Source organism: Salipiger marinus (genome assembly GCF_900100085.1).
GTDB classification, from domain to species: domain Bacteria; phylum Pseudomonadota; class Alphaproteobacteria; order Rhodobacterales; family Rhodobacteraceae; genus Salipiger; species Salipiger marinus.
In genome coordinates this window covers 56,740-171,388 of the sequence record NZ_FNEJ01000009.1, presented here as the reverse complement: position 1 = coordinate 171,388, position 114,649 = coordinate 56,740, and the positions used below count along the sequence as shown (strand labels likewise).

The 114,649-nt window shown below is 66.9% G+C and carries 95 protein-coding genes, 1 tRNA gene and 2 pseudogenes (2 of these 98 running past the window's edge); 44 read left to right on the top strand and 54 right to left on the bottom strand.

From position 1 onward, the window contains the following. Positions 1-476: the start of a glucose-6-phosphate dehydrogenase gene (gene zwf / locus BLR51_RS12270; RefSeq protein WP_089847311.1), read on the bottom strand. 982 nt of this gene lie to the left of the window's left edge; the window shows 476 of its 1,458 coding nt (coding positions 1-476); its start codon is at positions 474-476; the stop codon falls past the left edge of the window. A 219-nt stretch (positions 477-695) separates the two neighbouring features. Between zwf and BLR51_RS12265 the strand changes: the two genes are divergently transcribed. Together BLR51_RS12265 and BLR51_RS12260 are read left to right on the top strand one after the other, a co-directional pair. Then, positions 696-1,631 carry a nucleoside hydrolase gene (locus BLR51_RS12265; RefSeq protein WP_089847309.1) on the top strand — a complete coding sequence of 312 codons (936 nt, stop codon included), beginning with the start codon at positions 696-698 and terminating at the stop codon, positions 1,629-1,631. Then, positions 1,628-2,074, top strand: coding sequence for a GNAT family N-acetyltransferase (locus BLR51_RS12260; protein WP_207543624.1), 447 nt, complete (start codon positions 1,628-1,630; stop codon positions 2,072-2,074). The genes BLR51_RS12265 and BLR51_RS12260 overlap by 4 nt, the downstream gene beginning before the upstream one ends. A gap of 80 nt (positions 2,075-2,154) precedes the next feature. Here the strand turns inward: BLR51_RS12260 and BLR51_RS12255 are convergent, their stop codons facing one another. Further along, positions 2,155-3,087: a pirin family protein gene (locus BLR51_RS12255; protein WP_089847307.1), complete on the bottom strand. Its 933-nt coding sequence runs from the start codon at positions 3,085-3,087 to the stop codon at positions 2,155-2,157. A gap of 144 nt (positions 3,088-3,231) precedes the next feature. Between BLR51_RS12255 and BLR51_RS12250 the strand changes: the two genes are divergently transcribed. The 3 genes from BLR51_RS12250 to BLR51_RS12240 all read left to right on the top strand — a co-directional run bounded on the left by BLR51_RS12250 (position 3,232) and on the right by BLR51_RS12240 (position 6,381). After that, positions 3,232-4,650 carry a protein adenylyltransferase SelO gene (locus BLR51_RS12250; protein WP_089847437.1) on the top strand — a complete coding sequence of 473 codons (1,419 nt, stop codon included), beginning with the start codon at positions 3,232-3,234 and terminating at the stop codon, positions 4,648-4,650. Positions 4,651-4,744: 94 nt separating this feature from the next. Further along, positions 4,745-5,479, top strand: coding sequence for a DUF533 domain-containing protein (locus tag BLR51_RS12245; protein ID WP_089847305.1), 735 nt, complete (start codon positions 4,745-4,747; stop codon positions 5,477-5,479). A gap of 5 nt (positions 5,480-5,484) precedes the next feature. After that, positions 5,485-6,381, top strand: a complete 897-nt coding sequence (locus BLR51_RS12240; protein ID WP_089847303.1) for a DMT family transporter — start codon at positions 5,485-5,487, stop codon at positions 6,379-6,381. A gap of 56 nt (positions 6,382-6,437) precedes the next feature. On the opposite strand, the gene BLR51_RS12235 is transcribed toward BLR51_RS12240, so the two are convergent. The 8 genes from BLR51_RS12235 to BLR51_RS12200 all read right to left on the bottom strand — a co-directional run bounded on the left by BLR51_RS12235 (position 6,438) and on the right by BLR51_RS12200 (position 16,865). Next, a complete protein-coding gene (locus tag BLR51_RS12235; RefSeq protein ID WP_089847302.1) occupies positions 6,438-7,154 on the bottom strand; it encodes an alanyl-tRNA editing protein in 717 nt (238 codons plus the stop codon). A 15-nt stretch (positions 7,155-7,169) separates the two neighbouring features. Beyond that, on the bottom strand, positions 7,170-9,623 hold the full coding sequence (locus BLR51_RS12230) for a DUF3772 domain-containing protein (RefSeq protein WP_089847300.1): 2,454 nt from the start codon (positions 9,621-9,623) through the stop codon (positions 7,170-7,172). Further along, a complete protein-coding gene (locus BLR51_RS12225; RefSeq protein ID WP_089847435.1) occupies positions 9,620-10,654 on the bottom strand; it encodes a cysteine synthase A in 1,035 nt (344 codons plus the stop codon). The genes BLR51_RS12230 and BLR51_RS12225 overlap by 4 nt, the downstream gene beginning before the upstream one ends. 71 nt (positions 10,655-10,725) lie before the next feature. Then, complete coding sequence (locus tag BLR51_RS12220) at positions 10,726-11,817, bottom strand: NUDIX domain-containing protein (protein WP_089847298.1); 1,092 nt, start codon at positions 11,815-11,817, stop codon at positions 10,726-10,728. Positions 11,818-11,820: 3 nt separating this feature from the next. Continuing rightward, positions 11,821-12,261: a TrgA family protein gene (locus BLR51_RS12215; RefSeq protein ID WP_089847296.1), complete on the bottom strand. Its 441-nt coding sequence runs from the start codon at positions 12,259-12,261 to the stop codon at positions 11,821-11,823. Positions 12,262-12,367: 106 nt separating this feature from the next. Next, complete coding sequence (locus BLR51_RS12210) at positions 12,368-13,789, bottom strand: cryptochrome/photolyase family protein (RefSeq protein ID WP_089847294.1); 1,422 nt, start codon at positions 13,787-13,789, stop codon at positions 12,368-12,370. Positions 13,790-13,844: 55 nt separating this feature from the next. Next, complete coding sequence (locus BLR51_RS12205; RefSeq protein ID WP_089847292.1) at positions 13,845-15,044, bottom strand: aminotransferase class V-fold PLP-dependent enzyme; 1,200 nt, start codon at positions 15,042-15,044, stop codon at positions 13,845-13,847. A gap of 174 nt (positions 15,045-15,218) precedes the next feature. Continuing rightward, positions 15,219-16,865, bottom strand: coding sequence for a BCCT family transporter (locus BLR51_RS12200; RefSeq protein WP_089847434.1), 1,647 nt, complete (start codon positions 16,863-16,865; stop codon positions 15,219-15,221). Between the two features lie 451 nt (positions 16,866-17,316). On the opposite strand from BLR51_RS12200, the gene BLR51_RS12195 reads away from it, so the two are divergent. The 9 genes from BLR51_RS12195 (at position 17,317) to BLR51_RS12155 (ending at position 27,543) form a co-directional block, all read left to right on the top strand. Continuing rightward, positions 17,317-18,456 (top strand): glycosyltransferase, encoded by a 1,140-nt coding sequence (locus BLR51_RS12195; protein ID WP_089847290.1) that lies wholly within the window; start codon positions 17,317-17,319, stop codon positions 18,454-18,456. A gap of 208 nt (positions 18,457-18,664) precedes the next feature. Next, a complete protein-coding gene (locus BLR51_RS12190; RefSeq protein ID WP_089847288.1) occupies positions 18,665-19,807 on the top strand; it encodes an acyl-CoA dehydrogenase family protein in 1,143 nt (380 codons plus the stop codon). Beyond that, complete coding sequence (locus tag BLR51_RS12185; protein ID WP_089847287.1) at positions 19,804-20,862, top strand: enoyl-CoA hydratase/isomerase family protein; 1,059 nt, start codon at positions 19,804-19,806, stop codon at positions 20,860-20,862. The genes BLR51_RS12190 and BLR51_RS12185 overlap by 4 nt, the downstream gene beginning before the upstream one ends. Next, complete coding sequence (gene mmsB / locus BLR51_RS12180) at positions 20,859-21,731, top strand: 3-hydroxyisobutyrate dehydrogenase (RefSeq protein WP_089847286.1); 873 nt, start codon at positions 20,859-20,861, stop codon at positions 21,729-21,731. The genes BLR51_RS12185 and mmsB overlap by 4 nt, the downstream gene beginning before the upstream one ends. Positions 21,732-21,898: 167 nt before the next feature. Next, positions 21,899-22,531 carry a DsbA family oxidoreductase gene (locus BLR51_RS12175; RefSeq protein ID WP_089847284.1) on the top strand — a complete coding sequence of 211 codons (633 nt, stop codon included), beginning with the start codon at positions 21,899-21,901 and terminating at the stop codon, positions 22,529-22,531. Between the two features lie 151 nt (positions 22,532-22,682). Further along, positions 22,683-23,942: a multidrug effflux MFS transporter gene (locus BLR51_RS12170; RefSeq protein ID WP_089847282.1), complete on the top strand. Its 1,260-nt coding sequence runs from the start codon at positions 22,683-22,685 to the stop codon at positions 23,940-23,942. Positions 23,943-24,106: 164 nt separating this feature from the next. Beyond that, entirely contained in the window at positions 24,107-25,321 is a 1,215-nt protein-coding gene (locus BLR51_RS12165) for an NADP-dependent isocitrate dehydrogenase (RefSeq protein ID WP_089847280.1), read from the top strand. Positions 25,322-25,423: 102 nt separating this feature from the next. Continuing rightward, positions 25,424-26,041 carry a YitT family protein gene (locus tag BLR51_RS12160; RefSeq protein WP_089847278.1) on the top strand — a complete coding sequence of 206 codons (618 nt, stop codon included), beginning with the start codon at positions 25,424-25,426 and terminating at the stop codon, positions 26,039-26,041. A gap of 56 nt (positions 26,042-26,097) precedes the next feature. Then, positions 26,098-27,543: a cobyric acid synthase gene (locus tag BLR51_RS12155; protein ID WP_089847276.1), complete on the top strand. Its 1,446-nt coding sequence runs from the start codon at positions 26,098-26,100 to the stop codon at positions 27,541-27,543. On the opposite strand, the gene cobD is transcribed toward BLR51_RS12155, so the two are convergent. The 4 genes from cobD to BLR51_RS12135 are packed head-to-tail and all read right to left on the bottom strand — an operon-like array spanning position 27,540 to position 30,812. Then, a complete protein-coding gene (cobD, locus tag BLR51_RS12150) occupies positions 27,540-28,502 on the bottom strand; it encodes a threonine-phosphate decarboxylase CobD (RefSeq protein WP_089847275.1) in 963 nt (320 codons plus the stop codon). The two genes, BLR51_RS12155 and cobD, sit on opposite strands and share 4 nt — an antisense overlap. 11 nt (positions 28,503-28,513) lie before the next feature. Further along, the gene (cbiB, locus tag BLR51_RS12145) at positions 28,514-29,455 is read right to left on the bottom strand and encodes an adenosylcobinamide-phosphate synthase CbiB (RefSeq protein ID WP_089847273.1); all 942 of its coding nucleotides are present in this window, start codon (positions 29,453-29,455) and stop codon (positions 28,514-28,516) included. Next, entirely contained in the window at positions 29,452-30,249 is a 798-nt protein-coding gene (locus BLR51_RS12140; RefSeq protein ID WP_165616813.1) for a propanediol utilization protein, read from the bottom strand. The genes cbiB and BLR51_RS12140 overlap by 4 nt, the downstream gene beginning before the upstream one ends. Next, entirely contained in the window at positions 30,240-30,812 is a 573-nt protein-coding gene (locus tag BLR51_RS12135; protein ID WP_242656717.1) for a histidine phosphatase family protein, read from the bottom strand. Before BLR51_RS12135 ends, BLR51_RS12140 begins: the two co-directional genes overlap by 10 nt. Before the next feature lie 46 nt (positions 30,813-30,858). Between BLR51_RS12135 and cobU the strand changes: the two genes are divergently transcribed. Genes cobU through cobS form a run of 3 tightly spaced genes read left to right on the top strand, consistent with a single transcriptional unit; the run spans position 30,859 to position 33,126 of the window. After that, positions 30,859-31,374: a bifunctional adenosylcobinamide kinase/adenosylcobinamide-phosphate guanylyltransferase gene (cobU, locus tag BLR51_RS12130; protein WP_089847271.1), complete on the top strand. Its 516-nt coding sequence runs from the start codon at positions 30,859-30,861 to the stop codon at positions 31,372-31,374. Further along, on the top strand, positions 31,367-32,389 hold the full coding sequence (gene cobT, locus BLR51_RS12125) for a nicotinate-nucleotide--dimethylbenzimidazole phosphoribosyltransferase (protein ID WP_089847269.1): 1,023 nt from the start codon (positions 31,367-31,369) through the stop codon (positions 32,387-32,389). Before cobU ends, cobT begins: the two co-directional genes overlap by 8 nt. After that, the gene (gene cobS, locus BLR51_RS12120; RefSeq protein ID WP_089847267.1) at positions 32,386-33,126 is read left to right on the top strand and encodes an adenosylcobinamide-GDP ribazoletransferase; all 741 of its coding nucleotides are present in this window, start codon (positions 32,386-32,388) and stop codon (positions 33,124-33,126) included. Before cobT ends, cobS begins: the two co-directional genes overlap by 4 nt. A 33-nt stretch (positions 33,127-33,159) precedes the next feature. Here the strand turns inward: cobS and BLR51_RS12115 are convergent, their stop codons facing one another. The 4 genes from BLR51_RS12115 to BLR51_RS12100 form a co-directional block, all read right to left on the bottom strand. Then, a complete protein-coding gene (locus BLR51_RS12115; protein WP_089847265.1) occupies positions 33,160-33,948 on the bottom strand; it encodes an FAD binding domain-containing protein in 789 nt (262 codons plus the stop codon). Between the two features lie 107 nt (positions 33,949-34,055). Beyond that, the gene (locus BLR51_RS12110; RefSeq protein ID WP_089847262.1) at positions 34,056-36,419 is read right to left on the bottom strand and encodes a xanthine dehydrogenase family protein molybdopterin-binding subunit; all 2,364 of its coding nucleotides are present in this window, start codon (positions 36,417-36,419) and stop codon (positions 34,056-34,058) included. A 178-nt stretch (positions 36,420-36,597) separates the two neighbouring features. Then, positions 36,598-37,083 carry a (2Fe-2S)-binding protein gene (locus BLR51_RS12105; RefSeq protein ID WP_089847260.1) on the bottom strand — a complete coding sequence of 162 codons (486 nt, stop codon included), beginning with the start codon at positions 37,081-37,083 and terminating at the stop codon, positions 36,598-36,600. 56 nt (positions 37,084-37,139) lie between these two features. Continuing rightward, positions 37,140-37,670, bottom strand: coding sequence for an SRPBCC family protein (locus tag BLR51_RS12100; RefSeq protein WP_089847258.1), 531 nt, complete (start codon positions 37,668-37,670; stop codon positions 37,140-37,142). A 284-nt stretch (positions 37,671-37,954) separates the two neighbouring features. On the opposite strand from BLR51_RS12100, the gene pedB reads away from it, so the two are divergent. Both pedB and pedC read left to right on the top strand, forming a co-directional pair. Beyond that, on the top strand, positions 37,955-38,671 hold the full coding sequence (gene pedB, locus BLR51_RS12095; RefSeq protein WP_089847256.1) for a lanthanide ABC transporter ATP-binding protein PedB/LutE: 717 nt from the start codon (positions 37,955-37,957) through the stop codon (positions 38,669-38,671). Continuing rightward, positions 38,668-39,465 (top strand): lanthanide ABC transporter permease protein PedC, encoded by a 798-nt coding sequence (gene pedC, locus BLR51_RS12090; RefSeq protein ID WP_165616812.1) that lies wholly within the window; start codon positions 38,668-38,670, stop codon positions 39,463-39,465. Before pedB ends, pedC begins: the two co-directional genes overlap by 4 nt. A 3-nt stretch (positions 39,466-39,468) precedes the next feature. Here pedC and BLR51_RS12085 read toward each other — a convergent pair whose 3' ends face one another. From BLR51_RS12085 to BLR51_RS12070, 4 genes are all read right to left on the bottom strand, one after another. Further along, positions 39,469-40,110 (bottom strand): ABC transporter ATP-binding protein, encoded by a 642-nt coding sequence (locus tag BLR51_RS12085; RefSeq protein WP_089847254.1) that lies wholly within the window; start codon positions 40,108-40,110, stop codon positions 39,469-39,471. Between the two features lies 1 nt (position 40,111). Continuing rightward, complete coding sequence (locus tag BLR51_RS12080) at positions 40,112-41,086, bottom strand: ABC transporter substrate-binding protein (protein ID WP_089847252.1); 975 nt, start codon at positions 41,084-41,086, stop codon at positions 40,112-40,114. A 90-nt stretch (positions 41,087-41,176) separates the two neighbouring features. Further along, complete coding sequence (locus tag BLR51_RS12075; RefSeq protein WP_089847249.1) at positions 41,177-41,560, bottom strand: hypothetical protein; 384 nt, start codon at positions 41,558-41,560, stop codon at positions 41,177-41,179. Between the two features lie 109 nt (positions 41,561-41,669). Then, on the bottom strand, positions 41,670-42,533 hold the full coding sequence (locus tag BLR51_RS12070) for an enoyl-CoA hydratase (protein WP_278184860.1): 864 nt from the start codon (positions 42,531-42,533) through the stop codon (positions 41,670-41,672). Here BLR51_RS12070 and BLR51_RS12065 point away from each other — a divergent pair. Further along, complete coding sequence (locus BLR51_RS12065) at positions 42,512-42,937, top strand: PaaI family thioesterase (protein WP_089847245.1); 426 nt, start codon at positions 42,512-42,514, stop codon at positions 42,935-42,937. The two genes, BLR51_RS12070 and BLR51_RS12065, sit on opposite strands and share 22 nt — an antisense overlap. A gap of 186 nt (positions 42,938-43,123) precedes the next feature. Here the strand turns inward: BLR51_RS12065 and uvrA are convergent, their stop codons facing one another. The 6 genes from uvrA to BLR51_RS12035 form a co-directional block, all read right to left on the bottom strand. Beyond that, complete coding sequence (uvrA, locus tag BLR51_RS12060; protein WP_089847243.1) at positions 43,124-45,988, bottom strand: excinuclease ABC subunit UvrA; 2,865 nt, start codon at positions 45,986-45,988, stop codon at positions 43,124-43,126. A gap of 212 nt (positions 45,989-46,200) precedes the next feature. After that, the gene (locus BLR51_RS12055; RefSeq protein ID WP_089847241.1) at positions 46,201-47,289 is read right to left on the bottom strand and encodes an ABC transporter ATP-binding protein; all 1,089 of its coding nucleotides are present in this window, start codon (positions 47,287-47,289) and stop codon (positions 46,201-46,203) included. 22 nt (positions 47,290-47,311) lie between these two features. Then, a complete protein-coding gene (locus tag BLR51_RS12050; RefSeq protein ID WP_207543623.1) occupies positions 47,312-48,952 on the bottom strand; it encodes an alpha-glucosidase in 1,641 nt (546 codons plus the stop codon). Positions 48,953-48,971: 19 nt separating this feature from the next. Then, a complete protein-coding gene (locus BLR51_RS12045; RefSeq protein ID WP_089847239.1) occupies positions 48,972-50,111 on the bottom strand; it encodes a carbohydrate ABC transporter permease in 1,140 nt (379 codons plus the stop codon). A 12-nt stretch (positions 50,112-50,123) separates the two neighbouring features. After that, the gene (locus BLR51_RS12040; RefSeq protein ID WP_089847237.1) at positions 50,124-51,122 is read right to left on the bottom strand and encodes a carbohydrate ABC transporter permease; all 999 of its coding nucleotides are present in this window, start codon (positions 51,120-51,122) and stop codon (positions 50,124-50,126) included. Positions 51,123-51,176: 54 nt separating this feature from the next. Further along, complete coding sequence (locus tag BLR51_RS12035) at positions 51,177-52,553, bottom strand: ABC transporter substrate-binding protein (RefSeq protein ID WP_089847235.1); 1,377 nt, start codon at positions 52,551-52,553, stop codon at positions 51,177-51,179. A gap of 253 nt (positions 52,554-52,806) precedes the next feature. On the opposite strand from BLR51_RS12035, the gene BLR51_RS12030 reads away from it, so the two are divergent. The 11 genes from BLR51_RS12030 to BLR51_RS11980 all read left to right on the top strand — a co-directional run bounded on the left by BLR51_RS12030 (position 52,807) and on the right by BLR51_RS11980 (position 70,085). Beyond that, on the top strand, positions 52,807-53,841 hold the full coding sequence (locus BLR51_RS12030) for a LacI family DNA-binding transcriptional regulator (protein ID WP_089847233.1): 1,035 nt from the start codon (positions 52,807-52,809) through the stop codon (positions 53,839-53,841). 9 nt (positions 53,842-53,850) lie between these two features. Beyond that, positions 53,851-55,182: a GH1 family beta-glucosidase gene (locus BLR51_RS12025; protein WP_089847230.1), complete on the top strand. Its 1,332-nt coding sequence runs from the start codon at positions 53,851-53,853 to the stop codon at positions 55,180-55,182. Continuing rightward, positions 55,179-56,153 carry a glucokinase gene (locus BLR51_RS12020; RefSeq protein WP_089847227.1) on the top strand — a complete coding sequence of 325 codons (975 nt, stop codon included), beginning with the start codon at positions 55,179-55,181 and terminating at the stop codon, positions 56,151-56,153. Before BLR51_RS12025 ends, BLR51_RS12020 begins: the two co-directional genes overlap by 4 nt. A 120-nt stretch (positions 56,154-56,273) precedes the next feature. Beyond that, positions 56,274-58,655, top strand: coding sequence for a glycogen/starch/alpha-glucan phosphorylase (locus BLR51_RS12015; protein WP_089847225.1), 2,382 nt, complete (start codon positions 56,274-56,276; stop codon positions 58,653-58,655). Between the two features lie 54 nt (positions 58,656-58,709). Beyond that, positions 58,710-60,893: a 1,4-alpha-glucan branching protein GlgB gene (gene glgB / locus BLR51_RS12010; RefSeq protein WP_089847223.1), complete on the top strand. Its 2,184-nt coding sequence runs from the start codon at positions 58,710-58,712 to the stop codon at positions 60,891-60,893. A 72-nt stretch (positions 60,894-60,965) separates the two neighbouring features. After that, positions 60,966-62,231, top strand: coding sequence for a glucose-1-phosphate adenylyltransferase (glgC, locus tag BLR51_RS12005; RefSeq protein WP_089847221.1), 1,266 nt, complete (start codon positions 60,966-60,968; stop codon positions 62,229-62,231). Continuing rightward, positions 62,228-63,643 carry a glycogen synthase GlgA gene (glgA, locus tag BLR51_RS12000; protein WP_089847219.1) on the top strand — a complete coding sequence of 472 codons (1,416 nt, stop codon included), beginning with the start codon at positions 62,228-62,230 and terminating at the stop codon, positions 63,641-63,643. The genes glgC and glgA overlap by 4 nt, the downstream gene beginning before the upstream one ends. After that, positions 63,640-65,697: a glycogen debranching protein GlgX gene (gene glgX, locus BLR51_RS11995; RefSeq protein WP_089847217.1), complete on the top strand. Its 2,058-nt coding sequence runs from the start codon at positions 63,640-63,642 to the stop codon at positions 65,695-65,697. Before glgA ends, glgX begins: the two co-directional genes overlap by 4 nt. Beyond that, the gene (locus tag BLR51_RS11990; protein ID WP_089847215.1) at positions 65,694-67,553 is read left to right on the top strand and encodes a 4-alpha-glucanotransferase; all 1,860 of its coding nucleotides are present in this window, start codon (positions 65,694-65,696) and stop codon (positions 67,551-67,553) included. Before glgX ends, BLR51_RS11990 begins: the two co-directional genes overlap by 4 nt. After that, the gene (locus BLR51_RS11985; protein ID WP_089847212.1) at positions 67,550-69,187 is read left to right on the top strand and encodes an alpha-D-glucose phosphate-specific phosphoglucomutase; all 1,638 of its coding nucleotides are present in this window, start codon (positions 67,550-67,552) and stop codon (positions 69,185-69,187) included. Before BLR51_RS11990 ends, BLR51_RS11985 begins: the two co-directional genes overlap by 4 nt. Positions 69,188-69,203: 16 nt before the next feature. Continuing rightward, on the top strand, positions 69,204-70,085 hold the full coding sequence (locus tag BLR51_RS11980; RefSeq protein WP_089847210.1) for a DMT family transporter: 882 nt from the start codon (positions 69,204-69,206) through the stop codon (positions 70,083-70,085). On the opposite strand, the gene BLR51_RS28460 is transcribed toward BLR51_RS11980, so the two are convergent. Then, entirely contained in the window at positions 70,082-71,242 is a 1,161-nt protein-coding gene (locus tag BLR51_RS28460; RefSeq protein ID WP_089847208.1) for a mechanosensitive ion channel family protein, read from the bottom strand. The genes BLR51_RS11980 and BLR51_RS28460 overlap by 4 nt on opposite strands. A gap of 219 nt (positions 71,243-71,461) precedes the next feature. On the opposite strand from BLR51_RS28460, the gene eno reads away from it, so the two are divergent. Further along, positions 71,462-72,736: a phosphopyruvate hydratase gene (eno, locus tag BLR51_RS11970; protein ID WP_089847206.1), complete on the top strand. Its 1,275-nt coding sequence runs from the start codon at positions 71,462-71,464 to the stop codon at positions 72,734-72,736. Positions 72,737-72,992: 256 nt separating this feature from the next. On the opposite strand, the gene BLR51_RS11965 is transcribed toward eno, so the two are convergent. Then, a complete protein-coding gene (locus BLR51_RS11965) occupies positions 72,993-73,394 on the bottom strand; it encodes a cell division protein ZapA (protein ID WP_089847204.1) in 402 nt (133 codons plus the stop codon). After that, the gene (locus BLR51_RS11960) at positions 73,391-73,954 is read right to left on the bottom strand and encodes a hypothetical protein (RefSeq protein WP_089847422.1); all 564 of its coding nucleotides are present in this window, start codon (positions 73,952-73,954) and stop codon (positions 73,391-73,393) included. Before BLR51_RS11960 ends, BLR51_RS11965 begins: the two co-directional genes overlap by 4 nt. 268 nt (positions 73,955-74,222) lie before the next feature. Here BLR51_RS11960 and tkt point away from each other — a divergent pair, with 268 nt between their 5' ends. Continuing rightward, a complete protein-coding gene (tkt, locus tag BLR51_RS11955) occupies positions 74,223-76,238 on the top strand; it encodes a transketolase (protein ID WP_089847202.1) in 2,016 nt (671 codons plus the stop codon). Between the two features lie 90 nt (positions 76,239-76,328). On the opposite strand, the gene BLR51_RS11950 is transcribed toward tkt, so the two are convergent. After that, complete coding sequence (locus BLR51_RS11950; protein WP_089847200.1) at positions 76,329-77,294, bottom strand: DUF808 domain-containing protein; 966 nt, start codon at positions 77,292-77,294, stop codon at positions 76,329-76,331. 237 nt (positions 77,295-77,531) lie between these two features. Between BLR51_RS11950 and gap the strand changes: the two genes are divergently transcribed. Continuing rightward, complete coding sequence (gap, locus tag BLR51_RS11945) at positions 77,532-78,542, top strand: type I glyceraldehyde-3-phosphate dehydrogenase (protein ID WP_089847198.1); 1,011 nt, start codon at positions 77,532-77,534, stop codon at positions 78,540-78,542. 184 nt (positions 78,543-78,726) lie between these two features. Here gap and BLR51_RS11940 read toward each other — a convergent pair whose 3' ends face one another. Genes BLR51_RS11940 through BLR51_RS11925 form a run of 4 tightly spaced genes read right to left on the bottom strand, consistent with a single transcriptional unit; the run spans position 78,727 to position 82,960 of the window. Next, positions 78,727-79,935 carry a beta-ketoacyl-[acyl-carrier-protein] synthase family protein gene (locus BLR51_RS11940; RefSeq protein ID WP_089847196.1) on the bottom strand — a complete coding sequence of 403 codons (1,209 nt, stop codon included), beginning with the start codon at positions 79,933-79,935 and terminating at the stop codon, positions 78,727-78,729. Beyond that, on the bottom strand, positions 79,932-80,192 hold the full coding sequence (locus BLR51_RS11935; RefSeq protein WP_089847194.1) for an acyl carrier protein: 261 nt from the start codon (positions 80,190-80,192) through the stop codon (positions 79,932-79,934). Before BLR51_RS11935 ends, BLR51_RS11940 begins: the two co-directional genes overlap by 4 nt. A 38-nt stretch (positions 80,193-80,230) precedes the next feature. Further along, positions 80,231-81,325 (bottom strand): UDP-3-O-(3-hydroxymyristoyl)glucosamine N-acyltransferase, encoded by a 1,095-nt coding sequence (locus tag BLR51_RS11930; protein ID WP_089847192.1) that lies wholly within the window; start codon positions 81,323-81,325, stop codon positions 80,231-80,233. Positions 81,326-81,355: 30 nt separating this feature from the next. Continuing rightward, positions 81,356-82,960, bottom strand: coding sequence for a L,D-transpeptidase family protein (locus BLR51_RS11925; protein ID WP_242656716.1), 1,605 nt, complete (start codon positions 82,958-82,960; stop codon positions 81,356-81,358). Between the two features lie 379 nt (positions 82,961-83,339). Here BLR51_RS11925 and mepK point away from each other — a divergent pair, with 379 nt between their 5' ends. Then, entirely contained in the window at positions 83,340-83,909 is a 570-nt protein-coding gene (mepK, locus tag BLR51_RS11920) for a peptidoglycan L,D-endopeptidase MepK (RefSeq protein WP_089847189.1), read from the top strand. A 195-nt stretch (positions 83,910-84,104) separates the two neighbouring features. Here the strand turns inward: mepK and trpS are convergent, their stop codons facing one another. The 6 genes and pseudogenes from trpS to BLR51_RS11890 form a co-directional block, all read right to left on the bottom strand. Further along, entirely contained in the window at positions 84,105-85,106 is a 1,002-nt protein-coding gene (gene trpS, locus BLR51_RS11915; RefSeq protein WP_089847187.1) for a tryptophan--tRNA ligase, read from the bottom strand. A 249-nt stretch (positions 85,107-85,355) separates the two neighbouring features. Beyond that, entirely contained in the window at positions 85,356-86,105 is a 750-nt protein-coding gene (gene map, locus BLR51_RS11910; protein ID WP_089847185.1) for a type I methionyl aminopeptidase, read from the bottom strand. 146 nt (positions 86,106-86,251) lie between these two features. Then, on the bottom strand, positions 86,252-86,800 hold the full coding sequence (locus BLR51_RS11905; protein ID WP_089847183.1) for a GNAT family N-acetyltransferase: 549 nt from the start codon (positions 86,798-86,800) through the stop codon (positions 86,252-86,254). A 115-nt stretch (positions 86,801-86,915) separates the two neighbouring features. Then, positions 86,916-87,185, bottom strand: coding sequence for a 50S ribosomal protein L27 (gene rpmA / locus BLR51_RS11900; RefSeq protein WP_089847180.1), 270 nt, complete (start codon positions 87,183-87,185; stop codon positions 86,916-86,918). A gap of 28 nt (positions 87,186-87,213) precedes the next feature. Further along, positions 87,214-87,588: pseudogene (gene rplU / locus BLR51_RS11895) on the bottom strand (50S ribosomal protein L21); the annotation flags it as partial. A 204-nt stretch (positions 87,589-87,792) separates the two neighbouring features. Then, complete coding sequence (locus BLR51_RS11890; RefSeq protein ID WP_089847176.1) at positions 87,793-88,602, bottom strand: hypothetical protein; 810 nt, start codon at positions 88,600-88,602, stop codon at positions 87,793-87,795. A gap of 180 nt (positions 88,603-88,782) precedes the next feature. Between BLR51_RS11890 and BLR51_RS11885 the strand changes: the two genes are divergently transcribed. Further along, positions 88,783-88,872 (top strand) — tRNA-Ser (locus BLR51_RS11885). Positions 88,873-89,229: 357 nt separating this feature from the next. Here BLR51_RS11885 and BLR51_RS28560 read toward each other — a convergent pair. The 8 genes from BLR51_RS28560 to BLR51_RS11845 all read right to left on the bottom strand — a co-directional run bounded on the left by BLR51_RS28560 (position 89,230) and on the right by BLR51_RS11845 (position 97,683). Next, entirely contained in the window at positions 89,230-89,736 is a 507-nt protein-coding gene (locus tag BLR51_RS28560; RefSeq protein ID WP_089847174.1) for an HGGxSTG domain-containing protein, read from the bottom strand. Positions 89,737-91,335: 1,599 nt separating this feature from the next. After that, positions 91,336-92,832: a YfjI family protein gene (locus BLR51_RS11870; protein WP_089847170.1), complete on the bottom strand. Its 1,497-nt coding sequence runs from the start codon at positions 92,830-92,832 to the stop codon at positions 91,336-91,338. Further along, positions 92,829-93,710, bottom strand: a complete 882-nt coding sequence (locus BLR51_RS11865) for a DUF7146 domain-containing protein (RefSeq protein WP_089847169.1) — start codon at positions 93,708-93,710, stop codon at positions 92,829-92,831. Before BLR51_RS11865 ends, BLR51_RS11870 begins: the two co-directional genes overlap by 4 nt. Before the next feature lie 91 nt (positions 93,711-93,801). Continuing rightward, positions 93,802-94,098, bottom strand: coding sequence for a hypothetical protein (locus BLR51_RS11860; RefSeq protein ID WP_089847167.1), 297 nt, complete (start codon positions 94,096-94,098; stop codon positions 93,802-93,804). A 111-nt stretch (positions 94,099-94,209) separates the two neighbouring features. Then, the gene (locus BLR51_RS11855) at positions 94,210-94,398 is read right to left on the bottom strand and encodes a helix-turn-helix transcriptional regulator (protein ID WP_089847165.1); all 189 of its coding nucleotides are present in this window, start codon (positions 94,396-94,398) and stop codon (positions 94,210-94,212) included. Positions 94,399-94,518: 120 nt separating this feature from the next. Further along, positions 94,519-95,358 (bottom strand): hypothetical protein, encoded by an 840-nt coding sequence (locus BLR51_RS27405; protein WP_131821813.1) that lies wholly within the window; start codon positions 95,356-95,358, stop codon positions 94,519-94,521. Next, on the bottom strand, positions 95,359-96,651 hold the full coding sequence (locus BLR51_RS11850) for a tyrosine-type recombinase/integrase (protein ID WP_089847163.1): 1,293 nt from the start codon (positions 96,649-96,651) through the stop codon (positions 95,359-95,361). A gap of 402 nt (positions 96,652-97,053) precedes the next feature. Then, positions 97,054-97,683, bottom strand: coding sequence for a TetR/AcrR family transcriptional regulator (locus BLR51_RS11845; protein WP_089847161.1), 630 nt, complete (start codon positions 97,681-97,683; stop codon positions 97,054-97,056). A 149-nt stretch (positions 97,684-97,832) separates the two neighbouring features. Here BLR51_RS11845 and BLR51_RS11840 point away from each other — a divergent pair, with 149 nt between their 5' ends. From BLR51_RS11840 to BLR51_RS11815, 6 genes are all read left to right on the top strand, one after another. Continuing rightward, positions 97,833-98,666, top strand: a complete 834-nt coding sequence (locus BLR51_RS11840; protein WP_089847159.1) for an FAD binding domain-containing protein — start codon at positions 97,833-97,835, stop codon at positions 98,664-98,666. Beyond that, complete coding sequence (locus tag BLR51_RS11835) at positions 98,663-99,163, top strand: (2Fe-2S)-binding protein (RefSeq protein WP_089847157.1); 501 nt, start codon at positions 98,663-98,665, stop codon at positions 99,161-99,163. Before BLR51_RS11840 ends, BLR51_RS11835 begins: the two co-directional genes overlap by 4 nt. Continuing rightward, positions 99,160-101,541 (top strand): xanthine dehydrogenase family protein molybdopterin-binding subunit, encoded by a 2,382-nt coding sequence (locus BLR51_RS11830; RefSeq protein ID WP_089847155.1) that lies wholly within the window; start codon positions 99,160-99,162, stop codon positions 101,539-101,541. Before BLR51_RS11835 ends, BLR51_RS11830 begins: the two co-directional genes overlap by 4 nt. A 50-nt stretch (positions 101,542-101,591) precedes the next feature. After that, positions 101,592-102,650: a C4-dicarboxylate TRAP transporter substrate-binding protein gene (locus BLR51_RS11825; protein WP_089847153.1), complete on the top strand. Its 1,059-nt coding sequence runs from the start codon at positions 101,592-101,594 to the stop codon at positions 102,648-102,650. An 80-nt stretch (positions 102,651-102,730) separates the two neighbouring features. Continuing rightward, positions 102,731-103,294 (top strand): TRAP transporter small permease subunit, encoded by a 564-nt coding sequence (locus tag BLR51_RS11820; RefSeq protein ID WP_089847151.1) that lies wholly within the window; start codon positions 102,731-102,733, stop codon positions 103,292-103,294. Further along, positions 103,291-104,619 (top strand): TRAP transporter large permease, encoded by a 1,329-nt coding sequence (locus BLR51_RS11815; protein ID WP_089847149.1) that lies wholly within the window; start codon positions 103,291-103,293, stop codon positions 104,617-104,619. The genes BLR51_RS11820 and BLR51_RS11815 overlap by 4 nt, the downstream gene beginning before the upstream one ends. A gap of 135 nt (positions 104,620-104,754) precedes the next feature. On the opposite strand, the pseudogene BLR51_RS11810 reads toward BLR51_RS11815, so the two are convergent. The 3 genes and pseudogenes from BLR51_RS11810 to BLR51_RS11800 all read right to left on the bottom strand — a co-directional run bounded on the left by BLR51_RS11810 (position 104,755) and on the right by BLR51_RS11800 (position 112,249). After that, positions 104,755-109,973, bottom strand: a pseudogene (locus BLR51_RS11810) (RecQ family ATP-dependent DNA helicase). A 224-nt stretch (positions 109,974-110,197) separates the two neighbouring features. Next, positions 110,198-111,499, bottom strand: coding sequence for an MFS transporter (locus BLR51_RS11805; RefSeq protein ID WP_089847147.1), 1,302 nt, complete (start codon positions 111,497-111,499; stop codon positions 110,198-110,200). Positions 111,500-111,637: 138 nt separating this feature from the next. Further along, complete coding sequence (locus tag BLR51_RS11800) at positions 111,638-112,249, bottom strand: inner membrane-spanning protein YciB (protein ID WP_089847145.1); 612 nt, start codon at positions 112,247-112,249, stop codon at positions 111,638-111,640. Between the two features lie 108 nt (positions 112,250-112,357). On the opposite strand from BLR51_RS11800, the gene BLR51_RS11795 reads away from it, so the two are divergent. Further along, the gene (locus BLR51_RS11795) at positions 112,358-112,852 is read left to right on the top strand and encodes an MgtC/SapB family protein (protein ID WP_089847143.1); all 495 of its coding nucleotides are present in this window, start codon (positions 112,358-112,360) and stop codon (positions 112,850-112,852) included. Here BLR51_RS11795 and ftsY read toward each other — a convergent pair. After that, positions 112,849-114,135: a signal recognition particle-docking protein FtsY gene (gene ftsY / locus BLR51_RS11790; RefSeq protein ID WP_089847141.1), complete on the bottom strand. Its 1,287-nt coding sequence runs from the start codon at positions 114,133-114,135 to the stop codon at positions 112,849-112,851. The two genes, BLR51_RS11795 and ftsY, sit on opposite strands and share 4 nt — an antisense overlap. Before the next feature lie 97 nt (positions 114,136-114,232). Between ftsY and BLR51_RS11785 the strand changes: the two genes are divergently transcribed. Further along, positions 114,233-114,649, top strand: the start of a protein-coding gene (locus BLR51_RS11785) for a lytic transglycosylase domain-containing protein (protein WP_089847139.1). Its footprint extends 492 nt past the window's final position; only the first 417 of its 909 coding nucleotides appear in the window; its start codon is at positions 114,233-114,235; its stop codon lies off the right edge, out of view.

The window sequence follows — 114,649 nt, the reverse complement described above, 5'->3', positions numbered from 1 at the left end:
CGCGCACTGGCAAGGTTGTGGCCGAACGGCTTTTCCACCACGATCCGCACCTCGTCATGGGCAAGCCCGTGCTGGCGCAGCCGTTCGGCCAGTTTTTTTAACGGGCTGGGCCCCACCGAGAAATAGAAGGCGCGCACGATGCCCTCTTCCTCGCGCAGCGCGGATTTCAGGTCGCACCAGCCGTCATCGCCGCGCGCATCCACCGAGACATAGCCAAGGCAGGACAGGAAATCCTCCACCGCGCAGGCCTCGCTGCGCGAGGGGCCGAATTCGGCGATGGCCTCGCGCACCATGTCACGATAGGCGGTCTCGTCCATGTCGCCGCGCGCGGCGCCGATGATGCGGCTGTCGCGGGTCATCTGCCCCGCGCAGAACCGCCGGAACAGCCCCGGCAGGATCTTGCGCCGGGCAAGATCGCCGGTGCCGCCAAAGATGACGAGGTCGAAAGGGTCGACGGGAATGACGCGGGATACCATGGCGGGCCTGTCTCCGATTCTGCTGCCCGACAGGGGCAGTTAGCGCTAACCGCGGGTGTCTTACCCCGAACTTGCGCACGAGTCTAACACCTCGCTGCGTGGCGGCAATGCACCCGCCGGGGTTTTTGTGACCGGAGGCGAATTGCCGGTGCCGGGTCTGCCCGCTTGAACCGCAGGGCGCGGCATGTCACCTCTGGAGCGCAGCAGCGCGGAGACAGCATGGCACGACGCATCATCATAGACACCGATCCCGGACAGGACGACGCGGTGGCGATCCTGCTGGCGCTGGCCTCTCCGGAACTGGAGGTGCTGGGCATCACCGCCGTGGCGGGCAACGTGCCGCTGGCGCTGACCGCGCGCAATGCCCGGATCATCTGCGAACTGGCCGGACGGCCCGAGGTAAAGGTCTTTGCCGGCTGCGAGGCGCCGCTGGCGCGCCCGCTGGTCACCGCCGAACATGTGCATGGCAAGACCGGGCTCGACGGGCCGGTGCTGCCAGACCCCGCCATGCCGCTGCAGGACGCGCATGCGGTGGAGTTCCTGATCGACACACTGCGCCGGGAGCCGGAGGGCAGCATCACGCTCTGCCCGCTGGGGCCGCTGACCAACATCGCCACCGCCTTTCGCCGCGCGCCCGACATCATCGCACGGGTGCGCGAGATCGTGCTGATGGGCGGCGCCTGTTTCGAGGGGGGCAACATCACCCCCGCCGCCGAATTCAACATCTATGTCGATCCCGAAGCCGCCGCCGAGGTGTTCGCCGCGGGCGTGCCGCTGGTGATGCTGCCGCTGGACGTGACCCACAAGGCGCTGGTGACGGCAGAGCGCAACGCCGCCTTCCGCGGGCTCGGCACGCCCGTGGGCGAGGCCGTGGCGCAGATGACCGAGTTCTTCGAACGCTATGACCGCGAGAAATACGGATCCGACGGCGCGCCGCTGCATGACCCCTGCGTGATCGCCTATCTGCTGCAGCCCGGGCTTTTTGCCGGGCGCCAGATCAATGTCGAGATCGAGACCGCCTCGCCGCTGACGCTGGGCATGACCGTGGCCGACTGGTGGGGCGTCACCGACCGTCCGCGCAACGCGCTGTTCCTGCGCGACATCGATGCGCCGGGATTTTTCACCCTGCTCACGGATCGGCTGGCCACGCTTTGAAATCGCTGCATCTCGCCACGCCCGAGGATCTGGCCAAGCTCATGCCGCTGGTGGCGGGCTTTCATGCCGAACAGGGCCATGAGGGCGAGCCGGAGCTGCTGCAGGAGGCGCTGCTGCCGCTTCTGGAGGGCTCGCCCCATGGCGCGGTCTGGCTGATCGGGCTGCGCCGTGCGCCGGTGGGTCATGTCATGGTCAGCTTCGGCTGGTCGCTGGAACTGGGCGGGCTCAGCGCCCATGTGCAGGAACTGTTCATCCGCCCCGCCGTGCGCCGCCGCGGCATGGGCGGCGAGGCGCTGCATCTGCTCGGGCAGGCGCTGAAACAGGGCGGCGTGCGCGAGTTGCTGCTGGCCGCCGATCCCGGTGACGAGACGCTGACCCGCTTCTGGCGCCGCGCCCGGTTCCAACCGCAGCCGCGCAGCCTGCTGATGCGGCGGGTGCTGTGAGGCTGCGGCGGTAAGGGAAGGCCGGGGGCTCTGCCCCCGGACCCCCGGAGTTTAGGGGCAAGATGAAAGACGGGCCGCCGTCACGGCAGCGGGATATGTTCGGCATCGTCGCCGGGGGGCAGCTGGAAGCGGCCATTCTGCCAGTCGCCCTGACGCCATGCCTCCTTGGCTTCCTCGATGCGCTCCTTTGACGAGGCGACGAAGTTCCACCAGATGTAGCGCGGGCCTTCCAGCGTCTCGCCGCCAAGCAGCATCAGCCGCGCGCCTTCGGCGCCTGCGGTCAGCGCCACGGCGTCGCCGGGGCGGAACACCATCATCTGCCCGGCCTCGAAGCGCCTGCCCGCCTGTTCCACCGCGCCCGAGACCACATAGGCGCCGCGATCTTCATGGGTGTCGGGCAGCGGCACCCGCGCGCCGGGGGCCAGCACCACATCGGCATAGAACATCTCTGACGCGGTCCTGACAGGCGCTTTTTCTCCCCATGCGGTGCCAAGGATCAGCCGCGCGGTCACACCTTCGGCCTGAAGCTGCGGCAGGTCGGCGGCGGGCACATGGTCGAAGGCGGCGGGCCGGTCCTCGTGGCCCTTGGGCAGCGCCACCCATGTCTGGATGCCGAAGAACGGCATGGGCGCGGTCTGGGTGGCGTCGTCTGTGCGTTCGGAATGGGTGATGCCCTGCCCCGCCACCATCCAGTTCACCGCGCCGGGTTCGATCCACTGGTCGGTGCCCAGACTGTCGCGGTGATGCATCCGGCCCTCATACAGATAGGAAATCGTCGCAAGGCCGATATGCGGATGCGGGCGCACGTCGAGCCCCCGGGTTGGCAGGAACTCCGCCGGGCCCATCTGGTCGAAGAAGATGAAGGGCCCGACCATCTGCCGCTGCGGCGCGGGCAGCGCGCGGCGCACCTCGAACCCGCCCAGATCCCGGGCGCGGGGCACGATCAGCGTGTCGATGGCATCCACCTCGTCTCCGGTGGGGCAATGCGGGTCAAGCGCGGGGTTCCAGCTCATGGCATGTTCCTCTGTGACGGTGGCCGCAGGATAGGCCTGCGGCTTGGCGCACGCTACGCTGATCACAGCATGGGTTCTGTGCGTTTTTGCAGCGCAGGCGCGGCCCCTCTTTCCCTTTGCGCTCCGCCCTCCTATCTCTGGCGCATGGTTCTGCACATTCCCTTCGACAACAGCTATGCCCGCCTGCCCCGCAGCTTCTACGCGCGGCAGGCGCCGACCCGCGTCGCCGCGCCGCAGCTTCTGGGGTTCAACACCGCGCTGGCCGACGAGCTTGGCCTGCAGGGCACCGACGATCCGCTACTGGCGGCGATCTTTGCGGGCAATCATCTGCCCGAGGGCGCCGAGCCGCTGGCGCAGCTTTATGCCGGGCATCAGTTCGGCGGCTTCTCGCCGCAGCTTGGCGACGGGCGCGCGCTGCTTCTGGGCGAGGTGGTGGACCGCAACGGCCTGCGCCGCGACATCCAGCTCAAGGGATCCGGCCCCACGCCGTTTTCGCGCCGGGGTGACGGGCGGGCGTGGCTGGGTCCGGTGCTGCGCGAATATGTGGTCTCGGAAGCCATGCACGCGCTTGGCATCCCCACCACCCGCGCGCTGGCCGCCACCGCCACCGGCGAGGAGGTGCTGCGCGAGGCGCCGCTGCCCGGCGCCGTGCTGACACGGGTGGCGGCAAGCCATATCCGCGTCGGCAGCTTTCAGGTCTTTGCCGCGCGCGGCCAGACCGAGGAACTGCGCCAGCTTTACGACCATACCCGCGCCCGGCATTATCCGGACTGCAACACCCCCGCAGAGCTGCTGGCGGCGGTCTGCGAGCGGCAGGCGCAGCTGGTGGCGCAATGGCTGGCGGTGGGGTTCATCCATGGCGTAATGAACACCGACAACTGCACGCTGTCGGGCGAGACGCTGGATTACGGCCCCTGCGCCTTTCTCGACCTTTACCATCCCGATACGGTGTTCTCGTCGATCGACCGGAACGGACGCTACGCCTATGCGGCGCAGGCGGATGTGATCGTCTGGAACATGGCGCAGCTCGCCTCGGCGCTGCTGCCGCTGGAGGAGGATCCGGAGGCCGCCGTGCCGGAGTTTACCCGCATCGTGCATGCCATGCCGGATCTGCTGCGCGGCGCATGGCTCACGCGCTTTGCCGCCAAGCTCGGGATCAGCGCGCCGCGGCCCGAAGATGCCGCCCTGATCGGCGATCTGCTGGCGCTGATGCAGCGCGGCGGGTCGGATTTCACCAACACCTTCCGCGCGCTGGCCGAAGGCGGGCTGCAGGACCAGATCACCGACCGCGACGCGGCGCGCGACTGGGACACCCGCTGGCAGGCGCGGATCGCGGCGGAGCCCGAGCCGGAGGCGGTGATGCGCCGCGCCAACCCCGCCTTCATCCCGCGCAACCACCGGATCGAACAGATGATCGCCGCGGCGGTGGAGGGCGACCTGCGCCCCTTCCACCATCTGAACGCGGTGCTGGCGCGTCCCTATGACGACCAGCCGGAGGCGGCAGAGCTGCGCCGCCCGCCGCTGCCCGACGAGGTGGTGCCCGCCACCTTCTGCGGCACCTGAGGCCCGCGCGCCGCGCGGCACAGATTTTCCTTCACCCCCGCTGCCGCTTCCGGCAAGCTGGGCAGACCGACCGACAGCAGGCAAGGAGGCCGCAATGGGGCTTGTAAAGACACTGACCAAAGTGGCCATCGGCTATGCCGCCGCGCGCGGCGTCGACCGGCTGTCGGGCGGCAAGGGGCTGGGCAGTCTCGGCGGCCTGATGGGCGGCAAGGCGCAGCTTCAGGGCCGCGAGCCGGGCACCGGCCTGCAGGCACAGCTGGGCCGGATGCTGGGCGGCACGGGCACCGGCAGCCCCTTTGACAGCCTGATGCAGAAACTGCCGCAGGGCCTGCCCGGCATGGCCCAGACCCCCGGCGGCGCCAATCCCGGCATGGCGGGCGTGCTGGCCGCAGCCACCGGGGCCGCGGCGCTTGGCGCCAAGGGCGTCGGCAGCCTCATCGACCAGTTCAACACCGAAACCACCCTGCCCGCCGCCGAAGAGGCCGCAGGGCTGATGCTGCGCGCGATGATTCAGGCCGCCAAGGCCGATGGCAGCATCGACGCCGCCGAAAAGGCCCGCCTGATGGAAACCGTGGGCGAGGATGCCACGCCCGAGGACATGGCCTTCGTCAAGGAGCAGCTGGCCGCCCCCGTCGATCCCGAGGCACTCGCCGCCGCCACCCCCGAAGCGCAGCGCATGCAGGTCTATTCCGCCGCCCTGATGACCATCACCGTGGATACCGACGAGGAGGCCGAATTCCTCGACCGGCTCGCCAAGGCGATGAACCTGCCCGAAACCACCGTCAACGCCCTGCACATGCAGATGGGCCTGCAGCCGCTTTACTCCTGAGCGGCATGACAACGCATCCGCTTTACGGTCTGGGACTGGCCACGCTCGGCGCCCTGATCCTGACCCCCGACGTGCTGCTGATGCGGCTGTCCGGCCTTGACGGGCTGTCGATGCTGGCATGGCGCGGCACGGCGCTTGGCCTGACCTTCTGGGCGATCTGGCTGCTGACCGCGCGCCGCCCGCTGGCGCTGGCGCCGCTCGCCACCCGCGCCGGGATCACGGTGATCCTCTGCCAGACCGCCAATGCCGCGCTGTTTGCGCTTGGCGTGTCGCTGGCCCCCGCTGCCGTGGTGCTGCTCGCCGTGGCCACCATGCCGGTCTGGGCGGCGGTGCTGGCGCGGCTCCTGCATGGCGAGGCCACCAGCCGCGCCACATGGGTCGCCATGGCGGCGGTGCTGGCGGGCATCGCGCTGGCGATCAGCGGCAAGGGCGATCTGGGCATCGGGCCCGTGGCGCTTCTGGGCGCGCTCTGCGGGCTTGGGGTGGCGGTCACGCTGGGGCTGAGCTTCGTCACGCTGCGCCACGCGCCCACGCTGCCGCTGCTGCCCGCCATGGGCACGGGGGCGCTGATCTCTGGGCTGGCGGGGCTGACGCTCGCCGCCCCCGGCGCGCCGACGGATGGCGCGATCCTGCCGATCCTCGCCACCGGCCTCGTGATCCTGCCCGCCTCGTTCTTCTGCCTTTCCACCGCCTCGCGGCACACGGCGGCCTCCAATGTCAGCCTGCTGATGCTGCTGGAGACGGTGCTGGGCCCGCTCTGGGTCTGGCTGGTGCTGGCCGAGGCGCCCACCCCGCGCATGCTGGCTGGTGGCGCCGTGGTGGTGGCCAGCCTCGCGCTCTACCTCGCCGCGACCCGGCCCCGCCGCAGGCCGCTTCCAGCGGCTCCAAATATCCCGGGGTGAATTGAGCCCGCAGGGCTCAAGAGGGGCAGCGCCCCTCCTGTCCCTCCCGTCCCGCCTCAGTCGAGGGAAATGTTCACGCGGCGGTTCTGCTTGCCCTTGTTCTCGATCTTGCCCAGCCGGATCCGGCCGATCTCGCCGGTGCGCGCCACATGGGTGCCGCCGCAGGGCTGCAGATCCACCTGATCGCCGCCCTGCCCGATGCGCACCAGCCGCACCTTGCCCTCGCCACGCGGCGGCGAGACCGACATGGTCTTGATAAGCTCGGGATGGGCCTCCAGCACCTCGGCCTCGATCCAGTCGGAACTGACCACCAGATCGCGGTCGACCAGCGCGTTCAGCGCCTCTTCCAGCGCCTCGCGGTCCTCGGGGGGCTGCGGCATGGCAAAATCCAGCCTCCCGGATCCGGCGCCGATCTGCCCGCCGGTGACCGGCAGCGGGATCACCACCGACAGCAGATGCAGCGCGGTATGCACGCGCATGTGCCGGTGCCGCCGCTCCCAGTCCAGCACCTGCATCACCTGCGTGCCGACGCGCGGCAGCGGCAGCGGCTCGGCGGGCACCAGCACCACCGTGCCGCCCTCGCCCTTGACGGCGGTGGCGATGGCCAGCCCGCCGCCGGACCAGTCCAGCCGCCCGCTGTCGCCGGGCTGGCCGCCGCCGGTGGGGTAGAAGATGCTGGCATCCAGCACGATGCCGCCCTCGTCGGTATGGGCCACCACACGGGCGGGGGCATCGCGCAGATAGGCATCCTCACGGAACAGCAGGTCGGTCATCGGGTCAGTCCTTTCTCAGCGTCCGTCGCCACCGTCTTCGGGGCCGACAAAATGCGTCTCCGAAATCCCGGCAGAGGGATCCCGCCCGGACCCCTGCGGCGCGGTGGCGGCAGCGGCGGCGGGCTCTGGCTCCTGCGTGGCAGGCGCGGGCGGCGTGGCCCGCGCGCGATCATACAGCGTTTCGGGATTGCGCAGCCAGATGTCGCGCTGCGCAAACGGGATCTCGATGCCTTCCTCGGTGAAGCGCTGCGCGATCATGTGGTTGAAATCGCTGAGCACGTTCAGCTTTTCGCCGACATCACGGATGATGGCGCGGATCTCGAATTCCAGCCCGTCGGGGCCGAAGCGCGCAAGCACCACCGAAGGTTCGGGATTCATCAGCACCATGTCATGCTCCCGCGCGATGCGGCGCAGAATCTGCTCCACCTTGCGGGTGTCGGTGCCATAGGCCACGCCCACGGTGGCAAAGACCCGGCCCACCACATTGCCCCGGGTGTAGTTGGTGACGGTGCCAGAGACAAAATCCGAATTGGGCACGATGACATCGGTGCGGTCGAAGGTCTCGATCCGGGTGGAGCGGACAGAGATGTCCTTGACGATGCCCATGTTGCCGCCGACCTCGATCCAGTCGCCCTGACTGATGGGCCGTTCGATCAGCAGGATGATGCCGGAGACGAAATTGGACACGATGTTCTGCAGGCCAAAACCGATGCCCACCGACAGCGCCCCCGCCACGATGGCCAGCGACGACAGGTCGATCCCGGCGGCGGTGATGGCGATGACGGCGGCGATGAAGATCCCGACATAGCCCAGCCCCGAGACGACGGCATTCTGCCCGCCCAGATCCAGCCGCGTGCGCGGCAGCACCGAACTGCGCAGCCCGCCCTGCAGGAGCCGGGTGGCAAGGAACCCCACCCCGAACACCGCCACCATGGTCAGGAAGCTGGTGGGCGAAATCCGGGTGTCGCCCAGCACGAAACCTTCGCGGAAGCGCGTCCAGATCTCCAGCAGGTCGGCGGTCCGCGCGCCCCAGATCAGCGCAAGGCCCGGCAGGGCCAGCAGCATCAGCGCAAAGCCCGCCAGCACCGGCACCAGACTGTCGCTGTCCTCGGCCCGCTTGCCGCTGACCAGCGTGTAGACGTCGTTGACGAAGCGCTGAAGCACCAGCACCAGCGCCAGCAGCGCCAGCGTCTGGATGGCCGGATAAACCATCGCGTCGCCCACGGCGTTGTAGCCGATGGCCGCCATGACCGGACCTGCCAGCGCCAGCAGCATCGCGGCCCGCCCCAGCAGCCGCGCCACCTGCTGGCGCAGGCTCGGCGGCGAGGTCTCTTCGCCTTCGGCCTGCGGTTCGCGCAGCAGGGTCAGGATATGACCCAGCCGGAACAGCATCAGCGCACAGAGCAGCAGCACCGGGAAATCCAGCACCGCCATGGTGGCGGTGGTGAAGTTGTAAAGCTCCCCCAGCGTTTCGCCCACGTCGCGCAGCACGAAAAGCACCGCCAGAACCGAGGCGTAAAGCCATGCCTCGGTGCGCTGCCGGTCGGCCAGCGGCACGGTGGCCACCTCCGGATCGCGGTTGAAGCTCTGCTCGGCCAGCCAGCGGATATACAGCAGCAGGAAGGTCCATGCGGGCAGCATCTGCAGCAGTTCGCTGCCCTGCGTCCCCGGCAGATCCGAGGTCTGCACCGCCGCCACCAGCAGCATAACCCCGGCCAGCGGCACAAGGATGCCGCCCAGCGACACGAAGAACCGCCAGACGCCTGTGCCCCGCCGGGTGCTGGCGCGCAGCCTTTCGCCAAAGCCCCGCATCACGCGCGGGCCACGGATCACCAGAAGTCCCGCCAGCGCCAGCAGCAGCAGGATCAGCGGCAGACTCTCCCGCGCCTCCGCCAGCTTCACTTCCGAAGCCAGATCGCTGCGGATTTCGTCAAAAAGCGAGCTTCCGGCGGACAGCACCTCTTCCAGCGCCGCAGGCCAGAGCTGCGGGTTGAGCGGGGTCGGCCCCAGCGTCAGCAGCGCGTCGGTCTGGCGGGTCCGGATCATCGTGTCGATCTGGCGGATGATGCCATCGGCGCGGGTATAGGCTTCCTGCGCGCGCAGGCCCGGCGCCTGCAGTTCTGCCAGCTGCGCGTTCAGGTTTTCGCGGCGGGTGGCGATGTCCTCGGGTTCGGTCTCGCCCTCGGCGGGCACCGGCCCCAGCGCATCGATCTGCGCCTGCAGCGTGTCGATGCGGGGGGCGTTGATGCCCTGCCCGCTCAGGAACCGTTCGCGCCAGTCCACCACGGACTGGCGCAGCCCTTCGAGCGCGCTGTCGGTGGCGTCATTGTCACCCAGCACTTGCTCGGCGCGGGTCGCCACCTCATCCCACGCGCCATAATCCAGATCCTCGCTCTGCGCGAAGGCCACACCTGCAAGCAGCACCAGCGCTGCCAGCACCCCCAGACAACGGCGAAGGATCAGGCTCATGCGTCCTCGAACACACCCGGAATGGAGGCAGGGGCGCGGTCAAGCCATGACGGCACCGGCAGGTTGCGCGCCTGCAGGAAATCAGGGTTGAACAGCTTCGACTGGTAGCGGTTGCCGTAGTCGCACAGGATGGTGACGATGGTATGGCCCGGCCCCATCTCCTGCGCCATGCGGATGGCCCCCGCGACGTTGATCCCGGACGAGCCGCCAAGGCACAGCCCCTCTTCGGAGAGCAGGTCGAACACGATGGGCAGCGCTTCTTCGTCGGGCACCTGACAGGCGAAATCCGGGGTGAAGCCTTCAAGGTTGGCGGTGATGCGCCCCTGTCCGATGCCCTCGGTGATCGACTCGCCTTCGGATTTCAGCTCTCCGGTGGTGTAATAGCTGTAAAGTGCGGCCCCCATCGGATCGGCGAGGCCGACCTTCACGCCCTTGGGCTGCAGCGCCATGCCGACCCCTGCCAGCGTGCCGCCCGACCCCACCGCGCAGACAAAGCCATCGACCTTGCCGCCGGTCTGGTCCCAGATCTCGGGGCCGGTGCCTTCGATATGGGCGAGCCGGTTCGCGACGTTGTCGAACTGGTTGGCCCAGATCGCGCCATGCTTTTCGGTCTTGGCCAGTTCCTCGGCCAGACGCCCGGAATAGCGGACATAGTTGTTGGGGTTGCGATAGGGGGCGGCGGGCACCTGCACCAGTTCGGCGCCCGCAAGCCGCAGCATGTCCTTCTTTTCCTGACTCTGGGTTTCAGGAATGACGATCACGGTGCGGAACCCCATGGAGGCGCCGACCAGCGCCAGCCCGATGCCGGTATTGCCCGCCGTGCCCTCGACGATGGTGCCGCCCGGTTCCAGCAGGCCGCGTTCGACCGCATCGCGGATGATCCAGAGCGCGGCGCGGTCCTTGACCGACTGGCCCGGATTCATGAACTCCGCCTTGCCAAGGATGGTGCATCCCGTCATCTCGCTGGCTTTCTTCAGCCGGATGAGCGGCGTGTTGCCGACCGCCTGAGCCAGATCCTGTGCCACACGCATGGACATCTCCCGTTCCTCATAATCAGGTTCAAGGTGTAGGGCGCGCCGGGCCCGAACTCAAGCGTCCGCGGTCAGGCGGCGGCGCGAAGCCGGGGCCGCGCCCGCGCCAGCCACAGGAGCATGGTCACCAAGGGCGCCGCGTTGATCTCGCCGCTGTCGACCAGCGCCATGGCCTGATCGAAGGGGATCACATGGCTGCGGATATCCTCGTGTTCCTCGGCCAGGCCACCCAGACCCGTGGCATGGCGGGAAAGGTCGCAAACACCTAGAAAACAATGAAAATATTCCGTGCTATACCCGGGCGAGGCATAGACCTTCAGCATGGGTTCGGCATGGATCAGGTCCAGCCCCGCCTCCTCGCGCGCTTCGCGCAGCGCACAGGCGGCGGGGTCTTCGCCCGCATCCACCAGCCCCGCCACCGGCTCCAGTATCCACGGGCGGCTGTCACCGCGCATCACGGGCCCGTAACGCAACTGTTCGATCAGCAGCACGCTGTCGGTGACCGGATCATAAGGCAGGATCAGCGCGGCATCATAGGCGATGAAGGCCTCGCGCCCCATCGCCGGGGACCATGTGCCATCAAACCGGCGGTGGCGCAGCTCGAAGCGGCGCAGCCGGAAAAAGCCCTCATGCCCGGGATGGTCGGCCACGATCTCCACCGCGTCGCGCCCCGGATCGCCGCGCAGCGTGGCGGGCGCGGTCTGCTGGCCCAGCACCTGCGCCCAAGCCCGCGCGGTTAGGAACGGGCGCAGCCCGGCGATGTTTTCGGGCGGGCTGTCGGCAGGCTGCGCCATCACCGCGCAGGCGGCGGCCGTGGCCAGATCGCCCCAGCGCGCCCCCCATGCCAGCGCGTCCCAATGCGGCGCCTCGGAGGGAATGACCCATGCCAGCGCTGGCGTGCCGTCGCTCAGGCGCAGCTCTTCCAGCTTGTCCGTGGCCAGATAGAAGCACAACCGCGCCACATCCTCGGCGCTGGCCGACAGCCGCGCGCCGGAGGCGGTGGCGCCGGGATCGGGGCTCAGCAGCGGCAGGTCGGCGGGATCACCCGACCAGCGCAGGGAGTGATCGGGAAGAGCGGCAGGCCGCAGCTCGACCGGTCGGCCCAGCACATGGCAGAGCAGCGGCGCATGGGTCAGCGCCCCGTGAAGAAAGATGTCGGGCAAGGATTACCTCCAGTGGCGGGCGGCCAGTTCGACCAGCAGGCCGGTCACGACCGCGCCCCCCAGCATGAGCAGAAAGAACTCCGCATCTAGCAGATGACCGCCAAATTCCAGCGCGATCTCGAAAATGGCGGCGAACGCCTCCATCGGGCCGTCATAGCGGTGCCGCATGGCAAGCCGCACCATCTCGGCGGTGGCCTGAACCAGAAGCGCCAGCAGCACCAGCGCGGCGGTGGCGGTCAGCGCATGGGACTGCGTGCTTGCCAGCCCCCGCCCGGCACGCGGCCCGAGGATCAGCCAGCCGCAGAGCCAGCCCAGACCCATAGTCACCCATGTGAAATAGCCGAACCCCGTGCCCTCGGGCATCAGGGTCTTGACCTCTTCAGAGCCAAGATACCCCAGCGCCGCAAGGCAGAGCGCGGCGATCAGACGTGCGGCGGTGGTCATGGCGGGCAAACGGCCTCTGGCTGCGGAACATGGGGCCAGCTAACGCGGCACGGGGCCGCTCTGCAAGGGCGGGCGCGGCACGGGGCAGCGGCACCCCCGCAAGGGTCTAGAACTCGCGGGTCTCGTAGGCGTGCAGCGCCGCCTGACGCCCCTCGTCAGTGCCGACGATGGGCCGGGGATAGGGATCCTGCGGCGACAGGCCCCAGGATCGCGGCACCGCCTCGAAATAATCCAGCGCGGTCTGCGGCGGGGTGCGCTGCCCCTCGGCCAGCCAGCGTTTCAGATAGGCGTTGTCGGGGTCGAATTTCTTCTGCTGCGTCTCGGGGTTGAAGACGCGGAAATAGGGCGCGGCATCGGGCCCCGATCCCGCCACCCACTGCCACCCCAGCGCGTTGGAGGCCGGATCCCAGTCCACCAGACAGTCCTCGAACCAGTCGAGCCCGATTTTCCAGTGGATCATCATGTGCTTGGTCAGGTAGCTGGCCACGATCATCCGGGCGCGGTTGTGCATCCGCCCGGTCACATACATCTCGCGGAGCGCCGCATCGACCACCGCCATGCCGGTGCGCGCCTGCTGCCATGCCGTCACCTCGCGCAGGCGCCGGTCGGTGCGCCACGGAAAGCCGCCCCATTCCTCGCGCCAGTTGTCGGTCAGCAGCCGGGGCGTGTGCCACATCAGGTGATAGGAAAATTCGCGCCAGACCAGTTCCTTGAGGAAATGCTCCGCCCCCGCCTTGCCCTCGGCTTTGGCGCGCAGCCCGACATGCCAGAGCCGCGCCGGGCTGATCTCGCCAAGGCTCAGATATTCCGACATGCCCGAGGTGGCGTCCTCGGCCAGAAGATCGCGGTCCTGCTTGTAGGCGTCGATGCGATGCGCGGCGAACTGGCCAAGCTTGGCCTGCGCCGCCGCCTCTCCGGGCTGGACATGTTTCGCCAGCACGGCGGCGCCCCGGTTCATGGCGGCGCCAAGCTGCCAGTCGTCCAGCGCCGCGCTGTCGGGCCAGGTCGCGGACGCGGGCAGATGCGCGGGGGCAGCTGTTGGCTCGGGCACCTCGCGGTCCTTCACCGCGCGCCACATCGGGCTGTAGACCTTGTAATAGCCGCCCTGCTGGGTCTCCACATCCCATGGCTCGAACAGCAGATGCCCGGCGAAGCTGCGCGCCTCGATCCCGGCCTCCTTGAGGGCGGATTTCACATCGGTGTCGCGCTCCACCGAGGCCGGGTCATAGGCGCGCATCCAGTAGACGGCGCGTGCGCCGGTTGCCGCCACCAGCGCCGGGATCACCTCGCGCGCGGGGCCTGCCCGCAGGATCAGCCGCGATCCCTTGTCCTCCAGCGCCTTGGCAAAAACCCGCAGCCCCTGCTCCAGCCGCCATTTCGGCGCGGCGCCCAGATCGTCCACGGTGTGATCGCGCAGGAAGACCGGGATCACCGGCCCGCCGCAGGCCACTGCCGCCGTCAGGGCCGCGTGGTCCGAAAGCCGCAGATCCCGGCGGATCCAGACGAGGACGGGGGGCTGTTCGCTCATGTTCACATTCTCCGATGGCCTGCGTCAGGGCTTACGCAGGCCCTGCCGCACTGGATCAAAGAACGGCGTCAAGCGCCGAAATTAGCTGGGAAATTTCCGCCTCGCTGGTGTAATGCGTGAAGGACAGCCGCAGCACGCCGCGCGCCGGATCGACCCCCAGCGCCTGCAGCGCGCGCACCGCGTAAAAATCGCCGCCCCCCGCCATGATGCCATGCGGCGCCAGCGCCGCCGCCAGCTCGGCGCCGGGCCGGTCCAGCGCCAGCGCGAAGGTGGGCGCGCGCCCTTCTGCCTCTGCCGGTCCCAGCAGCCGCAGATCGTTGCGCCCCGCCAGATAGTCCAGCAGCGGCCCGCTCAGCGCGATTTCCTGCGCGCGCATCAGCCCCGACACCTCGGCAGCCGACACGCCGTGATGGGCGGCGAGCCCCTCGATGTAATCGGCGATCCCGGCACAGGCCGCGACCTGCGCGTGATCGGGCCCGGCGGGGGTAAAGCGTTTGTACAGGCTGCCGCCGTTGAAGCTGTGCCCCTGATTGGGCAGCGCCTCCGCCAGCGCGCGGCGGATCAGCATCAGCCCCTGATGCGGGCCATAGGTCTTGTAGGCGGAAAACAGGTAAATGTCGGCGCCAAGCGCATCCATGTCGGGCAGGCCATGCGGCGCATAGCTGACCCCGTCGACACAGGTGAAGGCCCCCGCCGCATGGGCAAGCGCGGTGATCTCGGCCACCGGGTTGATCTCTGCCACCACGTTGGAACAGTGCGGGAAACAGACCAGCCGCACGTCGTCATCCAGAAGCGCCTCCAGATCGGCGGGATCCAGATGGCCGGTGCGCGGATTCATCCGCCATTCGCGGATCTTGATGCCCTCCTCCGCCAGCCGCCGCCACGGGCCGGAATTGGCCTCGTGATCCTGATCGGTGACGATGATCACCTCGCCGGGGCGCATGAAGCGGCGGAAGGCCTGCGCCAGCACATAGGTGTTCGCGGTGGTGGAGGGGCCGAAGCTCAGCTCGTCGGGCGCCACGTTCATCAGCCGCGCCAGCCGGCTGCGCGCCTCGTCCATCTCGGCCCCGCCCGCCTCGGAGGCGGCATAGGGCGCATAGGGCTGCACCTTGCGCTGCGTGTAAAAGCGCGTCAGCCGGTCGATCACCGGGCGGCAGGTGTAAGAGCCGCCCGCATTCTCAAAAAACGCCTGACCCTGCAGGGTCGGTTCTGAAAACGCGGGGAACTGCGCCCGCACATGTGTGAGATCCAGCATCTCTGACCCTTTCCGGCATGTTTCGCGCAGCAAAGCCGCGACAGGCGCGCGGGTCAAGACGGCGCGGAGATTCCGCTGCCGCCCCGCCGCAAGCCCGGGCTTTCGCAGCCCTTCGGGAACGGAAAACGGCGCGGCCCCGCAGGACCGCGCCGCCTGATCTTTCCTGGCTTCGGATCAGATACGGCGTTCCGCCTGCAGACCCTTCCAGATCGCGAAGCACATCACCAGCAGCACCAGCGTGAACGGCAGCCCGGTGGAGATCACCATGGACTGCAGCGATCCCAGACCGCCCGCCGACAGCAGCAGCACGATGGCCACGGCGCCTTCGAAGACGCACCAGAACACCCGCTGCGGCAGGGGCGCGTCGATCTTGCCCCCGGCGGTGATGGTGTCGATCACCAGCGAGCCGGAATCCGACGAGGTGACGAAGAACAGGATCACCAGCAGCACCGCCAGCACCGAGGTGATCTGCGACAGCGGCAGGCCCTCCAGCATCGCGAACAGCGACAGCGGCGGGTTGTAGCTGTCGATCACCTGCGCCTTGACCTGCGAGGTGGCCGGATCGCTCAGCACCTGATCGATGGCGACGCCCCCGAACACCGCCATCCACAGCACGCAGACAAGGCTCGGGATGATCAGCACGCAGGTCAGGAATTCGCGCACGGTGCGGCCCCGCGACACGCGGGCGATGAACATGCCCACGAACGGCGACCAGCTGATCCACCACGCCCAGTAGAAGGCGGTCCAGCCCTGCACGAAGCTGTCATCCTCGCGGCCCACCGGGTTCGACAGCGGCACGATCTCCTTCAGATAGGCGCCCAGACCCAGAGCGAAATCCGACAGGATCAGCAGGGTCGGCCCCGCGATCAGCACGAAGAGCAGCAGCAGCGTCGCCATCCCCATGTTGATCTCCGACAGCACCTTCACGCCGCCATCAAGGCCGCGCAGCACCGACACCAGCGCCACCGCGGTGATGCCGGAAATGATCGCCACCTGCTGCAGCGGCCCCATGGGCAGGCCGAAGACGTGGTTCAGACCGGCATTGACCTGCGACGCGCCCAGACCCAGCGAGGTGGCCAGACCGAAGAGCGTGGCAAACACCGCCAGCACGTCGATGACATGGCCCCACCAGCCCCAGACCCGTTCGCCAAGGATCGGATAGAAGGCCGAGCGGATGGTCAGCGGCAGGCCCTTGTTGTAGGAAAACAGCGCCAGCGCCAGCGCCACCACGGCATAGATCGCCCAAGGATGCAGGCCCCAGTGGAAGATCGTCGCGGCGAGCCCCATTGTCTTGGCAGCAGCGACGTTTTCCGGGATCAGGCTGCCATCCTCGGCAAAGGGTGACGGCACGCCAAGCGGCTCCGACACCGCCATGTGATAGACCGGCTCCAGCACGCCGAAGAACATGAGACCGATGCCCATGCCTGCGGCGAACAGCATCGCGAACCAGCCCAGATAGCTGTAATCGGGGCTTGCCTCCGCGCCGCCCAGCCGGACCTTGCCCAGAGGCGACACGATCAGCACCAGACAGAAGATGACGAACACGTTCGCCGCCGCCAGGAAGAACCAGTCAAAGGTCTTCGTGGCGAATGCGAACATCCAGTTGAAGGCCGCGCCCGACTGTTCGGGCAGCGCCAGCGTGTAGAAGACAAAAAGAACCACCGCGATGCCGGAAATCAGAAACACCGGGTTGTGGATGTCCAGCCCGAAGGGGCCGAACTTGCCTTCGTAATTGTCCTGACCGATCTCGTAATCGGTGTCGATGATCTGGGAGGCGCCTTCCGGAGCCGGAATGCCCTGATCGTCCGTGGTATCACTCATGCGCGTGACCTCCATCTGTTCCTCGTTGCTTGGGCGATGCGGTGCCTCGCCATAAGCGAAACTCCGCCGGGTGCGGCATCGGTTCCCGATTTTCTGGAACCTTCTGCACCATGCCCCGGGACCGCCGCGCGGCCCGCGTCGACTGCAGACCCGCGCCGGCGGATCCGCGCTTCGGCAAACTCTTGCCGATGACATCGCAGGCTCATGTCAGACTGCGCCCCGCAGCACAACCGCAAAGCCGCCGCCTCAAGGTTCAATACCGACAAAATGTCGTTTTTAGACCTCGCCCGCCGGACGCAGGCCAGAGCTTCGCCGGGGCCCCTTCCACCCGCCCCGGCGCAGGGTCCGCACCGCCCGCGCGGCCCCGTGCGGTAGGCTCGCGGCCCCCGCAGGCTTGCACAGCCCCCGCCGCGCGGGCATGAAGACGGCGCCGCCACCGCCGGAGAAGGCCATGAAGACCTGCATCGTCACCTCGGATTACTTCGTCCCGGGCGAGACCTTCATCAACCGCCATATCGAACACCTGTTCGGCGGGCAGACCTGCGTGCTCTGCGGCAGGTTCGACGGGCAGAACCCGCTCGACAAGCCGGTCTTTGAACGCCGCGCCCGGCTTTCGGCGGCAGACAAGCTGCGCGCGCCCTTCGCCATGGGCTGGAACGCCGCCACCGAAGGCACCGGGCGGCTGCCCTTCGGCGACAACCGCCGCGCGCTGGTGGACTGGCTCCGTGCCCAGCAGGTCGAGGTGATCCTTGCCGAATTCGGCACGCAGGCGCTGGTGGTGGCGAAGCTCGCGACCGAGCTTGGCCTGCCGGTCTTCAGCTATTTCCGCGGCACCGATGCCAGCCGCGCGCTGGGATCGCGGCAGCGGGTGCGCGCCTATCGCCGGATGATGCCCAGGCTCGACGGCATCTTCGCCGTCTCGCAGTTCCTGCTCGACAATCTCGCCCGCCACGGCGTCAGCCACCCCAACGCCCATGTCATCCCGTCGGGGGTCGACATCCGCCGCTTCGCGCCCGCGGCCAAGATCCCCGGATCCTGCCTCGCCGTGGGCCGCATGGTCGAGAAAAAGGCGCCGCAGATCACCCTGCGCGCCTTTGCCCGCGCCGCCGCCGACCGGCCCGGCCATCTGACCTTCGTGGGCGACGGCCCGCTGCTGGACAGCTGCCGCAGGCTTGCCGCCGAACTGGGCATGGCGGGCCGCGTCACCTTCACCGGCGCGCTGCCGCATGACGCGGTGCGCGCCCATCTCGCCACGACAGAGATTTTCCTCCAGCATTCGGTGACCGACCGCAACGGCAATACCGAAGGCCTGCCCACCGCCATTCAGGAGGCGATGGCCGCAGGCTGCATCCCGGTCTCCACCCGCCATGCCGGCATCCCCGAGGCGATCACCGAAGGCGAGAATGGCTTCATGGTGGCCGAACGCGACGAAGACGCCTTTGCCGACCGGCTGGCCCGCCTGCTGGACATGCCCGACCGCAGCGCCCTCGCCCGCGCCGCCCGCGCCACCGCCGAGACGCGCTTCGACAATGCCGTGCTGCTCGACCGGGTGGAGGCGCAGATCCGCGCGCGGGTTACAGCCCGCCGCTGACGGCAGACAATACCTCCAGCGTGCAGGCCAGCCCGCACCCGCCCCTTCATCTTGCCCGATAAACTCCGGGGGAGTCGCCAGAGGCGACGGGGGCAGAGCCCCCTATCTTCCCTCCTCGCCGCCCCCGCGACGCGACCGGGCCTTGCATCCTGCTCCGATTCCCCGCACCGTCTGAACAACTGTTCATTTCCGCGGGAAAGGGAGGCCCATGGAGTTTGCACTGACCGAGGAGCAGCAGGCGATCTTCGACATGGCGCGGGATTTTGGCCAGACCCGCATCGCGCCCTTCGCCCGGGACTGGGAGGCGGAGGGCAGCATTCCCCGCGATCTCTGGCCCGATCTGGCGGAACTGGGCTTTGGCGGGCTTTATGTCGCCGAAGAGCATGGCGGCGCGGGGCTGACGCGGCTTGACGGCACGCTGGTCTTCGAGGCGCTGTCCATGGCCTGCCCTTCCGTGGCCGCCTTTCTGTCGATCCACAACATGTGCGCCCGGATGATCGACGCCCATGGCAGCACAGAGATGCGGGCGCGGGTGCTGCCCGGGGCCGTCGCCATGACCACGCTGCTGTCCTACTGCCTGACCGAACCGGGCTCGGGCTCGGATGCCGCGGCCCTGCGCAGCCGCGCGACCCCCACGCCCGAGGGCTACAGCCTGAGCGGGGCCAAGGCCTTCATCTCGGGGGGCGGCTATTCGGATGCCTATGTGGTGATGGCCCGCACCGGCGAGGACGGCCCGCGCGGCATCTCGGCCCTGCTGGTGGCGGCGGACACGCCTGGGCTCGGCTTTGGCGGGCTGGAGGACAAGATGGGCTGGCGGTCGCAGCCGACCCGCGCGCTGCAGTTCGACGACTGCGCCGTGCCCCGGGCCAACCTGCTGGGGCAGGAAGGCCATGGCTTCCGCTATGCCATGGCGGGGCTGGATGGCGGGCGGCTCAACATCGCGGCCTGTTCGCTGGGCGGCGCGCAGACCGCGCTTGACGCCACGCTGGCCTATATGCGCGACAGGCAGGCCTTCGGGCAGCGGCTCGACCAGTTTCAGGCGCTGCAGTTCCGGCTGGCCGAGGCCGAGATCCAGCTGCAGGCGGCGCGGGTGTTCCTGCGGCAGGCGGCGTGGAAGCTGGATACCGGCGCGCCCGATGCCAGCACCTTCTGCGCCATGGCCAAGGCCTTTGTCACCGAAGCGGGCTGCCGGGTGGTGGATGACTGCCTGCAGCTGCATGGCGGCTATGGCTATCTGGCCGATTACGGCATCGAAAAGCTGGTGCGCGACCTGCGCGTGCACCGCATCCTTGAAGGCACCAATGAGATCATGCGCGTGCTGGTGGCGCGCAGTCTGGTGGCGCAGTCATGACCGATCTTGCCCTTCGCAAGGACGGCGCCTGCGGGCGCATCACCCTGACCCGGCCACAGGCGCTGAACGCGCTGAGCTGGGACATGTGCCTGCGGATCGAGGCGGCGCTGGACCGCTGGCGCACGGATCCGCAGGTGGCGCTGGTGCTGATCGAAGGCGAAGGCCCGCGCGCCTTCTGCGCGGGCGGCGACATCGCCGAGGTCTATCACCGCGCCCGCGCGGGCGACGTGGCGCATGCACAGGGCTTCTGGCGCGACGAATACCGGCTCAACGCCAAGATGGCGGAATATCCCAAGCCGCTCGTCAGTTTCCTGCACGGCTTTGTCATGGGCGGCGGCGTGGGCTTGGGCGGGCATTGCGCGCCGCGTATCGTGGGCGAGACCGCACAGGTCGCCATGCCGGAATGCGGCATCGGCTTTGTGCCGGATGTGGGCGGGTCGTTTCTGCTGGCGCGGGCGCCGGGACGGCTGGGGCGGCATCTGGCGCTGACCGCCGCGCGCATGGGGCCGGGTGATGCGATCCATGCGGGCTTTGCCGATGTCTTTGTCCCCGAAGCGGGATGGGAGGCGCTGAAGGCCGGTCTGGCACGCACCGGCGATGTGGGTCTTGTGGCGCAGGCCCCAGAACCGCCGCCCCCCAGCCCCATGGCCGAGGCGCAGGACCGGATCGACGCGCTTTATGCGGGCGCGGATGTGGCGGCGATCGCCGCGGCGCTGGAGCGGTCGGAGGATCCGCTCGCGCCTGCGGCGCTGAAGGCGCTGCGCCGCAATTCGCCGCTGTCGATGGCGGTGACGCTGGCCATGCTCGACGCCTTGCAGGCAGCCCCCCATGATCTGCGCGCGGCGCTGCGACAGGAATACCGCGTGGCGCATCGCATTCTGGATCAGGGCGACATGCTGGAGGGCGTGCGCGCCGCGATCATCGACAAGGACCGCAGCCCCCGCTGGGCGGATGCGTTCGGCGCCGTGCCGCAAGATAAAGTGGCGGCGCTGCTGGCGCCGCTGGGAGCGGAGGAACTGGCGCTTCCGGCGCCTGACGGGGGAGAGACGGAATGAAGATCGCAGTCATCGGACTGGGCCATATGGGCGCGCCCATGGCCGCCAATCTGGTCGGCGCGGGCCATGAGGTGACAGGCTTCGACGCGGCGGGGGTCACGCTGGCGGGGGTGTCCCCCGCCACCAGCGCCGCCGCCGCCGCCACAGGGGCAGAGGTGGTGCTGACCATGCTGCCCGATGGCGCCATCCTGCGCCGCGTCGCGGCAGAGGTGATCCCCGCCATGACGCCGGGGGCGGTGCTGCTGGACTGTTCCACCGTCGATGTGGACAGCGCCCGCGCCGTGGCCACAGAGGCCGGGGCGGCGGGGCTGCTGGCGCTCGACGCGCCGGTGTCGGGCGGCGTGGGCGGGGCCAGCGCGGGCACGCTGACCTTCATGGTGGGCGGATCCGAGGCGGGCTTTGCCCGCGCCCGCCCGCTTTTTGAGGTCATGGGCCAGAAGGCGGTGTTCTGCGGCCCTTCGGGCAACGGGCAGGCCGCCAAGATCTGCAACAACATGATCCTTGGCGTCACGATGATCGCCACCTGCGAGGCTTTTGCGCTGGCCGACAAGCTGGGGCTGTCCCGGCAGGCGATGTATGACGTGGTCTCCACCTCCTCGGGGTCGTCATGGTCGATGACTGTCTACTGCCCTGCCCCCGGCATCGGCCCCGCCTCGCCGGCGGATCGCGGCTATGTCCCCGGGTTTTCGGCGGATCTGATGCTGAAGGATCTGCGGCTGAGCCAGCAGGCGGCGGAACTGGCGGATGCCGACACGCCGATGGGCGCGCGGGCGGCGGATCTCTATCGCGTCTTTGTCGAGGAGGAGGACGGGCGCGGGCGCGATTTCTCCGCCATGCTGCCCCGGTTCGAGCGGCGCGGGCGCAGCTGAGTGGGCGCTGTGCAGCCGGCACGCCCGGCGGGGGCTCTGCCCCCCGTCGCGCGTGCCGCGCGCCGTCCCCCGGGATATTTGGAGCCAATGGAAACCGCAGAGCCGTGTGAGCGGCTGTCGCCTTCGCGGTGCGGGCCTGTTATGAGGGCCCAAATCCATGAGGTTCCATGACCACGCTCGACATCTTCTCCGACCCCATCTGTCCCTGGTGCTATATCGGCAAGGCGCTGCTGGACCGCGCGCTGCTGGAGGTGCCGGACCATCCGTTCACGCTGCGCTGGCGGCCTTTCCTTCTGAACCCCGCCATGCCCGCCGAGGGCATGGACCGCACCGCCTATCTGGAGGGCAAGTTCGGCGGGCGCGCGGGCGCGCTCGAGGCCTATCGCCCGGTGCTGGAGATGGCCGAGGCGGCGGGGCTGGAGATCGATCTGGCCGCAATTTCCCGCACGCCCTCCTCGCTGGATGCGCAGCGGCTCATTCACTGGGCCGATATCGAAGGCGTGCAGACGGCAGTGGTGTCGAGCCTGTTCCGCGCCTATTTCCGCGAGGGCCGCGACATCGGCGACCGCGAGGTTCTGGGCGATGTGGCCGATGGCTGCGGCATGGATGCCGCGCTGGTGCAGCGGCTGCTGGCCTCTGACGCCGACCGCCGCGAGATCGTGGAGATGGATGCGGCGGCGCGCGGCATGGGGGTGACGGCGGTGCCCACCTTCGTGGTGGCGGGCCAGCATGCGGTGCCGGGCGCGCAGCCGACCGAGCTGTGGCTGCGGGTGATCGCCGAGCTGCGCGCGGCGGGCTGAAACGCGGAACGGACGGCATGCGTGGGGCGCAACCCGGAATTGCATGTCGGAAGCATGCTTTTTCGGTTCCCAGCGGCGCGGAAATTGGATAGCCCGGGGGCATCATTGCCCGTTGCCGCGCGCCGCGCCGCCCTGTTTCCTGAGGATCCCCATGACCGTCTCGCCACAGCCGCCCCGTGCGGCCGACACCCCGCCTGACGCGCCCCGCAAGGGGCCGGGCCGGGTGGAGTTCATCGCGCTGCTGGCGATGCTGTTCGCCTCCATCGCCTTTTCCATCGACGCCATGCTGCCCGCCCTGCCCGAGATCGGCGCGGCGCTGACGCCGGGGGATCTCAACCGCGCGCAGCTGGTGCTGACCAGCTTCGTGCTGGGCATGGGCATCGGCACGCTGTTCACCGGGCCGCTGTCGGACACGTTCGGGCGCAAGCCGGTGATCCTTGGCGGGCTGGCGCTTTATGTCGTCTCCGCGCTGGTCGCCGCACAGGCCGAGACGCTGGAGGGGCTGCTGGGGGCGCGGCTGGTGCAGGGTCTGGGCGCTGCGGGGCCGCGGGTCGTGGTGCTGGCCATCGTGCGCGACCTTTATTCCGGGCGCAACATGGCGCGGATCATGTCCTTTGTGATGATGGTCTTCACGCTGTTTCCGGCGCTGGCGCCTTCGCTGGGGGCGGTGATCATCGCGGGCACCGGCTGGCGCGGCGTGTTCTGGGCCTTCGTGCTGTTTGCGGGCATCGCCGCGCTGTGGCTGGGGCTGCGCCTGCCCGAGACGCTGCCGCGCGAGAGCCGCCGTCCGTTCCGGGCCCGCACGCTTTGGGCGGCGGTGCGGGAACTGCTGTCCCATCCGGTGGTGCGCATTTCCATCGGGGTGCAGGCGCTGTGTTCGGCCACGATGTTTTCCATGCTCTCCTCGGTGCAGCAGATCTATGACGTGACCTTCGGTCAGGGCGAATGGTTTCCGGTCTGGTTCGGTGTGGCGGCGGTGCTTGCCTCCTCCGCCAGCTTCGTGAACGCGCGGCTGGTGGGACGGCTGGGCATGCGCCGCATCGTGACCACGGTGCTGATGGTGCAGGTGGGTGTCTCTGCCGGGGCCATCGCGATCTTTGCCACCGGGCTCGGCGGCACGGCGGGGTTTGCGGTGTTCCTGATCTGGCAGGTGTCGGTGTTTTTCCAGATGGGCCTGACCATGGGCAACGTGAACGCCATCGCCATGGAGCCGGTGGGCCATATCGCGGGGCTCGCCTCGTCGGTGATCGGCGCGGTGGCCACGGTGCTGGCGGTGCTGATGGCGGTGCCGGTGGGGCTGATGTTCGACGGCACGCCGCTGCCGCTGGCCATCGGCATCTTTCTGGAAACCGCGCTGTCGCTGCTGCTGATGCTGCGCCTTGCCCGGCGCGAGGCGGTGCAGCCCGCCTGATCGGTGGGGCCTTTCCGGGGCGGGCGTGACCCGTCCCGGGGGTCCGGCCGGGGGTCTGGCGACTCCCCGCGCGCTTTCTGCATACGATTGTATGCAGATCTTTTCGCATCCGCAGAAATCGTTTAAACCAGAGACACGCGATTCACCCAGCGAAAGGGACACGCATGTCGAAGATCAAGGTCGATGCCCCCATTGTCGAGATGGACGGGGACGAAATGACCCGGATCATCTGGGATTTCATCAAGACGAAGCTGATCCTGCCCTATCTGGACGTGGATCTGCTGTATTACGATCTGTCGATCGAGGAACGCGACCGGACCGAGGACCAGGTCACCATCGACGCCGCCGAAAAGACCAAAGAGGTCGGCGTGGCGGTGAAATGTGCCACCATCACCCCCGACGAGGCGCGGGTGGAGGAGTTCGGCCTCAAGAAGATGTGGAAATCGCCCAACGGCACCATCCGCAACATCCTTGGCGGCGTGGTTTTCCGCCAGCCGATCATCTGCCGCAACGTGCCGCGTCTGGTGCCGGGCTGGACCCGGCCCATCGTGATCGGGCGCCATGCCTTTGGCGACCAGTATCGCGCCACCGATTTCACCTTTCCCGGCGCGGGCAAGCTCAGCATGAAATTCGTGGGCGAGGATGGCACCGTCATCGAGCGCGAGGTCTATGACGCGCCCTCTGCGGGCGTCTATATGGGCATGTACAACCTTGATGCCTCGATCACCGATTTTGCCCGCGCCTCGCTGAATTACGGGCTGACCATCGGCTGGCCGGTCTATCTGTCCACCAAGAACACCATCCTCAAGGCCTATGACGGGCGGTTCAAGGACATCTTCCAGAAGGTCTATGAGGAAGAGTTCGAGGCGGAGTTCAAGAAAAAGCGCATCTGGTACGAACACCGGCTGATCGACGACATGGTGGCCTGCGCGATGAAATGGAATGGCGGCTTTGTCTGGGCCACCAAGAATTACGATGGCGACGTGCAGTCCGACACGGTGGCGCAGGGCTTCGGCTCGCTGGGGCTGATGACCTCGCAGCTGATGACCCCCGATGGCCGCATCGTCGAGGCCGAGGCCGCCCATGGCACCGTCACCCGCCATTACCGCCAGCATCAGGCCGGGCAGCAGACCTCGACCAATTCCGTGGCCTCGATCTTTGCGTGGACCGGCGGGCTGAAGCACCGCGCCAAGCTTGATGACAATGCCGCCCTGCTGCGCTTTGCCGAAACGCTGGAGAAGACCGTGGTCGACACGGTGGAATCGGGCTTCATGACCAAGGATCTGGCGCTGCTGGTGGGGCCGGACCAGAAATGGCTGACCACCACCGGCTTTCTCGACAAGGTCGATGCCAATCTGCAGAAGGCGCTTGGCGCCTGAGACCTACGCGGCTGCCCGGAATCCGGGCAGCCCTGACCTGCGCGCGGCAGCGGCGCCGCGTCGGGGCTTGACCTTCGCCAGAAAGGTCAGCATCCCTGCCCCATGCAGCTTCTGGACACCGCCCCACCCGACCGCCACACGCTTTGGGAAGACGTGCATGGCATCCTGATCGGCACCACGCTGGTGGCGCTGTCGATCCAGTTCCTGCGCGCCACGGATCTGTTCACCGGACAGATCGCCGGGCTGGCGCTGGTGCTGTCCTATCCCACCGGCTGGCCCTTTGGCGCGATCTTTTTCCTGCTGAACCTGCCCTTCTACCTGCTGGCGGTGCGGCAGCTGGGCTGGCGCTTCACGCTGAAAAGCTTTGCCGCCGTGCTGCTGATGTCGGCCATGACCGACCTCATGCCGCTGGTGATGACCGTGACGCTGCCGCCATGGCTGGCCGCGCCGCTTTTCGGGGTGCTCGCGGGGCTTGGCCTGCTGTCGCTGTTCCGCCATGGCGCGACGCTGGGCGGGGTGGGCATTGTCGGGCTCTGGCTGCAGGACACGCGCGGCATCAAGGCGGGGCATGTCCAGCTGGGCTTTGACCTTTGCGTCTTTGCCGGGGCGCTGTTCCTGTTCGCGCCCGCGCAGGTCGGCTGGTCGCTGCTGGGATCGGTGATCCTGAACGCGGTGATCCTGATCAACCACCGCCGCGACCGTTACATCGCCCGCTCCTGACTGGCGCCGGGCGCCGCCGCGTGCCAGAACGCCTGCACGACAGAAGGAGCCGTGTCATGACCGCCGTGATGATCCAGGGAGCGGGGTCCAACGTGGGCAAGTCGCTGCTGGTGGCGGGGCTGTGCCGCGCCGCGCGCAGGCGCGGTCTGCGCGTGGCGCCGTTCAAGCCGCAGAACATGTCCAACAACGCCGCCGTGACCTTGGAGGGCGGCGAGATCGGCCGCGCGCAGGCGCTGCAGGCGCTGGCCTGCGGGCTGGACCCCACCTGCCACATGAACCCCGTGCTGCTGAAACCCGAAAGCGATCAGGGCGCGCAGGTCATCGTGCAGGGCCGCCGCCTGACCACCACGCGGGCCGGTGATTATGCCGCGCTGAAGCCGCGCCTGCTGGGCGCGGTGCTGGAGAGCTTCCGCAGCCTCAGCGCCGCCCATGATCTGGTCATCGTCGAAGGCGCGGGCAGCCCCGCCGAGGTCAACCTGCGCGCGCATGACATCGCCAATATGGGCTTTGCCCGGGCGGCGGAGGTGCCGGTGATCCTTGCCGGGGACATCGACCGGGGCGGGGTCATCGCGCAGATGGTGGGCACGCGGGCGGTGCTGGATCCGGGCGATGCCGCGCAGATCAGGGGCTTTGTCATCAACAAGTTCCGGGGCGATCCTCGGCTGTTTGACGACGGCTATGACCTGATCGCGCACAGCACCGGCTGGCCCGGCTACGGCGTGCTGCCATGGTTTGCCGAGGCATACCGCCTGCCTGCCGAGGATGCGCTGGATCTGCCTGCCCGCAGCGCCGGCTCGGGGCTGAAGGTGGTCTGCCTTGCCCTGTCGCGCATCGCCAATTTCGACGATCTTGATCCGCTGGCGCAGGAGCCGGGCGTGGCGCTGCAGATGCTGGCGCCGGGCAGCGCCCTGCCCGGCGATGCCGATCTGGTGATCCTGCCCGGCAGCAAATCCACGCGCGGCGATCTCGACTTTCTGCGCGCGCAGGGCTGGGACATCGACCTTGCCGCGCATGTGCGGCGGGGCGGCCATGTGCTGGGGCTCTGCGGCGGCTTCCAGATGCTGGGCCAGCAGATCCACGACCCCGAGGGGCTGGAAGGCCCGCCGGGCAGCGTGGCGGGGCTGGGGCTGCTGCAGGTGGAGACGGTGATGCGGCCCGACAAGCGGCTGGCGCGGGTGAACGCCCTGCACGCCGCCACCGGTCTGCCGCTGTCGGGATACGAGATCCATCTGGGCCGCAGCACCGGCCCCGACTGCGCGCGCCCCTTTGCCCATGTGGCGGGCACGCCCGAGGGCGCCATTTCGGCCTGCGGACGCATCACCGGCAGCTATCTGCACGGGCTTTTTGCCGATGACGCCTTCCGCGCCGCCTATCTGCGCGGGCTTGGCGCCACCGCCTCGGGGCAGAGCTATGGCGCCGGGGTCGAACGGGTGCTGGACGATCTTGCCGCCCATCTGGAGGCGCATCTGGATGTGGCGGGAATACTGGCGCTGGCGCGCTAGGCCAGCTCCGCCGCAAGCCGCGCCCATTCCGCCCCTCCGCCGGGCAAGCCCAGCCGGATCAGGTCGGGCGACCATGGGAAAATCCGGCTCCAGATCCGGGCGCGGGCCAGATGGTCCTGCGCCGCTGCGGCATCGGGGGTGTGATAAAGCCGGAACAGCTCGCAGCCGCCCGCCAGTGTCCAGCCGCGACGCGCGGCCAGCGCATCAAGCTGCAGGGTCTCCTGCCGCAGCCGCGCCACGGTCTCCGCCTGCCAGTCGCGATCGCGCAGCGCCTGCGCGCCGATCACCTGCGCGGGCCCCGACACGGCCCAAGGCCCCAGCCGCGCAGCCATGTCGGCCAGCAGCCCCGCGTCTGCCAGCACGAACCCCAGCCGCAGCCCGGCCAGCCCGTAGAACTTGCCGAAAGACCGCAGCACCACCAGCCCCGCCTCTCCGGCCCATGCCGCGACCGACAGATCGGGCCGCGCGTCGCAGAAGCTTTCATCCACCACCAGCCGCCCCACCTGCCCCGCCAGCGCCCGCAGCGCGCCCGGCGCATGGCAGCGCCCGTCGGGATTGTTGGGATTGACCACCACCGCCAGATCGGCGCCCGCCAGCGCCTCCGGCGTGGCCACCTCGGTCACCTGCCAGCCCGCCGCGCGCAGGCAGGCGGCGTGTTCGTTATAGGTGGGGGCCAGAACCCGGGCCGATCCGCGCGGCAGGATCTGCGGCAGCATCTGGATCGCCGCCTGCGCGCCCGCCACCGGCAGCACCGGGGCCTGCGTGCCATAGGCGGCGCGGGCGGCCTCGATCAGATCGGCCTGCCGCCCCGCCTGCGGCAGCGCCGTCCAGCAGTCGGGCGGCAGCGCGGGCACGGGCCAGCAGACGCGGTTGATGCCGGTGGAAAGATCGATCCACTCTGCCGCTGCCCCACCGAACCGGGCGCGCGCCTGATCCAGATTGCCGCCATGATCGCGCATCGCGCCCTCCCTCAGACCAGAGCCAGCGCCAGCAGCGCCAGAGCCATCAGCCCCATCGCCCGCAGATAGAGCCGCAGCGCGCGGGTCATGTCCTGCGGCGAAGGATCGGGGGCGGTGCCGTTCAGCCACGGCTCGTCCGCGATCACCGTGCCGTAAAGCCGCGGCCCCGACAGCCGCACCCCCAGCCCCGCCGCCAGCGCCGCCTCCGGCCAGCCGGCATTGGGCGAGCGATGCGCCCGCGCCTCGCGCCGCATGCAGGCCAGCGCCGCGCGCGGACGGGTCGAGGCCAGCGCCAGCAGAAGCCCGGTCAGCCGCGCCGGGATCAGGTTGGCGACGTCATCCAGCCGCGCCGCGACCTTGCCGAACGCCTCGAACCGGTCGTTGCGGTGGCCGATCATGCTGTCCAGCGTGTTGATCGCCTTATAGGCGGCGATGCCGGGCAGGCCAAAAAGCGCGCCCCAGACCACCGGCGCCACGATCCCGTCAGAGCTGTTTTCGGCAAGGCTTTCCAGCGCCGCCCGCGCCACCCCCGCCCGGTCGAGCCGCAGCGGATCGCGCCCCACGATCATCGCCACCGCCGCCCGCGCACCGCGCAGATCGCCCGCAGCCAGTGGCCGCGCCACCGCCGCCACATGCGCATACATCGACCGCGCCGCCAGCAGCGGCCAGCACAGCAGCCCTTCCAGCAGCAGCCCGGGCCAGCCGCCGGGCAGCAGCGCGCGCAGCATCAGGGCTGCGGCCAGCGCCGCGCCCACCACCAGCGCCGTGGTCACGCCCCCCAGCAGCAGCCGCGCGCTGCGGCTGCGCCCGGGATCGTTGAGCGACCCCTCCAGCGCCGTGATCAGCCGCCCGAGCCATGTGACCGGATGGCCGATGCGGCGAAACACCGGGTCCGGCCAGCCCAGCAGGGCATCCGCCGCCAGCGCCACCAGCATCACCAGCGCGCCGCTCATGTCAGGAACCTGTGCAGGCCGGTGAAGCCCGCCGCGCGCAGATGCGCCGCCGCCTCGGGCGGGACGGTGCCGGGGGCAAAGACCAGCCCGCGCGCCGCCCCGGTATGGGCGATGACATGGCCAAGCGCGCCAAGCGCGCGGGCCAGCGCCTCGGTCGGGTCCCCCGCCGGGCCGCGCAGCGCCAGCGTGCGCCGCGCCGACTCGGCGGCAAGCGCCGCGTGATGCGCCAGATCCCCGCCGCGCGTCCAGTCCTGCAGCAGATCGCCGATGACCGGAAACCGCCGGTCCGCCGGATCGGTGCGCGTGGGCCGGCCGTAAAAGCCGCCAAGGATCTCGGCCCGGGGCGGCTCTGGCAGATGGCCCAGCACCTCGCCCCGGCGCGAGGCCCAGATCAGCCGCGCAGGATCGCGGAACATCAGCGGATCCGACGCGCCCTCCACCGCCAGACAGGCGCGGGCCACCTGATCCGGCCCCGCATCGGGCGCGCAGAGCCGCGCCAAAGCCACAAGGGCGGCGGTGGAGGCCCCAGCCCCGCCGCCGGGCGGCATCTGCGGCCGCAGCCGGATCCGCGCCTGCGCCCTCAGCCCCAGCGCGCGCAGAAAGGCCCGCGCCCGCCCCGGCGGCAGGATGCGGGCGGGATCATGCAGCAAGAGCCCGCGCGCAGGCCGGGCCGTGGCGGTCAGGCACAGCGCGGGACAGGGCAGCGTCACCAGCGCCACGGGGCCACCGGGGGCAGCAAGCCCCTGCAGCCATTCGCCAAAATGCCCCGCCACGCGGGTCCGGCTCAGGCGCATGTGTTGACCTCCTGCACCACGCCCTCGCCCCCCGCCAGAAAGCTGATCCGCGTCACCGACAGCGGCACCACCTCGAACGCCAGCCCCGCAGGCACCGACCCCAAGGCCAGCGCCAGTGCGGCGCGCACCGTGCCCGCATGGGCCACCAGCGTCACCGGCCCGGTCAGCGGCGCCAGCCCCGCCGCCACCCGGGCGCAGAGCATGGCAAAGCTTTCGCCCTCGGGCGGCTGATGCGCGGCAAGCTGGGCGCGGTCCAGCACGCCAAGATCGGGCATGTCGGCATAGGCCAGCCCCTCCCACGTGCCAAAATCCTGCTCCACCGCCTCGGCCAGCGGGTCGGCCTGCAGATCCGGCCACAGCGCCACGGCGGTCTCGCGGCAGCGCCGCGCCGGGCTGGTCAGCAGCCGCCCCGGATCGGGCAGACGGTCGCGCAGCCGCGCCAACGCCTGCGCCGATCCGGCCAGATCCGCCGCCAGATCGCGGCGGCCATAGATTCGGCTATCCCCCTGCACCGGCGCGTGGCGGATCAGGGTCAGGTTCAGCCCCTGAGGCATGTGCGGCATCACTCCCCTTTGCAATCACCTGCCGGTTCTGCTTTGTCCTGAGCCCATGGGCAAGACCATCCTCATCACCGGCGGCGCCCGGTCCGGCAAGAGCCGTCTGGCCGAGGCGCAGACGCTGGCGTTTGGCCGTCCCGCCACCTATATCGCCACCGCCGGTATCTTTGACGCCGAAATGGCCGACCGTATCCGCCAGCATCAGGACGGGCGCGGCCCCGACTGGGCACTGGTCGAGGAACAGACCGACCTTGCCCGCGCGCTGCGCGACACGGACGGCAGCGGCCCCCGGCTGGTGGACTGCCTGACCCTGTGGCTCAGCAACCTGATGCTGGGCGATCACGACATCCCCGCCGCCACGCAGGCCTTTCTGGCCGAACTTGCCCGCCAGCGCGATCCCGTGGTCATCGTCACCAACGAGGTGGGCGCGGGCATCGTGCCCGAAAACGCGCTGGCCCGCGCCTTTCGCGACGAGGCGGGGCGGCTCAACCAGCGGGTCGCCGCCGTGGTGGACGAGGTTCACATGGCGGTCTGCGGCCTGCCCCTGAAGGTGAAACCCCATGACTGAGCATTTTCCCCTTGCGGCGCTGGCTGATCTGGCCGCCCTGCCCGCCCGCCTGCCCCGCTATGACGAGGAGGCCGCGCGTGCCGCCCGCGACCGGCAGGCAAGCCTGACCAAACCGCCCGGATCGCTGGGACGGCTGGAGACACTGGCCATCGACATGGCGGGCTGGCGCGGCACCTCGCGCCCGCAGATCCGCAAGGCGCAGGCGCTGGTCTTTGCCGGAAATCACGGCATCTGCGCGCAGGGCGTCAACCCGTTCCCGCAGGAGGTGACGGCGCAGATGGTCGCCAATTTCCACGCGGGCGGCGCCGCCATCAACCAGATCTGCGCGGTCACCGGCGCCGATCTGACCGTGATCGCGCTGGATCTGGACCACGCGACGCAGGATTTCACCCAAAGCCCCGCGATGACCGAGGCCGACTGTCTGGACGCGCTGAACCGTGGCGCAGCGGCAGTGGACGGGGCGGCGGATGTGCTGCTGCTGGGGGAAATGGGCATCGGCAATTCCACCGTGGCCGCAGCGCTGGCGGCGGCCTGTTTCGGCGGCGCCCCCGCAGACTGGACCGGGCCGGGCACCGGGTCAGACGCGGCAGGCGTCGCGCACAAGGCGCAGGTCATCGCCCGCGGGCTGGAGCGGCACGCGGGCGTGTCTGGCGATGGCGCCGCGATCCTGACCACGCTGGGCGGGCGCGAACAGGCGGCGATCTGCGGCGCGATCCTTGCCGCGCGCGCCTACCGCATCCCGGTGCTGCTGGACGGCTTCATCTGCACCGCCGCCGCCGCGCCGCTGCATGTGATCGACCCCGCGCTGCTGGACCATTGCATCGCCTCGCATCGCGGCGCGGAGCCGGGCCATGGGCGGCTGCTGGACGCCATGGCCAAGGATCCGGTGCTGGCGCTGGACCTGCGGCTTGGCGAGGGCACCGGGGCGGCGCTGGCGCTGGGTCTGCTGCGCGCGGCCCTTGCCTGTCACAACGGCATGGCCACCTTTGCCGAAGCGGGTGTGACCGGCGGATGAGGCAGGTCTTGGCGCAGGCGCAGCTGGCGCTGATGCTGCTGACCCGCCTGCCCGCCGGACGGCTGGAGACAGCCCCGCCCATGGCCCGCTCGGTCTGGGCATGGCCGCTGGTGGGGGCGCTGGTGGGCGGGATCGCGGCGCTGGTCTATGGCGCGGCGTCGCTGGGGCTGCCGCCCGTGGCCTGCGCGCTGCTCGCCATGGCGGCGGCGGTGCTGGCGACCGGCGGGCTGCACGAGGACGGGCTTGCCGACTGTGCCGATGGCTTTGGCGGCGGCACCACCCGCGCCCGCAAGCTGGAAATCCTGCGCGACAGCCGCATCGGCAGCTATGGCGTGCTGGCTCTGGGGCTGGTGCTGGCGCTGCGCGCCACGGCGCTGGCGCATCTGCCGCCCGCACAGGCGATGACGGCGCTTGTCGCGATGGGGGCTGCAAGCCGGGCGCTGCTGCCGCTGTGGCTGCGGCTGCTGCCGCCCGCGCGCGCCGATGGGCTGGGCCGCGCCGCGATGGGGCCCACGCGCGGCGGCGTGCTGGTGGCGGGGCTGCTGGGACTGGCGGCGCTGCTGCTGCTGGGGCCAGTGGCGGCCCTTGTCACCGGGGCCGCGATGCTGGCGGCCAGTGCCGCGTTTGCTGGGCTGGCGCTGCGTCAGATCGGCGGTCAGACCGGCGACGTGCTGGGCGCGCAGCAGCAGGTGGCCGATCTGGCCGGGCTGCTGGCCCTGCTGGCACTTGTCGGATAGGCGCCCCCCGGCCTGACCGGAGGGCGCGAAAGCTCAGGCGGCAGCGGCGACCGCGCGCTTGGTCAGCACGCCGATCAGATGCGCGCGATAGGCGGAGGATCCGTGAATGTCGGACATCAGGCCATCGGCGCTTACCGTCAGCCCGTCCAGTGCGGTGGCAGAGAAATTGCCCGACAGCGCCTCTTCGGCTTCGGTCCAGCGGAACACGCCCTCTTCCGAAGCGCCGGTGACGGCAACCCGCACCCCGTCGGCAAATTTCGCCACGAACACGCCGACCAGCGCAAAGCGCGAGGCGGGCTGTTCGAACTTGATATAGGCGGCCTTTTCCGGGATCGGAAAGCGGACGGCGGTGATGATCTCGCCCTCTTCCAGCGCGGTGGTGAACATGCCCTGGAAATAGTCTTCCATGGCGATTTCGCGGCTGTTGGTGACGATGGTCGCGCCAGAGGCCAGCGCTGCCGCCGGATAGCAGGCGGCGGGGTCGTTATTGGCAAGGCTGCCGCCCACGGTGCCCCGGTTGCGCACCGCCGGATCGCCGATATTGGAGGCCAGCGCGGCCAGCGCCGGATAATGCGCGGCCGCCTCGCGGGCGACGGTGCCATGGGTGGTGCCGCCGCCCAGCGTCAGCACGCCGCCTTCGGCGGACACGCCCTGCATTTCGGCGATGGCGGTCAGGCTGACCAGAACCGAGGGCTGCGCCAGCCGCTGCTTCAGCGACGGGATCAGCGTCTGGCCGCCTGCCAGCGCCTGCGCCTCGTCCTGACCCAGCGCTGCCACGGCATCGGCCAGACTGGTGGGTCTTACGATTTCGAAGCTGTACATCCTGTTTCTCCCTGCAGGGGCGGGTGCGCGCGGCACCCTGTCTCCCCGTCATCTTTTCCCAAAAAGCGGCGCCCGACAACCGCTTATCGCGGCTGCCGGGCAGGCGTTCAGCCCTGCATCGCGGACCAGACCCGGTGCGGGCTGACCGGCATGTCGATGTGATCCACCTTGTGCCCGCCCGAGGCCAGCGCGTCGATCACCGCATTGACCACGGCAGGCGGCGAGCCGATGGCCCCGGCCTCGCCGCAGCCCTTCACCCCCAGCGGGTTATGGGTGCAGGGCGTGGCGCAGGAATGGTCCACGGCATAGAACGGCACATCCGTGGCGCGCGGCATGGCGTAATCCATGTAGGAGGCGGACAGAAGCTGCCCGTCGCTGTCATAGACACAGGATTCGAGCAGCGCCTGCCCGATCCCCTGCGCGATGCCGCCATGCACCTGACCTTCGACGATCATCGGATTGACCACATTGCCGAAATCATCGGCGGCGGCGAAGCGTTCCACCGTGACCCGCCCGGTTTCGGGATCAAGCTCCACCTCGCAGGCATAGGCGCCCGAAGGATAGGTGAAGTTCGACGGATCGTAGAAGGCGGTCTCTTCCAGCCCCGGCTCGATCTCTTCCAGCGGGTAGTTGTGGGGCACATAGGCGGCAAGCGTCACGTCGCCCCATGCCACCGACTTATCGGTGCCTGCCACGGTGAACCGCCCGTCCTTCAGTTCGATATCCGTATCGGCGGCCTCCAGCAGATGGCCTGCGATCTTTTTCGCCTTGTTGATGATCTTTTCGGTGGCGCGCACCATGGCCGAGCCGCAGACCGCAAGGCTGCGCGAGCCGTAAGTGCCCATGCCGAAGGGGATCTTGCTGGAATCGCCATGCACGATGTCGATCATCGACTCGTCGATGCCCAGCATTTCGGCCACCACCTGCGGGAAGGAGGTTTCATGCCCCTGCCCGTGGCTATGCGCGCCGACCATGACCGAAATCGAGCCCGTGGCGTTCACCCGCACCGTGGCCGCATCGTAAAGCCCCGCCCGCGCGCCAAGCTGGCCCACAAGGTTCGACGGCGCGATGCCGCAGGCCTCGATATAGCAGTTGATGCCAAGCCCGCGCAGCTTGCCCTTGGCCTCGCTCTCCTTGCGGCGGGCGGCAAAGCCCGCGCGGTCGATCATCTCTTCAAGCTTGTCCATGGTGGCGACATAGTCGCCGGTGTCATATTCCACCGCCACCGGCGTGGCATAGGGGAATTCGGTGATGAAATTCTGCCGCCGCAGCGCGATGGGATCCACGCCCAGTTCCCGCGCCGCCTTGTCGATCACCCGCTCCAGCTGGAAGGTCGCCTCGGGGCGGCCCGCGCCGCGATAGGCGTCGACCGGCACGGTGTTGGTGAAGACCGCGCGCACGTTCACATAGATATGCGGCGTGCGGTAATTGCCCGCCATCAGCGTGCCATGCAGCCAAGTCGGGATGGAGCTGCTGAAGGTCGACAGATAGGCGCCCATATTGGCCAGCGTGTCGGTGCGCACGGCGACGAAGTTGTTGTCCTTGTCCAGCGCCAGTTCGATCTTGGTCACATGGTCACGGCCATGCGCGTCCGACATGAACGCCTCGGACCGGGTGGAGGTCCATTTCACGGGGCGGTTGATCTTGCGCGCGGCGAAGGTGACAAACGCCTCTTCGGCATAGTGGAAGATCTTGGTGCCGAAACCGCCGCCCACATCCGGGGCCACGACGCGCAGCTTGTGTTCGGGGATGCCCAGCACGAAGGCGCCCATCAGCAGGCGGATCACATGCGGGTTCTGGCTGGTGGTATAAAGCGTGCTTTCGTCATTGGCGCGGTTGTATTCGGCCACCGCCACGCGCGGCTCCATCGGGTTGGCGACCAGACGGTTGTTGACCAGTTCCAGCGTGGTGACGTGATGCGCATTGCGGATCGCCTCGTCCACGGCGGCGCGGTTGTCTTCGACAAAGCCCCAGTCGTAGCACAGGTTGGTGCCCATATCGTCATGCACCAGCGGCGCGCCCTCGGCGAGCGCCGCCTTCATGTCGACCACGGCGGGCAGTTCCTCGATCTCGACCACGATGGCCTCGGCGGCGTTGCGCGCCTCTTCAAGGCTGTCGGCCACCACGGCGCAGATCGGATCGCCCACATGGCGGACCTTGCCCTGCGCGAGAACCGGGTGGCCCGGCTCTTTCATCGGCTCGCCGAAGCGGTCGGTGATGAGCCAGCCGCAGGGCAACCCGCCCACCCCTTCAAAATCCTTGCCGGTAAAGATCCGCACCACGCCCGGCATCGCCTCGGCGGCGGCAGTGTCGATGCTGGTGATCCGGCCATGCGCCACGTCAGAGCGCAGGAAATGGCAGTAGGTCTGGCCGTAGACATTGATGTCGTCGGTATATTGCCCGGTGCCGGTCAGAAAGCGCACGTCCTCGCGCCGCTTCTGGCTTGCGCCAATACCATGATCTTTCGGCATGTCGAAATCCCTCCCTGTGGGTGACGGGGCAGCACCCCGCCGAAACATCCGTTCCGGGCCCCGGGCGCGCAGCCCCGGACCCCGCCTGTCGGGGGGCGGGGGCAGCCCCCGCCCGTCGCATCGCTCCCGCCTCTTTCACGGCACGCTGGCGCGCCGCGCTCCTCCCGGCGGGGGCGGATCACTCCGCCGCGATGACGCTTACATCCTGACCGCTGGCCGCCATGATCGCCTTGACGATGTTGTGGTAGCCGGTGCAGCGGCAGATATTGCCTTCCAGATAATGCCGGATCTCGGCTTCGCTGGGCTTGGGGTTGTCCTTCAGCAGCGAGGCCGCCGCCATCACCATGCCCGGCGTGCAGAAGCCGCATTGCAGGCCGTGATGGTCCTGAAACGCCTGCTGGATCACGTTGAGCGAGCCGTCCGCATTGGCCTGCCCTTCGATCGTGCCCACCTCTGCGCCGTCACATTCGGCGGCGAAGATGGTGCAGGCCTTCACGTTCAGGCCGTTCACATGGATGGTGCAGGCGCCGCATTGCGAGGTGTCACAGCCGACATGGGTGCCGGTCAGCCGCAGTTCGTCGCGCAGGAACTCGGTCATCAGCGTGTTGCCACGCACTTCCTTGGCGACGGTCTTGCCGTTCACCGTCATTGTCACCTTGGTCATGAAACCCTCCCTGGGTTGACGTGTCTTGATTGGATGGGGTCACATTGCCATGCCGGTCAGCTGGAGACCATCCGTTTGAACCAGCCTTTCTTTTTTCCTTCTTCCCCTGCGGCACCCTCGGCTTCGGGGGCGGCATCGGGATCGGCGGGGCCTTCCACCGCGTCCTGAAAATTGGTGAAGAACTGGTCGGCCATCTTCTTGGCGAAGCCGTCGATGATGCGGCTGCCCAGCTGTGCCAGCTTGCCGCCCACCTTGGCCTCCACATCATACTGCAGCTCGGTGCCCTCAGGCACTTCCACCAGCCGCACATCGGCGCCGCCCTTGGCAAAGCCTGCGGCCCCGCCCTTGCCTTCACCCGAAAGCGTCAGGCTGTTGGGCTCGTCACGGTTGGAAATCGTCACCTGTCCGGCAAAGGTCGCCTTCACCGGCCCGACCTTCTGCACCACCGTGGCGGCGAAGCCCTCCTCGGGCGAGCCGCTCATCTCGGTGCAGCCGGGCACGCATTGCTTCAGCACCTCCGGATCCAGCAGCGCCGCCCAGACCACCGCGGGGGGCGCCTTGATCACACGGGAATCGCTCATCTGCATGGGGTCGCATCCTCTCTCTCATGTTGCCCAGCCTAGCCATCGCGGGCCGGACGCCTATTAGACCAATGGACTAAGCCACGGGGGCAGCGCGCGGCGCCACGGCGGCCCGCGCCAGTCCTTGGGCCGAAGATCGCCGCGATCCGCCCGTTCCGCAACCCCGCATCGCCGCCCCAAAGCCCGCGCCGCCACGGGCCCGCCGCACAGAAACCGGGCCTGCACCTTTCGGAGCACTGGCCCTGCGCGCCGCGATGCGGCTAGGCTGGCGTCAGGACGAGGAGAGACGCATGAGCCTGACGGTCACCGACCTCAGCTACAGCTATGGCGCCAAGACGGCGCTGTCGCAGGTCAGCTTTGCCGTGCCGGAGGGGCGGTTCGCGGCGCTGCTGGGGCCGAATGGCGCCGGGAAATCCACGCTTTACGGGCTGCTGACCGGGCTTTTCAGCGCGCCTTCGGGGCAGATCCGCGTGGCCGGGCACGATCTGGCCCGCAATCCCCGTGCGGCGCTGGCGGTGATGGGGGTGGTGTTCCAGCAGCCGACGCTGGATCTGGATCTGAGCGTGCGGCAGAACCTGCGCTATTTCGCGGCGCTGCACGGGCTTTCGGGCCGCGACCGCGACCGCCGCATCGACGCGGCGCTGGACCGGCTCGCCATGCGCGCCCGCGCGGGCGAAAAGGCCCGCGACCTGAACGGCGGGCACCGCCGCCGCACCGAGATCGCCCGCGCCCTGCTGCATGATCCGCGCGTGCTGCTGCTGGACGAGCCCACCGTGGGGCTGGATGCCGCCGCGCGCTCTGCCATCACCGACCATGTGCATGCGCTGGCGCGGGACACCGGGCTGACCGTGCTCTGGGCCACGCATCTGACCGACGAGGTGCTGCCCGGCGACCATCTGGTGCTGCTGCATCAGGGCCGGGTGCTGGCCAGCGGCACGGCGAGCGCGCTGCACGGCACCACCCCGCTTCGCGACTGGTTCCTATCGCGCACGGCGGTGCCCGCATGAGCCTGCGTCCGTGGCTCATCGCCTTTCGCGCCATCACCGCCCGCGAGGCGCTGCGTTTTGTCCACCAGCGCGAACGCTTTCTGGCCGCGCTGGTGCGCCCGCTGGTCTGGCTGCTGGTCTTTGCGGCGGGGTTCCGCGCCGCGCTTGGCCTGTCGATCATCCCGCCCTACCAGACCTACATCACCTACGAGACCTACATCATCCCCGGTCTCTGCGGCATGATCCTGCTGTTCAACGGCATGCAAAGCTCGCTGAGCCTTGTCTATGACCGCGAGATGGGGTCAATGCGGCTTCTGCTCACCGCGCCGTTGCCGCGCTGGTTCCTGCTGTTTTCAAAGCTGTGCGGGGCCTCCTTCATCTCCATCCTGCAGGTGCTGGCCTTTCTGGCCGTAGCCGCCGCCTTTGGCATCGTGCTGCCGCTCTGGGGCTATGTGGCGGTGCTGCCCGCGCTGCTGATCGGCGGGCTGATGCTGGGCGCGCTGGGGCTGGCGCTGTCCTCCTTCATCAAGCAGCTGGAGAATTTTGCGGGTGTCATGAATTTCGTGATCTTCCCGATGTTCTTCCTCAGCTCGGCGCTTTACCCGCTGTGGAAGATGGCGGAATCCTCGCCGCTGCTGCGCGACATCTGCGCGGTAAACCCGTTTACCCATGTGGTCGAACTGATCCGCTTCGCGCTGTATCTGCAGCTGAACCTCGCAGCGCTTGGCTGGGTGCTGCTGACGGCACTGGTGTTCATGGCGCTGGCGCTCTGGGGCTATGATCCGGCACGCGGTCTGGTGCGGCGCAAGGGCTGAGCCCTAGCCCACCAGCCGCGCCGGGCTGCCCTCCAGCCGCAGGATGCGGGTGGCAAGGCGCCGCGCCTCGGCCTGCACATGGGTGACGATCAGCGTGGTGACGCGGCGGCGGGCGCGCAGGGTCTCGAACAGGGTCATCATCTCGTCGGCCAAGGCCGGGTCCAGCGACACGAAGGGTTCGTCCATCAGCAGCAGCTCCGGCTCCGCCGCAAAGCCGCGCGCCAGCGACAGGCGGCGCTGCTGGCCCAGCGACAGCTGCCGGGGCCATGTGTCGCCGCGCCCGCCCAGCCCCACCTCGGCCAGCGCCGCCTCGGCACTGTCGCGGGAGATTCGCAGCGGAATCATCAGATTGTCGCGCAGACTGCGCCATGGCAGCAGGGTCGGTTCCTGAAACACCATCGCCAGCCGGTCGGGCACGACACGCTCGCCCCTGAACCGCGGTTCAAGCCCGGCCAGACTGCGCAGCAGCGTGGTCTTGCCCGCCCCCGAGGGCCCGGTCAGCGCCACCGTCTCGCCCTGCCGCAGATCCAGCGTGACCGGCCCCAGCACCGCGCGTCCGCCAAAAGACAGCCCGTCGAGCCGCAGCCGCGCCACCAGCGGCGGCCCGCTGTCGCGCGCCCCGCTCACCAGCCGCAGCTGCGCCATGTCACGAGCCGGGCTGGACGAAGACGCCCTCGGGCAGGCCGGTCAGCGGTCCCACCAGCTCTTCGCCGCCCAGATCCGCCATCAGCGCCAGCATCCGGCCCGCCGCCGCCTCATCCACCGGACCGGTGCCGGGCGTGCCTTCCAGAAACCCGGCCTTGAGCGCCGCAAATTCCGCGTCATTTCCGGCGTTCATCATCGGGCGGATGCGGTCCCATTCCGCCGCATCTGTGGCCAGCAGCGCCTTGGCCGCCTGCGAGGCCTGCGCCACCCCTTCCGCCAGTTCGGGATGGGCGCGCAGCATCTCGCCCTTCAGCACATAGCCCAGAAGCGGCGTGTCGGGATCGAGCCCCAGCGCCTCTGCCGCCTCCGACACGGTGACCAGCGGTCGCATGCCGCCGGCCTCCATCTTCGCGAGAAAATGCCAGAAGTTGATGGCGCCATCCAGCTCGCCCTGCAGCGCGGTCTGATAGATCAGCGGCGGCGCGCCAAAGACCTGTTCGGTCTCCGTGACCAGATCCATGTCGGCCACCTGCGCCGCATAGGCGCGCAGGATCAGCCATGATTTGTCGAGCGGTCCGCCCGCGATGCCGATCTTGCCGCCTTTCAGGTCGGCAATGGTCTGCGCCGGGCTGTCGCCGGGCACCATCACCGATCCCACCGCGCGGGAATAGGGCACAAAGACGTAATCCCGCCCCGAGGCGCGCTGCCGCGCGACCCAGAGCCAGTCCGACACGATCACGTCGGCCTCGCCGCCCTGAAAGGCGATCTGGGCGGCGGAATTGCCCGCAACCCCCATCACCTGCAGGTCGAACCCGGCCTGCGTGTCAAATCCGTTGGTCTTGATGACATCCAGTTCCCAGCTGACGGTGCCCTGTTCCAGCACCGCCGCCCGCAGCACCGGCAGATCCGCCAGTGCCATGCCGGACCAGAGCAGCACCATGGCCCCGGCCCCGCCGATCCGTCGCATGAACGCCATGGTCTCCTCCCCATGTGGTCTGCGACGAGCGTAGCGCCGCCCCCGAAGCCGCAGAAGTGCGACAAAAGGAGGGGGGCGGCGCGGCACCGATCAGTTCAGCGCGCCCGCGATGGCGCCCATCAGGTCCAGCACCTGCCCGGTTTCGCGGTCGACCCGGTAGACGCTGTCGCCCACGCGGTAATAGGTCTGGCCGGGGTCCAGCTGGTAGCGGCGGGGATCGCGGATCACCACATAGCCGTCGCGGATGCGGTCGCCCCGGTCGTAGCGATGCGTGTGATGGTCATCGCGGTCGCGGTCGTGATCGTGACGGTGTTTTGCATCCCGGTCGCCATGGCCCTTCTTGGCAAGGCCCGGAGGCGTGCAGTCCGCCGATTTCTTGGCAAGGCCCGGCGGGCATCCGCGCGGCGCCGCCTCTGCGGCAAGCGGCAGGCACAGGCTGGCGGCAAGGGCGGTCAGGGTCAGGAAGCGGGCCATGGGTTAGTCCTTTTGATCTGGTGCAGATACCACGGCATCAACGCACGATCCCGTCGCTTGGCTCCGCCACACCGGGGAACGGCGGCGGAAACCCGCCGGATCCCGCAGCTCAGCCCTGCCAGTCCGGCCTGCGTTTTTCCAGAAAAGCGGCGATGCCCTCCTCGGTGTCGCGCCATGACATGTTCTCCGCCATCACCGCGCCCGCATGGGCATAGGCCTGATCCAGCGGCAGGTCGGCCTGCGCGTAAAACGCGCTCTTGCCGATCCTCACCGCCGCCCCCAGCTTGGCCGCCACGGTCTGTGCCAGCGCCAAGGTCTCTGCCGCCAGCGCGTCAGGTGGGACCACACGGTTGACCAGACCAAGCGCCTGCGCCTCGGGCGCCTCGATCAGGCGGCCCGTGGTCAGCATCTCGAACGCGGCCTTGCGCGGGATGTTGCGGGTCAGCGCCACCATGGGCGTAGAACAGAAGAGGCCGATATTCACGCCATTGACGCCGAACCGCGTGCCTTCGGCGGCCACCGCCATGTCGCAGCTGGCCACCAGCTGGCAGCCCGCCGCCGTGGCGATGCCATGGACCTGCGCGATCACCACCTGCGGCAGCGTGGTGATCCCGGTCATCACCCGTGCGCAGCGGGCAAAGAGATCCGCAAAAGCCGCCGCCCCGCCATCCGCCGCCTGCCGCGCCGCCTGCATCTCGCGCAGGTCATGGCCCGCGCAGAAGGCCCGCCCCGCGCCAGAGATCACCACCACGCGGATGTCGCGGTCCTGCGCCAGCGCATCAAGCTGGTCCTGCAGCGCCGCCAGCATGGCATCGGACAGCGCGTTCAGCCGGTCGGGCGCATTCAGGCAGAGCCGTGCCACAGCCCCGGTATCGTGACGTTCCAGAAGTTTCATCTTGTCCTCCTCATCCCTGTCGGGAAGCGTAGCGCGGGCACCAAGAGGAGAAAAGCATGGCGCTGGTGATGACGGCAGAGCAGATCGACGCGTTCCTGAAAGAGGAGTTTCCGCAGGTCACCGGGCTTTTTGCCATCGACCGCATGGACGAGTCCCTGCTGGTGATGCGCCTGCTGACCGACGAGCGCCACCTGCGCCCCGGCGGCACGGTGTCGGGACCGTCGATGTTCGCGCTGGCCGATGTGGCGGCCTATGTGGCGACGCTGGCCCGGATCGGGCCGCAGGCGCTGGCGGTGACCACCCATTGCTCCATCGATTTCATGCGCAAGCCCGTCTCCGGCGCGGATGTGCTGGCCGAGGCGCGGGTGCTGAAGCTGGGCCGCAGCCTGAGCGTGACCGATGTGCTGCTTTACTCGGAAGGCAGCGCCGAGGTGGTGGCCCATGCCTCGCTGACCTATGCCATCCCGCCCGCGCGGCGGTAAGGGCTGTGCTGCCGTCGGGCGGGGAGAAAGAAGGGGGCTCTGCCCCCGTCGCCTGCGGCGACTCCCCCGGGATATTTTGGCCAAGAAGAAGCTGCTGGGCGGCGCGCGGGCCGGGGCGCGGCGGGGCGCCGGCCCGCGCGGAAGCGGGCGCGGGTCCGTGTGGCGCCCCGGGGCGGAGGGGCCGCGTTATTCCGCGGCCACCTTTTTCTGGGTCAGCATGGGTTTGAGGTAGCGGCCGGTATGGCTGCCCTCGACCTCGGCCACCTGTTCGGGGGTGCCGGTGGCCACGATCTCGCCGCCGCCATCGCCGCCTTCGGGGCCGATGTCGATGATGTGGTCGGCGGTCTTGATGACATCGAGATTGTGTTCGATCACCACCACCGAATTACCCTGATCCACCAGTTCGTGCAGCACTTCCAAGAGCTTGCGCACATCCTCGAAATGCAGGCCGGTGGTCGGCTCGTCGAGGATGTAGAGCGTGCGCCCGGTGGAGCGCCGCGCCAGTTCCTTGCTGAGCTTGACGCGCTGCGCCTCGCCGCCCGACAGGGTGGTGGCCTGCTGGCCGACCTTCACATAGCTGAGCCCGACCCGCATCAGCGCGTCCATCTTTTCGCGGATGGAGGGCACGGCCTGAAAGAACTCCTGCGCCTCCTCCACCGTCATGTCGAGCACGTCGGCGATGGATTTGCCCTTGAAGCGGATCTCCAGCGTCTCGCGGTTGTAGCGCTTGCCCTTGCAGGTTTCGCATTCGACATAGACATCGGGCAGGAAGTGCATCTCGATCTTGATGAGCCCGTCGCCCTGACAGGCCTCGCAGCGCCCGCCCTTGACGTTGAAACTGAACCGGCCCGGCTTGTAGCCGCGCGCCTTGGCCTCGGGGAGCCCCGCGAACCAGTCGCGGATCGGGGTGAAGGCGCCGGTATAGGTGGCGGGGTTCGACCGCGGCGTGCGCCCGATCGGGCGCTGGTCGATGTCGATGACCTTGTCGAGATGTTCGAACCCCTTGATCGTCTCGCAGGGGGCGGGGGTTTCGCGCGCGCCGTTGAGCCGCATCGCCGCGTTCTTGTAGAGCGTTTCGATGGTCAGGGTGGATTTGCCGCCCCCCGACACGCCGGTGACGCAGACGAATTTGCCCAAGGGAAATTCGGCGGTGACGTCGTGCAGGTTGTTGCCGCTGGCCTTGACCACGGTCAGTTTCTTGCCGCTGCCCTTGCGCCGGGTGGCGGGCACGGCGATTTCGCGGGTGCCCGCCAGATATTGCCCGGTCAGGCTGGCAGGGTCGGCGGTGATCTCGTCCGGGGTGCCCTTGGCCACCACGCGCCCGCCATGCACGCCCGCGCCGGGGCCGATGTCGAACACGTAATCGGCCTGACGGATCATGTCTTCGTCATGTTCGACGACGATCACGGTATTGCCCTGATCGCGCAGGGATTTCAGCGTGCCGATCAGCCGGTCATTGTCGCGCTGGTGCAGGCCGATGCTGGGTTCGTCGAGCACGTAAAGCACGCCGGTCAGGCCTGAGCCGATCTGCGAGGCAAGCCGGATGCGCTGGCTTTCCCCGCCCGAAAGCGTGCCTGCGGCGCGGCTCATGGTCAGATATTCAAGGCCGACATTGTTGAGAAAGCCCAGTCGTTCGCGGATTTCCTTGAGGATGGCGCGGGCGATCTCGTTCTTCTGCCCGGTGAGGCTGGCGGGCACCGTCTCGATCCAGTCATGCGCCTCGCGGATCGACATCTGCACCACCTGCCCGATATGCAGGCTGCCGATCTTCACCGCCAGCGCTTCGGGGCGCAGGCGGTAGCCGTGGCAGGTGCCGCAGGGGCGGTTGTTCTGGTAGCGCTCGAACTCCTCGCGCACCCAGGCGCTGTCGGTTTCGCGGTAGCGGCGTTCCATGTTGGGAACCACGCCTTCGAAGATGCGCGAGACCTGATAGACGCGCCCGCCCTCGTCATAGCGGAAGTCGATCTCTTCCTTGCCCGACCCGTGCAGGAACACGTCCTGCACCCGTGGCGGCAGATCCTTCCACGCGGCCGTGGTCTTGAAGCCGTAATGTTTGGCCAGCGAGCTGATGGTCTGGGTGAAATAGGGCGACTTGCCCTTGCGCCACGGGGCGATGGCGCCATCGCCGATCTTCAGCGTGACATCGGGCACCACCAGCTGCGGGTCGAAGAACAGCTCCACCCCCAGCCCGTCGCAGTCGGGACAGGCGCCGAAGGGGGCGTTGAAGGAGAAGAGCCGCGGCTCGATTTCCGGAATGGTGAAGCCCGAGACCGGGCAGGCGAAGTTTTCCGAGAAGGTGATGCGCTCCGCCTCGGCCTCGTCTTCCTTGGGCGCGGTTTCAAGGATCGCGATGCCGGAGGCCAGATCCAGCGCGGTGCGGAAACTGTCGGCGAGCCGCGTCTCCAGCCCGTCGCGGACCACGATCCGGTCCACCACCACGTCGATGTCATGGCGGAATTTCTTGTCGAGCGTCGGCGGCGTGTCGAGATCGTGGAATTCGCCGTTCACCTTGACCCGCTGGAAGCCCTGCTTGCGCAGCTCCAGAAATTCCTTGCGGTATTCGCCCTTGCGGTCGCGCACGATGGGGGCCAGCAGATAGCCGCGGGTGCCTTCGGGCAGGGTCATCACCCGGTCCACCATGTCCTGCACCTGCTGCGCCTCGATGGGCAGGCCGGTGGCGGGGCTGTAGGGCGTGCCGACCCGGGCGAAGAGCAGGCGCAGGTAGTCGTAAATTTCGGTCACCGTGCCGACGGTGGAGCGCGGGTTCTTCGACGTGGTCTTCTGTTCGATGGAAATCGCCGGGGACAGGCCCGCGATGTGGTCCACATCCGGCTTTTCCATCATGTCGAGAAACTGCCGCGCATAGGCGGACAGGCTTTCCACATAGCGGCGCTGGCCTTCGGCATAGATCGTGTCGAAGGCAAGGCTGGACTTGCCCGACCCCGACAGGCCGGTGATCACCACAAGCTCGTCGCGGGGAATGTCCACGTCGATGTTCTTGAGATTATGCTCGCGCGCGCCGCGCACTTCGATCTGCTTGAGCTCTGGCATGAGACCCTCGGAGGACGGAACGGTTAACACATAGGCGAAAGACCCGGGCGCGCCAATGGCAAAGTGAGAACATTGCCGGAACTTTTTTCGGGCACCCGCCCGGACCGCCCATGGCAGACCGATCCATTGTGCATTGGCAGCATAACATAGGTCCGCCGCCGCCTCATGACCAGAGGGCGGGGCCGCTTCGCTGTCCCGGACCGGGCCGCCGCCTAGCGATACAGCAGCGAGCCGCCGTCGTGGAACAGATGCACCTTGTCGGGATCGCAGGCCAGTGTCACCTGCCGCCCGCGCAGGTTGCGATGGATGCCGGGCAGCTTGGCGATGAAGGCGGGTGCCTCGCCCTGCGGTTCGAAATGCAGCAGCGTGACCTCGCCCAAGGCTTCGGTCAGGGCGACGGTGCCGGTGAACACCCCCTGCCCTTCAGTGATCATGCAATCCTCGGGGCGCAGGCCGACATTCACCAAAAGCCCCATGTCAGCCTCGGTGCTGGGCACGTCCGACAGCGCGCTGCCGCCGTCTTCCAGCGTGACGGTGGTGCGGGGGCCGGTGGCGGTGATCCGGCCCGGCACAAGGTTCATCGCCGGGGATCCGATGAACTGCGCCACAAATTCGCTGTTGGGCCGTTCGTAAAGATCAAGCGGCGATCCCACCTGCGCGATGCCCCTATTGGCCAGCACCACGATGCGGGAGGCGAGCGTCATCGCCTCCACCTGATCGTGGGTGACGTAGATCATCGTCCGGTCGGGCATCTGTTCCTTGAGCTGGGCAATCTCGATCCGGGTCGCCACGCGCAGCGCGGCATCCAGATTGGACAGCGGCTCGTCGAACAGGAACACCGACGGGTCGCGCACGATGGCGCGACCGATCGCCACCCGCTGCCGCTGCCCGCCGGACAGCGCCTTGGGCAGGCGGTCCAGATAGGGGGTCAGCTGCAGCATCTTCGCCGCGCGTTCCACCGCGGTGTCGATCTCTGGCTTCGATTTCTTGGCGATCTGCAGGGCAAAGGCCATGTTGTCGCGCACGGTCATGTGCGGATAGAGCGCATAGCTCTGGAACACCATGGCGATGCCGCGCTGCGCGGGCGGCACGTCATTGACCACCTGCCCGCCGATTTCCAGCGTGCCCGCCGTGATGCGTTCCAGCCCCGCGATCATACGCAGCAGCGTGGATTTGCCGCAGCCGGAGGGGCCGACAAAGACGATCAGCTCTCCCGCCTTGATGTCGAGATTGATGTGGCGCAGCACCTCGATGGTGCCGCCATAGGTCTTGCCCACATCGGTCAGCTTCAATGTCGCCATGCCGGTCCCCTCCCCTGTTGCCTCAGACCTTGACTGCCAGCGCGGGCTGCCACGGCCCGAGATGGAACTTTCCGTCCGGCGCGGTGCCGGTCGATCCCAGCTCCACCCCGACCTGCTGCCACTTGCCCGGAGGCGCGTCGATCGCCGCGGGATCGGGGCTGATGTTGAAGGCGCAGAACAGCTCTTCGCCACTGACCTTGCGGCGGAAGCTCAGCACGGTGCCATCGGTCGACAGATCCTCCATGCTGCCCTTGCCCAGCGCCTTGTGGCTGTGACGGAAAGAGATGGCGCGGCGGTAATGATGCAGGATCGCCGCCGGATCCTTTTCCTGATCCGACACGGTCATGCGCAGATGTTCATGGCTGACCGGCAGCCACGGCTTGCCTTCGGTGAAGCCGCCGTGATGTTCGTCCGGTTCCCAGACCATGGGCGTGCGGCAGCCGTCGCGGCCCTTGAAGGCGGGCCAGAAGCTGATGCCATAGGGATCCTGCAGATCCTCGAAGGCCAGTTCCGCCTCGGGCAGGGCCAGTTCCTCGCCCTGATAGATGCAGGCGGAGCCGCGCAGGCACATCATCAGCGTGGTATACATCCGCGCGGCGGCATCGCCGATCCCCCAGCGCGAGACATGGCGCACCACGTCATGGTTCGAAAACGCCCAGCAGGCCCAGCCATCGCTGGCGACAGAGGCCACCTGATCCATCACGTCCTTGACATAGGAGGCGGTGGGCGCCTTGGCCGACAGCAGCTCGAACGCATAGGACATCTGCAGATGATCGGTGCCGCCGGTATATTCGCCAAGCACTTCCATGCCGCGCAGATCCTCGCCGATCTCGCCCACGGCGGCGGCGTTGTAGCGGTCCATCAGCTTGCGCAGCTTGGCAAGGAACAGCAGGTTTTCCGGCTGGGTCTTGTCGTAAAGATGCTCCTGCCAGGTATAGGGATTCACGGCAGGCGCGGTGATCGGGTTGCGCATGTCTTCGGCCAGCGCGGGATTGTCGCGCAGCTGTGAATCGTGAGTGTAGAAGTTGACGGTATCCAGCCGGAAGCCATCGACGCCCCGGTCCAGCCAGAACTGCGCGATGTCCAGAAGAGCCTCCTGCACCTGCGGTTCGTGGAAGTTCAGATCCGGCTGCGAGGTCAGGAAGTTGTGCAGGTAATACTGGCAGCGCGTGGTGTCCCACTGCCATGCAGAGCCGCCGAAGATCGACAGCCAGTTGTTGGGCGGCGTGCCATCGGGCTTGGCATCGGACCAGACGAACCAGTTGGCGCGGTCATTGTCGCGCGACGAGCGGCTTTCCTGAAACCACGGATGCTGGTCCGACGTGTGCGACAGCACGAGGTCGATCATGACCTTCAGCCCCAGCAGATGCGCGGTTTCCACCAGCGTGTCGAAATCGGCAAGGCTGCCGAACATCGGGTCGACGTCGCAGTAATCGCTGACGTCATAGCCGAAATCCTTCATCGGCGACCGGAAGAACGGCGAGATCCACACCGCGTCCACCCCCAGCGAGGCCACATGCGGCAGCCTGCGGGCGATGCCCAGCAGATCGCCGATGCCATCGCCATTGGTGTCCTGAAAGCTGCGGGGGTAAATCTGATAGATCACCGCGCCCCGCCACCAGTCGCTGTCGGCAGGCACGGGGAGTTTTCTTTTTTCGGTCATGTAAGATCGATCCTTGAGGTCATTTGACAGAGCCCGCGAGCAGGCCCCTGACGAGATATTTTTGCATGGCGAAGAACACCATCAGCGGCACGGCAATCGACACGAAAGCCGAGGTGGCCAGAATTTCCCACTGTCCGCCCCGCGAGCCCATCAGGTTCACCAGCCGCGCGGTCAGCACCAGACGGTCATCGTCGGTGCCCAGAAAGACTAGGGCGACAAGAAGATCGTTCCACGTCCAGAGGAACTGAAAGATCGCAAAGCTGGCCAGAGCGGGAAAGGACAGCGGCAGCACGATCTTCACGAAGACCTGAAAATCGGTGGCCCCGTCCACCCGCGCGTTTTCGATGATGTCCTTGGGCAGACCCACCATGTAATTGCGCAGCAGATAGATGGCCAGCGGCAGGCCAAAGCCGGTATGGGCCAGCCAGACCCCCAGATAGCCCTTGCCGATGCCGATGTCGTTGTGCAGCTGCAGAAGCGGGATCAGCGCCAGCTGCAGCGGCACCACCAGCAGCCCGACCACCGCCGCCACCAGCAGCGCCCGCCCCGGAAATTCCATCCATGCCAGCGCATAGGCGGCAAAGGCGGCGACAAGGATGGGAATGACCGTGGCTGGGATCGACACGGTCAGCGTGTTGAGAAAGGCCTGCCCCACCCCCGCGCCCGAGGTGCTGCCCGACAGCACGTTGCCATAGTTCTGCAGCGTGAATTCCGGCGGCGTGGTGGCGGTGGTGAAGACCCGCGGCAGCCGCTCCCCCTCGAAGCTTTGCGGCGCGCTCAGCCGGAACAGGCCGCGGTCATCGACGACCAGCTGCCAGCCATCGTCCAGATCCACGCTCTGTCCGGGCTCGTAGGCCTGCGGCGCGCGCGACGAGGTGCCCCATGCGGTCAGCGTGGTGTCGGTGGCGGGAAACAGCGTGCCTTCGATGACATAGGTTGCGCCCTGCTGCTGTTCCTCCCCCTCCAGCCGGATGGCGGGGGCCTGCCGTTCCTGCGCGGAAAAGGCCGACCACCAGCCGGAATTGCTGATCTGGTCCGCCGTGCGGAAGGACGACACCAGCAGCCCCAGCGTCGGCAGCAGCCACAGCGCCACCAGCACCACGACCGACAGATGCACCACCCATGTCAGCGCGGGTTTGCGTCCGGCGATATTGTCCATGTCCCTGCCCCCTCAGCGCGTTTCGCGACGCACGTTCACGACGTTCCAGACAAGGATGGGCAGCACCAGCAGCATGATCACCATGGCCGCAGCCGAGCCCACCCCCCAGTCGAAGGCGCGGAACATCTTGTCATACATGTAATTGGCCAGCACCTGCGTCTCCCACTGGCCATTGGTCATGGCCAGCACGATGTCGAAGATCTTCAGCACCACCAGCGTGATCGTGGTCCAGACCACCACGATGGTCGACCGGATCTGCGGCACCTTGATGCGGAAGAAGATCTGCAGCGGGCTTGCGCCATCGACAATCGCCGCCTCCACCGTCTCTTCGGGGATGCCGCGCAAGGCGGCGGACAGGATCACCATGGCAAAGCCGGTCTGGATCCAGATCAGCACCGCCATCAGGAAGAAACTGTTCCACGGCGCCATGGTCAGCCATGTCTGCGGCTCGCCCCCCAGCCCGGTCCAGATCGCGTTCAGGATGCCGATCTGCTCCTGCCCGACGGGACGGAAATCATAGACCAGCTTCCAGATCACCGAGGCGCCGACAAAGGAGATCGCCATGGGCATGAAGATCAGCGATTTGGCGATATTGCCCCAGCCGATGCGGTCGGTCAGCTGGGCGGCCAGCAGGCCGAAGGCGGTGGAGGCGGCAGGCACCACCACCAGCCACAGCAGGTTGTTGCGGATCGCCTCCCAGAATTTCGGATCCTGCGACATCTGCGCGTAATTCGCCAGACCCACGAAGGCGCCGCCCTGATCGCGGTCGGTCAGCGACAGCCACAGCGTCGCCAGCACCGGCCAAGCCAGATAAAGGCCCAGCGCGAACATCGCCGGGAACAGGAACAGCCAGGGCCGGATCATGCTGGCGCGGCGGATGTTGCGCGCGATATTGGCGCCGCGCGCCGGAAAGATCACCCGGTCCAGCAGCTGGTTCGAGGCCCAGAAATAGCCGATGCAGGCTCCGAGCCCGATGACGATGGTCAGAACGGCCTGAACTGCCGGATGCATGGCGACCTCCCCTGCGACACGAAAGGCCGGACCCGGCAGGGTCCGGCGCGTGGGTTACTTGTTGGCGTCCCAGCTGCGCTGGATTTCCGCCGCCACATCCTCGGCAGAGGCACCGCCCACATAATCGACCATGCCGGTCCAGAAGCTGCCCGCGCCCACCGCACCCGGCATCAGATCGGACCCGTCAAAGCGGAAGGTGGTGGCATCCAGCAGGATTTCCCCCTGCTTGCGCAGCGGCTCGCTGCCATAGGTGTCGGCATTGGCGCCCTTGAACGGCGTCAGGAAGCCCGACTGCGCCATCCAGATCTCATGCGCGATGGGGGTCTGCAGAAACTCGATGAAGGCGCGCGCCCCGGGGCTGTCCTTGGTGATGAAGGCCAGAGTGCCCGCCCCCAGCACCGGCTTGCCCAGATCGCGGCCCTCATAGGCGGGCATATAGAAGAAATCCGCATCCAGCCCCAGTTCCGTGCCTTCGGGGAAGAAGGTCGGGATGAAGCTGGCCTGATGGTGCAGGTAACATTGCGGCGGCGAGGCAAAGAGCCCGTTCGGGCTTTCGCGGAAATCGGTGGTGGCGACGGCCCCGGCCCCGCCCGCGACAAAGGCATCGTTGCGGGCGAACCAGCCGAATTCCTCGATGGCTTCGATCACGCGCGGATCGTCAAAGGCGATCTCGTTGGACACCCACTGGTCATAGACCTCGGGCGGCTGTACGCGCAGCATCAGATCCTCGACCCAGTCGGTGGCGGGCCAGCCGGTAGCCCCCCCCGATCCCAGCCCGATGCACCACGGTGTTTCGCCCTCCTCGGCCATCGTTTCGGTCAGGGTCTTCAGATCCTCCAGCGTCTCGGGCACCTCATAGCCTGCATCCTCGAAATTCTCGGGCACATACCAGACCAGCGATTTGACATCGATCTTGTAGGGAAAGGCATAAAGCTGGCTGTCGCCCTCGGGTCCGGGGAAGGATCCAAGGCTGACCCAGCTGTCGCCCGCAGCGTAATTCTCGCGCAGCCAGTCGGCGGTCTCCTCTCCCAGCGGCTCGACAAAGCCCTTGGAGACCAGATCGGCGATCAGCCCCGGCTGCGGCAGGATGGCGATGTTGGGCGGACTGCCGGCTTCGGCGTCGATGACAATCTGCTGTTCATAGGTTTCGGACGAGGCGTAGCTGACATTGGCCCCCGTCGCCTCGGCGAAATAGGCCAGCACGGATTCCACCAGCGCCTGATCGTCGCCGCGCCACGGGCCGAAGATGTTGACCGTCTCGCCGGAAAGATCATGCTCTGCGGCAAACTCCTCGTAGCTCTGCCAGTTGAAATCGCCCTCGCCGGGGGTGAACACCATCTGCGCCTGCGCCGTTCCCGCCAGCAGCGCCAATGCGCCCGCCGTGCCCCAAAGGCACAGGCGCCGTCCGCCCGTCTTCGTGATGAAGGTCATGGCCTCGTCTCCTCATGTCTCTGGCGCAGCCTCCCCGCGCCGTCGCTGCGGTTGCGGCAGAATCGCCTCAAACCGCTTTGAACATGTCGAAGCGTCCCGCTTTTGATGCAACCTGTCAATCAGGGACCGCCTGTTAACCCCGCGTCTTCTGCACCTTGCGGCGGGATTTGCGGGCAGTTCGGAAAGGGTCTTCACCTTTTCCGGCATTTGGCGCTAGGCTTGAGCAAGCTCGAAGCGCTTTGGAGATCCGGCGATGAACCTGAAACAGCTGGCCGCCCATCTCAACCTGTCGCAGACCACGGTCAGCCGCGCGCTGAACGGCTATCCGGAGGTCAACAAGGACACCCGCACCCGCGTTCTGGAAGCGGCGCAGGCGCTGAACTATGCCCCCAATGCCCGCGCCAAGGGGCTGGCCACGGGCCGCGCCATGGCCATCGGTCATGTCATCCCCAGCTCCAAGCAGCACGAGATGGTCAACCCGGTCTTCGGGGATTTTGTCGCGGGCGCGTCAGAGGAATACGTCAAGGCGGGCTATGACATGACCCTGTCGCTGACCGATGACCGCGACGAGGAGGAGAATTACCGCCGCCTGAAGGCGAAGGGCAATGTCGACGGGCTGATCGTGCACGGGCCGAAGATGGCGGATGCGCGCATCCCGTTCCTGATAGGGCTGGGCCTGCCCTTCGTGGTGCATGGCCGCGCCTCGGATCTGGCGCAGCCCTATTCCTGGGTGGATGTGAACAACACCCGCGCCTTTCGCCGCGCCACGGAATTTCTGATCGATCTGGGCCACCAGCGGATCGGGCTGATCAACGGGCTGGAATTCATGGATTTCGCCCATCGCCGCCGCATGGGCTACGACGCGGCGCTGGCCGCGCGCGGGCTCGCGCCCGATCCAAGGCTCATGGCCTCTGACGAGATGACCGAACCTTACGGCTTTGCCGCCGCTTCCCGGATGCTGGCGCTGGACCAGCCGCCCAGCGCCTTTCTGGTGTCTTCGCTGATCAGCGCCATCGGGGTGCGGCGGGCGATTCACGCGGCGGGGCTCGAGATGCCGCGCGACGTGTCGGTCATCACCCATGACGATGATCTGAGCTATCTGCGCAACGGCCCCGACGTGCCGGTGTTCACCGCCACGCGGTCTTCGGTGCGCGAGGCGGGGCGCATCGCCGCCGCGCTGCTGCTGCGCCATATCGCCGAACCGGGCCGCCCCGCCGAACAGCACCTGCTGGAGGCACAGCTGATCCTTGGCGCCTCCACCGGCCCTGCCCCCCTGTCCCGCATCTGAGGAGCGCCCATGTTCACCCGCAAGGATTTTCCCGAAGACTTCCTGTTTGGCACCGCCACTTCCAGCTACCAGATCGAAGGCCACGGCTTTGGCGGCGCCGGGCGCACCCATTGGGACGATTTTGCCGACACGCCCGGCAATGTGGTCCGGGCCGAACATGGCGCGCGCGCCTGCGATCATTACCATCTTTACGAACAGGATCTGGATCTGGTCGCCGCTGCCGGATTCGACGCCTACCGCTTCTCCACCTCATGGGCGCGGGTGCTGCCCGAGGGGCGCGGCCCCGTGAACACCGAGGGGCTGGATTTCTACGACCGGCTTACCGATGCCATGCTGGAGCGGGGGCTGAAACCCTGCGCCACGCTGTACCATTGGGAACTGCCCTCGGCGCTGGCCGATCTGGGCGGCTGGCGCAACCGCGACGTGGCCAGCTGGTTTGCCGATTTCACCGAGATCATCATGGACCGTATCGGCGACCGCATGTGGTCGGTGGCCCCCATCAACGAGCCGTGGTGCGTGGCGTGGCTGTCGCATTTCTACGGCGCCCATGCCCCCGGCCTGCGCGACATCCGCGCCGCCGCCCGCGCCATGCACCATGTGCTGCTGGCCCATGGCCGCGCGATCGAGGTGATGCGCGCGCAGGGTCTGGGCAATCTGGGCGGGGTGTTCAATCTGGAATGGGCCAGCCCCGCCAGCGACGAGCCAGAGGCGCGCCACGCCGCCGCGATCTATGACGGCATCTACAACCGCTGGTTTCTGGGCGGGGTGTTCAAGGGCGCATACCCGCAGATCGTGCTGGACGGGCTGGAGCCGCATCTGCCGCAGAACTGGCAGGACGACTTCCCCACCATCACGCAGAAGCTCGACTGGTGCGGGCTGAATTACTACACCCGCAAGCGCATCGCCCCTGCCCCCGGCCCGTGGCCTGCGCTCTGCGAGGTCGAGGGACCGCTGCCCAAGACCGCCATGTGCTGGGAGATCTATCCGCAGGGGCTGCAGGATTTCCTGATCCGCACCGCTGCCGAATATACCGGCGATCTGCCGCTCTACGTCACCGAAAACGGCATGGCCGCCCCCGACCAAATGCGCGGCGGCGACGTGGACGACCCCGACCGCCTGTCCTATCTGGCCGCCCATCTGGAGGCACTGCGCGCGGCGCAGGCACGGGGTGTTCCGGTGAAGGGGTATTTCGTCTGGTCGCTGCTCGACAATTACGAATGGAGCTTCGGCTACGAGAAACGCTTTGGCCTTGTGCATGTGGATTTCGACACGCTTGCGCGAACGCCCAAAGCCTCCTACCACGCGATGGCGTTAGCGCTAAGGAAGGATCAGAACCGATGAGCGGCAAGGACGGAACAGCGGTGCTGGCCGATATCGGCGGCACCAACACACGGGTGGCGCTGGGGCGCAATGGCGCAATTGTCGAAGGCTCGGTGCGGCGCTACCGCAACGCGGAAAATGACGGCATCGGCGCGGTGCTGGCGCAGTATCTGGCGGAAACCGGCATGCGCCCGCAGGCGGCCTGCGTCGCGGTGGCGGGCCCGGTGCGCGATGGCGCGGGACGGCTGACCAATATCGACTGGGACATCGACCGCGCCACCCTGCATGCCGCCACCGGGGCCGAGGTGATTTCCGTGCTCAACGACCTGCAGGCGCAGGGTCATGCGCTGGGCCATCTTGCCCAAGGCTGCCTGACCCCGATCCTGCCCGGCCAGCCCGCGAGCGCGCAATCGGCGCGGCTGGTGATCGGCGTGGGCACCGGCATGAACGCCGCCCCGGTGTTCCGGCTGGACGACCGCACGCTGGTGCCGCCCGCCGAGGCCGGGCATGTGGCCATCCCCGTGCAGACCGAGGAAGAGCTGCGCCTGCTGCGCTACATCTCGCGCAAGCATGACGGCCCGAGCGTGGAACATATCCTGTCCGGGCGCGGCTTCGAACGGGTCTATGCGTGGCTCTGCGAAGAGGATGGCGCGGGCACGCCGCTGGAGGCGGCGCAGATCATGGCGGCCATGGATGACGGCAGCGACCCGCGCGCCCGCCGCACGGTGGAGGTCTGCGCGCGGATGCTGGGCCGGGTCTGTTCCAACCTTGCGCTGACCCTGCTGCCCTTTGGCGGGATTTACCTGATCGGCGGCGTGGCGCGGCATTTCGGCCCGCATCTGCTGGATTGCGGCTTTGCCGAAGCCTTTGCCGACCGGGGCCGCTTCCGCGACTTCATGGGGCAGTTCCCGGTCAGTCTGGTGACCGACGATTACGCCGCGCTTACCGGCTGTGCCCGGCATTTGAGCGAAATGCCCGAGGCGAGGGCGTAAATCCCCGCACCGCCATCATTTCATCACGAATTCTGTTCATCACGCGGGCAGGTGCACAGGATATGCTCTGATGCGCTGCCCGCATGACCCCGCCTCATTTCAGCTCCGCGAGTTCTGACCATGACCAAGCTGCCTTCCCTCCGGGAGTCGATCCTTCAGCATCTGCGCTATTCCTTCGGCAAGGATCCCGAACACGCCATTCTCGAAGACTGGCGCATGGCGGTCAGCTATGCCGTGCGCGACCGGATCACCGATGCGTGGATCAACGCCACCCACCGCACCTATGACACCGGCGCCAAGCGGGTCTATTACCTGTCGATGGAATTCCTGATCGGGCGGCTGCTGGAAGACGGCATCGTCAATCTGGAACTGGTGGACGAGGCGCGTGCCGTGCTGGCCGAATTCGGCAAGGATTATCAGGCGGTGCTGGCGGACGAGCCCGATGCAGCCCTGGGCAATGGCGGGCTGGGGCGGCTCGCGGCCTGTTTCCTTGAAAGCCTGTCAACGCTGGGCTGTCCGGCGCATGGCTATGGCATCCGCTACGAACACGGGCTGTTCCGGCAGAGCTTCGTCGACGGGCGGCAGGTGGAAATGCCCGAGCACTGGCTGGAACAGCGCCACGCCTGGGAATTCGAACGCCCCGAAGTGCGCTACCGCGTGGGCTTTGGCGGGCATGTCGACACGCGCGGCGAGACCGTGCGCTGGTATCCCGCCGAAGAGGTGGAGGCCGAAGCCTTCGACACGCCGGTGGTGGGCTGGAAGGGCCGCTGGGCCAACACGCTGCGGCTCTGGTCGGGGCGGGCCATCCACCCCTTCGATCTCGACCGCTTCAACCACGGCGATTACGCGGGCGCCGCCCAGCCCGAGGCGCTGGCGCGCACCATTTCCCGCGTGCTTTATCCCGATGACACCACCGAACAGGGCAAGGAGCTGCGGCTGAAACAGGAATATTTCCTGACCTGCGCCGCGCTGCGCGACATCCTGCGCCGCTTCAACAACCAGTTCGGCGACCTGCGCAAGCTGCCCGCCAAGGTGGCGATCCAGCTTAACGACACCCATCCCGCGATTGCCGGGCCGGAACTGGTGCGGGTGCTGCATGACGAACGCGGCCTGCCCTTCGACGACGCGCTGGAGATCGCGCAGGGCTGTCTGAGCTACACCAACCACACGCTGCTGCCCGAGGCGCTGGAGGCATGGGACGAGTCGCTGTTTGGCCGTCTGCTGCCGCGCCATATCCAGCTGATCGACCGGATCGACGCCACCCATGCCGCGCGCAACCCGTCGCGGCAGCAGTCCATGCGCGCCGACCATCAGGTGAAGATGGGGCAGCTCTCCTTCGTGATGGCACATAAGGTGAACGGCGTGTCGGCACTGCATACCGACCTGATGAAATCCACGGTGTTTTCCGAACTGCACCGCCTGCATCCCGACCGCATCGTGAACCAGACCAACGGCGTGACCCCGCGGCGCTGGCTTCTGGGCTGCAACCCGCGGCTTGCCTCGCTCATCACCGAGTCGATCGGCGAGGCTTGGGTGGATGATCTGGACCAGCTGACCCGGCTGGAGCCTAACGTGCAGGATGCCGCGTGGCTGGACCGCTACGCGCAGGTGAAACGCGACAACAAGGTGGATCTCGCGAACTGGATGGCGCGGCATCATGGCGTGCATGTGGATCCGGACATGCTGTTTGACGTGCAGATCAAGCGGCTGCACGAATACAAGCGCCAGCATCTGAACATCCTCGAGACCATCGCGCTCTGGTCCGAGATTCGCGACAACCCCGAGGCAGGCTGGACGCCGCGGCTGAAGCTTTTTGCGGGCAAGGCGGCGCCGGGCTATTTCTTCGCCAAGGACATCATCCGGCTCATCAACGATGCCGCCGCCGTCATCAATGCCGATCCGGTGACCGCCCCCTATCTGAAGGTGGCCTTCCTGCCGAATTATAACGTGAGCCTTGCCGAACGGCTGGTGCCTGCGGCCGACCTCTCCGAGCAGATCTCCACCGCCGGCAAGGAGGCATCGGGCACCGGCAACATGAAATTCGCGCTGAACGGCGCGCCGACCGTGGGCACGCTGGACGGGGCCAATGTGGAAATCCGCGAACATGTGGGGGCGGAGAATTTCTTCCTGTTCGGGATGACGGCGGAAGAGGTGATGGAACGCCGCCATGTCGACGGGCATGCATGGCGCGCCATCGAGGCTGACCCGCGCCTGCGCCGCGCGCTGGATTTGATCCGCGACGGGCGATTCTCGCCGCAGGATCCGGGGCGCTATCACGGCATCACCGGCAATCTGGAAGGGCCGGATTATTTCCTCGTCTGTTCGGATTTCACCGATTACTGGCGCGCCCAGCGCGAGGTGGACGCGGCCTTTGCCGACCGCAGCCGCTGGTCGCGCATGGCGGCCTGGAACACAGCGCGGTCTGGCTGGTTCTCCTCTGACCGGACGATCCGCGGTTACATGGCTGACATCTGGAACGCGCAGAGTCTGATCGGGGCCTGACCGGGGCCTCACCGCGGCGATTGCAAGCATAAGGGAACGGGCTACAGTCAGATCATGAACAGCAAAACCCAGCCCGATCCCGCCCTGCAGCGCCTTCTTGACGGCGACCATGACGACCCGTTCGCGGTCCTTGGTCCCCATGAGATCGACGGGCTGCGCCATGTCACCTGCTTTGACCCCGGCGCCCATGAGATGGCGGCGGTGGTGGCGGGGGTGCGGCACCCGCTGGACCCGGTGCCGGGCGCGCCCGGCGTTTTCCGTGGCCCGGTGCCGGGTGATCTGGAGTATCACCTGCGCGGCAGTGCCAATGGCCATGTCTGGGAGATGGAAGACCCCTATCGCTTCGGTCCGGTGCTGGGCGATCTGGACGAATACCTGCTGGGCGAAGGCAGCCACCTGCGCATGTGGGAGGTGATGGGCGCCCATCCCCGCAGCCATGACGGCGTGTTCGGCACCCATTTCGCGGTCTGGGCCCCCAATGCCCGGCGCGTGTCGGTGGTGGGCGATTTCAACGGCTGGGACGGGCGGCGCCATCCGATGCGCCGCCGCGGCGCCACCGGCGTGTGGGAGATGTTCCTGCCCGGCGTCGCGGAAGGCGCGTTCTACCGCTACGAGATCAAGGGCCCCGACGGGCGCATCCAGCCGCGCAAGGCCGATCCCTTTGGCTTCGGCTCGGAACATCCGCCTGCCAATGCCTCCATCGTGCGCGACATCACCGGCTATGGCTGGTCTGATGACGACTGGATGACCAGCCGCGCCGCAGCGCATGACCCCAAGGCGCCGATTTCCATCTACGAGGTGCATCTGCCCTCGTGGCGGCGCAAGGACTGGGGGCGCCCCATTTCCTATGTCGAGGCGGCAGAGGAACTGGTGGCCTATGTGCGCGACATGGGCTTCACCCATATCGAACTGATGCCGGTCAGCGAATATCCCTTTGACGGCTCGTGGGGATACCAGCCCATCGGGCTTTACGCCCCCACCATCCGTCACGGGCTGCCGCATGAATTCCGCGACCTGATCAATGCCGCGCATCGCGCCGGGCTTGGCGTGCTGCTTGACTGGGTGCCGGGGCATTTCCCGTCAGACGCGCATGGGTTGGGCCGGTTCGATGGCACCGCCCTTTACGAACATGCCGACCCGCGCGAGGGCTTCCATCACGACTGGAACACGCTGATCTACAATTACGGGCGGCGCGAGGTGTCGAATTTCCTCACCGCCAACGCGCTGTACTGGCTGGAAGAATACCATGCCGACGGGCTGCGCGTGGATGCCGTGGCCTCCATGCTCTATCGCGACTATTCGCGGCCCGCAGGCGAATGGGTGCCCAACAAGGATGGCGGGCGCGAGAATTACGAAGCCATCGCCGTGCTGCAGCGGATGAATGTCGAATCCTATGGCCAGCATGCAGGCATCATGACCGTGGCCGAGGAAAGCACCGCCTTTCCCGGCGTGTCGCGCCCCGTGGATGCGGGCGGTCTGGGCTTCGGGTTCAAATGGAACATGGGCTGGATGAACGACACGCTGGAATACATGCGCAAGGATCCGCTGTACCGCAGTTTCCATCACCACCAGATGACCTTCGGCCTGCATTACGCCTATACCGAGAATTTCATCCTGCCGATCAGCCATGACGAGGTGGTGCATGGCAAAGGCTCCATGCTGGGCAAGATGCCCGGCGACCGCTGGGAAAAATTCGCCAATCTGCGCGCCTATTACGGCTTCATGTGGGGCCATCCGGGCAAGAAGCTGCTGTTCATGGGGCAGGAGTTTGCGCAGGTGCATGAATGGAATCACGACGCGCAGATCGACTGGGGGTGCCTTGCCGATCCCTCCCATGCCGGGATGCAGCATCTGGTGCGCGACCTGAACCGGCTTTACCGCGAAGAACCCGCTCTGCACCGGCTGGATGCCGATCCGGCGGGCTTTGCGTGGATCGAAGGCGGCGACACCCATAATTCGGTGTTCTCCTGGATCCGGCGCGGCGCCGAAGGCGATCCGCAGGTGGCGGTCATCTGCAACTTCACCCCCCGCGCCCATCACGGCTACCGCATCGGCCTGCCCGCCGCGGGCCGCTGGCGCGAGGCGCTGAACACCGATGCCGCACTTTACGGCGGCGACAACCGCGGCAATTTCGGCGCGGTGGAGGCCAAGCCCGGCGCAAGCCACGGCCAGCCCGCCATGGCCGAGGTGACGCTGCCGCCGCTGTCGGTGATCTATCTGGTGCAGGACGACGCCTGACCCACGGAACAGGCCCCGACCCGGGCCGCAATCACGCGGGCAAAGCCCGCACGCAGGAGGAGGAGGATCCCCATGCCACCAAAGAGCCAGAGGCTTGCCGCCCGAAGCATGGCCTTCGTGCTGGCCGGAGGGCGCGGATCGCGCCTGCACGAACTGACCAATACCCGCGTCAAGCCTGCGGTCTATTTTGGCGGCAAGGCGCGGATCATAGATTTTGCCCTGTCCAACGCGCTCAATTCCGGGATCCGCAAGATCGCGCTCGCCACGCAGTACAAGGCGCATAGCCTGATCCGTCACTGCCAGCGCGGCTGGAACTTCTTCAGCGCCGAACGGAATGAATTTCTGGACATCCTGCCCGCCTCGCAGCGCTACAACGAACAGACATGGTATCGCGGCACCGTGGATGCGGTGGCGCAGAACATCGACATCATCGACAGCTATGACATCGAATATATCGTGATCCTTGCCGGGGATCACATCTACAAGATGGATTACGAGCTGATGATCCAGCAGCATGTCGACAGCGGCGCCGAGGTGACGGTGGGCTGCCTGACCGTGGACCGGCCGGAGGCCAGCGCCTTTGGCGTGATGGCGGTGGACGAGAAGGACCGCATCACCTCTTTCCTTGAAAAGCCCAAGGATCCGCCGGGCCTGCCCGACGATCCCGACAAGACGCTGGTGAGCATGGGCATCTATGTGTTCGACTGGGCCTATCTGCGCGAAAGGCTGCATGCCGACCTGTCGGACGATGCCTCCAGCCATGATTTCGGCCATGACATGATCCCGGACATCGTCAGCAAGGGCAAGGCGCAGGCCCACCGGTTCGAGGAAAGCTGCGTGCGCCACACCCCCGAGGCGCCCGCCTACTGGCGCGATGTGGGCACGGTGGACGCGTTCTGGAAGGCGAATATCGACCTGACCAATTTTGATCCCGATCTGGATCTGTGGGACCGGGACTGGCCGATCTGGACCTATTCCGAACTCGTGCCGCCCGCCAAGTTCATCCACGACGAAAAGGACCGGCGCGGCACGGCGGTCAGCTCGCTGGTGGCGGGGGGCTGCATCATCTCGGGCACCGAGATCCGCGAGTCGCTGCTGTTCACGCAATGCCACACCAATTCCTATGCTTCGCTCGAACGGGTGGTGGCCCTGCCTTATGTCTATGTGTCGCGTCACGCGCGGCTTAAAAATGTCGTCATAAACCGTGGTGTATGTATCCCCGAAGGACTCGTGGTCGGCGAGGATCCGGAAGAAGACGCCAAGTGGTTCCGCGTCAGCCCCGGCGGGGTGACGCTGATCACGCAGGACATGCTGGACCGGAGGGAAGCCGCAAAATGACCAAGGTGCTGTCCGTCACGTCCGAATGTGTGCCGCTGGTCAAGACCGGGGGGCTTGCCGATGTGGCAGGCGCCCTGCCCGGCGCGCTTGCGGGGCACGGGGTGGACATGCGCACGCTGCTGCCCGGCTACCGCGCTGTGGTGGCCCAGCTTGCCACGCGCGAGGTGGTGGCGCAGTGGGATGACCTGTTTGGCGGCTTTGCCCGCGTGCTGAAGGGCGCGCTGGGGGATCAGGTGCTGTATGTGCTGGAGGCGCCGCATCTTTATGACCGCGATGGCGGCCCCTATGTGGACCGGCTGGGGCGCGACTGGCCGGACAATCCCGAACGTTTCGCCGCCCTGTGCAGCGCCGCCGCGCTCATCGCCAATGAGGGGATCGAGGACTGGTTCCCGCAGGTGCTGCATCTGCATGACTGGCAGGCGGGGCTGACCCCGGTCTATCTGCGCGAACTGGGCGCTGCGGACCGGGTGGCCACGCTGATGACCGTGCACAACATCGCCTTTCAGGGCATGGCGCCTGCGTCGCTGCTGCCCCGGCTGGGGCTGCCGCGCTCCGGCTTTCATGACAAGGGCTATGAATTCTGGGGCAGCATCAGCGCGCTGAAGGCGGGGCTGGTCTATGCCGACCGGCTGTCCACCGTGTCGCCCACCTATGCCGCCGAACTGATGACGCCGGAATTCGGCGCGGGCATGGACGGGGTGCTGCGCGAACGCCAGCAGGATCTGCTGGGCATCCTCAACGGCATCGACGAGGATCTGTGGATCCCGCCCTATGACGCGCCCGAAGGCAAGGCCGCGCATCGCGCGGCGCTGCGCCACGAACTGAACCTGCCCGACGGCTGGCCCGGCCCGCTCTGCGTGGTGGTGTCGCGGCTGACCGAACAGAAGGGGCTCGACATCCTGCTGCAGGCCCTGCCCGCCCTGCTCGACCGGGGCGGACAGCTGGCGCTGCTGGGATCGGGCGATCCGGCGATGGAGGCGGCGTTCCGCGCCTATGCCGACCGTCATCCCGGCGTTGCGGTGCGCATCGGCTATGACGAGGCGCTGGCGCGGCGCCTGATCGCGGGCGGCGATGCCATTCTGGTGCCCTCGCGCTTTGAACCCTGTGGCCTGACGCAGCTTTACGGGCTGCGCTACGGCACGCTGCCGCTGGTGGCGCTGACCGGGGGGCTGGCCGATACGGTCATCAATGCCTCGCCTGCGGGGCTTGCGGCGGGCTGCGCCACCGGGGTGCAGTTCCAGCCGGTGACCGCGCAGGCGCTGGCCCATGCTCTGATGCGGCTGGTGAGCCTTTATCAGCAGAAACCGGTCTGGACCCGGATGATGGCCAATGCCATGGCCTCGCCGGTGGGCTGGTCGCAGTCTGCCACCGCCTATGCCGCGCTTTACGCCCAGATGGTCAAGCCTGCATGACCGATCCCGTCTGTCTTGCGGGTGATCCCTTTCCGCTGGGGGCCAGCTTCATGGGCGATGGCGTCAATTTCGCCATCTTCTCCGCCCATGCAGACCGGGTGACGCTGTGCCTGTTCGACCCGCAGGGGCGCGAAACCCACCGTCTGCCGCTGCCCGAACGCTCCGGCGACATCTGGCATGGCCGGGTGCCGGGGCTGGTGCCGGGCCAGCATTACGGCTTCCGCGTCGATGGCCCCTTCGATCCCGCGCGCGGCCACAGGTTCAATGCGGCCAAGCTGCTGCTGGACCCTTATGCCAAGCGGCTGACCGGGCATCCGGTCTGGAACGATGCGCTCCATGGCGGGCTCGACACACCCGATCCGCGCGACAGCGCCCGCTACATGCCGAAATCGGTGGTGGAGGATCCGGCCTTTGACTGGGGCGGCACCCGTGCGCCCGCCACGCCCCTGTCGAAAAGCGTGATCTACGAGGCGCATGTCAAAGGTCTGACGCAGCGCTTTCCCGGCGCGGACCCGGCGGGCAGCTTCCTTGGGCTTGCCTCCGATCCGGTGCTGGATCACCTGATCCGGCTTGGCGTCACGGCGGTGGAACTGCTGCCAGTGCAGGCCTTTTTCAACGACCGGTTTCTGGTCAAAAAGGGGCTGGTCAATTACTGGGGCTATCAGAGCATCGGGTTCTTTGCCCCCGAACCGCGCTATCTGCATCAGGGCGCGCTCTGGGAATTCCAGCACATGGTCGCCCGGCTGCATGCGGCGGGGATCGAGGTGATCCTTGACGTGGTCTACAACCACAGCGGCGAAAGCGACGAGCACGGGCCGACGCTCAGCTTCCGCGGGCTCGACAATCTCAGCTATTACCGCCTGCACGAGGACCGCCGCCTTTACGTCAATGACACCGGCACCGGCAACACGCTGAACCTCGATCACCCCATGGTGCTGCGCATGGTGCTGGATTCCCTGCGCTACTGGGCCACCACCATGGGCGTGGACGGGTTCCGCTTTGATCTTTGCACCACGCTGGGGCGCACGCCGCAGGGCTTCGACCGGCATTCGGCCTTTTTCAAGGCGGTCACGCAGGATCCGGTGCTGGCGACCAAGAAACTGATTGCAGAGCCATGGGATATCGGGCCGGGCGGCTATCAGCTGGGCGCCTATCCCTCGCCCTTCTGCGAATGGAACGACCAGTATCGCGACGGGGTGCGGCGGTTCTGGCGCGGCGATCTGGGCCATGTGCCGGTGCTGGCCGACCGCATCACCGGATCCGCCGGAATCTTTGACCATTCCGGGCGGCAGGCCACCGCCTCGCTCAATCTGGTCACCGCCCATGACGGCTTCACCCTCACCGATCTGGTCTCCTATACCGAGCGGCACAACGAGGCCAATGGCGAGGACAACCGCGACGGCCATCACGAGAATTACTCCGACAATTTCGGCACCGAAGGCCCCACCGAGGATGCCGCCGTCACCGCCGCGCGCGCGCAGCGCCGCCGCAACCTGATGGCCACCCTGCTGCTGAGCCAAGGCACGCCGATGATCCTTGCCGGGGACGAGATCGGCAATTCGCAGGGCGGCAACAACAACGCCTATGCGCAGGACAACGACACCGGCTGGATCGGCTGGGATCAGGCCGATGCCGGGTTTCTGGACTTCACGCGCAAGCTCATCGCCTTTCGCAAGGCGCATCCCATCCTGCGCCAGCGCCGCTTCCTGCATTCGCGCCCGCGCAAGGTGGATGGCGTTCCCGACCTGTTCTGGTGGCGCGCCGACGGGCAGGAAATGACCCGCGCCGACTGGACCAATGGCCATCTGCGGGTGCTCTGCGCCGAATTCCGCATGGCCTCGGGCACCCCCGCCTATGCGCAGCGCGAGGAGGCGATCTATCTGGCCTTCAACGCCGGGGAGCCGGTGGAACTGACCCTGCCGAAGCTTGGGCGCAAGCATGTCTGGATGCGCCATCTCGACACGGCCGCCCCCGATCTGCCCTGCGCGCCGGTGGGGCCGGTGCTGACACTTGCCGCGCAGTCGGTGCTGGTTCTGGTGGAGGAACACGGATGAACGATCTTGACCGCCGCGCCGAACGCGCAGGCATCCTTGCCGAATACCGCGATCTTTACGGCGAATGGCGCGTCACCTCTGCCGAAACCAAGGCGGCGCTGCTGGCCGCCATGGGGGTGACGGAGGAGGATGCGGAGCCTGCGCGCACCCTGCCGCGCTGGCTGGTCTGTTCCCCCGGCACGGCGCCCGCGCTGGATCTGGAGGACTGGCAGCTGGATCTGGAGGAGGGCGGCCAGACCGAGGGCCGTGGCTCCCTGCCCGATCTGCCCATGGGGCGGCATCGGCTGCGCGCGGGCGGCGAACAGTGCTGGCTGCTCTGTGCCCCCGAAACCCTGCCGCTGCCGGATCGCGGCTGGGGGCTGATGGCGCCGCTTGCCTGTCTGCGCCCCGCAGCGCAGGGCGGCATCGGCAGCTATGACGATCTGGCGCAGCTCGCCGAAGGGGCGGCGGCGCAGGGGGCCGGGTTTCTGGGCATCAACCCCATCCATGCCGGGTTCCACGTGGCCGATCCCGACGGGTTCAGCCCCTATACCCCCTCGCACCGCCGCCGGTTCTCGCCGCTCTATCTGTCCACCGACACCAGCGCCAGCACCGGCGCGCAGGTGGATTTTGCCGCCGAAACCCCGCTGCGCCTTGCAGCGCTTGAGGCGGAGTTTCGCGCCACCCCGCCGGGGCCGGAATTTGACGACTGGCTGCGCCGCGAAGGCGCGGCGCTGGAGCGGTTCGCGCTGCACCAGGCGCTGTCGGAACGCCACGGCGCCTATTGGGGCGACTGGCCGCGCGCCCTGCAGGATCCCGACAGCCCGGCGGTGGCACAGGCCGCGCACGATCTGGCCGACCGGGTGCGGTTCCACGCATGGCTGCAGTTTGCCACCGAAACCGCGCTGGCGCAGGCGCAGGCGCGGGCCCGCGCGGCGGGCATGGTGCAGGGGCTCTATCTGGATCTGGCCGTGGGCACCCATCCGCAGGGCGCCGAGACATGGATGGAGCGTGGCACCTTCGCCTTTGGCGCGAGCCTTGGCGCGCCGCCCGATGCCTTTGCGCCGCAGGGGCAGAACTGGAACCTTGCGCCCTTCAACCCCATGAAGCTCGAGGAAACCGGGTTCGAGGCGCTGGCCCTGACCCTGCGCCAGCAGCTGCGCTTTGCGGGGGCGCTGCGCATCGACCACATCATCGGCTTCGAACGCGCCTACTGGGTGGCCGAGGGCCTGCCCGGCGCCTTTGTGCAGATGCCGCGCGACGCGATGTTCGCCGTGGCCCGGATCGAGGCGGCACGGGCCGATGCCGTGATCGTGGGCGAGGATCTGGGCGTGATCCCCGACGGGCTGCAGCAGGCGCTGAGCGGCAGCGGCATTCTTGGCTGCCGTCTGGCCTGTTTCGAACATCGCGGCGATCCACCCGATTTCAAGCGCCCCGAGAATTATGACGAGGCGGTGATCGCCAGCTTCACCACCCATGACCTGCCCACATGGACCGGCTGGCGGCGCGGGGCTGAAATCGACATCCGCGAACGCATCGGCCTGACCCCGCCCGACCATGCGGACGGCATGCGCCAGTGGCGCGCGCGCGAGGTGGCGGGGTTCGACTGGCTCAGCGGGCAGTTCCGCGGCGATCTGCCCCCCCACGCCCCCGAAGCGATGTTCCGCGTTCTGGCCGCCTGCCGGTCGCGGCTGGTGGCGCTGCAGGTGGAGGATGTGCTGGGCATCGACACCCAGCCCAACCTGCCCGGCACCGTTTCCGAATACCCCAACTGGCGCCTGCGCCTGCCCGCCGGGCCCGAGCAGATCTCGGCCGCCCCGACCCTTGCCAATGCCGGACGGATCATGGAAGGGTCCGGCCGAAGGAGAGCCTCATGACGCACAGCATCCGCACCGTTCCCACCGAAGCGATCGACGGGCAGAAGCCCGGCACCTCGGGCCTGCGCAAGAAAACTGCGGTTTTCCAGACGCATCATTACCTTGAGAATTTCATCCAGAGCATCTGGAACGGCATCGGCGGCGTGCAGGGCAAGGTGCTGGTGCTGGGCGGCGACGGTCGGCATTTCAACACGCAGGCGGCGCAGGTGGTGCTGCGCATGGCCGCGGCCTCGGGCGCCAAGAAGGTGATCGTGGGCGAACGCGCCCTGCTGTCGACCCCCGCCGCGTCGAACCTGATCCGCAAGCGCGGTGCGGATGGCGGCATCATCCTCTCCGCCTCGCACAATCCCGGCGGGCCGGAGGGAGATTTTGGCGTCAAGTTCAACAGCGCCAATGGCGGCCCCGCCTCCGAAAGCGTCACCGCGAAGATCTATGAGGCGACGCGCAGCCTCACCGAATTCCATATCCTCGAATCGCAGGATGTCGGCCTGACCGCCCCCGGCACCGTCATGCTGGGCGAGATGCAGATCGAGATTGTCGATCCCGTCGCCGACTATGCCGAGATGATGGCGGGGATCTTTGATTTCGACGCGATCCGGGCGATGTTCCGCGGCGGCTTCCGCATGCGGTTCGACGCCATGCACGCGGTCACCGGCCCCTATGCCAAGGCCATCCTCGAAGACACGCTCGGCGCCGGTCCGGGCACCGTCATCAACGGCACCCCCCTGCCCGATTTCGGAGACGGCCACCCCGATCCGAACCCGATCTGGGCCAAGACCCTGATGGACGAGATGATGGGCGATCAGGCCCCCGATTTCGGCGCGGCCTCGGATGGCGATGGCGACCGCAACATGATCGTCGGGCGGCACTGCTATGTCACGCCGTCGGACAGCCTTGCGGTGCTGGCCGCCAATGCCACGCTGGTTCCGGCCTATGCGGGCGGGCTGAAAGGCGTGGCGCGGTCCATGCCCACCTCGGGCGCGGTCGACCGCGTGGCAGAGGCGCTGGGGATCGACTGTTACGAGACGCCGACCGGCTGGAAGTTCTTCGGCAACCTGCTGGATGCGGGCCGCGCCACGCTTTGTGGCGAGGAAAGCGCCGGCACCGGATCCGACCATGTGCGCGAAAAGGACGGGCTCTGGGCCGTGCTGTTCTGGCTCAACGTGCTGGCGCGCCGCGATCTGCCGGTGGCCGATCTGATGACCGAACACTGGGCGCGTTACGGGCGCAACTTCTATTCGCGCCACGATTACGAAGGCGTGGACAGCGATGCCGCCAACGGTCTGATGGACCATGTGCGCGACCAGCTTGCCACCCTGCCGGGGCACAGCTTCGCCGGGATGGTGGTCAGCCGCGCCGATGAATTCGCCTATGACGATCCGGTGGATGGCTCGCGTTCCGAAGGTCAGGGCCTGCGCATCAGCTTCGACGGCGGCGCCCGCGTGGTGCTGCGCCTGTCGGGCACCGGCACCGAAGGCGCGACGCTGCGGGTCTATCTGGAAAAGGTCGAAACCGATCCCGCCACTTTCGGCACCGACGCGCAGCAGGCGCTGGCCCCGGTGATCGCCGCTGCCGAAGAGATCGCGGAAATCGCTACACGCACCGGACGCACCGCGCCCGACGTCATCACCTGACCTCGGGGGACAGCACTTGGACACGCTTCGCGCCATCTTCCTGATGGTGCTCGCCATGGCTTTGCTGGCCGCCAGCGACGCCTTTCTGAAACTCGCCAGCCAGCACGCGCCGGTGGGACAGGTCATGCTGATGCTCAGCCTCGGCGGCACGGCGGTGTTCGTGCTGATGGCGCGGGCGCGTCGGGTGCGCCTGCCGCTGTCGGATCTGCGCAACCGTCTGGTGCTGCTGCGCTGCGCCTTTGAAATGGTGGGCGCCGTGGGCATGCTGGTGGGCCTGTCCAAGGTGCCGCTGTCGGTCATGGCCGCCATCATGCAGACCGCACCGCTGGTGGTGGTGCTGGGCGCCGCGCTGTTCCTGAAAGAGCCGGTGGGCTGGCGGCGATGGGCGGCGGTGCTGACCGGCATGGTGGGCATGCTGATGGTCATCCGCCCCTTTGGCGCCACCTTCACCGGCTGGGAACTGTTCGCCGTCATGGGCGTGACCGGGCTTGCCGCGCGCGATCTGGTGACCCGGCTGCTGCCGCCGCACATGCACCCGATCTCGATCTCCACATGGGGCTTTGCGGCGGTGATCCCGGTGGGGCTGGCGCTGATGCTGCTGACCGGGGCGGCACCGGTGCTGAACCTGCAGGTGGCGGTCTTCATGCTGGGGGCCATCGTGGTCACCACGGCGGGCTATCTGGCGGTGACGGCCGCCATGCGGATGGCGCCGGTCTCGGCCGTGTCGCCGTTCCGCTATGCCCGGCTGATCTTTACCGCGGGGCTGGGCATGGCGATCTTCGGCGACCGCCCCGATGGCTGGACATGGGCGGGCGCGGCGCTGATCCTTGGCGCGGGGCTGTACAGCTTTCTGCGCGAACGCAGGCTGGCCCGCGCCGCCATGGCCGCGGCGGGTTAATCCGGCGCGCCGCCGCCCACCACCTCGATCTCGGGCGGCAGGCGGCGGTCGGGCCCGTCCACCGACACCGTCTCGCGCGTGCGGGGCAGCGCATGCGGCATCTCGCGCTGCACGAACCCGATGATCTTCTCGCGGATCTCGCAGCGCAGGTCATAGGTGCGCGCCGCGTTGCGGGCCGAGGCGAGGATGCGCACCTCCATCACCCGTTCGCGGAAATCCGTGACCTGCACCGCGAACACCTTGCCGTCCCACAGCGCCGAGCGTTCCACCACCTGCTGCGCCTCGGCGCGCAGCCGGTCGATATCGGTGGCATGGTCGAGATACAGCAGCACCACCCCGATCAGCGACGAGGTTTCCCGCGTCCAGTTCTGGAAGGGCTGTTCGATGAAATAGCCCAAGGGCACGATCAGCCGCCGCCAGTCCCAGATCTTGATGACCACATAGGTGCCGGTGATCTCTTCGACCTGCCCCCATTCGCCTTCGACGATCACCGCGTCATCGATGCGGATCGGCTGCGTTACCGCCAGCTGGATCCCGGCGATGAGGTTCTTGAGCACCGGCTGGAAGGCGAAGCCGACCACGATCCCCGCCGCCCCCGCCGAGGCCAGCAGCGACACCCCCCATTGCCGCACGCCGTCAAAGGTCATCAGGATGGCCGAAACGCAGATGATGGTGATGATCCAGCCCGCCAGCCGCACGAGGATGCGGCTTTGCGTGACATGTTTGCGCGCAAGGAAATTGTCTTCGGCATCCAGCGTGAACTTGCGCAGATGCACCGTGGTCCAGATCTGCAGCGCGGTATGCAGCACCCATGCCACAAGGATGATGAAGGCGATAAGCAGGCCGTGCCGCGCCAGATCAGCCTCCGCCGCGCCCAGCGGGGCCACCGCCACCCCCAGCGCCAGCGCCGCCACCACCAGCCCCATGCGCAGCGGACGCCGCGTGCGCGACACGAGGCTGCGCCAGAACAGGTCGCGGCTGCGCACCATCCGGGTCAGGAACCAGAACACCGCCCGGAACGCCATCACCCCCACAAGGAAGAACGCCGCCAGCACCGCCAGCGGCATCACCCATGCCGGCAGCACCGGCAGGACCGTCTCGACCTGTTCCGACAGCGCCTCGACCTGCGCGCCAAGCTGTTGCAGTTCCTGTTCCATGCCGTCCTGCCCTGCAGCGCCCGCCGGGCGTCGCGCGGCATCCCCTGATGTTGCACCTGCAGCAAGAGCTAGCGGGCGGCGGCGCTTTGGCAAAAACCCGGTGGCAGGTGTTAGCGCAACCCCTTGGCGCCAAGGCATGTTAGCGTTACCGCGCGCGTTTACTTTCGCGCCGCACCTGCTATGACGGGCGCGAACTCATCCTGTGCGAGGGACTGCGCCATGAGCACCATCATCGACATCTTTGCCCGTGAAATCCTCGACAGCCGGGGCAACCCGACCGTCGAGGTCGACGTCACGCTGGAAGACGGCACCATGGGCCGCGCCGCCGTGCCTTCGGGTGCGTCGACCGGCATCCATGAGGCGGTGGAAAAGCGCGACGGCGACATGGCCCGCTACAAGGGCAAGGGCGTGCTGGAGGCGGTGGCCGCCGTCAACGGCGAGATCGCCGAGGCGCTGGTGGGCTTCGAGGCCACCGAACAGCAGTCCGTCGACATGGCGATGATCGAACTGGACGGCACCGACAACAAGGGCCGTCTGGGCGCCAATGCCATCCTCGGCGTGTCGCTGGCCACCGCCAAGGCCGCAGCGGCCTATTGCGACCAGCCGCTTTACCGCTATGTCGGCGGCACTGCCGCCCGCGTGCTGCCGGTGCCGATGATGAACATCATCAATGGCGGCGAACATGCCGACAATCCGATCGACATTCAGGAATTCATGATCATGCCGGTGGCCGCGGAAAACATCCGCGAGGCCGTGCGCATGGGATCCGAAGTGTTCCACACGCTGAAAAAGGAACTTTCGGCGGCGGGCATGTCCACCGGGCTTGGCGACGAGGGCGGCTTTGCGCCCGAGCTGAAATCCACCAATGACGCGCTGGATTTCATCCTGAAAAGCATCGAGAAGGCGGGCTACACCCCGGGCGAGGACATCTATCTGGCGCTCGACTGCGCCTCGACCGAGTATTACCGCGACGGCAAATACGAGATGAAGGGCGAGGGCCTGTCGCTCTCCTCCGCCGAGAATGTCGCCTATCTCAAGAAGCTCTGCGACGCCTATCCGATCATCTCCATCGAGGATGGCTGCGCCGAGGATGACTGGGAGGGCTGGAAGATCCTCACCGACGAGCTGGGCGGGCGCGTGCAGCTGGTGGGCGACGATCTGTTCGTCACCAATCCCGAACGGCTGGCCATGGGCATCGAGCGCGGCGTCGCCAATTCCATGCTGGTCAAGGTCAACCAGATCGGCACCCTGTCGGAAACGCTGAAGGCCGTGGATATGGCCCACCGCGCCCGCTACACCAACGTGATGTCGCACCGCTCGGGCGAGACCGAGGATGCCACCATCGCCGATCTGGCCGTCGCCACCAATTGCGGACAGATCAAGACCGGCTCGCTGGCGCGTTCCGACCGGCTGGCGAAATACAACCAGCTGATCCGCATCGAAGAGATGCTCGACGAGGTCGCCGAATACGCCGGACGCTCGATCCTGCGCTGAACCGCGGCCCGCAGGCCCATGGGCGCTGCAGCTGACGGATAAAAAAGAGAGGGGGCGCTGCCCCCTCTTGGCCTTCGGCCAATTCACCCCCGGGATATTTCTGCCAAGAAGAAGAGGCAGAGCGTTGGTCCCGCCTTCTTCTGACCCCAAATATCCCCGCCGGAGGCAGGCCTGAGCGTGCCGCAGGCGGGCCGCCCGGCAGGCGCGCGGGGCTGCCGCCGCGCCTTGGATCCGGGACGGTCGGGTACTACAGCGGTCAGCCGGTTGCCTTTTCCTCCACCGCCTCGGCCAGAGCCTCGGAGCGGGCGGCGAGTTCGGCCAGCGCCTCGGTCACGCTTTGCGGAATCACCGGCACCTCGATCTGTTCCGGCGCGGGGGCGGGCCGGTCGCGCAGCGCGCGCAGTTCGTCGCCCTGCGCCCTGAGCCGGTCCTCCGCCTCGCGCAGCCGGTCCTCGAGCCCGGCGGTCTTGTCGGCCAGCATCAGCCCCGCCATCAGCAGCATACGCGATTCCGGCATGCGCCCGATCTGGTCGACCAGCACCTGCGCTTCGGTGTCGAGCATGCGGGCGGCGGCCAGCAGATACTGTTCCTCGCCCACCTGACAGGCCACGTCGAAATTGCGCCCGCCGATGGTCACATGCACTTCGGTCTGGCTCATGTCTGTGTCTCCTCTGCGGCGCCCTGCGGCGCCGGGCTTTCGGCCCCGGACAGGAGCGGCTCCAGCGCGCCCAGCACCGCCCGCGCCTCGACGCGTTCGGCATCGCGTTCGGCGCGCAGCGATTCAAGCTCCGCCAGCATCGCCTGATTGACCAGATGCGGCTCGCCCACGCCCGCTTCCAGCGCGGCGCGCATGTCCTCGTGCGAGCGGCGCAGCATGTCATTGGCCTGCCGCAGCCGCTGCAGCGCGCCGTCGAGTTCGGCCATGGTGTCGCGCTGCACCGCGATCTGTTCGCGCAGCCCGGCATCGGCGCCGTCGGCCAGCCGGGCATGCAGCAGCTTCACCCGCGCCTCAAGCTGGGCATTGGCCATGCGCTCTTCGTCCAGCGCGGCGGTGAGCTGCTCCAGATCCTCGCCTGCGGGCGGCGGCGGTGCATCCTCTGGCAGGGGGGCCGCGGCGGGCTCCGGCAGCGGCGCGGGGGGCGCCAGATGGTCCACCCCCAAGGCAATGCGGTCCAGCGCCCGCGCGATGCGCGATTGCAGCTCGTCGATCTGGGTCATCATGCTCCCTTCGTCCCTTGCCTCCGGTCTTTGGCGGACCGGACGGCCCGCGCGGGGTTTTGTCACGCCTGCGTCCCGGGGACGAATCAGGCGCAGCCCCTTGCGGGAAAGTGTAACAAGCGGCGCGGAAAAATGCGCCCCTTATGTTCCAATGCCTTAGAGGGCGCAGCTGGCTTTGCGCGGGGACTTGCCGGGGCCCCGCGCTTGAACTTCGTGGCCACGCTGCTATTCAGCCCGAAGACGGCTTCCGGAAAAAGGATTAGGCCCCGTGGACATCGACGTGCTTCGCAGCAAGACCCCCGAACACTGGACCCGCGCCTGCGCGATCCGCGCTCTGACGCTGGACGCGGTGGCGGCGGCCAATTCCGGCCATTCCGGCATGCCGATCGGCATGGCCGATGTGGCTACCGTGCTGTGGTCCAAGCATCTGAAATTTGACGCCAAGGCGCCCGGCTGGCCCGACCGCGACCGCTTCATCCTGTCGGCGGGCCATGGCTCCATGCTGCTTTATTCGCTGCTCTATCTCAGCGGCGATGCGCAGATCACGCTGGAGGAGGTGAAGAACTTCCGCCAGTGGGGGGCACGCACTGCGGGCCATCCGGAAAACTTCCTTGCCGACGCGATCGAGACCACCACCGGCCCGCTGGGTCAGGGGCTTGCCACTTCGGTGGGCTTTGCCATGGCCGAGGAAATCCTGCGCGGGCGCTTCGGCTCCAAGGTCGTGGATCACCACACCTATGTCATCGCCGGCGACGGCTGCCTGATGGAGGGCGTGAGCCAGGAGGCGATCACGCTGGCGGGCCGCTACAAGCTGGGCAAGCTGATCGTGCTCTGGGACAACAACGGCATCACCATCGACGGCAAGGTGTCGCTGTCGGACATCACCGACCAGCCCGGGCGCTTCCGCTCGGCAGGCTGGGAGGTGATCGAGATCGATGGCCATGATCCCGAGGCCATCGATGCCGCCCTGACCCGTGCCAAGGCCAGTGCAGAGCCGACCATGATCGCCTGCAAGACCCATATCGCGCTGGGACATGCGGCGCAGGACACCTCCAAGGGTCATGGCGCGCTGACCAATGCCGAGCAGAACACCGAAGCCAAGCGCATCTGGGGCTGGACCGGTGCGCCGTTCGAAGTGCCGGGCGACGTGAAGTCCTGGTGGGAAGATGTGGGCGCACGCGGCGCTGCCGACCGCGAGGCCTGGGAAGGCCGTTTTGCCGGGCTGAGCGACAGCCGCCAGCGCGAGTTTTCGCGGATGATGGCGGGCGAGGCGCCGAAGAAGCTGGCCAGCGTGATCCGCGCGCTGAAAAAGCAGGTTTCGGAAAGCGCGCCCAAGGTGGCGACCCGCAAGGCCTCGGAGATGGTGCTGGAGGTGGTCAACCCCGTGCTGCCGGAAACCGTGGGCGGCTCGGCCGACCTGACCGGGTCGAACAACACGCTGACCAAGGACATGGGTGTCTTTGACGTGGAGAACCGCAAGGGCCGCTACGTCTACTGGGGCATCCGTGAACATGGCATGGCGGCGGCGATGAACGGCATGGCGCTCCATGGCGGCGTGCGGCCCTATGGCGGCACCTTCATGGCCTTTACCGATTACGCCCGCCCCGCGATGCGGCTTGCCGCGCTGATGCAATGCCCGACGGTGTTTGTCATGACCCATGACAGCATCGGTCTGGGCGAGGACGGCCCGACCCACCAGCCGGTGGAGCATCTGGCGATCAGCCGCGCCACGCCCAACACGCTGGTGTTCCGCCCCGCCGATACGGTGGAGACGGCGGAGGCGTGGGAGATCGCGCTGACCCAGACTGGCACGCCGTCGGTGCTGTCGCTGACCCGGCAGAACCTGCCGACGCTGCGTCTGGAGCACAAGACCGGCAACCTGACCGCCAAGGGCGGCTATGTGCTGGCCGATGCCGAGGGCAAGCGTCAGGTCATCCTGATCGCCACCGGCTCCGAAGTGGAGATCGCCATGGCGGCGCGCGAGATGCTGCAGGCCGAAGGCATCGGCTGCCGCGTGGTGTCCATGCCCTGTTTCGAGCTGTTCGCGCAGCAGGACGAGGCATGGCGCCGTCGCGTGCTGCCCGCAGGCCCGGTGCGGGTCGGCATCGAGGCCGCAACCGGCTTCGGCTGGGACCGCTGGCTTCTGGGCGAGCGGGGCCGCGAGGCCAAGGCGGCCTTTGTCGGCATGGACGGCTTCGGCGCCTCGGCCCCGGCGGAGGTGCTTTACGAAAAGTTCGGCATCACCGCCGCCAATGTGGCGGCCAAGGCCAAGGCGCTGCTCTGACCGGGATGGCGCAGGGGGGCGCTGCCCCCCGCCCCTTCGGGGCTCCCCCCGGAGTTTTCCCGGCAAGATGAATGACAGAGTAGCGGCCCCTTAGTGAGCCGCTTCTTTTTTGCCGAAAAGCGGCATCAGCAGCTTGGTTGCGACCGGCACCAGCAGCAGGCCCCAGATCAGGCCAAGGATGCCGTCGATGAAGGCGGTGACGGTCCAGAGGGCGGCGGGCTGCAGGTCGGGCGACAGCAGATGCGCGGCGCCTTCGGCGAGGTGATGGATGGTTTCTTCCGGGGCGTGCCAGCCCATTTCCGCCAGCGAATGCACGAGGATCGAGCCGCCCACCCAGAGCATGGCCACGGTGCCCACGGTGGAGAGCAGCTTCATCACCCAAGGCATGCCCTTGACGATGCCGCGCCCCAGCGCGCGGGTGGCGCCAAGGCGGCCCACCCGGCTGAGCCAGAGGCCGATATCGTCCATCTTCACGATCAGCGCCACCGCGCCATAAACCGCCGCCGTGATGGCAAGGCCCACCAGCGCCAGCGCCAGCGCGCGGATCCACAGTTCCGGCGCGTCGATGGCCGAAAGCGAGATGGTCATGATTTCCGCCGAGAGGATGAAATCCGTCTTGATGGCGCCCTTGACCTTCTGTTCCTCCAGATGGGCCGGATCCTCCACCGCATGGCTGCCATCGGGGCCGCCCTGTTCGGGATGCGGCAGCAGCACGTGCAGGATCTTCTCCGCCCCTTCGAAGCACAGATAGGATCCGCCGAGGATCAGCAGCGGCGGGATCGCCCATGGCGCAAAGCTGGACAGCAGCAGCGCCACCGGCAGCAGGATCACCAGCTTGTTGAACACCGAACCGCGCGCGATGCGCCAGATGATCGGCAGTTCGCGCGCGGCCTCAAACCCGTGCACGTATTTGGGCGTCACCGCCGCGTCGTCGATCACCACGCCTGCGGCCTTTGACCCCGCCTTGGCGGCATGGGCCGAGATGTCATCCACAGAGGCCGCCGCCACCTTGGCAAGCGCCGCCACATCATCAAGTAGCGCCAGAAGTCCGCTCATGTCCGTTTCCGTTCCGCTGCTGCATCCGCTTGCGCACCCTAGCCCGCGGCGCGGCGCCTGCAAGGGAGGCCGGAGGCGCGTCACGCTTTGCCCCTGCTTTGCCCAAGCGGTGCGCATGTTAGCGCCCACGGCGAGGTTTATCGCTAACATATTGCAGATAAAGGATTTTTCAGGTTGCCGGAGGGGGTTCCGCCTGTATACGGAACCCGACCCCGCCTCAGCCCAGGAGACGCTGCGATGACTGTGACTGTCGGTATCAACGGATTTGGCCGCATCGGACGCTGCACGCTGGCCCATATCGCCGAAAGCGCGCGCAATGACGTGCAGGTGGTGCGGATCAATGCCACCGGCCCGATCGAGACCGCGGCGCATCTGCTGCGCTATGACAGCGTGCATGGCCGCTTCGCCGGCGAGGTGAAGGTGGTGAACGGTGCCGCCCTGGATCTGGGGCGCGGCCCCATCGACGTGATGTCGAGCTATGATCTGGGCGCGCTGGACTGGAGCGGCTGCGATGTGGTGCTGGAATGCACCGGCAGCTTCAACGATGGCGAGAAGGCGGTGCAGCATATCCGTCAGGGCGCCAAATCGGTGCTGATCTCGGCCCCGGCCAAGAACGTGCAGCGCACCGTGGTTTACGGCGTGAACCACCGCGAGCTGCTGGCGGGGGATGTGATGGTGTCCAACGGATCCTGCACCACCAACTGTCTGGCGCCGCTGGCCAAGGTGCTGGACGAGGCCATCGGCATCGAAAGCGGCATCATGACCACCATCCACAGCTATACCGGCGACCAGCCGACGCTGGACCGGCGCCATGCCGACCTTTACCGCGCGCGCAGCGCCGCCATGGCGATGATCCCCACCTCCACCGGCGCGGCCAAGGCGCTTGGCGAGGTGCTGCCGAACCTGAAGGGCAAGCTTGACGGATCGGCGATCCGGGTGCCGACGCCCAATGTCTCGGCGGTGGATCTGACCTTTCAGGCCAGCAAGGATGTCACCGTCGCGGATGTGAACGAGGTCGTGCGCGAAGCCGCCGCCGGGCGCATGGGCATGGTGCTGGCCTATGATCCCGAACCCAAGGTGTCGATCGATTTCAACCACACCACCGCCAGTTCGATCTTTGCCCCCGAACAGACCAAGGTGGTCGGCGGCCGCACGGTGCGGGTGCTGGCATGGTATGACAACGAATGGGGCTTTTCGGCGCGGATGGCCGATGTCGCCGCCGCCATGGGCCGGCTGCAGCAGGGCTGAGAGGCTGTCCGGGGGGCGCTGCCCCCCGCCCCTGCGGGGCTCCCCCCGGGATATTTGGACCAAGAAGAAGAAGCGGCAGGAGCGCGGCGCCTGCCGCTTCTTCTTGGCTCAAATATCCCCGCCGGAGGCGGCCGGACGGCGCCGCCGGGGCCAGGTGGCAGACGGGGGCGCGCGGCGGTCGCGCTCAGATCCGGCGCAGCGCCAGCACGGCGTTGAGCCCGCCAAAGGCGAAGGCGTTGGAGAGCACCACCGAGACATCCGCCTGCCGCGCCTCGTTCGGAACCACGTCGAGCGCGCATTCGGGATCGGGCTCTTCGTAATTTATGGTGGGGGCGATCACGCCCTCGCGCAGCGCCATCAGGCAGGCCAGCAGTTCCACGGCCCCGGTGCCGCCGATGCAGTGCCCGTGCATGGATTTGGTCGAGGAGATCAGCAGCCGGTCCGCCTGCGAGCCCATCACATCGGCCACGGCGGCGCATTCGGTCTTGTCATTGGCGGCGGTGCCAGTGCCATGGGCGTTGATATAGCCCACCTCGCTGCGGTCGATGCCCGCGTCGCGCAGCGCGCCAGCGATGGCACGGGCCGCGCCCTGTTTCGAGGGCATCACGATGTCGGCGGCATCCGAGGTCATGGCAAAGCCTGCCACCTCGGCGAGGATCTCGGCGCCACGGGCGCGGGCATGTTCGTATTCCTCGAAGACATAGACCCCGGCGCCCTCGCCCTGCACCATGCCGTTGCGGTTGGCGGAGAACGGGCGGCAGGCATCGCGCGACATCACGCGCAGCCCTTCCCATGCCTTCACCCCGCCGAAGCACAGCATGGATTCGGTGCCGCCGGTGACCATGACCGGGCAGCCGCCCGAGCGCACCATCTGATAGGCGAGCCCCATGGCGTGGTTGGAGGAGGCGCAGGCGGTGGCCACGGTGAAGCTGGGGCCGCGCAGGTTGAATTCCATCGACACATGGCTTGCGGCAGCGTTGTTCATCAGCTTCGGCACCACGAAGGGATGCACGCGGTTCTTGCCCTCTTCATAGACCGAGCGGTAATTCTCGTCCTGCGTCGTGAGCCCGCCGCCGGAGGTGCCCAGCACCACGCCGGAGCCATCCGCAAGCCCGTTGGAGAATTCGAGCCCCGACTGTTCGATGGCCTGCCGCGCCGCGATCAGCGCGAACTGGGTGAAGCGGTCGTAAAGCGCCAGCTGCTGCCGGTTGAAGGCGGTGACGGGGTCATAACCCTTCACCTGCCCGCCGATGCGGATCGACAGCCGTTCGACATCGCGGAATTCCAGCGGCCCGATGCCGCAGCGGCCTTCGCGCATCGCCTCCAGCGTGGCGGGCACGTCGCGTCCCAGTGCGTTGATCGTGCCCGCGCCGGTGATGACGACGCGTTTCACGACTGTTTCTCGTTCACCAGCCGTTCGATGCCCGCCACGATGGCGGCAACCGAGGAAATGTCGAAATCGCTCTGGTCGGGTTCATTGGCATTGAACGGGATCGTGATGTCGAAGGCTTCCTCGATGGAGAAGATGCTTTCCACAAGCCCGAGGCTGTCGATCCCCAGATCCTCCAGCGTGCTGTCCATCGTCACATCCGCAGGCTCCAGAACGGCCTGTTCCGCGATGATCGCGATCACCCTGTCCTTCACACTCATGGCGCGGCGCTCCTTGCTCGTCGCTTGTCTGCGTCGATCTATCCATTCCCCGCCAGCTTGGAAACCGCTTTCTTGAGATCGGCGACTTCGCGGAACAGGCGCGGCAGGCGGCGCAGGCCCTTGTAGCTGTCCACATGCGCGGCCATCTGCATGGCGGGATAGCCCAGCATCACCCGGCCCGCAGGCACATTGGCCAGCACCTTGGTGGCGCCGCCGGTGATCACGTTATCCCCGATGAAGAGGTTGTCCGACACCCCGGTCTGCCCGCCCAGCACCACGTTGTTGCCGATGCGGGTGGAGCCCGCGATGCCCACCTGCGCGCAGATCAGACAGTTGTTGCCCACCACCACATTATGGCCGATCTGCGCCAGATTGTCGATCTTGACGCCATGACCCAGCACCGTGTCGCGCACCGTGCCGCGGTCGATGCAGGCATTGGCCCCCAGTTCCACATCGTCGCCAAGGCTCACGGCGCCCAGCGAATGGATGCGCGCCCAGGCCTGCGGCGCGGTCTCGGCGCCCTCCTCGCCCAGACTGGCGCGGGCACGTTCCACGCCCGACACTTCGGGGGTCACGAAGCTGAAACCGTCGGCCCCCACCACCGCGCCGGGCTGGGCGATGAAGCGTGCGCCGATGCGCACCCGCGCCCCGATGCGCACCCCGGTATGGATCAGCGCGCCGGGGCCGATCTGCGCGTCCCAGCCGATCCAGACCTGCGGGGCCAGCACCGATCCGGCGCCGATCCGCACCCCCGCCCCGATCACGCAGAACGGCCCCACCGACACGCCTTCGCCCAGATCGGCGGAGGGATCGATCACGGCGCTGGGATGGATGCCCGGCGCATGGCCCTGCCCAAGATCAAGCCGCGCCGAGAGCCCCGCCATGGCATGGCGCGGGCGCTTCGACAGCAGCGCGGCGGCAAGGCCCATGCCCTGCCAGTCGGCGCCGTCCCACAGCAGGGCGGCCCGCGCCTGCCCCGCGCCGATCTGCGCGGCAAATTCCGGCTTCAGCGCCAGCGCCAGATCCGTGGCCCGCGCGCTGGCGGGTTCGGCCACGGCGGTGATGCGCAGCGTGGTATCGCCTTCGGCCCGCAGCCCGAGGGCTGCGGCAAGGTCTGCGATGGTATGGGACATGGCGGCCTCCGGGATGGGTTCCCGCAGGATTTAACTCTGCCCGCCGCCCAGCACCACCCCCGCTGCGGCCAGCGCCTGCCACAGTGCGGCATCCCGCCCGTACACATCGGCGCGGTAATTCACCTGACCCTTGGGTTCGGTGAAGGCGGTGCGGTAGATCAGATGCACCGGCACCGGCTGGTCAAGGTTGACGCGGGTTTCCGCACCGGTGCGCAGACGCTGCTGGAAAAAGCCCACCGGGTCATCGGTCTGCGGCGCCAGCAGCGCATAGGCAAAGTCATGCGGATCGCTCAGCCGCACGCAGCCATGGGAAAAGGCGCGCTCTGACCGCTCGAACAGCGATTTCGACGGGGTGTCGTGCAGGTAGATGTTGTACTGGTTCGGGAACATGAACTTCACCGTGCCAAGCGCGTTGTTGGGCCCCGGCGGCTGGCGCATGGAGAAGGGAAAGCTCGCGGCGCTGTATTGCGCAAAGCCCGCGCCGCGATTGACCTGCCTGCCCCGGCTGTCGGTGATTTCCAGATGGCTGACAGCGCCGGGATTGCGGCGCAGCTGCGGCAGGTATTCGTTCACCACGATGGACCGGGGCACATACCACGAGGGGTTGATGACCATGAACGCCATGCTGTCGGAAAATTCCGGCGTGCGGCGGTCAGGCGTGGCCGCCCCCACCACCGAGCGCGTCTCGAACGTGACCTTGCCGTTGTCGATGATCTGCGCCTGAAAATCGGTGAGGTTCACAAGGATATGCCGCGCGCCCAGCCCCTCGGGCAGGTTCATCCAGCGCTCGCGCTCCAGCGCCACGATCAGGGATTTCAGCCGCTCTTCGGGGGCTACGTTGATCTGTTCCAGCGTCGCACCGCCTGCCACGCCATCCGCCTGCAGGCCGTGATCGGCCTGAAAGGCTGTGATGGCATTGCTCATCTCGGCATCCAGCGTGGCCGACAGCGTCGGGCGCAGATAGCCCATGGCCACCAGGCGGTCGCGCAGGATCACCACGCCCTGCCCGGTGTCGCCATAGGAATACTTGCCCGCCGGCACCGGAGCGCCCCAGCCGCCGCGCGCGATCTTGCGCTCCAGCATCAGCTTGGCGCGCAGCAGGCGGGAATATTCCGCGCTCTGCGGCACCAGCCCGCGCAGCACCGTTTCGGAATCGCCGCTGCTCAGCGCCTGCAGCAGCGCCTGCGGATCGCGGCGCGGCGCCTCGCGCTTGATGTCCGACACCACGCGCGACGGGGTCAGCACGCCGCTTTGCAGATCGCGCGCATAGCTCAGGAAGGCGCGGCTCAGCTCCACCTCCAGCGCGCCGCGCGCCTGTTCGCCGCTGACCTGCCGCATCCGCGCCATCAGACCCGGCAGATCGTAGCGTGCCCCCGGCAGCCCATGCGCCCCGGCCATTTCCAGCGCGGCGATCAGCGCGGCGCGGCGCTGTGCGGAACGGTCGTCGGATCCGGTCCAGATCGGCGCAAAATCCCGGTCGCGATAGAAGGCCGCCATGCCCTCATCCGCGCCAAGGGATTCGGCCACGGCGAGCCTGTAGGCGGTGGCGGAGAGCGAAACCGCCCCCGCCTGCTGCGGCGCTGCGGCCATCAGAAGCCCCGCTGCCACCAAAGACGCCATCACGCCACGGCGCATCGCCCGCCCCGGTCGGCCAAATGCTGCTTGCCTTCTTGTCGCCACGCGCGCCACTCCTTCAATCATGTCCATCACTCGAACCCGGGTGAATTTTCGGCGTCTCTTCCGGGGCTTGTCCACTCACTTTTGGAGCAGCCCGGTATCTTTTCGCAGCCTGCGACCGGGCTGCATCGACCGCCAACGGGCGGGTTCCGTCACGCGGGCTCAAAAAGTCCTTTGCGCGAGAAATCGCCTAAATCTGTCAACGCCTCAGATTCGCCGGAGTTCCCGCTTTCCGCAAGATCCCCGATATGCGATAAAAATATCGCATCTGGGGAGATGGCAGGCCCGTCCAACGAGGCGGGGACAGGACAAGCTACGAACGGGACAGGCGTTACTCATGACAGCACATAACGCAAGCGGCATCACGCGGCGTGGCCTTCTTGGTGCGTTCGCAGCCACCCTTGTGACCGCGGCACCAACCTATGCAAACGCGGCGGGGTTTCTGCGCGGCGCGGGCGACATCCGGCGACTTCGGATGTTTTCTGCGCGCACCGGCGAGGCCATCGACATGATCTACTGGATCGAAGGGCAATATATTCCCGACGCTCTTACCGAAGTGTCGTATTTCATGCGCGACTGGCGCAGCGACGAGGTTCTGAACATTGATGCCCGCACCGTGGACATCATGACCGCCGCACATAACCTGATGGACTGCAGCGAGCCTTACATGCTGATCTCGGGCTATCGCAGCCCCAAGACCAACGCGATGCTGCGGTCGCGCTCCTCGGGCGTGGCGCAGAATTCGCGCCACCTCGTCGGCGAGGCGGCGGATCTGCGGCTCAATTCCCGCTCCGTCAACCAGATGGCGCGTGCGGCACAGGCCTGCAAGGGCGGCGGCGTCGGTCGGTATTCCGGCTCGAACTTCGTGCATATGGACTGCGGCCCGGTGCGGAGCTGGGGCAGCTAAGCCCAGCTGCACAAGGTCAGGCGATCAAGGCGCCCCTCCGCTTGGGCTGGGGCACCTTGGCTTAGACTGCGACACGGTCACGGCAGACGCTGCCAACAGCAGCCTCCGCATACAATCAAGGCCCTCGCAGACCCCTGCGAGGGCCTTGCTGTCTTGGGACGGACCGCCGCGCAGGGTTTTCCCGCCGGGCTGCTATCAAAGCAAGAACAGCCCTAGCGCCTCAATCACGTCCCGCTTCGTGGCTTCGGTGCGGAGCATGGCCCGCTCGGTGCCAGAGCGGATGACGTCCAGAACATAATCGGGCTGCCGGGCCAGCTCCGCACGGCGCTGACGAATGGGCCCGATAAGATCCTGCAGGATATCGTTCAACCGCAGCTTGATCGCTTGATCGCCAAGTCCGCCGCGTCGATACCGCGCCTTCAACTCCTCCACCTCTTCGGTCGCATCGTCGAAAGCGTCGAGATAGGCGAACACGGTATTGCCTTCCACGCGCCCCGGATCCTCGACCCGCAGGTGCATGGGATCAGTGAACATCGCCTTGACGGCAGCGCTGATTTCATCGGGCGAGGCCGACAGCGGAATGGCATTGCCACCCGACTTCGACATCTTCGCCTCGCCATCAATACCGGGCAGCCGACCCGATTTCGGAATTACCGCCTTTGCCTCGGGCAAGACATCGGAACCTGCAACAGCGTTGATACGGCGGACAATTTCATTTGTCTGTTCAATGAGCGGCGCCTGATCCTCGCCCACCGGCACCACAGTTGCCTTGAAGGCGGTGATATCTGCCGCCTGTGCCGCCGGATAGCACAAGAAGCCCGCAGGAATATCGCGACCAAATCCTCTGGCGCGGATTTCATCCTTGATCGTCGGATTGCGTTCAAGCCGGGCAACCGACACGAAGTTGAGGTAGAGCATCGACAGTTCCGCCAGAGCAGGCAGGTGAGATTGCAGGCAGATCGTCGTGCGGGCTGGATCAATGCCGACCGCCAGATAATCCAGCGCGACCTCGATGACATTTCTGCGCACCTTGGCCGGATCATGGGCATTATCGGTGAGCGCCTGAGTGTCGGCCAGCAGAAGGAACTGCTCGTGATCCGACTGAAAGCGTAATCGGTTGCGCAGCGATCCGGCGTAATGCCCGATATGCAGAGGACCGGTCGTGCGGTCTCCGGTCAGAATGATGGGTTTGGACATGGGCTTCTCCTCGGGAAAAGGAGGCGCCGCACGGGATTTCGGAAAGACAAAGGCCGCCCATGCGGCGGCCTCGGGATGATAGGAAACATTCCGGCCACCTGGTCAGGAGGCCAGCCACCAGCGTCGTGCGATGACCATCGAATTTTCCATGCAGAGGGTCGTATCGCCACGCCAAGACATGGTCAAGCAGCAGGCGGGGCCACCCGGTACGCCTCCCGTAGCTGACGGCCCGCGCTGCGGAGATCTGGCCTAGCCCGGCAGCGTCAGAATGACGGGGCCGCGGTCGGTCGCGACCACGGTGTGTTCATACTGGACCGCCGGGGCGCGGGGCGTGCTGTAGAGCGTCCAGCCATCCGCGCCTTCCTCTGCCCAGAGCCCGCCCTTGGACAGGAAGGGCTCGACGGTCAGCACCATGCCCTTGGTGATGCGGCGCCTGTCGCCGCGGGTCGCCCATGTGGGGATTTCCTCGGGATATTCGTGCAGCGACCGCCCGACCCCGTGGCTGGCAAGGTTGCGGATCAGCGTATAGCCGCGTGCCGAGGCGAAGGTCTCGATCGCCTTGCCGATGCCTGCAAGCGGCCTGTCGGCGGCGACCTGCGCCAGCCCGATCTGCAGCGCGCGCCTGCCATCGCGGCAGAGCCGGTCCAGCGACGGTGCCACCGGCCCCACCCGGAACGTGGCGCCGGTATCGGCGAAATAGCCGCATCTGGAGGCGGAGACGTCGATATTCACCAGATCACCCCGCCCAAGCACCCTGTCACCGGGGATGCCATGGGCGATCTCTTCGTTCACGCTGATGCAGGTGGCCCCCGGAAAGCCGTAAACGGCCTGCGGGGCGGGCTCTGCCCCCTCCGCCTCCAGCAGATCGCGGCCGATCTCGTCCAGCTCGCGCGTCGTCATGCCCGGCTCCAGCGCCGCTCCCATGGCCTGCAGCGTGTTGGCGACGATGCGGCCAATGATCCGCAGCCCGTCCAGGTCTTCGGCCTTGGTGATGGTCATGGCGGCTCTCCCGGTCTGGCGGCGACGCGCCGCAGCGCCATCCTGCGGCCCGTCGCGCCGGTGTCAATCAGTCTCTGACGCCTGCCCCGGAACGGCAAAGGCGCCCCGCCAGCGGCAGGGCGCCCCGTTCAAGGCCCGAAATTCCGTCAGACCATGCGGCGCAGATAGGTCCATGTCGGCACGGTGGCGTTGCGGGCGACCGAAAACGCCTCCGCATCGCCGATATAGTCGAAGCCGCAATTCACCAGCACCCGCGCCGAGGCGGCGTTGTCCTGAAAGACCGAGGCGAACATGGTGGCGCTGCCAAAGGGATTGGCCGCGACCATGGCCGCCACCGCTTCAGAGGCATGGCCGGTGTTCCAGTAGGGCGGCGCCACCCAGTAGCCGATCTCGGCCTGATTGGGATCAAGCCGCTCCAGCGAGATCAGGCCCATCACCTCTGCCCCGCCCTGCGCGGATCCGTCCATGGCCCAGATATCTTCGACCCGCTTGGGATCGGTGGCACGGGCGATAAACGCCTCGGTGGCGCCGGGCGGCAGCGGATGCGGGATGGAGGTGGTCATACGCGCCACGCGTTCGTCGGCGGTGTGCAGCGAGATCAGCCCCGCATCGGAGCGGCGCAGCGGGCGCAACACGGCGCGGGGGGCTTCGATGACCGGCTGAGCGGCCTTCTGGTCCACAGGGGCCAGTTTCATGTGCATTCTCCTCTGATGCACGGAAATCTTTAACAGGCCGTTTTCGTCTCCCCCCGAAAACAGCGAGGGGACCGGCCTGCCGCCGATCCCCTGCACATGTCGATTCAGGATCGGCTTATTCGGCGGCCTCTGCCACCGGCAGCACGGATACGAAGGTGCGACCCTTCAGACCCTTGCGGAAGGTCACGGAGCCTTCTTCGGTGGCGAAGATCGTGTGGTCACGGCCCATGCCCACGCCGGTGCCCGGCCAGACCTTGGTGCCGCGCTGACGCACGATAATGTTGCCGGGAATGGCGGCCTGGCCACCATAGAGTTTCACGCCAAGACGGCGGCCCGCAGAGTCGCGGCCGTTGCGGGAGGAACCGCCTGCTTTTTTATGTGCCATGGGTCAGTCTCCTTTGACTTGCTTACTCGGCCGCGGCCGCGGGAGCGACTGCCTTGCCGGTTGCGGCCTTCACGCCGGTCTCGTCCGCGCCGGAGGCGAGGATCTCGGTCACACGCACCAGCGTCAGCTTCTGACGGTGGCCACGGGTCCGCTGCGAGCTGTGCTTCCGGCGGCGCTTGACGAAGGAGATCACCTTCTCGCCCTTGATCTGGTCGATCACGGTCGCCTGCACGGCAGCACCTGCGATCCGGGGCGCGCCCACGGTCACGGTGTCGCCACCCAGCATCAGCACGTCGTTGAACTGCACGGTCTCACCGGCATCGGCTGCCAGCTTTTCCACGCGCAGCACATCGCCCGCCTGAACCTTGTATTGCTTGCCGCCGGTTTTCATCACCGCGAACATCTGCGTCTTCCTTCGTTCTGGCCGCGTCCTGTGGCGCCCTTTCGGGACTTCCCGCGCCGGAATTCCGGCCCGCCTTCGGACAGCGCGCCCCGTCAGGGGCTGTCATTGATAAAAAATCGCAGCGCAGGCCGAATCCGGCCCCGCTCCGAAGTCGCGTATATCGGGCGAAAGCCCCGGGCTGTCAACCCGCGCGGCGTGCCGGAATTACAACTCCTCGCCCAGCATCTGCTGCGCGGCAGCAAGCCCCAGACCATAGGAAATCTCGTCATACATGGCGTTGAACCCGGCAAAGAGCGCGCGGTTCATGGCGCGGCCCTCGGGGCTGGCCGACAGCGCCACATACTCGTCCAGCACCGCATCCGACAGCGGGCGATAGGCCACCAGCAGGAAGGCATACAGCCATTCGCGCGTGTCGCTGCGGGTGTCCTCTTCCTGCGCCCAGACCTCGGACAGGATTTCTTCCTCGGTCATCTCGAAGGCGCCGCCATCGACCAGCCCCAGATAGAACTGGTAGCTGGCATTCATCGCCCCCACCACATTCGCCTCGACCAGATCATTGGCCTCCACAAAGGCCTCGATCTGCTCCAGCCGGGGATCATCGGTGCCGTCCAGCGCCTGATAGGCCTCGCGCGCGGAAGCCTCCAGGTCGTCGTCGATCAGCGTGCGCCGGGCGGTGATTTCCAGATCGACCACCCGCTGCCCGTCTTCGGAGGTGAAGAAGTCAAGCAGCGGCCCGGCCTCGGTCCCGGCAAAACTGTCGATGAACTGCCCGCGCACCACCTCTTCCATGGCCTCGGTGTCATAGACTTGCGACACCACCGCGCGCCAGCCGCGGGTGGCGCCACCGGGCAGCAGATCCTCGCCCATCTCCTGCGCGTAATCGAGCCCCTCCTCGCGCATCACCTGCACGATCTCCGGAACGCGCATCGCCTCCAGCAGCGCCTCTCCGGGAGCGGCGGACAGGGGCGCGGCGGCGCAGATCAGAACGACAGGGGCGACAAGGCGCAGGGACATGGTCCGGGAATCTCCATTCAGGGCGTAACAGACCCTAGGGCGCGCGCGCCCCATTTCCAAGGGCTCCCCCGGCCCGGCGGAAAGCTGCCGGAGGGGAAGCTGAAGGAAAAGTGAAGGGTGGCAAAATTCCCTGTTGCACCCCGACGCCCGGACCGCTAAACGCCCCTCCACGATCCCCGCGGAGAGGTGCCGGAGTGGTCGAACGGGGCGGTCTCGAAAACCGTTGACCCTGCAAGGGGTCCCAGGGTTCGAATCCCTGTCTCTCCGCCATTTGGCATTGAAATTTCAGGATAAAATCGTCTTCTTGCGATTTTACCCGCCAAAAAACCCCCCAAAACATTTGCGCTTGGATGCTATGTAGTGCGACAGCGCGGCGCTTTGGCAGTCCTGTTGGTGGATCTGGGCAGAGCTAGCGCCGCAGCGTGATTGCTGGCGGGCGGCAAGCATTACACCCCATGACGAACCAGCGGGGGCGGCAATCTTAACATTTGCTATCATCTTTGCGGCAGAGCGACCGCGAAGCCGGGCTTGCAGAGATTTGGTCAGGCTCGGGAAAGCGATAGTAAGCAATGCCGTGTCGGGCGCATGCTGCGAATCTAGAAATATCCAGATCCCTTGCGCCGGTTTCTATTGGTCTTTGTCCGGGTGCCCCTGTTCCGCCAACCAGCGTGCCCAGCGCCGCCGCTGAGCTTCGCGGATTCGTTCGATGCCCTCGGGTGTTCTTGCGCCGGTAGACATGCCCCCGTGAAACTTGCAGCGCCTTTTGCCCGGCACAGACAGCGCGCGGCAGGATGCGCCTTTGCGGGTCAGGGCGCCGCAGCGCACGCGCCGCCTTGCCGGCATCTCGGCCCGTGCCGCTTCCCATCTCTGCACCTGTGCCGCGAATGCTGCCGCTCGGGCCTCAGTTTCGGCATCCAGCCTTTCACCCCACCCCGTGCGTGCGCGTATTGGTGCGACAAAAACCGGCAGGCCCAGCGCCTCGGCCATCCGCTTTACCGCCCATGCGTTGCGATCCAACAGGCGCTTGCCTTCCCAGTAGGACACAGCGTGCCGCCCGCAGCCCGCCCGCCGGGCAAGATCGGACTGCGACAGCCCAGCCGCCCTGCGGAGTGCCGCCAATTCTGCGCCCGTCATGCGCTACCCCGGATCTTGCGGCGCTGCCGGGCAGCGGCCTTCCGGCAACCTTCACCGCAATAGCGCGCGTCTGCCCTCTTGTCGAAATGCAGCACCCCACAGCACCAGCGGCACAGCCAATCGCCCTGCGCAAAGCGTCGTCCGATCCGAATGGCCCGCTGCCTGCGGTTCCGGTTCTGCGGTCTCGGGCCCAAAGGGGGCAAGACGGCATAAGGTAAGTAAACGGCACAGGATCGGCCCTGCCATTCTTCAACCCAGACTGTTCCGGGTTCGGGTCCAGACATTTTTTGCGTCCTTTGGCTTGTTGTTTTTTGAGGGTCAAAACCGGGTCAGGTGCTTGGCTTTGTTACTGGCGGATCTTGCCGCAGCCCGGCGTCCCAGTCGCGGCAAGCCCCGTTCATTGCCTGACCTGCGGTCCGTGGCGTTCCCATTCGGACAAGAAAAATCCCCGTTCGTTCTGGGCATACCGCTACCTCATTGACTCTCCGGCGGGCGACGCCAAACTTGCCTGCATGGATATTATCACCGTCACCGCTGGCGTCCTCATAGGAAACTTGATTACTGCTGCTCTGTTGTGGCAGTTGAGGGCTGTTTCTGTGCCGGAACCTCCGGTGAAAAACCTGATCATTCTGCTGCTCATTTTCGGCTTGATAATTCTGATTGGTCTTGGACTTGCTCAGTCATACACGGACGCATCGTCAGGCCCCCGCCCGTGATAGCGGATTGAAGCCCTGAAAGATCGCTTTTCACTTCGTCAGCTAGCCGCGCAATGTTGGCCGGGTCAGTAGCGAGGTCGCGCTGGCCAATCTCTTGGGGGGATGCGAATGGACGAAGGGACATTATAGACCCCATAGGCCCCGGGGCAACTTCGTCCGTTGGTTCTGGGAATACCGCTACCTCATTGACTCTCCGGCGGGCCGCGCCGATCTTGCCTGCATGGACATTATCACAGTCATCGCAGGCGTCCTCATCGCCAATTTGCTCACCGCATCACTTTTGTGGCAGCTTAGAGCCTTGTCTGTGCCAAATCCGTCAGTGAAAGACATCCTCATCTTGATGTTCATCCTCGGCTGGATAGGCCTGATCTTTCTTGGATTTGCTCAGTCCCTCCCGGCAGAACCTTAAAACCTCCACCCGTAACATACCTTTGCACCACCTTCCCGCCATTGGCGGCGAGCCGCCTTCCATTGCCTGCCCTGCGGCCCGTGGCGTTCCCATTCGGACAGGCCCCGCCAAGCATCGAGACTCACAGCGCGGCCCGTCCAAGTCAGGGGCCTGCCGCCGGGCGTGATACCGTGCGGGAATGGCTCGCGTGTCGGGCGTGAAAGTTCGGGGGCTGGTGCGGGCGCCGGGCTTTCGGGATCCGGGGGCGCTGGGCGTGCTAATCGTGCTAGACGTGCTAAACGGCCCGCCCCCGGCGCCGCTTGCATGACGGCTGCGCCAACCGCCGGAAACTCTGCCCCCTCGGCCCCCTGAGACGTGCTAGACGTGCTAATCGTGCTAAACGGGGGCGGAAGATTAGCACATCTAGCACGATTAGCACCGCCCTGCCCCTCCGCTTTGCTTATGGCCTCAAGGCGAGCGCGGGCCGCTTTCACGTCAAAACGCATGCCCCACCCTAACAATACCATAAGCTTCCTTGCGGGCAGAGCCACGCACTTCGGCCCCAGGGGGCAGACGGTAAAGCCAGCCATGGGTTTCCAGCATCGCAAGTGCCTTCCTAGCTGCCGGGCTTTCCCGAAGTGCCCGGATCGGTGCCCGCTGAACCACATCTGACGGCATCACCTCCGGAAATTCCCAGCGTTCCAACAGCCATTTGCGCAGAGTTTCGGCCCGCTCGATTTCCTCGGACACGTTCGCGGCATCGGCCAGCCGCCGCGCTTCGGACAGGTAGAAGTCGGCAAGCCCTATGCCGCTTTCCATCGCATCCAGAGAGACGGCAGCGGCTTCAAGGTCTGTCCATGCGGTCAGCACCCCGGCAATGCGCGCCGCCTGTTCCGCAGCCTTGGAGGCATAGCCCGTAATATTGGCATAATCCCCGCCGGGCACCTGTTGCGCCTCCACATGGTCGGAATAGTCAGTCAGCATGGCACGGGCTTCTGGCGACAGCGGCAGAACACGCGGGGCAAGTTCGCGGGTGTCGGGATCCATGGGCAGGGGCGTGTCCAGAATGCGGCTCAGCCGATCCGAGAATCCGGCAAGGGCGGTGTCGTCCTGCCGCACGCGGGATTGCAGGCGGGTGCCAATGGTGCTGGGCGGTTCACACATCAGAAAGCGCGGCAGAAAGCCGGTATCTGCGGCCATGGAATCGGCCATGAAGGCGCGGGCAACGCTGGGCTGCACCATGAGATGCACGGCCAGCCGCCGCCCATAAAGCGTATAAGAGCCTTCCCCGGCGCGGGTGCGGCGGATCGGGCTGCCCTGCCATAGGTCATTAAGCGCCGCCAAGGTCTTTTGCCTGTTGTCTGCCGACATGGCAAAGCCGCCAAGGAATTGCCCGCCTTCATCCGAGAATATGCCAAGGGTCGGCATGCCCTCGGCAAACTTGCGGGTCAGCCCCTCATATGTGGGTTCTGTCACCGTGCGGTCGGGCGTAGCGGGCGCGCTCGGTTCCTTGCCCAGCGCAGCAAGATCGGCCTTTGCGGCGGTGCGCTTTTCGCCTTTGCCCCTGCGCGCGTCTGTCAGGATGCGGTCGCGTTCGCCTTTCCAGAGCGCATGGGCGTTTTCCCATGACGCCATCCCTTCGCGGCGTTGCTTGGCCTGTTCCTTTTCGAAACTGCGCAGCGCTGCCATAAGCGGCCCGTCGCAGGACGATTTCCGTTCCCCGGATCGGGCGATGGTCAGGGCATAGAGCGACAGGGGCCGGGTGCCCCCCAGTGTTTCCACATCGCAAAAGCCCTGCACCGCCAGAGAGGCCACAGAAAGGGCCGATGCCGCAGGAATGGCAATCGGGGCAAGGGTCTGGCCCTGCACCGCCTCCACCGCTTCCCGAAGCGGCCCCAAGGCCTCCACAGGGTAAGGCTCTCCTTGCGGAATGTGGCGCAGCAGCGGTTGCGGCCCCTCGGCCTTGAACGGGATAGGTTCGGGGGCGGTCATACGCTGGCCCCTTTCATGGCTAGAATGTCGTTCCAGTCGCGGCCCTCGGGCGCGGGCAGCAGCGACACCCGCCAGCCCAGCCCATGCGCGCGCTCGGCCAGCGCCCTAGCCGCCGCGCGGCCCGCGTCATCCCCGTCTGGGGCGATGGTCAGCCGCCCGGGTCGGGCAGGCAGATGCAAGCCGCGCAGGCCGGACGTGGATAGCCCCGCCCAGATGGTCGCAGGCGCGCGCAGCAGCCCGCAGGCAAGGCTCAGTGCGGTTTCGATGCCCTCGGCCAGCACTAGCGGGCCTTCCGCCTCAGCAAGCCGCACAGCGCCGCCTGCGGTGCGCCCCAGCATCGCCTTTTGCGGTTCGACATCCGCCTTGGCGCTGCCGTCCGCGCGCAGATAGGTGCGATGCACCGCAAAGCGGTCGGCACCGTCGATCCGGGCCAGCATCGCGGGAAACCGTGTCGCGGTCGGATGCCAGCATGACGGGTGAAACCGCAGGGACTCGGACAGCGGGCAGGAAATGGCCCGCCCGCGCAGGTAGGTTTCCGCAAGCGTGCCTGCGATTGGGCGGGCCTCACGCCACAGTGCAAGGGCCTGTCGTTCGCGTTTCGCGGCCTCAGCCAGCGCCTCGGCATCCCGACGCGCCAGCGCTGCCGGATCGGGCGGCGCGTAACTGCCGGGGGCGATGCCAGCCGCCGCCAGAATATCTGCGAAGTCGCAGCAGCCGCGTTTGCAATGTGCCAACAGCCGCCCATTGCTGCCTTCGGAAAGGGTCAGGGCATTCTGCCCCCGGCGCCGCTCGGGCTGGCAGACCGGGCATGGTGCCGCCCCATAGCTGCGATACCAACGGCCCCGCAGAGTTTCGGTAAGCGTGCGGGCGTCCATCATGCGACCCCTCCCCAGACAAGTGCCGCCAGCGCGTTCGCCTGTCCCTCGGTCAGCCCGTGAAGGCGGCGCAGATAGAGAGCTTGCAATCGGGTCATGCAGCACCCCCGTTGCAGTCATCGGCCAAAGATTTGGCGCTGGGCGGAAGCCGCAGCTTTGACAGATCGGTGCCGGGAGCAAGGCGGTAATGCGCGATATTCTGGGGGCCGCGATACTCGGTCAGGATCGACCCGACATATTGCTTGCGCAGCCTCTCTGTAACGGCAGAAAGGCGCCAGCCTTTCACGTCCCGGATCTCGGCTCTTGTGGAAAGGGTGCGCCCATCTCTAAGCGCCTTGAAGGTCCAGAAAATCTGGCTTTGGCTGGAATACAAGAGGTCCGATTTAGTCATACTCAATGCCTTCTTTCCTTGCTGGAAAAGGCGGTTCGCGCTATCCTTCGGGTATACAGTCCACGCGAAGAAATGCGCCGCCGCCCGCAAGCCAAACGGGTGGCGGTTTTCTTATGCGGCGCTGCCGTGCTTGGCGGCTTCCCATGCTTCCAGATCGGCCAGCTTCCAGCGGGTGCAACCGGGCGTCAGGATAATTGGCGCAGGAAAAGCCGGATCAACTTTAGCCCAGCGCCAAGGCGTCGTGCGATGAACCCCGTAACGGGCAGCGACTTGGGTGTCGGTAAGGTAGGTATTCGGCATGCGATGCCCTCCAATCTGGTGCGATTGGTGGCAATATGACGCGCCGTGCATGGTGTGAGAAAGTTAGGCAGATTGGGCAGCACGGCAGCCGCCGGATTTGCCTAGCCTTCCTGCCCAAGATTATTTTTTTCTGCCTAGGGCGCGCCTAATGGTGTCTGGGTGCGGCACTTTGTCAAAATGTGGTGCGATCCGCGCCTGTATCACTTTCACCGGCAGGCCATCTACGCCATCAGGGAACGTTCTTAGAACCAGAGCTTGAATCTTGGGTCGCTTGCCTTGGTAGCGAGGCAGCGACAAATCTTCGTCATCATGTGCATTGGCTTCCGATCCGTCCTCGAATAGCGCTAGCAACTCTTCCGCGCTCTTAGGGGCCTCTGTTCTTCTTAGACAGACTTGCCAACCAAGGAAGGGGCCGATCTCTTCCATTGCTTCACGCATGAGAGCCCGGCGCCGCCTCCACTCCTCTACTCCGCTCTTCATTACTGCTGGGTAATTCTTAAACGAAACTGCTTTCAAAGCTCCCCTTATAAAAGGAAAATCAATATTCTTTATTTTTTCAACGCGTCCAATATTTGAAATATTCGCCCAAGTCCCGCCCTCTCCAACCGCAATAAGAAGCCAAAATTCTTCCAGATCATCTATGTTGCTCCTTATGGGATGAACTTTTCTAATTTCCGCTGTTCGCCCTGAATTATGAAGCCATATAAAAAAACCCGCATCAACATCAAGCACGAGGCCTGTTGGAGAGCAAATGCTCTTACTGGTGTTTGCTCTATGAAAATAACCAACCAGAAGCCAGAAAAAGGCGGTTTCACGCCTTAGTTCCACTTCCGAGTATGGGCGCTTAACGACTTGGGAGTCACCAACAGCTTCATGCGTCTCGGGAACCATAATCTTTGCAGCTTGCCAACAAAGGTCGCAAAATTGCTTGAAGGTCATATACCCTTCCGGTGCAAACATTTAGCCAATCCTCACAACATTAGCCCGATCCGAGTCCTTCCCGGTCAGGTATTCCGCCCATGCCGCCATCATCGTGCGGCGTTTCTCCACCATGTCGCCGCGACGGTAGGACGCCTCCACAGCATTGCCCACCTTGTGCGCCAAGGCCACCTCGGCCATGTCGCCGGGGAAGTGAGTTCGCTCGGCCACCCAGTCGCGGAACGTGCTGCGCAGCCCGTGCGGGACCGCAGGGCACTTGCTTACCCGATCCGCAAAGCCCGGCCCGCCCTCGGCCACATCTGCCGCATGCAGGCGCTTCATGGCGGCGCTTAGCGTCATGTCGGACATTTCCCCCCCGCGCGGCGCCGGGAATACCAGCGGGCATCCCTCGAAACGCGGCAGAGATTTCAGCAACGCCACAGCCTCGGGCGTCAGCGGCACGCGGTGTTCCCTGTCCATCTTCATGCGCGCCGCCGGTATGGTCCAAAGCCCCGCCTCTAGGTCGATTTCATCCCAGAGCGCGCCGCGCACCTCTTGCGAGCGGCTGGCGGTCAGCGCCGCAAATTCCAAGGCGCGGGCGCCCATGCCTTCCCGCGCCCGCACGGCGGTGAACCAGCGCGGCGCGTCGTCAACTGGAACCGCCGGTTGGTTACGCTGTTTCGCAACCTTTGCGGCAGCAGGCAAAAGCTCTTTAAGATTGCCCCCCCAACGGGCTGGATTGTCGCCGGTGCGGTGTCCTGCAACCGTCGCCCACGACAGCACCGCCTCAATACGTCCGCGCAGTCGAGATGCGGTTTCGGTTTTACTTTGCCAGATCGGTTCCAGCACCCGCAGCACGTCCTGCACCGCGATTTCATCAACCAGCATCGGGCCAAGCTCGGGCATGGCGTAGGTTTGCAAGGTGTTCTGCCATTGCTGACGATGCTTGGGGTTCCTGAAAGCGTCCAACTTTGCGGCAAGGTATTTGTCGGTGGCATCCGCAAAGCTCATGCCCCGGCGCTGAGCGGCCACCAGTGCCGCCTTTGCGGCCTTCCGGTCCTGCACAGGGTCAATGCCGCGCCGGATCTGGTCTTTCGCCTCGCGCGCCCGTTCGCGGGCCTGCGCAAGTGTCACATCAGGAAAGCCCCCCAAGCCGATTTCCCGGCGCTGAGCGCCCACGGTCACGCGCAGCAGCCATGTCCTGCCGTTGTTCGGGGTGATTTGCAGCATAAGACCTGCGACGCCGCCCACAGCGAACGTGGCATTGCGCCCCCGTCCCGGATGCTGCAACCTCTTTACGTCAAGCGCGGAAAGCTCCTTGGCAACGCGTGGCATTTTGCACCCCTCATCATACCCGCCTAAATGTATGCACCCCATCACAACACATTGCAACAGGGCGCAACAGCGTGCGGGTCATATAACTGATGTTAATAAGGGAATTTTCGCCGTACCCCGACAGGGCGCGACACATGAATGGCGGGCTGTCTCTCCGCCATTTTCTTACACGCAATCAAGGTTGCATGGTAAGAAAAATGTGCTTTTGCGATCACTTCTGTGACTGCGCCGGATGGTGCTGGATGGCTTCCTTTCATACCGGTGTCATTCACCTGACCCGGTCACGCGCGCAGAAGACTGTCCCCTGATAACCGGCTGGAACGGGACAGGCGAACCAGACCCGTTGCGGCTGGCCCGAGCCCTAAGTCCGCTGTTTTGCCCCTGCCCTGCGACAGAGGGTGTCTAAATCTCACTGACGCCAAAATAGGCCAGATATTTGTCGATTGCGCTGGCGATCACCTCTTCGGGGTGCTCGGGCGCGGGCAGGCCGTAGATATGGGTGCGGATGCCGATATAGACGATCCCGCCATGCAGGTTCCAGATGTCCTCCATGCTGGGCTGGCGCGTGCCCGACGCCACCGCCGCCGTTTCCGCAAGGACCGGTTCGAGAATCACGTCCCCCAGATGTTCGAGATAGCGGTGGTTGAGCGCGGCTCCGGCAAGGCCCGAGAACATGAAGATCCGCATCCAGTCATGTTCGAAAATCAGCCTGCTGTATTCGGTATAAAACGCCAGCAGGCGGGTCCGCAGCGGAACGGACCGGTCGGTCAGCCGGTCGGGCCAGTCAGAGGACAGCCGACCCAGATAGACCTTTTCATAGACGGCCTCCAGCAGCTCTTCCTTGGTGGCGAAGTATTTGAAAAGAAGAGATTGTGTGACGCCAAGCCGCTTGGCCAGCTGGCGCGTGTTGCCCTCCAGCCCGACCTCGGCGAAGAAGCGCACCGCCTCGTTCACGATCTGCTCGCGCCGCTCCTGCGGCGGCAGCCTCCGACGCGTGCCCGCGTCCCCGTCCCGTTCGGTTGCGATGTCCAAATCCACGTCCTCAGCTCGCCGCTCCGAGGCCCATCTAACAAATTTTTCTTGAAATGTTCAGTTTTTTATAGATCATCCGATCAACAAGAGTGAGCAGCCGATCAATAAGCCGCAAGGCAGGGCTGCGCTCATGGAGGGAGGAGATCATCATGAAGGCATCAGCGGGCGGTTACGCCCGGGCCGTCGACGTGCCCCATGCGCTGGAGCTTATGGCCGGATCGGCCGGGGCTGGCCGGTATCTGGCGGGCGGCCAGAGTCTGGTCGCGGCGCTGAACATGCGCCTGTCCGAGGGCGACATGCTGATCGACATTTCCCGGATCGCGGATCTGTCCGGGATCCGCGAAGACGGGGATCACCTGCGCATCGGCGCCCTCACCCGCCATGCCGATATTGGCAGGGACGCACTGATCCGGACCCATGCGCCGCTGCTGTCGGACGCCGTGCGGCACATCGCCCATGCGGCGATCCGCAATCGGGGCACCATCGGCGGCGCGCTGGCCCATGCTGATCCGGCTGCCGAATTTCCGGCCTGCGCACTGGCGCTTGGCGCGACCCTGCACGCACAGGGCGGCACCGGCACGCGGGACATTGCGGCGGAAGAGTTCTTCGAGGATGTCTTCACCACCACGCTTGCCGAAGGCGAGATCCTGACGGGTCTTTCGGTGCCCAAGGCGGAAGCGGGCGAGGTGCAGGTGATCGAGGAGGTGGCGCGGCGGTCCGGCGATTACGCGCTGACCGGGCTCTGCCTTGTCCGCCGGGCGGCGGGGCACCGTCTGAGCATCTTTTCTGCCGGGCCGGTGCCGATGCTGGCGCGGGGGGCAATGGCGGCGCTGGATGCGGGTGATCTGGACGCGGCGGTCGAGGCCCTGCGCGCCGAGATCGATCCCCCCTCAGACACACAGGCCAGCGGCAGCTACCGCCGGCATCTTGCGGGCGTGCTGCTGCGCCGTGCTGTAAAGCGCATCGAAGGAGACCGTGCATGACCCAGACCTTCCGTGACAGGGTGGATGTGTCCCTGACCGTCAACGGCGAACCGGTCGAGGCCCGCGTGCCCGTGGGGCAGCATCTGATCGACTTCCTGCGGACCGACCTGGGGCTGACCGGCGCCCATGCCAGCTGCGAACATGGCGTCTGCGGCGCCTGCACGCTCCGCGTCGACGGACAGGCGGTGCGCGGCTGTCTCATGCTCGCCGCGCAGGCCGACGGGGCCGAGATCTGGACGGTGGAGGGGCTGACCGACACCGGAACCATCCGTGATCTGCAGGACGCCTTCGTGGCGCGCAACGCGCTGCAGTGCGGCTTCTGCACCCCGGGCATGCTTGTTGCGGCGGAGGAGCTTCTGGAGGCCGGCACTTTGCCCTCGCGCGCCGAGATCCGCGAACACCTGTCGGGCAATTACTGCCGCTGCACCGGCTATGAGGCCATTGTGGACGTTGTGGAAAGCGTGGCGCGGGCACGCGCCGGAAAGGCGCAGGCATGAGCATCGCATTCGGAAATCCCGACCGGCCCAATTCCTATATCGGCAAGACGGTGCCGCGCCCGAACGCGCGCAAGCTGGTGCAGGGGCGCGGGCGCTATGTCGATGACATCGTGCTGCCGCGCATGGTCCATGTGGCCTTTGTCCGCTCTCCCTTCGCCCATGCCCGGATCACCGGGATCGAGGCCGAGGCGGCGAAGGGCGTCAAGGGCGTGCTTCGGGTCTTTACCGGCGCCGATCTGGCGGAGGTCTGCACGCCTTGGGTCGGGGTGCTGGCCCATCTGAAGGGGCTGAAATCCCCGCCGCAGCATGCCTTGGCGGTGGACCGCGCCGCATGGGTCGGGGAGCCGGTGGTGGCCGTGGTCGCCACATCGCGGGCCGCCGCCGAAGACGGCGCGGCGCTGGTGGAGGTGGACTATGACCCGCTGCCGGTGGTGACCGACACCATGACCGCCCTTGATGCGGACACCCCCGTCCTTCATCCCGATCTCGGCGACAACCTTGCCTTCCGGCGCCTGCACGAGGAAGGCGATGTCGCGGCGGCGATGGCTTCGGCGCATAAGGTGATTTCGGCCCGCTTCCGCACCGCGCGCCATACCGGCGTCACGCCGGAGCCGCGCTCCATCCTCGTGGACTGGAGCCCGGCAGACGGGCAGATGACCGCGTATCACGCCACGCAGGCGCCGCACATGATCCAGACGGTGCTTGCCGCACATCTGGACCTGCCCGAAAGCCGGGTGCGGGTGATCTGCGGCGATGTCGGCGGATCCTACGGGATCAAGGTCCATGTCTATCCCGACGAGGTGGCGACCGCCGCCATCGCCAAGGTCATGGGCCGCCCGGTCAAGTTCATCGCCGACCGGCTGGAAAGCTTTTCCACCGACATCCACGCCCGCGATCACGAGATCGAGGCGAAGATCGCGGTGGATGCCGAAGGCCGGATCCTCGCCATGGATGTGGATGACTGGACCGGCATCGGCCCCTATTCCGTCTATCCGCGCACCTCGGCCATCGAGGGCAATCAGGTGGTGAACCTCTGCGGCGGGCCCTATGATTTCGCCAATTACCGGGCGCGGACCACGGTGGTGTTCCAGAACAAGACACCCACCTGCCAGTATCGCGCCGTGGGCCATCCGATTGCCGTGGCGATCACCGAAGGGCTGGTGGACATGGCCGCCGCAGCACTTGGCATGGATCCGGTCGAGATCCGGCGGCGCAACATGTATGCCGATGACGCCTATCCGGTGACCTCCCCGGCAAAGATGCGGTTCGAGGGGCTGTCGCATCATGCCTCGATGGACAAGCTGATGGAGATGATGGATTACGACGCGCTCCGCGCCGATCAGGCCGAGGCGCGCAAGCGCGGCAAGCATCGCGGCATCGGCATCGCCTCCTTCATCGAACTGACCAACCCTTCCCCCTTCATGTATGGCATTGGCGGCGCCCGGATTTCCGCGCAGGACGGCTGCACGGTGCGGATGGATCCCGATGGCTCCATCGTCGCGCTGTCGGGCGTGACCGAGCAGGGACAGGGCACCGAGGCGATGCTGAGTCAGGTGGTGGCCGAAGGCGTCGGCGTCCTGCCCTCCAGCGTCCGCGTCATCACCGGCGACACGCAGGTCACGCCCTATGGCGGCGGGACATGGGCCTCGCGCGGGGCGGGCATCGGCGGCGAGGCCGCGCTGCAGGCGGCGCGGGCGCTGCGCCAGTCCATCCTCGAGGTGGCGGCGGCGATGCTGCAGGCCGATGCCGGGGCGCTCGACATCCGCGACGGACAGGTGGTGACCGCCGAGACCGGCGAGCAGCGCCTGCCGCTGGAGGAACTGGGCCGCATCGTCTATTTCCGCGGCGACACGCTGCCCAAGGGCCTGCCGCGCGAACTGGTGCAGACCCGGCATTTCATCACGATGGACTATCCTTTCGCCTTCACCAATGGCGTGCAGGCCTCCTATCTGGAGGTGGACACCGACACCGGCGTCGTCACCCTGCTGAACCACTGGTGCGTCGAGGATTGCGGGCGCGTCATCAACCCGCAGTTGGTCGATGAACAGATCCGCGGCGGCATCGTGCAGGGTCTGGGCGGCGCGCTTTACGAGGAAATCCATTACGACAGCGAAGGCCAGCTTCTGAACGGCTCCATGGCGGATTATCTTGTGCCGATGGCCGCCGAGATGCCGGACATGCAGATCGGCCATGTCGAAACGCCGACCAAGGAAAGCGAACTTGGCGCGAAGGGAGCCGGAGAGGCCGGCACTGCCGGGGCCCCCGCCGCCGTGATGAACGCGATCAACGATGCCCTGCGCCCGCTTGGGGCACAGGTCACCGAAATGCCCTTTACCCCCGAGCGCATTCTGCGCGCGCTCGGGACGATTCAGGACTGAATCACCAAGGGGCGCGACGGGAGCGCGCCCCGCACCAGGGAGGAGACACAATGACTATCATGAAACTCGCGACGACCACCGCGATGGCTGTCCTGATGGGCAGTGCTGCGTTCGCGCAGCAGAGCATCACGGTGAACATCGGCTCGTCACATCCGGAGGCCAATATCTGGGTCTACGCGATGAAGAACACCTTCCAGCCGGAAGTGAACCGCATTCTTGAGGCCAATGGCAACGAGTATCAGGTGAACTGGGTCGAGAACTACGCCGGAACCCTCTACAAGTTCACCGACACGCGCGAGGCGGTCATGGACGGCATCGTTGATGTCGGCATGGTCGGCACGGTCTGGGAAGGCGCCAACATGCCGCTGCAGAACGTGACCTATTTCACGCCCTTCGCCACCGAGGATCACCGCATGATCATCGAGATCTTCGATGACCTGTCCGAATCCCTGCCCGAACTGAAGGACAGCTGGGCGGAAAACGGCATGGTGCACCTGTCCTCGCTGATCACCGACAGCTACGACATCTATGCGACCTTCCCGGTCAACACGATGGCGGATCTGCAGAACCGCAAGCTGAACGCGCCGGGCACCTCGGCGAACTGGCTGCGCGACACCGGGGCAACGCCGGTCGACGGGGCGCTGACCACCTATTACACCAACATCCAGACCGGCGTGACCGAGGGCACGCTGTCCTTCGCCTCGGGCATCCTGCCGACGCGGGTCTATGAGGTGGCGCCGGAACTGTCGCGGGTCGGCATCGGGTCGATGTATTTCGGCGGGATCGCGGCCAACAAGGATGTCTTCGACAGCCTGCCCGCCCCGGTGCAGGAGGCGTTCCGCGAGGCGGCGCAGGCCACCTCCAAGGCGCATGGCGATTACGTCGCCGATCTGGCCGCCCGCGCGCTGGAGGAGATGCAGGCCGCGGGCCTGACCGTCCACCAGATGCCGGAGGAGGAAAAGGCGAAATGGGTCAACGGCCTGCCGAACATCGTCGAGCCGTGGCTGGAACAGACCGGCGAGGCGGGCAAGACCGTGCTCAAGGCCTATTTCGCCGCCCTTGAAGAGCGGGGCGCAGAACCGCTGCGCAACTGGGCCGAGGGTCTCTGACCCCTGCCCGTCCCCGGCTTGAACCGACACAGCCCGACCCGCGACGGTCGGGCTGACCCACTCCGCAAGGGCAGGACGTCATGAGCGAAGACACCACCGCCGATTCCGACACCCAGTTCGTCCCGGGCTTTGCCGAGGCGCCGCTGGGAGCGGTGCTGGGCAGCGTCGCCGCCGCCATGTCGGCGGTCGGCACCGCTGCCATCGGCGCGCTGATGCTGCTGATCGTGGGGGATGTGATCGGGCGCAACCTGCTTGACCTGCCCATCACCGGCGTTTCGGAAATCGCGGCCCGCACCGTGGTGGCCATCGTGTTCCTGCAGGTGCCCGCCGCCATCCTGCAGCGGCGGCTCACCCGGGCCGATTTCCTGCTGCGCCGCATCGGGCAAAGCTCCACCTCGGCGGTGGCGCTGCTCGAAATCCTGTTCTGCCTGACCGGGGCGGTGGTCTTTGCCCTGATCGTCTGGGCGTCCTGGCCGAAATTCGCCTCAGCCTGGACCAGCTCCGAATTCTTCGGGGTGCAGGGGGTCTGGACCATCCCCACTTGGCCGTTCCGTGCCATCACCGTGCTGGGGGCGGCCATGGCCACCCTCGCCGCCCTCTACCGGGTCAGCCGGGAACTTGCAGCAATGAAGGCCGCGCAATGACAATCCTGACCATCGGTTTTATCCTGATCGCCGTGCTGGTCGTGCTTGTCCTGATGGGCATGCAGATCGCCTACGCGCTGTTTTCCGTGGCCTTTGTCGGGATCTGGATCATCCGCGACAGCATCGGGCTTGCCTTCCGCATGCTGGAACTGACCGCCTATTCCGGCATTGCCGATTACCTCTTCGCCACCATCCCGCTGTTTGTCCTGATGGGGCTGCTGGTCAGCGTGTCGAATGTCGGGCGTGACACCTTCGCCGTGGCAGAGGACCTGCTGCGGCGCATGATCTGCGGTCTGGGGGTCGCCACCGTTGCCGCCAACACCGTGTTTGCCGCCGTGACCGGCGTCTCCATCGCCTCTGCTGCGGTCTTCACCCGCGTCGCCGTGCCCGAGATGACCCGGCACGGCTACCGCCCGGCCTTTTCGGCGGGCACCGTCGCCGGATCCTCCGTGCTGGGCATGCTGATCCCGCCAAGCCTGCTGCTCATCATCTATGGCGTGCTGGCCGAGGTCTCCATTGGCGGCATGTTCATCGCGGGCATTCTGCCCGGCCTGATGCTGGCGGGCGGCTTTGTCCTCATGCTGATCGGCCTGACGGTCGTGGCCCCGGGATTCGTGCTCAGTGATCCCGAAAGCAGCCGTGCCCGGCGGCTTGACCGCACGATCAAGCGCATGCCGCTGAACGAGATGATCCGCAAGCTGATCCCGATCATCCTGCTTGTGATCCTTGTGCTGGGCGGGCTTTATACCGGGTTCTTCACCCCCACCGAGGCGGGCGGCGTGGGCGCCTTTGGCGCGCTGGTGGTGGCCCTGTCGCGCCGCAGCCTGAACCGGCACAAGCTCTGGCAGGTGATGAAACAGACCGGCGTGATCTCCGTCTCCATCCTGCTGCTGCTGATCGCCGCCTCGTTCTATTCGCGGATGCTGGCCATTGCCGGGCTGCCGACCGCCATCGCCGATCTGGTGTCGCAATCCGGCTTCGGGCCGCTTGGCTTCATGTTCCTTTATGCCACCATCATCCTGCTGATGGGCATGATCCTCGACAGCACGTCGATCCTGCTCATCATGGTGCCCATCGCCGCCCCCATCGCGCAGGGGCTGGGGCTTGATCTGATGCATTTCGGCATCGTCACGGTGCTTGCGGTGGAAATCGGGCTGCTGACCCCGCCCTTCGGCATCTCGGTCTTCACCGTGCACAACACGCTGAACGACCCGGACGTGTCGGTGGAACAGATCTTTGCCGCCACGCTGCCCTTCATCGCGGTGATGCTGCTGGTCCTGATCGCGGTGGCGCTGCTGCCCGCGACGGTCACGATCTTCCTGTAGCCCCGCCCGGCCCGCGGCGCCGGGATCCTGCAGGCCAGACCTGCCTGACGGGCGCGCAAGATCCGCGCCCGTCAGGGACCAAGGCACCGGGCGATCTGCGCGCCTGCCGCCCCCGGCGCAAAGGCCGCAAGTACCTCAGGGTCGTTCCGGGACTTGGCCGCCAGATCCCACCGTCTCGGCCTGCGATCCGGGCTCCGGTCGTTCGGGCGCTCCGGACGGGGCAGGCACTGCTGCGGCGGGCACAGGCGCGGTGGCGGGCGTGAAGACCAGATCCGGCAGCACCGTCTCCCATGCCTCGCGCCGCAGGAACTGCGCGTATTTCTCCTCTCCGTCCGATGCCCGCCAGCGGGTAACGGCCCCGACCCTGCCGGAGGACAGGACCACTCCCTGCGGATGCTGCCACGCCTTCGACATCCGTCCCATGACATGGCCGTGCCGGTCGATCAGCAGCCAGCTTGGATCGCGGAACTCCAGCGTCAGCGGGTCGCCGACCTTGCAGCGCCGGATCGCGTCGTGACAGACATGCCCGTCGCGCTGCCGACCGGGGAAGGACAGGTCGGAGAATTTCAGATCCGGCAGCTGGTAGACATTCGGCGAGGGCAGGCCCGCCGAGACCTCCGGCGTCACCCTGCGGTGCAGCACAGAAGGCGCCCCGGCTTTGAGCAGCGCATGTTCGCCGCTGGTCATCACGACAAGGCTTTTCCGCGCCCGCGTCATGGCGACGTAGAACAGCCTGCGCGGGGCGTCGCGGTCTTCGTTCTTTGATGGCCTGTCCCAGCCTCCGTTCAGGATGACGACGTGATCGAATTCCAGCCCCTTCGCCCGGTGCGCCGTCAGCAGAAGCAGCCCGCGCTGTTCGCCACGGGTGTCGCGGGACCATTCGGCCAGCCACTCGACGAGGTCGGGCACAGGCATCGTCTTCGTCTTCAGCTCCCGCGCCAGTTCGGCCACGCCTTCGGCCAGAAGCTCGACCCAGCGGTTGGTCTCCTGCTCGTTGAGGATGGCGATGATGTCCTCGATCCCCAGCAGCGCGCCCTGCCGCCTGCGCAGACCCGCAACCAGCGTCTGGGTTTCCCGCAGCCGCCAGATGTTCGGCAGATCCTCGTTGGCCATCTCGACCTTGAGCCCCTGCGCCTCGGCATAGGACCGGACGGCGCCAAGCCGTTTCCAGTCGCGGGAGATGATGGCGGTGCGGGACCATGACCAGTCCGGATCCAGCCGGGACAGGCGCATCAGTTCATCGACCGCCGCAACCGCTTGCGGGACATCGCCGCCCGGCCCGTCAAGCAGCTGCACCCGCCCCTGCGCCACGCTGTCCGCCTGCTCCAGCGCGCCGCCCTCTGGATGCCGGAGACGGTCGGCATTGATCCTGACCTCGTGATCGACCTTCATCCGGTCGGGCGCCACCGAAATCACCCGGTTCGCAGCCGCGATGACATGGCCGGTGGAGCGGTAATTCTCGACCAGAAAGGCGGGGCGCGCCTTGTAATCCTCTTCGAACTTGCGGATGAAATCGATGGAGGCCCCGTTGAAGGCATAGATGTTCTGGTCGTCGTCGCCCACGGCAAACAGGCTGAGCTTCAGATCCGCATCGTCCAGCGACCGGCCCGCCACCGCAGAGATAAGCTGGTATTCCTCGGGGCCGATATCCTGATACTCGTCGACAAGGATCCAGCGATAGCCTTGGATCAGCGTGTCGCGCTGCGCCTCGGCCTCGGATTTTGACAACCCCTCCCCCTCCAGCTGCCGGACGGCTTCGGTCACGATGCCATCAAAATCCTCGGTATCAGCGCGCTGACCCACAAAGCTCGCCCCCACCAGTTTCATGGCAAGCGCGTGGCAGGTCGACACCGTGACGCCAAGCGCATCATCCCCGACCAGCGCCCGCAGCCGCACGCGGATTTCGGCGGCGGCATGCCTGTTATAGGCCAGCACCAGTATGCCCTGCGGATCCTCGCGTTTCATGCGCAGAAGATAGGCGATGCGATGGACCAGAACCCGCGTCTTGCCCGAGCCCGGCCCCGCAAGGACAAGCACGTTGGTCCGGTCCCGGTCATCGGTGACGATGTCCTGCTGGACCCTGTTGGCAAGCTGGTCGACAATCGCGGCCCAGGAGGTGCTGGTGGTCTGCCGCCTGACCTCGCGGCCCATGCCCGGCATCCAGCGCTTCATGAACTGCTCCTTGGTGAGCAGGAAGTAATCCTCTGACAGGCGCGCCGCGTCGGTCATCGTCCGCAGGCCCGTTTCGGCGTAGGTCGCCATGACATGGGTCTGAAGGGTCTGTTCGGTGTAATGATCCTCCAGCGGGGCAAAATGCGCCTGAGTGAACTGCCCGCCCTTGGCATCAAGGAACACGGTCATGGCAGAGCGAAAGACCGTCAGCCCCTTGCCAAGGGTCAGCACCCCCTGTTCGTGCAGCCACATCAGCGCGCGTTCCAGCAGCTTTGTCATGTCCCGCACGCCGCTGGTTTTCAGGAACGCATCCTGCGTGAGCTGCGCCAGCAGGTCGCCGAGCGTGGCCTCCACCTGCAGATCCTTTCCGCGCGCGCCCTTGTCCAGCCGCCCGGTGAGATAGGTCAGCAGCAGTTCCCCCGCCAGCCACCGCAGCTTCGCCGTCTCGTGAACCGTGCGCCATGGACGCACCAGCGTGACCATCAGCGTGTTGCGGCTGGCCTTGCGCAGAGAGATGTTGCCACGCCCGCCATCCTGCCCCCTGCCGTCCTGAGCGATGCCGCGCACCAGCTTGTCGATGGTGTCGGGGCGGACATCGGGGTGGTCCCGGTCGCGCAGGCGCTGGCAGGTCTCGGCAAGGTTCAGCGGCAGCGGCGTCCGGTCATCTGCATCCGGCGCCAGATCCTGCATCAGGCCGATCAGGTCGGCCTCCAGCGCGGAGGCCTGCGTCAGCCGCTGCGACGAGGCATTGGCCACGCCCACATGAACAAACACCGTCATCGCCATGTCATTGCGCGCGATGCCGAGCCGTTCCAGACTCGCCATGGCCTTGGGCAGCGCGCCGGGCAACAGGCCGGACACGCCGCAAAGCTCGTCCGTCGAGATGCCCTCGTCCGGCGGGGCCGACATCAGATGCTCCACGATGCCAAGCAGCTGCCTGCGATGCGCCTGCGTCAGATCCGCCGCCGCAAGCACCGCCTTTGCCTCCTCCAGCGTGCGCACCCGCAGCGAGGACGGAAAGATCTGCACGCGGTTTTCCTCGCGCGACACCAGATGCGCCTCTTCAAGCCAGGAAACCGCCGTCTTCACCCGGGTGTCGTCGGTCGCGCTGTCGCGTTCGAACTCCTGATCCTTCTCGGACCGCACGATCTCGCCGGAGGTGGCCACGACCTTGCCGGTTTTCTTTGTCCGCTCGTCGATCCGCCGCAGCGCCTTCAGGATGGCGCCGATCTCGTGGCGGGCCAGCCGCGAACTGGCGGTCAGGCGGAACTGGCGCTCCACGTCATCGGCGGCAAAAAGCAGCACGCAATGCGCATCCTCCCTGTCCCGGCCCGCGCGCCCGGCCTCCTGCAGGTAATTCTCGAGCGATCCGGGGATATCGGCATGCACGACAAGCCGGATGTCGGGCTTGTCGATCCCCATGCCAAACGCGTTGGTGGCGGCAATCACCCGCAGCTCGCCGACCCTGAACCGCTCCTGCACCACCTGCTTGTCATCCGCCCCCAGCCCGGCATGGAAATGCGCGGCATCAAGCCCTTGGGATTTCAGGAAATCGGCCACACGCTCCGTCTCCTTGCGGGTGGCGCAGTAGACAACCGCCCCCGACCGTCCCTCGGCGGGCAGATGCTCGCTGATGACGGTCAGCACATCCGACAGCTTGCTGTTCTTGGTCGTCGGGCGGACATCAAAGGCAAGGTTCGTCCGCGTGGCGCCTCCGTCAAGCGGCAGCAGGTCGATGCCTGCCCGCTGCTGGAAATGCGCAAGGATGTCGCTCACCACCTCGGGCTTGGCGGTGGCCGTCAGGCAGATGACCGGCGCCGGATCCTGATCGCCGGAGAATTCCTTGATGAAACGGCCCAGATACCGGTAATCCGGCCTGAAATCATGGCCCCATTTCGAGACGCAATGCGCCTCGTCAATCGCCCACAGCCCGACCTCGCGCTGCGCCAGAACGCTGCGGATCGACGTGCTTCGGAGCTGTTCGGGAGAAATGATCAGGATCCCGGCATCGCCAAGCCGGACCTTGTCCAAGGCGGCCTGACGTTCCGGCATGGACATCATGCCGTTGATCGTGACCGAGCAGGAAATGCCCGCCCGCTCCATGCCCTGCACCTGATCCGCCATCAGCGCGACAAGCGGCGAGATGACAACGGTCAGCGCGCCGGTCTTGTGGAACCGCGACAGCGCCGGCACCTGATAGCATAGCGACTTGCCGGTGCCCGTCGGCAGGATGCCCAGCAGGCTGCGGCCCGACATGGCCTCGTCGACGATGCGTTCCTGCAGGGGCCTGCCCTCGGGATCGACCGGTTTGGGGCGGAAGCCTGGAAAGCCGAACCATTTTTCCAGCGCCCTGACCGGATCGTTCTGCTCTGCGCACCAGCCGCAGCCGGGATCCTTGCAGGACGTGTCGCGCAGGTGCCTCACGATCAGCGAGGCTTCGCGGAACTGCGCCCGGACCCATGGCGGCATCACGGAATCCCCGCCCGCCACGGTGATCCAGACAGCGCATAGGCCATCGGCCAGCCATTCTGCGGGCTGCTCAGCCGGGTCAGCGTCTGTTCCACCCGCTTTTCACAGGCGCGGCCCTGCAGCATGCGCCGGATCGCCGCTCCTGCCTCGTCGAAACCGGGACAAGGCTGCCCGCGCAGATAGCGGAAGACGGCCTCGAACCCGCCCGCATGGTCCATGCGCGTGGTCAGGTAGTGATAGGCCGCAAGCACGTCCGGCGCATCTGCGGCCAGTGTCGCCAAGGCATCAAGCTGGTTTGCCAGCACCCCGAAGACAAGGCGCGCGTCAAGCTCGGGGTCATTCACATGCCCTGCCGCCAGACGACCGTCCTGATAATGCTTGACCAGATGGTGATAGGGATTGCGCGGAAAGGCGAGCGGGTTCAGCCACAGCGTATCAATTGGCGCCTGCAGGATCTGGGCAAGCCGTGGCCGCGCGGCAATCAGGTGCTGAAGATCATGGCCGAGAATGTTGTGGCCAATCGGATAAGCCACATCGCCAATCTGAGTCTCCAGATCATCCAGAAACGGCCCGGTCAGATGCCCGGTGGATTTCAGCGCCGGACGGTCATCATGGCGCACCGCCGCAATGGCAAATACCTTTGCCTTGCCGGGATCCACTTCAAGATCGATCGACAGGCATTTGGCCAAAATCTGTTCGTGACGCTTTTCCATCGGACTATGGATAGCGAAGTCAACAGGGGGAACAATGCCCTTTGCTTTTCAACCGCATCAGAAGATAGCGGCCAGCCTCCGTCCGAAGCGCCCGGCTTTGCCGGAAATATCTGGCTCAATACGGTCGGAAAAGCCAAAAGCCATTGCAGGCTATTGCCGCTTTGACCCAAACGAACAGGCCGCCGGGCGAACCGGCGGCCTGTCCTTGATGTGCTGCGGCAGGGTCAGACCTTGCCGCGGGCGCTTGCAAAGATGCAGATCAGCGTGATCGCGGCGGCGGCGCAGATGTAATAGCCGACATAGGCCAGCCCGTAGCTCGCCTGCAGCCAAGTGGCGATATAGGGCGCCAGCGAGGCGCCGAAGATGCCCGCGAAGTTGAAGGTGATCGACGAGCCGGTATAGCGCACCCGCGTCGGGAAGGGCGCGGCCAGCGCCGTGCCGATCAGCCCGTAGGTCAGGCCCATCAGCGCCATGCCCAGCGTGACAAAGCCAAGGATGCGCATCTCGTCCGCCACCATCAGCACCGGCACGAGGAAGGAGAACGCCCCGATCAGCACCGTGGTCAGCGTCAGGATCAGCCGCCGACCGAAACGTTCGGCCAGAATCCCCGCCAGCGGGATGAAGGCGCCGAACACGACCGAGCCCCAGATCTGGATGGCCAGCGCGTCGGTGAAGGGGATCTGCACCACCTTCACGTTATAGCTCAGCAGATAGGCGGTGCAGATGTAGAACAGCACGAAGGTCGCCAGCGCCACGAAGGTGCCCAGCACGATCGACACCTTGTGGTTGCGGAACAGCTCGACCACGGGCACGGCCACCCGTTCCTCGTTGTCGATGGCCTTCTGGAAATCCGGCGTCTCGGTGATCGACAGCCGCACCCACAGCCCCACCACGATCAGCAGGATCGAGGCGATGAAGGGAATCCGCCAGCCCCAGCTCAGCAGCGCCTCCTGCGGCATGAACTGCAGCAGGATCCAGAACAGCCCCGAGGACAGGAACAGCCCTGCGGGCGCCCCAAGCTGCGGGAACATGCCATACCAGTTCTTCTTGCCCTCGGGGGCGTTTTCGGTGGCCATCAGCACCGCCCCGCCCCATTCGCCGCCCAGACCGAAGCCCTGCCCGAAACGGCAGAGCGCCAGCAGCAGCGGGGCCACCACGCCGATCTGGTCGTAGGTGGGCAGAAGGCCGATGATGACGGTGGAAATGCCCATGGTCAGCAGCGCTGCCACCAGCGTGGCCTTGCGCCCGACCCGGTCACCAAAATGGCCAAAGACCACAGCCCCCAGAGGCCGCGCAAAAAACGCGATGGAGAAGGTGGCGAAGGACGCCAGAAGCGCCGTCATCGGATCGGCGCCGGGGAAGAACAGCGCCGGAAACACCAGCACGGCGGCGGTGGCATAGACGTAGAAATCGAAGAATTCGATGGTGGTGCCCACGAGGCTCGCGGTCAGCACCTTGGCGGGGGAGTTCAGCACCGGCGCCGCCTTCTGCGGCGACGCTCCCGTGCTGGCGGTCGAAAGGGACATTTTCTTGCTTCTTCTGTTGCGGTCAGAGCGTGTTTGTTTCCGGAGCACGCGGCCTAACGCAAAGACCCGACAGAAAACAGCCGCGGACCCGACCGATTATGTCAGGCCCGCCATGCAGAATATGCATCCCTTGCCCGATTATTCGGGCGCGCCCGGCTCCGCCTCCAGCGCGTAGCGCTTGAACAGCCCCGACTGCAGCAGGAAGAACACGAACACCCCGGCGGGCAGGCCGAAGGTCTTGAAATAGACCCATGTCTCGGTGCTGAGCGTGCGCCAGACGATCTCGTTCAGCAGCGCCAGACCAAAGAAAAACGCCGTCACCCGCTTGGTCAGGATCATCCAGCCGTCGTGCTGCAGGGGCATCATGCCCTCCATGACCGAGCGCAGCCAGCTTTCCCCGCGCAGAAGCCCCGCCAGCAGCGCCGTGCCGAACAGCAGATAGATCAGCGTCGGCTTCATCTTGAAGAAGCGCTCGTCATTGAGCCAGACCGACAGGCCGCCGAAGACCACGATCAGCACGGCGGTGACGATCTGCATGCGGCTGAGATGGCCGGTCAGCCGCCACAGCAGCCCGGTGCAGGCCAGCATCACCGGAATGAAACCCGCCGTGACCACGATGAAGCCCTCATAGGCGCGGCCCGCGATCAGGAAACTTTCGTCCTTCAGCAGCAGATAGGCCACGAAGAAGCCCAGCACGGGGCCAAACTCCAGCGCCGATTTGAGGAATGGATTGATCTGCCGCTCTGCCATGGGGGTCTCCTTCTGCCGCGGCAGAGATAACCCCCCGCGCGGCCCGGCTCAATGGCGGAACATCCAAGGTGCCGGGTTGTTTATCCTGATCCACGTACAGGGACCATCATGATCGAAGAAATCCTCAACGAATTCCGCCATACCTTTTCCGCCGTCCCCGCCCCGGCGGCGCTGGCGCGGCTCTTGGCCGCCATCGTGCTGGGCGGCGCCATCGGGCTGGAACGCGAGCGGCAGGAAAAGCCCGCAGGCCTGCGCACCCATATCCTTGTCTCCGTCGCCGCCTGCCTGTTCGTCATTCTGGGGCTGGAACTGGCGGCGCTGGATTTTGGCGGCGCGGGCGAACAGCGCAACGATCCGCTGCGCATGATCGAGGCGGTGACGGCGGGCGTCGCCTTTCTGGCGGCGGGCATCATCATCACCTCGGGCGGTCGGGTGCGCAACATCACCACCGGCGCCTCGCTCTGGCTGGCGGGCGCGGTGGGGCTGGGCTGTGGCGCGGGGCAGATGCCGCTCGCCGCGATGACCACGGTGATCGTGGTCATCGTGCTGTGGCTGCTGCGGATCGCCGAGGACCGGTTCGGCTGGGATTCCGACGATTCCTAGTCGCGCGCGGCCCCGGTCAGCGCGGCGGCAAATTCCTCGGGATCGAAGGGCTGCAGATCGTCGATCTGTTCGCCCACGCCGATGGCATGGATCGGCAAGCCGAACTTGTCGGCCAGCGCCACCAGCACCCCGCCGCGCGCCGTGCCGTCAAGCTTGGTCATCACCAGCCCCGACACATCCGCCACCTGCCGGAAAATCTCCACCTGCCGCAGCGCGTTCTGGCCAGTGGTCGCATCCAGCACCAGCAGGGTGTTGTGCGGCGCGTCGGGATCCTTCTTGCGGATGACGCGCACGATCTTGGCCAGCTCCTCCATCAGGTCGGCGCGGTTCTGCAGCCGACCGGCGGTGTCGATCATCAGCAGATCGGCGCCTTCGGCCTGCGCGCGGGTCATCGCGTCAAAGGCAAGGCTGGCGGGGTCGGATCCTTCGGGCGCGGTCATCACCGGCACCCCGGCACGGTCGCCCCAGATCTGCAGCTGCTCCACCGCCGCCGCGCGGAAGGTGTCGCCCGCAGCGATCACCACCGATTTTCCAGCACCCCGGAACTGGCTGGCAAGCTTGCCGATCGTGGTGGTCTTGCCGGAGCCATTGACACCCACCACCAGCACCACTTGCGGTTTCTTGGCATAAAGCGGCAGCGGACGCGCCACCGGTTCCATGATGCGGGCGATCTCGGCGGCCAGCGCCGATTTGATCTCGTCCACCGACACGCGCTTGCCATGGCGGCCCTCGGCGATGTTGGCGGTGACCCGCAGCGCCGTGTCCACGCCCATGTCGGCGGCGATCAGCAGCTCTTCAAGGCTTTCCAGCATCGCGTCATCAAGCACCCGGCGCACCACCGGCTGGGCCGCGTCGCGGCCAAACAGCCGCCCCATCAGCCCGCCCCGGCGCGGCTCTGACAGCTCCTCCGTGGGCGGTTCGGGGATTTCCAGCGGCACCGGGCGCGGCGCGGGATCGCGCGGCGCGGGCATGCCCGCAGGGGGCGGCGCGGGCATGGGATCGCGCGGCGCCGGGGCCTGCGGGCTTTCCACCGGATCAGCGGGGGGCATCGGATGCTCCACCGGCGGCGCCGGGGGCAGCTCTGTCGGCGCCTGCGGCACCTCGCGCACCGGGGCTGGCACCTCGTCGGGGCGCGGCGGCAGTTCGGTGGGCGTGGGCGGGGCGGCGGGGGTGCGCTCGGGCGCCTCCTCGCTGCCGCCTTCGGTGACGATGGCATCCAGACCTTCCTCCAGTCTGGAGGAGGATTTGAAAAGCTTGCTCTTGAGCTTGCCGAAGAAGGACATGGGATACCTTTCGCTGCCGCTCCCTTCACCTAATACGCAAGGGCGGCGCTGAAAAGTCCGAGTTGACCGGAGCGCCGCGCCCCCGCATGGATGGCATATGTGGCGCCGTCTCGTGATCCTTGTGTTTGTGCTGATGCAGGCGGCGCCGCTGCGCGCGGATGCGCTGCCGCATTGGGCCGAACCGGGCACGCTCTGTTCGCCCGGCGCCTTTGGTCCGGTGCACTGCATCCGGCCCTCGCAGGTGGTGCATGACACCTGCCACGCGATCGGGGCGCTGGCGCGTCACCACGGGCTCGATCCCGCGTTCTTCGCCCGGCTGCTCTGGCAGGAAAGCCGCTTTGATCCGCATGCGGTCAGCCCCGCCAATGCGCAGGGCATCGCGCAGTTCATCCCCTCCACCGCCGCGCTGCGCGGGCTTGCCGATCCGTTCAACCCAGCCGAGGCGCTGGAATATTCCGCCGAATATCTGGGCGAACTGGTGCGGCGCTACGGCAATCCGGGCCTTGCCGCCGTC

What these genes read in the sequence shown, in the direction of transcription:
- BLR51_RS12215 (WP_089847296.1), bottom strand. Translation starts at nt 12,261, where the DNA reads ATGACCACCGCCGCACGTCTGATCGCCGCGCTCTGCCTTGCGGCGCTG.
- map (WP_089847185.1), bottom strand. Translation starts at nt 86,105, where the DNA reads ATGACCATCACCAAGGCCGAAGACCTGGACGGGCTGCGGATCATTGGC.
- BLR51_RS11905 (WP_089847183.1), bottom strand. Translation starts at nt 86,800, where the DNA reads ATGAAACTGGCCCCTGTGGACCAGAAGGCCGCTCAGCCGGTCATCGAA.
- BLR51_RS12030 (WP_089847233.1), top strand. Translation starts at nt 52,807, where the DNA reads ATGAACCTGAAACAGCTGGCCGCCCATCTCAACCTGTCGCAGACCACG.
- BLR51_RS11860 (WP_089847167.1), bottom strand. Translation starts at nt 94,098, where the DNA reads ATGACTAAATCGGACCTCTTGTATTCCAGCCAAAGCCAGATTTTCTGG.
- BLR51_RS12080 (WP_089847252.1), bottom strand. Translation starts at nt 41,086, where the DNA reads ATGGCGTTCATGCGACGGATCGGCGGGGCCGGGGCCATGGTGCTGCTC.
- BLR51_RS12190 (WP_089847288.1), top strand. Translation starts at nt 18,665, where the DNA reads ATGGAGTTTGCACTGACCGAGGAGCAGCAGGCGATCTTCGACATGGCG.
- glgC (WP_089847221.1), top strand. Translation starts at nt 60,966, where the DNA reads ATGCCACCAAAGAGCCAGAGGCTTGCCGCCCGAAGCATGGCCTTCGTG.
- pedB (WP_089847256.1), top strand. Translation starts at nt 37,955, where the DNA reads ATGAGCCTGACGGTCACCGACCTCAGCTACAGCTATGGCGCCAAGACG.
- BLR51_RS12040 (WP_089847237.1), bottom strand. Translation starts at nt 51,122, where the DNA reads ATGCATCCGGCAGTTCAGGCCGTTCTGACCATCGTCATCGGGCTCGGA.
- BLR51_RS11960 (WP_089847422.1), bottom strand. Translation starts at nt 73,954, where the DNA reads ATGACCCAGATCGACGAGCTGCAATCGCGCATCGCGCGGGCGCTGGAC.
- BLR51_RS12015 (WP_089847225.1), top strand. Translation starts at nt 56,274, where the DNA reads ATGACCAAGCTGCCTTCCCTCCGGGAGTCGATCCTTCAGCATCTGCGC.
- BLR51_RS12045 (WP_089847239.1), bottom strand. Translation starts at nt 50,111, where the DNA reads ATGGACAATATCGCCGGACGCAAACCCGCGCTGACATGGGTGGTGCAT.
- BLR51_RS12075 (WP_089847249.1), bottom strand. Translation starts at nt 41,560, where the DNA reads ATGGCCCGCTTCCTGACCCTGACCGCCCTTGCCGCCAGCCTGTGCCTG.
- BLR51_RS12160 (WP_089847278.1), top strand. Translation starts at nt 25,424, where the DNA reads ATGCAGCTTCTGGACACCGCCCCACCCGACCGCCACACGCTTTGGGAA.
- BLR51_RS11805 (WP_089847147.1), bottom strand. Translation starts at nt 111,499, where the DNA reads ATGTCCCTTTCGACCGCCAGCACGGGAGCGTCGCCGCAGAAGGCGGCG.
- cobS (WP_089847267.1), top strand. Translation starts at nt 32,386, where the DNA reads ATGAGGCAGGTCTTGGCGCAGGCGCAGCTGGCGCTGATGCTGCTGACC.
- BLR51_RS11815 (WP_089847149.1), top strand. Translation starts at nt 103,291, where the DNA reads ATGACAATCCTGACCATCGGTTTTATCCTGATCGCCGTGCTGGTCGTG.
- BLR51_RS11950 (WP_089847200.1), bottom strand. Translation starts at nt 77,294, where the DNA reads ATGAGCGGACTTCTGGCGCTACTTGATGATGTGGCGGCGCTTGCCAAG.
- BLR51_RS12025 (WP_089847230.1), top strand. Translation starts at nt 53,851, where the DNA reads ATGTTCACCCGCAAGGATTTTCCCGAAGACTTCCTGTTTGGCACCGCC.
- BLR51_RS12140 (WP_165616813.1), bottom strand. Translation starts at nt 30,249, where the DNA reads ATGCGCCTGAGCCGGACCCGCGTGGCGGGGCATTTTGGCGAATGGCTG.
- glgA (WP_089847219.1), top strand. Translation starts at nt 62,228, where the DNA reads ATGACCAAGGTGCTGTCCGTCACGTCCGAATGTGTGCCGCTGGTCAAG.
- BLR51_RS12035 (WP_089847235.1), bottom strand. Translation starts at nt 52,553, where the DNA reads ATGACCTTCATCACGAAGACGGGCGGACGGCGCCTGTGCCTTTGGGGC.
- BLR51_RS11835 (WP_089847157.1), top strand. Translation starts at nt 98,663, where the DNA reads ATGACCCAGACCTTCCGTGACAGGGTGGATGTGTCCCTGACCGTCAAC.
- cobD (WP_089847275.1), bottom strand. Translation starts at nt 28,502, where the DNA reads ATGCGCGATCATGGCGGCAATCTGGATCAGGCGCGCGCCCGGTTCGGT.
- BLR51_RS12205 (WP_089847292.1), bottom strand. Translation starts at nt 15,044, where the DNA reads ATGCTGGATCTCACACATGTGCGGGCGCAGTTCCCCGCGTTTTCAGAA.
- BLR51_RS11820 (WP_089847151.1), top strand. Translation starts at nt 102,731, where the DNA reads ATGAGCGAAGACACCACCGCCGATTCCGACACCCAGTTCGTCCCGGGC.
- BLR51_RS12230 (WP_089847300.1), bottom strand. Translation starts at nt 9,623, where the DNA reads ATGAGCCTGATCCTTCGCCGTTGTCTGGGGGTGCTGGCAGCGCTGGTG.
- BLR51_RS11990 (WP_089847215.1), top strand. Translation starts at nt 65,694, where the DNA reads ATGAACGATCTTGACCGCCGCGCCGAACGCGCAGGCATCCTTGCCGAA.
- BLR51_RS11870 (WP_089847170.1), bottom strand. Translation starts at nt 92,832, where the DNA reads ATGACCGCCCCCGAACCTATCCCGTTCAAGGCCGAGGGGCCGCAACCG.
- BLR51_RS12135 (WP_242656717.1), bottom strand. Translation starts at nt 30,812, where the DNA reads ATGCCGCACATGCCTCAGGGGCTGAACCTGACCCTGATCCGCCACGCG.
- BLR51_RS12225 (WP_089847435.1), bottom strand. Translation starts at nt 10,654, where the DNA reads ATGCGTGTGGCACAGGATCTGGCTCAGGCGGTCGGCAACACGCCGCTC.
- ftsY (WP_089847141.1), bottom strand. Translation starts at nt 114,135, where the DNA reads ATGTCCTTCTTCGGCAAGCTCAAGAGCAAGCTTTTCAAATCCTCCTCC.
- mepK (WP_089847189.1), top strand. Translation starts at nt 83,340, where the DNA reads ATGACAGCACATAACGCAAGCGGCATCACGCGGCGTGGCCTTCTTGGT.
- BLR51_RS12175 (WP_089847284.1), top strand. Translation starts at nt 21,899, where the DNA reads ATGACCACGCTCGACATCTTCTCCGACCCCATCTGTCCCTGGTGCTAT.
- pedC (WP_165616812.1), top strand. Translation starts at nt 38,668, where the DNA reads ATGAGCCTGCGTCCGTGGCTCATCGCCTTTCGCGCCATCACCGCCCGC.
- BLR51_RS12115 (WP_089847265.1), bottom strand. Translation starts at nt 33,948, where the DNA reads ATGTACAGCTTCGAAATCGTAAGACCCACCAGTCTGGCCGATGCCGTG.
- BLR51_RS11850 (WP_089847163.1), bottom strand. Translation starts at nt 96,651, where the DNA reads ATGCCACGCGTTGCCAAGGAGCTTTCCGCGCTTGACGTAAAGAGGTTG.
- BLR51_RS11865 (WP_089847169.1), bottom strand. Translation starts at nt 93,710, where the DNA reads ATGATGGACGCCCGCACGCTTACCGAAACTCTGCGGGGCCGTTGGTAT.
- gap (WP_089847198.1), top strand. Translation starts at nt 77,532, where the DNA reads ATGACTGTGACTGTCGGTATCAACGGATTTGGCCGCATCGGACGCTGC.
- BLR51_RS11965 (WP_089847204.1), bottom strand. Translation starts at nt 73,394, where the DNA reads ATGAGCCAGACCGAAGTGCATGTGACCATCGGCGGGCGCAATTTCGAC.
- BLR51_RS12240 (WP_089847303.1), top strand. Translation starts at nt 5,485, where the DNA reads ATGACAACGCATCCGCTTTACGGTCTGGGACTGGCCACGCTCGGCGCC.
- BLR51_RS12085 (WP_089847254.1), bottom strand. Translation starts at nt 40,110, where the DNA reads ATGGCGCAGCTGCGGCTGGTGAGCGGGGCGCGCGACAGCGGGCCGCCG.
- BLR51_RS12055 (WP_089847241.1), bottom strand. Translation starts at nt 47,289, where the DNA reads ATGGCGACATTGAAGCTGACCGATGTGGGCAAGACCTATGGCGGCACC.
- BLR51_RS12195 (WP_089847290.1), top strand. Translation starts at nt 17,317, where the DNA reads ATGAAGACCTGCATCGTCACCTCGGATTACTTCGTCCCGGGCGAGACC.
- BLR51_RS28460 (WP_089847208.1), bottom strand. Translation starts at nt 71,242, where the DNA reads ATGGAACAGGAACTGCAACAGCTTGGCGCGCAGGTCGAGGCGCTGTCG.
- cbiB (WP_089847273.1), bottom strand. Translation starts at nt 29,455, where the DNA reads ATGAGCGGCGCGCTGGTGATGCTGGTGGCGCTGGCGGCGGATGCCCTG.
- uvrA (WP_089847243.1), bottom strand. Translation starts at nt 45,988, where the DNA reads ATGCCAGAGCTCAAGCAGATCGAAGTGCGCGGCGCGCGCGAGCATAAT.
- BLR51_RS11825 (WP_089847153.1), top strand. Translation starts at nt 101,592, where the DNA reads ATGACTATCATGAAACTCGCGACGACCACCGCGATGGCTGTCCTGATG.
- BLR51_RS12170 (WP_089847282.1), top strand. Translation starts at nt 22,683, where the DNA reads ATGACCGTCTCGCCACAGCCGCCCCGTGCGGCCGACACCCCGCCTGAC.
- BLR51_RS12020 (WP_089847227.1), top strand. Translation starts at nt 55,179, where the DNA reads ATGAGCGGCAAGGACGGAACAGCGGTGCTGGCCGATATCGGCGGCACC.
- glgX (WP_089847217.1), top strand. Translation starts at nt 63,640, where the DNA reads ATGACCGATCCCGTCTGTCTTGCGGGTGATCCCTTTCCGCTGGGGGCC.
- BLR51_RS12100 (WP_089847258.1), bottom strand. Translation starts at nt 37,670, where the DNA reads ATGCAGATGAGCGATTCCCGTGTGATCAAGGCGCCCCCCGCGGTGGTC.
- eno (WP_089847206.1), top strand. Translation starts at nt 71,462, where the DNA reads ATGAGCACCATCATCGACATCTTTGCCCGTGAAATCCTCGACAGCCGG.
- BLR51_RS11935 (WP_089847194.1), bottom strand. Translation starts at nt 80,192, where the DNA reads ATGAGTGTGAAGGACAGGGTGATCGCGATCATCGCGGAACAGGCCGTT.
- BLR51_RS11890 (WP_089847176.1), bottom strand. Translation starts at nt 88,602, where the DNA reads ATGTCCCTGCGCCTTGTCGCCCCTGTCGTTCTGATCTGCGCCGCCGCG.
- BLR51_RS11830 (WP_089847155.1), top strand. Translation starts at nt 99,160, where the DNA reads ATGAGCATCGCATTCGGAAATCCCGACCGGCCCAATTCCTATATCGGC.
- BLR51_RS12200 (WP_089847434.1), bottom strand. Translation starts at nt 16,865, where the DNA reads ATGAGTGATACCACGGACGATCAGGGCATTCCGGCTCCGGAAGGCGCC.
- BLR51_RS11840 (WP_089847159.1), top strand. Translation starts at nt 97,833, where the DNA reads ATGAAGGCATCAGCGGGCGGTTACGCCCGGGCCGTCGACGTGCCCCAT.
- cobU (WP_089847271.1), top strand. Translation starts at nt 30,859, where the DNA reads ATGGGCAAGACCATCCTCATCACCGGCGGCGCCCGGTCCGGCAAGAGC.
- BLR51_RS12110 (WP_089847262.1), bottom strand. Translation starts at nt 36,419, where the DNA reads ATGCCGAAAGATCATGGTATTGGCGCAAGCCAGAAGCGGCGCGAGGAC.
- BLR51_RS28560 (WP_089847174.1), bottom strand. Translation starts at nt 89,736, where the DNA reads ATGACGGGCGCAGAATTGGCGGCACTCCGCAGGGCGGCTGGGCTGTCG.
- BLR51_RS11855 (WP_089847165.1), bottom strand. Translation starts at nt 94,398, where the DNA reads ATGCCGAATACCTACCTTACCGACACCCAAGTCGCTGCCCGTTACGGG.
- BLR51_RS12255 (WP_089847307.1), bottom strand. Translation starts at nt 3,087, where the DNA reads ATGAGCTGGAACCCCGCGCTTGACCCGCATTGCCCCACCGGAGACGAG.
- BLR51_RS12210 (WP_089847294.1), bottom strand. Translation starts at nt 13,789, where the DNA reads ATGAGCGAACAGCCCCCCGTCCTCGTCTGGATCCGCCGGGATCTGCGG.
- mmsB (WP_089847286.1), top strand. Translation starts at nt 20,859, where the DNA reads ATGAAGATCGCAGTCATCGGACTGGGCCATATGGGCGCGCCCATGGCC.
- BLR51_RS11800 (WP_089847145.1), bottom strand. Translation starts at nt 112,249, where the DNA reads ATGGCAGAGCGGCAGATCAATCCATTCCTCAAATCGGCGCTGGAGTTT.
- BLR51_RS12185 (WP_089847287.1), top strand. Translation starts at nt 19,804, where the DNA reads ATGACCGATCTTGCCCTTCGCAAGGACGGCGCCTGCGGGCGCATCACC.
- BLR51_RS12050 (WP_207543623.1), bottom strand. Translation starts at nt 48,952, where the DNA reads ATGACCGAAAAAAGAAAACTCCCCGTGCCTGCCGACAGCGACTGGTGG.
- BLR51_RS11925 (WP_242656716.1), bottom strand. Translation starts at nt 82,960, where the DNA reads ATGCGCCGTGGCGTGATGGCGTCTTTGGTGGCAGCGGGGCTTCTGATG.
- BLR51_RS11795 (WP_089847143.1), top strand. Translation starts at nt 112,358, where the DNA reads ATGATCGAAGAAATCCTCAACGAATTCCGCCATACCTTTTCCGCCGTC.
- BLR51_RS12105 (WP_089847260.1), bottom strand. Translation starts at nt 37,083, where the DNA reads ATGACCAAGGTGACAATGACGGTGAACGGCAAGACCGTCGCCAAGGAA.
- BLR51_RS11985 (WP_089847212.1), top strand. Translation starts at nt 67,550, where the DNA reads ATGACGCACAGCATCCGCACCGTTCCCACCGAAGCGATCGACGGGCAG.
- BLR51_RS27405 (WP_131821813.1), bottom strand. Translation starts at nt 95,358, where the DNA reads ATGTTTGCACCGGAAGGGTATATGACCTTCAAGCAATTTTGCGACCTT.
- BLR51_RS12245 (WP_089847305.1), top strand. Translation starts at nt 4,745, where the DNA reads ATGGGGCTTGTAAAGACACTGACCAAAGTGGCCATCGGCTATGCCGCC.
- BLR51_RS12165 (WP_089847280.1), top strand. Translation starts at nt 24,107, where the DNA reads ATGTCGAAGATCAAGGTCGATGCCCCCATTGTCGAGATGGACGGGGAC.
- BLR51_RS11930 (WP_089847192.1), bottom strand. Translation starts at nt 81,325, where the DNA reads ATGTCCCATACCATCGCAGACCTTGCCGCAGCCCTCGGGCTGCGGGCC.
- BLR51_RS12155 (WP_089847276.1), top strand. Translation starts at nt 26,098, where the DNA reads ATGACCGCCGTGATGATCCAGGGAGCGGGGTCCAACGTGGGCAAGTCG.
- BLR51_RS12250 (WP_089847437.1), top strand. Translation starts at nt 3,232, where the DNA reads ATGGTTCTGCACATTCCCTTCGACAACAGCTATGCCCGCCTGCCCCGC.
- BLR51_RS12065 (WP_089847245.1), top strand. Translation starts at nt 42,512, where the DNA reads ATGGCGCTGGTGATGACGGCAGAGCAGATCGACGCGTTCCTGAAAGAG.
- BLR51_RS12235 (WP_089847302.1), bottom strand. Translation starts at nt 7,154, where the DNA reads ATGACCGACCTGCTGTTCCGTGAGGATGCCTATCTGCGCGATGCCCCC.
- glgB (WP_089847223.1), top strand. Translation starts at nt 58,710, where the DNA reads ATGAACAGCAAAACCCAGCCCGATCCCGCCCTGCAGCGCCTTCTTGAC.
- BLR51_RS12265 (WP_089847309.1), top strand. Translation starts at nt 696, where the DNA reads ATGGCACGACGCATCATCATAGACACCGATCCCGGACAGGACGACGCG.
- cobT (WP_089847269.1), top strand. Translation starts at nt 31,367, where the DNA reads ATGACTGAGCATTTTCCCCTTGCGGCGCTGGCTGATCTGGCCGCCCTG.
- rpmA (WP_089847180.1), bottom strand. Translation starts at nt 87,185, where the DNA reads ATGGCACATAAAAAAGCAGGCGGTTCCTCCCGCAACGGCCGCGACTCT.
- trpS (WP_089847187.1), bottom strand. Translation starts at nt 85,106, where the DNA reads ATGTCCAAACCCATCATTCTGACCGGAGACCGCACGACCGGTCCTCTG.